The sequence below is a fragment of the Methanobacterium bryantii genome (genome assembly GCF_002287175.1).
In the GTDB taxonomy this organism is placed as follows: Archaea; Methanobacteriota; Methanobacteria; order Methanobacteriales; family Methanobacteriaceae; genus Methanobacterium_D; species Methanobacterium_D bryantii.
Genome location: NZ_LMVM01000001.1, coordinates 519,043 through 634,385 on the forward strand (window position 1 = coordinate 519,043; position 115,343 = coordinate 634,385).

A 115,343-nucleotide genomic window follows, 5' to 3' on the forward strand; every position below is an offset into this window, starting at 1 on the left:
TTGGATATGAAAATCCTCGTCCAATAAAGAAGAAATCTCTAGCATCTTTATATTTGCATGCTATTTTCTTAATGAAGTCTTCATTCTCAAGTATTGATTCCATATAATCTGGAATACTTTCTAACTTTTCTAAAAGTTCCATCCTCCCGCTCATGCAGATTGCAAGAAGATAGATGGATGTGAGCTGACTTATATATGTTTTAGTTGCTGCTACACCTATTTCAGGCCCCGCCCTTGTGTATACAACATATTCTGCTTCTCTGGTTACTGTACTTCCGACCACATTTACAATGGCAAGTGTTTTGGCTTTGTGATTAACAAGTCTTAAAGCTTTAAGAGTATCTGCAGTTTCTCCAGATTGTGTTATAACAATTACAAGTGTATTTTCATCCAGCGTTTCTGCAGAATATTCGAATTCAGAAGCTAAGGTAACATCTGTTGAAATTCCAACCAGATTTTCGAATAGATATTTACCAATTAAAGATGCATGGTATGATGTTCCGCAAGCTACGAAACATATTCTATTAAATTTAGGGAAACTCTGGACAATTTTTTTAATTTCAGATGCTTCACGAAGGGTATTTTTAACTGCTTTTGGTTGTTCGTGAATTTCTTTTAACATGAAGTGATCGTAACCACCTTTTTCAGCCATATCAGGGGTCCACTCAATGACGAAAATTTCTTTTTCAATTACTTTGCCTTCAGGATCTTTTATTGTGATCCCATCATCACTTAAAATAACCATTTCGTTATCTTCAAGATAAATAACTTTATTGGTATGTTTTAATATGGCAGGGACGTCTGATGCTATAAAATATTCACCTGTGCCCTTTCCTACTATAAGCGGACTCTCTTTTCTTGCACCTACAACTTTATTTGGTTCATCACGGGATATAGCTGCCAGAGCATATGAACCTTTAAGATCTCCAATTGCAAGTCTTGTTGCATCCTCTAAATTGTTTCCCTGCTCCATATATTTTTCTATAAGGTGAGGTATAACTTCAGTATCGGTTTCGGACTTAAATATATGTCCTTCTTTTTCTAACTGGCTTTTTAATTCTTTATAATTTTCAATTATTCCGTTATGGACTACAGCTATCCTGTTTTTACAGTCAGTATGTGGATGGGCATTTTCTTTTGTAGGTAATCCATGGGTGGCCCACCTGACGTGAGCTATTCCCATTTCTCCAGGAAGGTCGGTTAATTTTAGATTTGCCTGGACATCATCGATTTTTCCCTTGTCTTTTTTAATAGTTATATCGCTTCCAGATGTTGCAATGCCTATAGAATCATAGCCTCTATATTCAAGCCTTTTTACACATTCTAAAAGTACAGGCGCAGCCTTTTCATTGTTTAATATACATCCTATTATCCCGCACATAAATTTCACCAAAAGGTGTCATATGAGTATTAATTATATTCTATTTTATTATTAATTGTGTTTCATCAATTTTTATAATTTTAAAATTATAATAACTTTATTATAATTCCTATCTCATATAAATGAGTAACATTCTTTTATTTTTTTAAGTTTTGCATCAATTTTATAATCTTAAAATTACAACATATTACAACATCACTAATTGGAATTTATATCTATATAAATATTTGATACTAAATATAAGAAATGGAGTTTAACATGACTATCGAAATTGGAACCCTAATATATCAAGGTAAAGCCAAAGGCGTATATGAAACTGATGACCCTCAGAAAGTTGTTGTAGAATTTAGAGATGATATAACAGCTGGAAATGGGGCTAAAAAAGATAATTTAAGCGAAAAAGGATTCTGGAATTCAATAATTTCTGCAAAACTTTTTGAAATACTTGAAGAGGCTAGAATCAGAACCCAGTATGTAGAACTTATAAAACCAGGACTTATGTTATCAAAAAAACTTGAAATGATCCCTCTGGAAGTGATCACACGAAATATAGCGGCTGGAAGTCTTCTAAAAAGATATCCTTTTGAACCTAAACAGACTTTTGAGCCTCCAATAATACAGATAGACTATAAAAGCGATGAATATGGAGACCCAATGTTAAATGATGACATTGCAATTGCACTCGGCCTTATAGATGAATACAGACTTAAAATTATTAAAGAGACCACTTTAAGAATAAATAAAGTGTTAAAAGATTTCTTAGAGTCTAAAGGAATTTTATTCCCTGATTTTAAAATTGAGTTTGGTTATGATGCAGATGGAAATATAGTTTTAGGAGATGAAATAAGTCCAGACACATGTAGATTCTGGGATATGGAAACATGTGATACTCTTGATAAAGATTTATTTAGACAGGGTGAGTCTGGTGTTCTTGACGCTTATAAAAAAGTTGCATCCATGATACTTGATGATGAAGATAAAGAAAAATGGAATATCTAATTATAGAATTAAGCTGAATATGGACTTTAAGTAAAATTTTCATAATAAAGTTAATAAGGATAAAATGTAATCTATGAATGAACAAACTTATTACTTTTAATTTTATTTTATTGGTGATGATATGAAGTACGATGCTGAAGTTAAAATAAGCCTTAAAAAAGGCATGTTAAATCCTGAAGCTTCAACCACACAGAGAGCTCTCGCTCTTTTAGGATATGAAGTTGAAGGAACTGCAACTATTAAAATAATTAAATTTACACTCGAAGAAGAAAATGAAAAACTTGCAATGGAAGAAGTGGACGATATGTGCCAGAGACTTCTCTGTAATCCTGTAATTCATGATTACGAAATTAATATAACTCCGAGTGATGCATAATATTGGAACAGGTATTTATAAAAATAATATAAAGAGGAAAACAATGAAAGTAGGAATTATACGCTTTCCAGGTTCAAACTGTGATAGAGATGTATTTCACGCTCTAAAAATTGCAGGAGGGGAACCTGATTACGTTTGGTGGAATCAAAAAGACTTATCTGATTTTGATGCAATTGTAATTCCTGGGGGCTTTTCTTATGGAGATTACCTGAGGGCTGGAGCAATAGCCTCAATAACTCCTGTTATAGAAGGTATAAAAGAAATAGTTAAAGAAGAAAAACCCGTCCTTGGAATTTGTAACGGAGCTCAAATACTGGCAGAAGTCGGTCTGGTACCCGGCATATTCACAAACAATGATAATGCTAAATTCATCTGCAAGCAGGTGGAATTAAAAGTTGCATCGACCCGAACTCCTTTTACAAGCATGTATAAAAAGAATGAAATAATTAACATGCCAATGGCACACGCTGAAGGCCGCTATTACAATGAGGAAATTGAAAAACTTCACGATCAGGATCAAATCGTGCTGAAATTTGAAAGAGAAAATCCAAATGGGTCTATGGAAGCTATAACGGGAGTCTGTGATGAAACAGGGCTCATATGTGCTGTGATGCCTCATCCAGAAAGGGCATCAGAAACGATTTTAGGTTCTTCAGACGGCCTTAAATTCTTTAAGGGAATAGTTAATTTTAAATCATAGGATAATTCATAGAATTATCCAATTATTAATTCTTTTATAATTTAAACGGTGAACACATGGTAGTTTATTTAGTAGGTGCGGGTCCAGGAGATCCCGAACTTATCACTCTCAAAGCAGTAAACATGTTACAAAAAGCGGATGCTGTACTGTACGACAAACTTGCAAATGAGGAAATATTAAAATATGCAGAAGGCGCAAAACTGATATATGTAGGAAAACAAGCAGGGCATCATTACAAATCTCAAGATGAAATCAACAAGCTCCTTGTTGAAGAAGCAAAAGAAAATGATGTAGTTGTACGTCTTAAAGGTGGAGACCCTTTTGTATTTGGAAGAGGGGGCGAGGAAATTCTGGCCCTTGTAGAAGAAGGAATTGATTTTGAGTTAGTTCCAGGTGTAACTTCTGCTATAGGAGTACCCACAACAATAGGACTTCCAGTTACTCATAGAGGTGTTGCAACTTCGTTTACAGTTGTTACAGGTCATGAAGACCCAACAAAATGTAAGAAGCAGGTAGGATGGGACTTTAAAGCTGATACAATTGTAATACTTATGGGTATTGGAAATTTAGCTGAAAATACAGCTGAAATTATGAAACATAAGGATCCTGAAACTCCAGTTTGTGTAATTGAAAACGGCACAATGGAAGGCCAAAGGATAATAACAGGCACACTGGAAAACATAACTGAAAAGGATATTAAACCTCCTGCTTTAGTGGTTATTGGAAATGTTGTCAATGTTTTTAAAGAAATGAATCAAATCAGTAACTGATCTATTAAGAAGGCAATATCATGAAGGGATTAGAAGGTAAAAAAATTGTTATAACAAGACCTGCTGAAAGGGCTAAAGACTCAGTTGAAATGGTAAAATCTTATGGAGCAGTTCCAATTGTAACTCCTACAATTGAACTAAAAGATTCCAAGCCGGAAGAAGTGATAAAATTATGTAATATGATAAATGAACTTGACTGGCTCATATTCACGTCTCCAAGGGCTATAAAATCATTTTTTAAACACTGCAGTCTTGAAGGTGCTGAAAATTTAAAGATCGCGACTATAGGTCCTAAAACTGAAGAGGTTTTAAACGAATACAATGTAAAAGCGGATCTTATCCCTGATAATTATACTGCAGAAGGACTTCTGGAAGCATTTGAAAAATTTGATGTTAAAGGCATGAAAATGGGGCTTCCAAGGACCATGGTTGCAAGATACACACTTCCACATGGGCTTGAGGACAGAGGGGCGCAGGTTTTCCTTGCAGACGCATATAAGTCAGAGATGCCTGATGATAAATCAAAGATTTATGAGCTTATAGATGACATATTGAATAAAGATATAGATGTTGTAATGTTTACAAGCCCTTTAACAGTTAAAAATCTTATTAAAATTGCTAAAGAGGAAGACAAGGCAGAAATTTTAGATATATTCAGGAATAATGAAGTTTTAGTTGCAGCAATTGGCCCTATAACCAAAAAGGTGCTGGATGCATATAAAATTAATCCCATAATGCCTGAAGTGTACACATTTAAAAATATGCTGGATAAACTGGTAGATGTGATGAATGATTAAATCCAAGTGGGGAAACTGATGAGAACAATAATATGGCCGGCTTATATTGATTCGGAGAGGACAAAAAAAGATGGAAGACGTATTTCTAAAGAAGATGCAGTATCTGCTCCAAAAATAAGGGAAATTAACAAAGCTGCACAGAAACTCCATCTTAACCCTGAAGTTGAAAAATATAAATCTTATTCTAGATCATGGTGGGAATCATCTGGTAGAGTGATTGTAGATAAGAGCAACACTAAAAAAGAAACACTGATTAAAATAAGTAACATGATAAAGGGAATGAGGTCTTAATTAATATTTTAATGAAGTTAAGACATATAATTTCATAATTTAAGTTTAGTTTATAATTTTTAATTTCATTTGTTTTTAATTATATGCGATTGAATATGATAAATTAAATTTTCACTGGAGCTAAAAACGAAATGGAAATCAATAAACAGGATCAAATGAACCTTGCGTTTTCAAAGGCTCATGAAATGGTCCAGAATGCTGAAGATATCAAGATATACAGCCACATTGACTGCGATGGAATAACCGCAGGTGCAATATTATCTTCCATGCTTGATAATCTAGAGAAAGACCATGAAGTTGAATTCGTGACTCTGGATAAAATAGATGGCCTTGAACTTGAGAATGAACTTACCATATTTTCGGATTTGGGCTCTGGACAAAATGTGGACAAATTAGGAAATGGTTCATCTAATGTACTTATTTTAGACCACCACCCTCCTTTAAGGCCAATGGGTTTTGACAACCATGTGTCGGGTCAGTTCCTGGAATTAAACTGCCATTACTATGGTATAGATGGATCACATGATGTTTCAGGTGGTGGAATGTCATATTTGCTTGCACATACATTTGGATTTGATGATCTAAGCTGGTTAGGTGTCTTAAGTGCAGTAGGAGATATGCAAAACAGCATGTCTGGAAAATTAGTGGGCTTAAATAAGGAAATTCTTGCAGCAAGTATTCAAAATAAACTTATAGCTACAAATAATGATCTTTCTATCTATGGAAGGCAGACAAGGCCAATATTTGTAGCTCTTTCATATTTTGGGGATGTTAAACTCCCTATAACAAATAGTAGGACTGAATGTATCCATATGTTGAATAAACTTGATATTCCAACTAAAAATGGTAAAAGAGCAAGAGTTTTATGTGATTTAACTCAGGAAGAAAAAGGCAAAATATTTTCAGAGTTAGTCCGGATGTTAAGTAAGGAAGTGCCTCAAAGGTACATAAAACATGTTCCAAAACTTGTTGCTGGAGAGTCTTATGACTTTTTAGGGGAGCAAAAGTATTCTCCACTTAGGGATGCCAGTGAATTTTCAACTGCAGTTAATGCTTGCAGCCGCCATAAACATCCAGAAATTGCACTCAATGTCCTGAAAGGCGATAGAAGCCTTGCACTGGACGAGATGGATCAGCTTGCGCTTGAGCACAGGAGGTATCTTGCTCAAAAAATGGAATGGGTAACGGAAGAAGACAGGATTATTTCTTTAGAAAACCTGCAGTATTTTGAGGGCAGCGAAATAAAAAGTGAAGTAATTGGGACTGTTGCTGGAATGATTTTAAGCTATGGTGACTGGAGAAAACCAATAATCGGATTTACTCCTGTTGGGGAAGATTCTGAAGGAATAAAAGTATCACTGCGTTGTTCACGTCTTTTAGCTTATGATGGAATACATTTTGGAAATATAATAAGAAAGGTGGCAGCTAAAGTCGGTGGAAACGGCGGTGGACACTCTGTTGCATGTGGGGCATATATTCCTGAAGAAAATATGGATAAATTCCTTAATGTATTTGATGAATATTTAACTGGTAAAATTTAATTTCAATTAAATATTTTTTTCTTTAAAGTTGGTATATGTACCATTTTTAATTTTTCATAATTTAATTTAATAAAAAATCTTGCCCTTGCCTTAAATGCTGTAAAAAATATAAATGAATCCTATAATTTGTAAAATGCACCATTGGCATGATAAAATAAAATAAATTTCTTTGATACTGATAGAAATATTAAAATACTTTTTTTCGTATAAATATTACTATGAATAAAGCATTCCCTAAATTTGAAAAATTTATTTTAAATTATATTAATGAAATGGGAAAAACTTCCGGTGGTTTTATTAGCATTGTTAATTCAGATACCATTGAAGATGGTAATCCAAAGATAATCGGGCAAACTGCAGAAAGCATCAGATATTCTGGAGGTTAGGCTTGAAGATATAGATTTTCAACCATATGAATATGAAAAAGGTAAGACAAAAACCTGATTAAATGAAACCCTAAATACACTTCGCGAAATGGTAAAAGAAATGGAACATGATATCTCAAGAATCAAAAGAATGTCACTGGTATATAATAACTATAACTAGGATATCATCTCTAGCTTATTCAACCATATTGAAATCTATTTGGCAGAAACATCTAGTTGAAATATATTTTTAATGTAAAATGGTAAGATTAAAGGTAGATTTAAATGTATAAAAAAATATTGTTACCCACAGATGGTTCACAGCCTGCTCTTAAAGCTGCAGAACAGGCTATATGGATTGCAGGTAAAAGTAATGCAGAACTTTTAGCATTATATGTAATTGATAATTCTTTATTTATGGGATTACCAACTGAAAAAGCAATAACGAGGGTTAAAGAAATGCTTGAAGATGAAGGGAGGAAGTCCTTTGATGCCCTCATTGATATGTCATTAAAATGCAAAGAAGAACTTAATACTGAAATAAAATTAGTTTTTATGACCAAGGAAGGTCGTCCCGCCCGTACAATTCGTAAAACAATTGAGGAGGAAGGAATTGATCTTGTTGTTATGGGGACTTCTGGAAAACATGGTATGGACAGATTTCTACTTGGAAGCGTTGCAGAAAAAGTAGTAAGAACTGCATCATCGCCGGTATTAGTAGTACGGTAAAACATATTTAAGAAATAATGGAAATACTATACTGTGGACTATTTTATATGAGGTACTTTAGACTTTTAACTTATTAAATTTAAATAATATTTAGCATAATACTTATTTATAAACAATACATTTAACGTTTGGTTATTCATGACAAACACAAGGCCCTATTTAATAAATTAGTTATATGATAATATCTTATATTCTACTTGAGAATATTTCCATGATAGATTTTAATAAGTTAGTCTTTACTATTTCAGTTCAATTTAAATCTTTAAATTAATAAATTGGTGAATAAATGAAAGTTTTCAAGAAAAAAGGAGAACTCACAAGGTTTCAGATTCTTGCAGAGATAGCCAAGCAGCAGCCCCACCTGAGGCAAAAGGACATAGCTGAAAAACTTGGAATAACTATTCAAGCAGTCTCTGAAAACATTAAAAGTTTAACTGACGATGGTTTTGTAGAAATAAGAGAGGGGACTGCAAGGTATAACATTACAAAGAGGGGAATTGAAAAGGTCAAAAAAGAAGCCACCGACCTCAGGAAGTATGCTGATGAAGTGGTAGAGACCATGAATACCTACAAGTCCATATGGCCGGCAATAGCAGAAGAAGAACTTAAAACCGGCGAGAATGTTTGGCTTAAAATGAAAGAAGGTGTTTTATACGCTACAAAAGAGGAGACACCCGCATCTGCAGAAGTGCTCAATGATGCTGCTCCTGGAGAAGACGTCGCTTTAACTAAATTAAATGGTACCATTGAACTTAAAAAAGGTACTGTAACTATAATAGAACTTCCTACCATAAACCAGGGAGGTTCAAGGGCTTCTAACACAGATAAAATCAGCGAAATTTATGAAAAAGGTTTTGACAAAGTAGGTATAATGGGGACAATTTCAAGGGCAGTTATAGAAAAAGTTGGAATTACTCCTGATTTTGAATTTGCAACTCCTCAAGCTACCATCGCTGCATCAAAAAGAGGTTTAAACGTGCTTGTTTTTGCAGTTGGTAAAATGACAAGGAGCATAACAAAAAAGCTGGATGAAGAGGGGATTAAGTATACTATCGAGGATTTTAAGAAATGATCTAGGTCACAGGGTCTGATTTATCCTTTTGATTATTTACTCTTTTTTAAGCCAGTTTAAATTAATATTACATTCTAAAAATTTAATATTAAATAGGATATAACTTTAATATGGACTGGGTTCTGATCTATGTCATCTTAAGAATACTGATTATAGTGCTTATTTTGATTATAGTATTTAGAAAACTGGTTTAAAGTCCTGCATATCTCATAAAAATTTCAACCCGCTGTGGTTGAGTTTTGCAACCACCGCATTTTCAATACTTGTATCTGGACTTTCAGAAATTGCAAAAGCTGTATTTCCTAACATGGCCATGGACGCACCTATTGTTTCTTCTTCAAGTATAACTACAGCTTCTAAAACTTCACTGCTCATAAGCATGGTTTTTTCAGCGAATTTCCGGGATAATTTCATTAAATTTTCAGGTTTTGGATCACTCGTAAGCTTAAATAACAGGTCTCTTCCGGTTGAGTTAATCCTTTCTTTATGGACCGGGTCTTCGATGATGTCTCCTGTATTTATTTCTCCAAAACATTTTGAAATAACATAAAGGTCTTCAGACTGATTTAAGAGTAATTTATCTGTTACTCCAATTCCAGGCGCGCCTTCTTTGAGCCTTAAAACAAGCCCTCCAGATAGGGCCCCTATAACATCACCTAAACCACTTTTCATTTCTACCTCTGCAAGGTGGGCAATTTGCGCGGCTTTATTAAATGTTAATGGCAAATCAAGAATTTTTGAAATTCCTAGAGATGCTCCAAGAGCAAATGATGCCGAGGTCCCAAATCCTGCCCCAATGGGCACATCCACATCGTGAGTGATTACTATTTTTTTGTTATCTAAATTATAATCTCTTTTAATGATCTCTATGGTTTTTTCAGTTATCGTAGCATTTCGCACGTCAATTTTCCCATTTATTTTTATTTGTACTCCATTTCCATCACTTATTTCTGTTTTTGTTATAACTCCTTTGTCCATAACAACTCCCGCACCGCGGGACCCTTTTTTAATGGGATTATCATTATCTCGTATCTCAAAAAAGCCTGTAATATGAGATGGAACAAATATTGAACAATTCATTTTAACACCCTTTAGATAAAAACGATTTAATTTTAATATTAAAGTTATTATTTTATTGATTTTAAAATAATGAAATCAGTGAAGTCTAAGATTTCATTTACGTGATTATCAAATATTGAAGTTGATCATGATTATCATTTTTTTTTAAATCGATAAAATCTTAAATTTTTATTTTATCACTATATTTTAATAGGCTGTTTGACAATAAAAAGATAAGGAAAATTTCAATATTAAAACAATTATAATTCAAATTTAAATATCATCTGGGAGGGAATTATATAAATAAAAGAATAGACCTTCACATGCACAGTATATTCAGCGATGGGGAACTTTTACCGTCTGAAATAGCAAGAAGAGCACATGTATTGGATCATGAAGCAATTGCAATAACTGATCACGTTGATGCGTCTAACATTGATTGTGTTAGGCGGATAAGAGATGTAATATTAGATATAAGAGAAAACTGGGACATAGAAGTCATTCCAGGGGCTGAAATAACCCATGCTCCTGCTGAAATTATAGGCAAACTTGCAAACAAGGCCAAAAAATTAGGGGCGGAAATAATAGTTGTCCACGGGGAAACCCTGATGGAGCCTGTAGTGGAAGGAACTAACTGGGCTGCAGTAAACTGCCCGGACGTGGATATACTGGCACACCCCGGATTAATAACTCCGGAAGAAGCTCAAACTGCAAAAGATAACAACATTGCACTTGAGATAAGCGCGAGGAGAGGGCATGCCCTTTCAAACGGGCACGTGGCCAAAGTAGCTATGGAAGTGGGGGCTAACCTTGTTGTAGATACAGATACCCACGCGCCTGAAGATATTATCTCTTATGAAACTGCTTATAATATAGCGAAGGGTGCGGGACTGCCTGAAAAGGAGATTTTACGGGCACTGCGGGATAACCCTCTGGAGATTTTAAGGAATAAGGGTATAGTTGAGTGAATTTTAATTTCTTTCTTTTTTTTAAATGCCTCAAAAACTCCCCTTTAACTGGAACATTGACCTATTTTTAACAAGAGTAATATTATAATATATAGAGTTCATAAAGTTTTTTTTCTTAAATTTTATTAGTGTACTGGAAATCTTTAAATGTTTTCATAATAGTTGATAAAAATTAAAATAAAATTGAATTTATAATGATCTCTCTAATCTAAATTAAAATATATAACAAATGGAAATAGTTTCAAAATTGGAATAAAGTAGATATTTAGATATTAACTGTTTGAAGATATGCAATTGTACTAGTTAAAAATTGTTGAGTATACTCAAATCTTTGGAACTCCTTAAGTTGGGAAAATGGAATTATAGTGCATATTATTTGAAAAACAAGTATTATTACAAAAAATATTGGTTTTACCAAGCATTACAATAAATTTACTCTAGTTGAAGGATATGTAAGTAAATAATTAGAATCAGCTCCAAGAAACGTTACATGATGTTTGAGGACATAGTTGGTCGTAGTAACAAAAGAATAAGATATAAACCACTAAATAAAAAAGATAAAAAAAGGATGGAAATAGATTTTTTCACGTTTTTCCTATTTCCTATTTTAGTTTTTTCCTTGTATTATTTGCAAAGCCGGTTATCACTAGCAGCACACTTAACAGTAACGGCATTATAGGAACGCCAGTAGGCTGCATTGGAAGTTTTTGGTTGTTATTAATTGAATTTGATGATATTCCATGATTTTGATTGTATATTGATGCTGCGTGAACGTTTACTACTTTTGATATTATCACCTTAGTTATGTGGATTACCACCACCTTATTTGGACGTACATGTACAGTTACACTAGCATTTTGACCAGGTATTGTTGCAGTGTTAACTATGTTTTTACCAGCTACAGAAGCTGTAGGAGTAACAAACAGTTGTAATGTCGCACTAGCACCACTAGCAAGTGTTCCGACAGTCCATATTCCAGTAGCGCTGTTGTAAGTACCCTGACTTGCAGTATAACTGTTAAAAGTTAGACCGGCAGGTATTACATCAGTCACCTGAACATTGTTAGCAGTACCTGAACCATTATTCTTTACAGTTATGGTATAATTGAACTGCTGACCCACGTTAGGTGAACTGTTACTGGCTGTTTTTGTTATTGTCACATTAGATACTGGAGTTGTGGATACAACTACAGGTGCGTTGACTATTTGTCCTGGTGATGTTGCTGTGTTGACTATGGTTGTTCCGGCTGCAGCTGCTGTAGGTGTGACAAACAGTTGTAGTACTGCGCTAGCGCCGCTGGCGAGTGTTCCGACAGTCCATATTCCAGTAGCGCTGTTGTAAGTACCCTGACTTGCAGTATAACTGTTAAAAGTTAGACCGGCAGGTATTACATCAGTCACCTGAACACCAGAAGCGCTGGCTGCACCACTATTATTCACAGTTATAGTATAGCTGAACTGCTGACCTACATTAGGTGTAAGGTTACTTGCGGTTTTGGTTATAGTCACATTAGATACTGGAGTTGTAGGTACAACTACAGGTGCGTTGACTATCTGACCAGGTATAGTTGCACTGTTAATTATGGTTGTTCCGCTTGCAGCTGCTGTAGGTGTGACAAACAGTTGTAGTACTGCGCTAGCGCCGCTGGCGAGTGTTCCGACAGTCCATATTCCAGTAGCGCTGTTGTAAGTACCCTGACTTGCAGTATAACTGTTAAAGGTTAAACCGGCAGGTATTACATCAGTCACCTGAACACCAGAAGCGCTGGCTGCACCACTATTATTCACAGTTATAGTATAGCTGAACTGCTGACCTACATTAGGTGTAAGGTTACTTGCGGTTTTGGTTATAGTCACATTAGACACAGGAGTTACAGGTACAACTACAGGTGCGTTGACTATCTGACCAGGTATTGTAGCTGCATTATTTACAGTTGTTCCAGCTACAGAAGCTGTAGGAGTTACAAACAGCTGTAAAACTGCACTAGCACCGCTGGCGAGTGTTCCGACAGTCCATATTCCTGTGGCGCTGTTGTAAGTACCTTGGCTTGCGGTGTAACTGTTAAAGGTTAAACCGGCAGGTATTACATCAGTTACTTGAACACCAGTAGCACTGGCTGCACCGTTGTTGGTTGCAGTTATGGTGTAACTGAACTGCTGACCCACATTAGGTGCAAGATTACTTGCAGTCTTGGTTATAGTCACATTAGACACAGGAGTTGTAGGTACAACTACAGTAGCACTAGCTATCTGACCAGGTATAGTTGCACTGTTAATTATGGTTGTTCCGCTTGCACTTGCTGTAGGTGTGACAAACAGTTGTAGTACTGCGCTAGCGCCGCTGGCGAGTGTTCCGACAGTCCATATTCCTGTGGCGCTGTTGTAAGTACCTTGGCTTGCGGTGTAACTGTTAAAGGTTAGACCAGCAGGTATTACATCAGTTACTTGGACACCAGGAGCGCTTGCTGCACCACTATTATTCACAGTTATAGTATAACTGAACGGTTGACCTACATTAGGTGAACTGTTACTTGCTGTTTTTGTTATTGTCACATTAGATACAGCTGCAGGTACAGATACGGTTACATTAGTAGTTTGGTTTGTGTTTATTAACGTTACATTTTTAGTCACGTTCATACCGGCTAAAGAAGCTGTAGGAGTAACAGACAGCTGTAAAACCGCACTAGCACCACTAGCGAGTGTTCCAACATTCCATATTTCAGTACCGCTGTTGTAAGTACCCTGAGTTGCTGTGTAACCATTAAAGGTTAAACCAGCAGGTATACCATCAGCTACCTGAACATCTGTAGCGGTATCAGGACCGTTGTTAGTTACGGTTATAGTATATGTGAACGGCTGTCCTACATTAGGTGCACTGTTACTGGCTGTAATGGTTATACCCATAGTATAATTCAAAAAGTTTGATGTATCCACTGTTCCAACTACATCTCCAGGTGATGGTCCAGTACCAACTCCCCACCAATTACGCATGGCATCTACTGTTCCAGTATTATTTATGAAACTTACGGTTATTACATTGCCATTTTGGGTTGTTACTACATTATTGACGATATCTCTACCTGTTGTTGCGTTGTTGCCCACAAGTGCATTGTCAGTTGTTGTTGCTGTAGCATCATTATTTAAGGTTGTACGTGTAAGTGTACTGGTGGTTACAGTTGATGTTGCATCATTGTAGACAGCTCCACCAGCCAATGCAGAGTTACCTGCCATAGTATTGAACCTTGCTGTTATTGTTGCATCATTATTTATGGTGTAGTCTGTGAATGTACTGGCACTTACAGATGTTCTTGCGCCGTTGTAGATAGCTCCACCGTTCTGTGTTGCAGTGTTGCCTATTATGACGCTGTTGGTTACTGTTACTGTTCCGCTATTAAGTGCTGTTGTACCTGTTGTGGCGGTTCCAGTAAGTGTGCTTTGAGCTGTATTTAAGGTTGCGAGGTTGCTAATGGCTCCACCATTATTTGCCCTGTTACCTATAAATGTGCTGCCAGATATTGTCGCTGTTCCACCATTCTGTGTTACGACAGTACGTGTGAGTGTGCTAAAACCTACGACGTTAAATGTTGCATCGTTTGCGATAGCTCCACCGTTCTGTGTTGCGGTATTGTTTAGGAATGTACTGTTGTTTACGTTTAATACTCCGCCATTTTGGGTTATGGTGTAATCAGTAAGTGTGGTACTGGTGGCTATGTTTATGGTTCCAGCGTTGTAGATGGCCCCACCATTTTGTGCACTGTTGTTTGTGAATGTGCTGTTGTTTACGGTTAAATTTCCACCATTATTTGTTACGGTTTCACTTGTATGTGTGGTTGAGACATAATTTAATGTTCCGTCATTATAGATGGCCCCACCATTTTGTGTTGCGGTGTTGTTAGCAAATGTACTGTTGTTTACGGTTAAAGTTCCATTATTGTAGATAGCTCCACCATTAGTTCCGTTCCCGTTGATGATGATTAGATTTTGCATGTTGACTGTCGTGCCGTTGCCGATTATAAATACCGTTCCTAAATTTTGACCATCTATAGTGGCATGGCCGTTGTTAAATACGTCAAAATTCAAATTTTTGTTAACAACAAGACCATGTTCCTGAAAGGTTGCACCGTCCTCAAGCATTATGGTGTCACCGCTTTGAGCATCAGTAATAGCTTCTGCGATTGTGGGATAAACATATCCTGCAGGATTTCCTCCACGAGCAACAGGCACTCCTCCATTATAGATCTGTGGATCTTTTGAAGTTTGATTAATTTTAGAATTTGAAGAATTAGATAAGTTATTAGAATTTGAAGAATTAGATGATTTATTAGAATTTGAGGTATTAATATCCGACGTGGATTGAACTGCCGTATTTGAATCCTCTAAACTTCCATTAACCCCTGTTAAATTGTTTGAGGTAACTGCTGTGTTATTAGATGTTCCCTGAGCAGCTGCAACATCACTGACAGCGAACGAAAATACTAAAACCAGGCTTAAAAGCAGTAATGGAACCATGACCTTAGCTTTATTGTGCCCAGTAATGGATTTAAAATTGTTTTTTTTTGTAATTGTTTGTTTTTTCATCTTTTTCACCTCCTTTATACTCATTTTAGCTTTATTATATTCATTAATATGTTTAAAATTGTCTTTCTTTGTAATCATTTGTTTTCTAATCTTTTTCACCTCCGTTATGTTTTTTTAAGATATTTAATATGTTATAAATTCGAAATAATCGTTAAATCGCGTCAAATAGCTATAATTTCAAAAATATTTATAATAAATAAATAATTAAAAAATTATTCATGAAAATATAGCCTATTAGTTATTTTTATGCTGTTTACAGCAAAATATTACGTAATAACATATTTCATATCTAGTATTATATTAATAACTTTTTAATTAATAAAATTTTTGATTATTTTATTCAAAACGGATATACTAATAGTTTTAATGTAACTTATAAAATAATTATTAAATACTGTAAAAAATAAATTAAAATTAAACATTTTGATAGAAATTAAACAGTTTTAAAGTATGTAAATCTTATTTATAGTAATAATAACCATACATTGTTGCATATAACAATTTTTATAACTACTTAGTATTCCTTGACAAAATAGACAACATTTTTTGAAATATCCAAAAAATTATCACTATCATTTATCTCTAATCCAAAAGAAAAGTTTATTTTATGATTAAATTGTTTTATTTTATTCTATTTTTGGAAAATGAAACGTAAAGGTATTAATAAACCTTATTCTTTTGTATAGTACCTTTTAAACGGTATATATTCATATAAATTTATGGCTTTAAAATCAAAAGTTTAAAACTATAAAAATTAGTAATAATTTTAAAATACTTTTTTAATTGGAATTTTAGCGTACTACTAGTACGGGGCAGGATGCGGTTCTTACTACTCTTTCTGCTACGCTTCCAAGTAAAAATCTGTCCATTCCATGTTTTCCTGAAGTGCCCATAACAACTAGATCTATATTTTCTTTATCAACAATTTTACGAATTGTATGGGCAGGATGGCCTTCTTTGCTCATGAAAACTAATTTTATTTCAATGTTATGTTTTTCTTTGTATTTTAATAAAATATCCTGAACTGCGTTAAAGTAGTTCTTTTCCTCATTTTTTAACAGTTCTTTAACTTTTGATATGGATTCTTTTGATGGTAATCCAGTAAATATAGATGTATCAATTACATGTAATACTATAAGTTCTGCATTGCTCATAATTGCAATCCATATAGCCTGTTCTGCAGCTTTATGAGCGGGTTGCGAACCATCTGTTGGCAATAATATTTTTTTATACATTCAGTTCACCTTTAATCTTTATTTATTATTTATTTTTAGTTTATATTAATATTTATGAACATAATACTATCAGTATTGTGGCAACATTCATTTCAATTCTTAATTTAATAAGAAATGGACTAAGGAGCAGTTGCAATAATATCTACTTACCGCCATTTTTCAAAACTCCAGAAATCATGACATAATTAACCCTATTTTTACATATACTGAATTAAAAACAGTATGAAGTTATGTAATTAAAACAATGCTAATTTTTACTATTCCAATTATAAAATTCTTCATTGAAATTAGTTGAACTTACAAAAAAAAGCCCATATTAATCGAAATCCATGAAATTCTGATTATTTTTATTTTACTTATCTTTTGATAGGTGTTAACCATTCAATTACTTTATCTGCGATATCTTCAGAAATATCTTTAATCAAGTCTTTTTCACTCCAACCACATACTTCTGCTTCATCAATATCGCCAACTATGTCTTCTACACGTTCTTGATCACTGTAGGTTCCTATTTCAGATTCACAAAAACTAAAACTTTTGTCATGATTTTCAAATAGAACATCCCATGTCTGTGAATCTCTAAGCTCCCAAAACCAATAATAGTTTTTAACAGTTTCTTCTTCAGGATCTTGCTTATCAGTTACCTCTTCTTCTTCATAACCAATTATCAGTACTTTATTATTATCTAAATAGATATGTTTCTCCCAAACATCTTTATTTGTTTGCATCCGCTCCAATTTTACTTTTTCTATCATATCTACAAGTTCTTTTTTGTCAATCATTTCTAACTCTCCTCAAATTAAAATATTATGGAAGTTGAACATGATAATTGCATTATCTTATTTAAGGTAAATATCTAAAAGTGAACTGTTTCAAGATTAATTAAAATAATTTAAATGAAATTAAGAATCATCCAAAGTTCTCGTTCTAACGATATTATCCCGATTTTTAATTATTTTTTTTATATTTAATAGTTAAAAGATAAAAAAAATTTAGTTTTTCCCAATTCCTGCACTTCCAATTAAATTTTTAAATTGAACTTTATTTATCCTATAATAATTAGATAGTGGTGTTCATTATTAAAGCCTTTTATTTTGTTGCTATATTATATATAACAGATTATTGTCGTTCTTTTACTGAATTTAAAGCCAGTTGAGCAACTTTTCTTACAACCTGACTTTCGTCTTTTAATGCTTTCTCAAGTGGTTCTATTGCTCGATTATCTCCTACTCCTGAAAGACCTATTGCTGCAGCATATCTAACGCTCGCCTTTTTATCTTTCAGTAATTCAATTAATGGTTCAATAGTTTTAGTATCTTCATAAACAGCTAATGAAAGAGCTGCAGCTTCTCTAACATGGGAATCTGCATCTTTTAATGCTTTAATTAGGGGATCTACTGCTCTAGGATCTGCTAATTCTGCAAGAAGTTCAGCAGCATCTTCTTTTCTACTTCCATTTCCATTTTCTAGTTCTTTTACCAAATAATCTAAATCTCTTCTTTCTGATTCAACCATGTAATTTCTCCTCCAGTTATATTTTGTTTTCCAAAATTTAAATAACTTATTCATTTTTCATTCTTTTTTATCATTCTTAACTTCTTTGAGTGACCACTTATGATTGATTCATGCATATCAACAGGAATATTTTCCCCCAAGATGAGCTACTTCATCTTTTTTCAAGATGAACCAGAACTTTCTTTTTCCCTGTAGAATTAGTGCTATTTTAAGGCTTAAATAAAAAACAGTTTTATATGTATAATCATAATAATAAATAATTAAAATCTCATATAACGCTCAAATCAAAAATAAAAGAAGAAAAGAATTTTATTAATTCTTTTTCTAAAGTACATTTAACTATAAAAAACCTGAATTTCTTCATTTACTTTTTTCTATCAATTTATTGGTCACAATGCCGTCCACACCCATTTCAACCAGTTTCTCAAACATCCCCTCATCATCAACTGTCCACGGATAAACTGATATCCCCTTTCTATGAGCCTGTTTTATCAGGTCTTCATCTAAATATTTATAACCTGGAAAAATAACGTTAGCACCGGCACTTGACGCCATCTGGCTCACATCTACCGGCTGACCGGTAAAGATAATCCCTGCATCTACAGAAAGGTTCATTTTTCTTGCATTTTTAATGCTTTTATGGTAAAAAGAGGTCAATATTACATTTTCTAATTCATTTTCATCTATTTTTTCAAGGACTTTACCTTCGGTCCCAGGCTCTTTAATCTCAATTAAAAGTCCTACTCTATCTTTTACGCATGTTATTACTTCATCCAAGGTTGGAATTGTTTCTTTATCTCCAGCATCAAATTTTTTAAGTTCTGAAACCGTATAATCATTTACAAGCCCTTTTCCATCTGTCGTACGGTTGATATCTGCATCGTGCATTACAACAAGCATGTTGTCCTTGCTCTTTCGCACATCAACTTCAACAAAATCTGCACCCATTATTATAGCCTTTTCAATAGCCCTTATAGTATTTTCTGGTTCAAAGAAGGATGCACCTCTGTGGGCTACAACTAGCATTATTTAACACACCCGCATTAAAATTAACTTAAATCAGAAAAAAAAGAAAGAATTAATATTCTTCTTCGCAGCCGCACCCGCAAATGTCGTCTTCTTCCATTTCAATGTTGTCTAATATATAGTTAATTTTAGCTATAAGATTAGAAGCTATTACTCTAAATGGGCCGTTGTCTTCAATTAACCCTAAAGTTAAACTGTCTATTTTTAAAGTTTCAATATCTATTTCTGTAATTTCAATGTCGTTACTTGCTTTATATAAAATGTCGTGTACTCGTTCATTTATTTCTAATACCACTAATTGATCTAAACTGGTTATAGTAAATACATTTTCAACTTCCATTAAAATCGTCTCCTATTTCTTAAAATGTTTTATCGCATGATAATATCAGTTTTTGAGGTTATATATTTTTCTAAATTTTATTTTTTAACTTTAAATTGGATATTCTACCAGATTTAAAGGTATTTAAATCCCCGGTTAAAATCAAGTTAAAATTACTCAAAAAATATATGGCTTAACTTTATTTTTTATATATGTTAATAGAACCTTTTATTTTGCAATAATCATTTTCAGCAGATTTTTAGTTAAATCTTTTTATAATGCCAATGACTTTATCTTCGCAGTCAAGCACTGGGAGCTTTTGAGATTTATGGTTTAATTGATATAATAAATCATTTTTCATCTCTTTAATCATGCACTGCATAACATTTACAAAAATATAATAATTATGTAGTTAATAATAACTATAAATGGAAAAAGGGGGTGTAATTATAGACGACAGGCTTACAGGTATCATATATATTATAGTTGCTGTTTTAATAGTAGTGGTAAGGATTGCAGTTCCAAATTTCTTTGATTATCTGGTAATGATAATAGCGGCCATATTACTTGTACTGGGAATCTACTTGCTCTTATTTAAACGCCGTTAATTAGATATGGTATTATTATCCTTTAATTACATTGTATTTATGTTATAATGTTAAAACATTAGCATGTTTGGTATTTATCCGAAATTACATTGTATTTAGGTTATAATGTTAGATTAAACAGTAGCATGTTTGGTATTTATCCAAAATTACATTGTATTTATGTATCAGATCTTCATTTAACATATGGGGTGTTAAATTAAATATTGAAAATGTTTATTTAGCATTATCATTTAATTACATCGTATTCCAGTATCAGGTCTTCACCTAAACCATAACTTTTTTTAAGTTTTAATTTAACTGCATCTTTCATTTTATCGATGCCTTCTCCATCGACAAGAGTTTTGGCATTGGAACCTCCTGCAATCATTGGAGCTACACATACCCTGACTTCATCAACAAGTCCATTTTCAAGCATTGAATAGTTCAGCGTTGATCCCCCTTCAAGCATCAGTCTCTTTATCCCTGTTTTTGAAAGTTTATCCATTAAAGATTTAAGATCAACCCTATCTTTACCGCATTTTAAAACAGTTGCTTTTTTTTCTAGAGCTTCGATCTTTTCAGGGTCTGCATTTTCTGTTACTGCAATTATAGCTGGTGCATCATTATTTAAAATACGAAAGTTCAGGGGAGTGCGGGCTTTGCTGTCAACAACTATTCTTACAGGGTTATCTTCAGGATCAGCTTTAATTTTGTGCACGGTAAGTCTGGGATCATCTGCAAGAAGCGTGTTTATTCCAACCATTATTGCATCCATCTCTTTCCTTAGTTTATGGACTCTTATTAGATCTTCTTTACCTGAAATTTCAGAACTTCCAGTTCTGGTTGCAATTTTACCGTCTAAAGTCATTGCAGCGTTTAATATTACATGAGGTTTCATTTTATCACGTTTGCGAATCAGTTAAGCTTTAAATTCTTTTTGGAATGTAAAATTAAAAAAAATAATGGGATGTAGACGGTTAGTAGCCGCCGAATATCTGTTGAATGTTCTGTACTATGGAACTTACAGTATTTAAAACAGAATTTATGCTGTTTAGAATGTCCTGGATCGGATCCAGTGTGTTCTGGACATCTTGGGCTGTCTGGTTAACTGTGTCGGAAGCGTTGTTGATTGCTTCTTGTGTTGTGTTGGTAATATTGTCCACTGAAGGTATGGATGATGCTGCACTTGCAGATTGGAGTCCAAATCCTATTATTATAATGATTACTGCCAGTATACTAACGGTTTTCATATTCATTCCCTCATATCTATTTTTTATTTATGGAAATTTAAGAGTATTTTAAACATCATCCTATTTAACATATTAACCTCATTGACTTAAAATCACACCTGCAGATGATTTAGAGAAAATAGGGTACAACATTTTACTTTTAGAATTTAGAACTTTCAGTCTATAAAATAAGTTAAAAACAGTTATGTCTTTTAGATTACACCTATTATTCCTTAAATTACCTTTTCTGGTCGTTTAAGAAATTGCCATCCCTGATTTTGTCCACTACACATTCATAATACTCTTTAAAGTCACAGATAACAGATTCAACATATTCTGGAGTTAGTTCGTGAAAATAGTCCAGTTTTAGCAGTACAATAATCTCTTTAGGATTGCTGAAAAGTTCATCTATAAATGCTTCTTCTTTATATGCTTTTAATTTCATGTTAATTTCGTCTATGTGGTCGAACAGCCACCCATCATCCAGGAATGTGAATATATTATGTCCTGTAATTCCTACCTGTTTTAACATGAATCATCACTTAAACAATTGGTTATTTGAACTGATGTTATGTATTGGAAATTAGTGTGTATATGCTTGTCGGTAATATAAATTTTTTTCTGTCTATTTTTGTATTTGCAAAATTATACTTTCTAAAAGGTAACATGAGAAAATCAATTTCCAAATTTCATATTATTAGGCATCTATTCCTGTTATGATATGCTTTTTAAGTGTATATAGATATGGATGAGATTTGGTAGTCATTTTTGCTTCAAATAAGATGGAGATAGCAATAAATTAATAAAAAAGTTTAAAATAACCTGAATCAAAACTAAATACGTGGATTTTGACTAATTGAATGGAGACGAAAAATGAGTGAAGATAGATATAAAAAAGGGTTAGAAATGCTTAAAATGATGCATCCCAAGTCTTATGGAGAATTAGCAGATAATTTAAAGGATATTGCTCCTGATCTGGCGCGTTTTGTTGCTGAATTTCCTTATGCGGATGTTTATACCCGTCCAGGCTTGGATCTAAAAACAAGGGAACTTGTAACAATTGCAAGTCTTACAACTTTAGGACATGCCCAAACAGAACTTAAGAGCCATATCTTAGGCGCCTTAAATGTGGGCTGTACCCGTGAAGAGATCGTGGAAGTATTGATCCAGATGGCTGTCTATGCGGGCTTCCCAACAGCTTTAAACGCAGTATATACAGCTAAAGAAGTGTTTGAAGAGCTGGATAATGGAGAATAATTATAATTATTTTTCTTTTTAAATTTTGGCCATAATTAAAAAATTTATTAATCATACGAATTTGTTAAAATTGAATTTTGATGCTTATTGGGATTATATTGTGAAATAAGGTTTTTTTTATCCTCCTATTTTAATGGATGATTTGAAATTTTAGCCTGGATGAAATGTATAAATATCATTTTTAATAGTAATAATATATATAATATAATTATGAATAAAAGAAGGGTGATAGTATGCATGTTGTAGGCGATTTAGTTGGAAAAGAAGTTGTTGATAGTTCTGGAGATAGAGTTGGAGAAGTTAAAGACGTAGAAATAGTCAAAGGAAAACAACAGGTTAAATCATTGATAATTAAAGAAGGAGGAGCCGCTACAAAAATAGGCATGGGTGAAAAGAAGGTTATACCATGCAACCAGGTTGATGCTATCGGAGAAAAGGTAATGCTTAAATAAATGTGTTGAACTCCAAAAATCATTTATATGAGATTATAAATGATTTTTTATCATTTCTTTTAAAATTAACCTCTAATTTAAATCTTAAACTTGCCAAATAACATTAAATTCAAATATTTATACTCAATTTGCCTTTTCCATTTAATATATTCATTTTAACATTAGATTCTGAGTTTATTCTATTTAAAAACTTAGTTGCATGTGGATTACTCATAATTTTAGGGCTGCTGTTTGAAATATGGATAGGAATAACTGTCACATCTGTATTTCCATTTACGATCTGCATCTGTACAACCATGGAGTCCTTTGTAATTGGATTTTTTTGATCAAAAACGCAATTTCCAAGGCTGTAAAATATTAGTTTTCCTTTATAATATTCTATACTCTGAGGAACGTGGGGATGGCTCCCAACAACTATGTCAGCGCCTTCATCTATACATTCTCTGGATAATTCAGTTTGATATTTGGTAGGAGTAAATGAATACTCATTTCCATAATGAAAAAACACTATTACAATATCTGCATGGTTTTTGGCCGTATTTATACTGTTTTTAACAAGTTTCCAATCTGCAGGAGCAAATCCTGGAGAATTATCTGTGGCTGGAGGTAATTCTGATTTACTAAATTCCTGAAAAGTAGTTAAATCCATAAAATTTATTATCGCTACAGTTTTCCCATTTATAGTGAAATATGCTGGTTGAAGTGCATCTTGGAGATTTTCTCCAGCCCCTATATGAGTAATATTATATTTATCAAGCGTTTTGAGCGTGTCAGTTAATCCCTGTGGGCCGTAATCCATGATGTGGTTATTAGCCAGAGCAACAGCATTTACGTTATTAGCTTTTAAAATGTGTGCGTAGGTAGGATTTGCCTTTAATGGGACTGTCTTTTTGAAATTTTTGCTTGAATATGTAAATGGTGATTCTAAATTCACAACAACTAAGTCAGATTGCTTAAAAATTGGTTTTAAGTCTCCAAATATGTTGGAATTGCTTTTGATGACTGATCCCACACCCCTTCCAAGCATCACATCTCCAGTAACAACAATGTTAACAGGCGATTGGGGCGAATTATACTGGAGTGTTTTTTCTGTTGATGGATCTGGCGAAAATAGAAGAAATATGGCTGTCAGCGATATTAAAATTATTAAAATTATTCCTAAGTAGATTTTTTTCATTTTAAATGCCTGCAAGTCTCTGTTTGTAAAAGGTATCCAATTTTGATTATGTTAAAGTAGTATATAAAATTAACAATTAAATACAGTTTTAATACATAGGAATTTTTCATATTAATATTTATATTTTAAGTTGAAAAAAACTTTAAAAAATTAGATATTCGGGTTCAAGTATGATATTTAGATATAATTATATGAAATTTAAGAATATTTCATAAACATATGATGATTTATACAGAGATTATATTTTAAGACTATTTCAAATTGCCATTAAGTAAATACGGTGAAATTATCTAAAGTAGGATAGATAAATGATTTAATCTTAATTTTTTCAAAAAATAGAATAAAAAAATAAAACCATTCGTTTTGTAGAATTATTTAAATGGGTTTTTTTAATCAGGAGTGTATTTTATATTGCCATAAATATCTTTTTCAGTTGGGCCTGCTGCAGAACTCCACCAGTTTGATATGGTGTCTAACATAAACATCGCTATTGCAGTAAATAGCACGGGCGGCTTTAGAATTATTATCTTTGAAATTAGATTTTTTTTTACTGTACATTTACCCTTATTTTTATGGTAGATAGCGCCGCCTTCGTTTGATGTATTATCTTCAAAAGTGCACTTTTCTACGGTTAAAGTACCTTCATTGCAGATAGCACCGCCGTTATCTCATCTTCCATTTATTGTTAAATTTTGGAGTGTTAAGTGAGCATCATAATAGATTTAAAATATAGAAAAAATTTTTCCTCCATCTATTACGGCATATTTTTGGCTTTCACCATTATCATAACATTTTTATCAATTATCAGCGCATTATTGCCATTTCCAGTGTAGATCTCGTTTTTTAACATTATTGTTTCGTTTGTTTCTACTTCTTTAAGGGCTTTCTTTATTGTTCGATATGGACTGTAATCTGCACCATTGTTATCATCTTTTCCAGTATCAGATCAACATAGATGCTGTCATTTAACCTATTACCTAAAACTCCTATTGTTGTTTTATATTTGATCTTTTCACTCCCTTTATGCCATGTTAATAAATGATCACAAGTAAGTAGCAAATGATATAAATAATTTTCCTAAAATAAAGCTGTAATTGCAATTCATTTGTTTTATATGGATCTAAATAAGCTCATTATACATAAATAATAATAATTTAATAAATTAAATGGTTTAAATCTATTAATATACTCTATTAATGTTATGTAAACTGTAATATATGCCTAAAATTATAAATTAATTTTAATTTAAGATTAAAATTAGTTAAAAGGCTAAAAATAACTTATTTTATATAACTACTTTCTATGAATTCCACAAAAACATTGATACATTATTTAGAAAGTACCAGTCATAGTTTTCATACTTATTGATGACTATTTCTTTATTAATTCATTTAATTTATAAATGTACTACATTTTCACAAATTCACTTATATCTAATTTTATAAGGAAGAATAATAACATTAAAATATAGAGTTTGAGCAGTTAAAAATTAAATTTCCATAATCACAAAGATAATAATATTTAATATGCAAATTCAATTCTATAGATTAGTAATAATTACTAAATACTGGATTTAAATAATTTCATTTCAGCATCAATGTGATTAATAGCACATAATCAACATATTTACATTCATAAGTTCTCAAAGGTGTAAGACCACTACAAAATAAGCACCTACCATTCAGGGGCACTCATTAAACTCCATGATACCATGAGAAGAGTGCCCCTAGGTTAATATGTTACACGTTTATTATTAGTGGACATATAAAAAGTAGGAAATATAATTCAAATTAATTTTAACTCTATTGATTGCTTTTTATGAAATCAATTTAATTTCTTTTTTAAAGGAATAAAATGAAGTATTAGAATTGTAATTGATAGTAGAGATTAGATATCAAAAACTTTCCTTGCATTCCGTTCTGTTTTTTGATCCACCTTAAATACTGGTAAAGATTTTACATCAGCAATCTTTTTAACTGCTTCTTCTACAAATGAAGGCTCATTTTTCTGTCCTTTGAAAGGTGAAAGATAAGGGCTGTCAGTTTCAGTTAGTATATTCTGAATTGGTATTTCTTCTACAAGCTCTTCATGATAGTCAGAATAAGCAATTATGGTTGAAAATGAAATATAATAGCTTTCATCTACTATTTTATGCGCTGTTTCAATATCCCCACCATAACAGTGGAATATAATATCGATATCCTTTGAATATTTTTTTATTATTTCAAAAGCTTTTAATTCAGCATCTCTTGCATGAAGTATGATGGGCATTTCATATTCATTTGCAAGGTCGATGAATGTTTTGAAGACTTTTATCTGCCTGTTTCTTGATTCAGTATCTTTTACTTCATGAAAATCAAGGCCAGTTTCTCCAATTGCGACCGCTTTATCTATATTTTCATGTATTTCTTTAACTGCTTTCTCGATTATATCAAGATCTGCTTTTGTCGCATTAACCGGGTGAAATCCAAGTGCAGCATGTGCAAAACCTTTATAATCTCCTACGAGCTTTAAAGCTCTTCTATTTCCACCTAATGTAGCTCCAGAATCAACAATGGCAGATAATTTTTTCTTTGCCCGTGCCATTACCTCTTCCCTGTTTTTGTTAAAATCTTTAAAATCAACATGACAATGTACATCGATCATAGGTTTCCCTCCTAAATTACTAACGTTTGGCATAAAACATTAAAATTATGGATTTTTAATAGATTTTTGAGGTTTAAAAATATAAAGAGCTTTTTTAAACCTCAATGAAAATTAATAGGTATAAATTCAAATTCCAAAACGCCTTTCTCTTTCTTGATATGACCTAAGTGCCCTTAAAAAATCAACTTTTCTAAGTTCCGGCCATAAACTATCGCAGAAGTATAACTCTGAATAAGAAGACTGCCACAATAGGAACCCACTGAGCCTTTCTTCCCCACTTGTCCTTATAATAAGGTTAGGGTCTTCTAAGCCTGCAGTATATAGATTTTTATTGACTAAATCTTCATCTATTTCCTCACAGTCTAATTTTCCATCTTTAACTTCTTTTGAAATCTTTTTTATAGCATCGATTATTTCCATCCGCCCATCATAGCCTATTGCAATATTTACAATTCGTTTGTCATAGGAAGATGTAGCCTCTTCTGCAATTCTTATGGCTTCTCTTACATTTTCTGGAAGTAAGTTTAAATTACCTACTGCATTCATTCTTACTTCATTTTTATGAATCTTTGGATTTTTTGCTATTCCTTCAAATTCTTTCTGGAATAGTTTCATTAGACCTTCCACTTCTTTTGGAGGTCTGTTAAAATTCTCGGTAGAAAATGCATAGGCAGTTACAATTTTTATCCCTAATTCAATGGACCAGTCCAGAACCTTTTCAAGGGTACTTACCCCTCTTTTATGGCCGTCTATAATTTCCATGTTGCCCATTAATTTTGTGTACCGCCTATTACCGTCCATTATAACGGCAATATGATTGGGCATGTTTTCGGGCTTGAGATTTTTTGATATGTACCATTCATAAATTTTATAAAGTGGTTTTAATGGTTGCATTTTTATTCCTACTCTTTAATCTTGCTAGATAATTTGAAAATTCTAAGGCTCTAATATATCCTTCTACGCTTTGTGATCTTGAAGTATCTATAAAAATTTCGTTAATTCCAAGTGTTACAGCACCATGGCTTTTCCCTGAACCCAAAAAAACCAGAGTTCTAAATATTAAGTTTCCAGATATACCATCAGGTGCTAAAATGAAGTTTACATTATCCTTTATTGCATTTTCTATTAATATAAAGTAATGTTTTACAGAATATTTACTTTTTGCGACACTTGTTATATGTTCTCCGTCTGCAATGGAATCATCAATTTTCTGGCTTCTACCCACATCTTGAGGTCTTCCGCCAGAAAGTACCGCGATTTTAGGTTCTATTCCTATTTTTGATAAGAATTCTGCCCCTAATTCTATTATTTTTATTTTTTCTTCTGGGTTATCTCCTTCATCAATTCCCACAGGGGCAAACAAAAATTTTTGATCATTTGTTTCTAAAAAAGAGGCCCTGTATAATTTACCATGATATTTTTCTTTTAGTATACTTAATATCTTGGAAGCGCTGAGGGATCCTCTTACAGCAGCATCTACTTCTTTATTTAGAAGCATGTTAATAAGCTTATCTTCAGATTCCGTTAAAATAACTTCGAAATCTACTTTTTTAGAAGCTTCAATTATGTTCTTATTTTCACCGACACCAGCTGCAATTTTCATACTATCCATAACCTGAGTTATAACTTATAATTATATTACTTAAATATTAACTTAACTCCAGTTATAGTGAATGACCAAATATTTTCACATACTATCAAAACTTATAATTCTCAAAACTTTTCAGTTTTGAGTTTACGAATCTATGATTCGTAATTCTATGCAATTTTCAATTGCAAGTTTGAAAATCAAAGCATGAAAGAAAATCTTTGATTTTGATGGATTAACAATTTTGAATATCTAAGTCTAAAAAATTACCTCATTCACTATAAAATGTAGTTATTTTTATAAAACTTATTTTAAAGAAGTTTATACACTTTAAACTATTTATTTTTATAGTTTACAACTTAATAAATTCTGTTAACCAATAGATTTGAAGTTCTATTAATAACTAACTGATGAAATCTTATTTACTTTTATTTTTCCATCTTTTTATCAAAATAGTGATGCATATACTTTTTTATTATTTTATAATGAAAAATAGGAATTAATTTCTTTAGAAAAATAGATATTATATTTTACTTAAAAATGAAAACCTCAAAATAAGCCGCACTGGACTTATTTTGGGGACGCTCAAAATTCTATTTATTTGAGAGTTTTTGAGAATTCGGAGCGAATTTTTATACACAATTTCTAATCATGCTGTAAGCTGCTGATGCACCGCTGTTTAAGTCTTTTCGGACAATAGATGAACTTCTAGTTTTAAGCCATGTTTTCATATCTTTTTTTCCTTGTAGGTAACCTGAAGACATTATGTACCTTATGGTCCCGCTTACATATCTTACTGAGGGTTTCATATTGTTGGATTGTTTTTCGTATGCAACATGCTGATTATGTGTTTCTCCTACATAGCAGTGTGGGGCTGAAAAGGTGTCTTCAATGTAATGGGAAGCTACTCCAAAACAGTAACTTGCATATTTATAGTTACCACTTCTATAAGCTGATCTACCTGCTTTAAGCCAGCTTACGGCTTTAGGGTAGGATTTAGGGTATAAATGGTTAGTTTGATCTTTGAAAACGTTGTCAGGGGCTACTGCCCCTCTTTTCATTTCATTCAAGTTTAAATTATGTTGTACTGATAATGGTAGCGAGTTGTAAATTTGGCTTGCCATAGTTTGGTGTGTTTGTCCACTCCATGCTGCTGCTGGTGAAATTAGTAGGGGAACCACCAGCAGAAAAACCATCAAAATTTTTATAACTCTTTTCGTACTATCATCTCCATATAAACTCATATAGTAATATATTATTACTAATTATTATTACTTTCGTACAATATAATTTAATACTTTCAACTAATAACCTTAAAATCCTAAAAATGTATATTAACCTTCAATAATCTTTATTAAACCTTAATAGAGTTTATATAATATAAAACAAGCAGAAATGTTTATAAACACTTAAAATGAAAAAAATATGGGTTTAATTGTCTAAATATTTTACTAGTTAATATTAACTTTCATTTTACTCTTAATAATATTTTAACATTACATTTAAAATAGTTAATAAAATAAATTTTTGTATGTAATTAATTAAATTTGTTTAAATGTATAAGTTAAATGTACTTTCATAGATATATGTTCTAAAAAAAAATGGCAAAATGAATAAGGAATTATAAGTGAATTGAATATTTATTAAAAGATTAATGAAAAAATCTTGATTTTTATCAAGATAAATAAAAACTTTTTGGCTCTCTGAAATCATCATATATTCATGAACATTATTCTTAAATTTCGTTTAGTTAAATACCCTACTTAAACTACACAATATTATCTAATTTTTCACCTGTTTCTACAAAATCATCTTTTATAATGTGAATTTAACTTAGCTGAGTGTATTTTTGAAGTGATTACTTTTCATTCCATTTGATAATTTTAAAATTTTTTTTATATGCAATATGAATTCACGAAACTGCAACTAAATATATTAGAAATGATATTTTTTATGTGAACCTTGAAAGATATCCATTATAAATATATAAAGAACACATGTACTTTTAATTGATGTAAAATCAACATAAAATTGTATAATGCAGCTTTAATTTCTTATATGTGGTATATTTTCAAAAAAGAAAATTTATTTAGGTTTAAATATGTATAAAAACAATTAAAAGCTTCAAAATATATTCAATAGATATAAAATAGATTATAATTAAAAATGTATACATATTAATGTTAAATATATTTATTGAGTGAAATATATTAGTATTAACCAGTTTATAGCAATTAATTTTTGATATATAAATGTTTAATAATATTATAAATATGATTAATTAAAATCACTTAAAAAATATACAATAAATATGTTTTTAACAGAAACTATCAGTATTTATACTATAAGTTGTAAATACGTTTTATGAATAATTTTTAATAAAGTGAATATCTTTATTTTATAAATAAAAGCGACGTGATAAATTGGATAAAAGTATTAAACAACGATTTGCATTTAATAATAATTGGAACGGTTAGCACTTTGATTCATTCATTGTATCTGTCTTATTAATAGTTATAGTTTGTTTTAGGATTTGTTATATTTCCATTTATTAATTATTTAAAGGAATAGATATATGTTAATTAAAGAGGTTTAATTTCCCTAAATTAAAAATCAGCTAGTTTATGACTATATTTGGTGGCAAAAAGTTTTTATACTTTAAGACTGAGGGTAAAATATGAATAATTTCTGGAATAACATAATACGACCTGTTATTGAAAGTATTAATGCTAATTATATTGTTGAAGTAGGTTCAGATAATGGTAAAAACACATTTAACATTATGGAGTATTGTGTAGAATACGATGCACATATGATTGCTATTGATCCTCTTCCTAAATTTAATGTTGATGAGTTTAAATTAAAGTATGGAGATAAATTCGAAATCTACAGAGAGTTGAGCCTAAGTAGATTACCTTTACTTGAAGATTACGATGTAATTTTATTAGATGGATAGTGTTACTTAAAAAATTATTCACAATATGAGTTAATAGGAGATGGCACGGTAAAATTAAATGTATCTTCTTAGAATTAACGTAAAATTGATTTTATAAGATATGTGTTTATAAATCATATTAATTCAATTAAAATCAACGAAAATTATCTAAATTCAAGTTATTTATGGAATAGGGGGACATTATGTGATAACATTTCCCAGATATGAAGATTTAGTAATGGCTAATGATTTAGAAAAAGTAGGTGTTGGAAAATATAGGGCAACTGGAAATGATCCTTATTTTGAAATTAGAAACCCATCTGATGGCTTGATCCAAGATATATCCATTGAACTTAAAGCTGAAAATGGTGAAACAATACAAATTTTTTGGACATATGATAAAAATGATTCTTTTTCTGTAGCATTGCAAAGCACCCTAAAATTAAGACCAGGTATTACAGATGTTTACAGATTTTATCTTGGTTTAGAAAAAGAGATTAAAAGACTTAGATTAGACCCAACTAATGCTTCAGGAATAATAGAGATCAAAGAAATTGGAATAAATTATTTATCTAAAGAAGAAAAAGCAAAACTTACCACAGTACCAAATTATGATAATCTTAAGAAGGCTTTAAAGGGCAAGAATGGCTATTTATTTTTAATAAATGATTCTAATCATGAGATTAAACAACATTTTGATCTTTCATATCCTAGTAGTTTTAATGCATATTTTTTCAAAAAAAATTTAGATTATAATAAACGAGTTTGTAATGATAATGGTATTGAATATCATTTTTTTATAGTACCTGATAAGAGTTTGGTTTGTAAAAATTTTTTACCCTTTGAAATTAAAGCTATTAAACGTAATTATGATTTAATAAGTAAAGAAGTACCAGATTTTATCGAAAATTTAGATTATACTTGCTACTACAAAAATGATACTCATATAAATTATTATGGAGGTAAAGAACTAGTTTACTATTATTTAAAATGTATTAATAATAATTTCACAAGAGAAGAGTTTGAAAAATTAATAAACGAACAATTAAAATTTAATAACATTTTTTGGGGTGGCGACCTTGTACATGAAGATAATTGGTCATATTCTGACAAAGAAAAAGAAGACTACCTAAATGAAAAAGAAACAATGTTTATTAATAAGAATATTGTAAATTTAAGTGAAAATCTTCCTGAGAAATTTAAATTTGATGGTACAAGAGCAACAGGTTATTATAGAAATGATCAAAGCTTTACAAATTTAAAGGTTTTAATTTTTAGAGATTCAGCTGTCGATAGGTTAAAAGATTCATTTTCGGTTTATTTTAAGGAGATGCTGTTATACTGGGATCATTGGGATCATTGGCTTTTTAATAAGGAATTAATTGAATGGTACAAACCAGATATTATTTTAGAAATAAGAACAGAAAGATTTTTAGAAAAAAATATGAAATACCAAATTGAGTAGAGATTTTGGAAAATTTAATGAGATTTAAACACAAAAGTCAAAGATTAGGTTGTTAGTTTCTAATTAATATCTATCAATTTTAATAATAAAATAAACTAAAAAAAAATAATAAATTAATTCATTTAGTGACTTGGATTATATTGTATTTCTAAATTAAGTAACATAAAATTTTTATATTAACAATGGAGTTAAAGGATATGAATAAATTTTGGAATAATGTAATATTACCAATTATTGAGAGTATTAATGCTAGTTATATTGTTGAAGTTGGTTCAGATACTGGCATAAATACCCGTAATATCTTGGAATATTGTGTAGAACACGATGCGCATATGACGGCCATTGATCCATCTCCTAATTTTAATTTTGAGGAGTTTGAATTAAAGTATGAAGACAAATTTGAAATTTACAGGGAATTAAGCATAAGTAGATTACCTTTGCTTGAAAATTACGATGTAATTTTATTAGATGGGGATCACAACTGGTATACGGTTTACAACGAATTAAAAATAATTGAAAAAAATTTTAAAAATAAGAAGTTTCCTTTAGTAATTTTACATGATATTGGCTGGCCTTATGCTAGAAGAGATCTTTATTATAATCCTGAAAATATACCTGAGGCTTACAGGCAGCCATATAAAAAATTAGGGATGTATCCTGGCCAAACAGATTTGAAAAATCAAGGTGGGCTAAATCGCCATCTTTATAACTCTATTTATGAAAATAATCCTAAAAACGGTACATTAACTGCTGTAGAAGATTTTATTGATGAATCTGACTTGAAATTTTCTTTTAAACTCATTAAAGCATTTCATGGGTTAGGTATTCTATTTATTAAGAATGATGAAATGGAAACTATTATTAAAGAAATTATAGAAAAAGCTGATTTATTGAATAACCTTGAAGAAGAGCGAGTAAAACTTTTAATTGCACATTCTGAATCAAATCTCCAAGGTAATTCGCTTAAAAAAGAACTAAACGAGAATAAAAAAAAATTGGAATATGTAGAAAATCGGTTAAATTTAACTGAATTAAAATCAGCTAATGAAACAAAATTAATCCAGAAAAAAGAGGAACAACTAAAAAATATAAAAGATCAGTTAAATCAAACAAAAACTCGGTTAGACCAAACTGAGGGCAGATTTGAGCAGATAAAAGATCATTTAAATTTATCTAATGAATTAATCCAGAAAAAAGAAGAACAACTAAGAAATGCAAAGGATCAGTTAAATCAAACAATAAACAACTTAAAACAAACAGAAATTAAATTAAAATCATCAAATGACCTAGCCAAAGAAACTAAAAAGCAATTAGAAAAAACAGAAATCCAGTTAAAATTGTCTTTAGAGTTAATTCAGGAAAAAGAAGCATTCATTGATGAAATAGAAAATGAGTTAAAACAAACAAAAAACCAACTAGAATCCTCAAATAAATTAGTTCAAGAGAAACAAAGCATTATTGACAATATTAAAAAAAAGAAAAAAAAGACAGTTAAAGAATTGAATTCACAAATCGATGATCTTAAAGTTAGTTTAATTGAAATGGAATATCTAAGTAATAAAGACAGACCTCTTATTCAGAGATTAATTTCAAGATTCCCTAGTTTATATATCCTTTTTAATATGAATGAAACAGGCTTTAAACATGCTTTAATTAATATTAAGGGTCATAATACGATTAAAAATGATAATTTATTTGATATAGGATTTTATTTAAAAAATAATAAAAGTGTTAGATTATCTGGTATGGATCCTATTTTACATTACCTGTATCATGGTTTTAAAGAAGGTAAAAAGCCCAGTCCTACATTTAACAGCGATTATTATTTGAAGAGATATAAAGATGTCAAAAATTCAAATTTAAACCCGTTAATACATTATGGATTATATGGAAAAAATGAAGGAAGAAAAACTACAATTATTAAAAATCAGAATAAAGCCAAGAAAAATAAAAGAATTCAATTAAAATCAGATTATAATGTTATATATGATTCTGGTTTGTTTGATGCTGATTGGTATTTAAAGAAAAATCCAGATGTTGTGAGTGCTAATATGGATCCATTAGTTCATTTCATTCGTCATGGGGCAAATGAAAATCGAGATCCTAATCCCAATTTTTCAATATCTGTATATCTTCAGAAAAACTCAGACATCGTATCATCCGGGATGAATCCACTTGTACATTACATTAAATACGGAATTAAGGAAGATCATAAAGATCAATTTGCAGTAAATAATAATTATTATATAACTAAAGAGAAAGAGCCACTAGTATTAACTGAAATGGAAGCAAAAGAAAAATATGAAAAAATAATAAATAAAAATGCTTCATTAATTGATTTATATCATTTTGATAGTAATGATCCTTTAGTTTCTGTTATTATATTAAATAGGAATGGACTTGAACATTTAAAGCGGTTATTCAGAAATTTTAAAGAAAATATCAAGTATCCTAATTATGAACTAATTGTAGTAGACAATGCGTCCACTGATAATTCTATAAATCTTTTAGAAAAGCTTTCAGAAACGTTACCAATTAAAATAATAAAGAACATTGAAAATAAGTCTTTTTCTGAGGCAAATAATCAGGCGGTTAAAAGTGCAAAGGGTGAATATTTACTGTTTTTAAATAATGACATTGAACCCACGTATGGTTGGTTAAATCAGATGATGAGAACAGCATTAAAAACAAATAATTTAGGATCAGTAGGCGCTAAATTAATTTATCCTGATTGTTCTAATTCAGTTTATAATAAAAATAATTCTTTTAAAATTCAGCACATGGGGATAGCATTCCAAAATTTAAATATTTTTTATAGACCGTATAATATGGGCACTGGTCTTGAACCATTTGATTCTGATAGTAATTTAGAAAGGGCTAGAGCAGGAAATACTGCTGCAGTTTTACTTGTAAAAAAGGACACATATTTAGAAGTAGGTGGATTAGATGAAGGATATTACTATGGTTATGAAGATGTTGATTTTTGCCTTAAATTACTGAAAAAAGGATATAAAAATATTTATTGCCCAAAGGCACTTCTTTTCCATTATGAATTTGGATCAGAAGAAAAAATAAAAGATCCTAAATATAGAGATACTAAATTTGAGACTAACAAAAATTTGCTTATAAGTAAATGGCATAACTGGATCTCTGATAATTTCTTTATGGATAAGTTAAATAATAATGGTATTTTTTCTGAAAATCCACTGAAAGTCGCTTTTGTTGTTACTGAAAGTGGTGAAAATGCTTCTGCAGGGGATTATTTCACCGCATTGGAACTTGGTGAAGCCTTGAAAAAACTTGGTTGGGAAATAAGTTTTTTATCCAGAAGAGGGCATGAAAACTGGTACAAAGTTGGAGAAGACGTGGACGTTTTAATATCATTATTAGATATTTATGATCCTCGGGAGATTAAATGTTCAAATAAATCTTTAGTTAAAATTGCATGGTCTCGTAACTGGTTTGATAAATGGGTTTCTAACCCGGGATTTCCAGATTATGATATTATATTTGCATCTAGTGAAACTGCATGTGCTTATATAAAAGAAAAGAGTGGAATGGAAACTTTATTACTTCCACTTGCTACCAATGAAGATAGATTCAATGATAAAATTTTACAAAATAAAAAATATTCATGCGATTACTGTTTTACTGGCAGTTATTGGAATGACCCCCGTGAAATTATTGAGATGTTAGACCCGGAAAGTATGCCCTATGAATTCAAATTGTACGGTAAAAATTGGGATAAGATGGATAAGTTCAAAAAGTATGATCAGGGTTTCCTAAATTATTTTAACTTACCTGAAGTTTATGCATCTACAAAAATCGTTATTAATGATGCTAATCGAGTAACTAAAGAATACGGATCTACAAACAGCAGGGTCTTTGATGCTACTGCAAGCGGGGCTTTGGTATTAACTAATGGAGAAGTAGGTGCAAAAGAAACGTTTAAAGGTAAAATACCAGTTTTTAGATCCAAAGAGGAGCTAAATGAATTAATTAAATATTATCTAGAGAATGAAAGTGCAAGATTATCCAAAGTTAAAGAACTACAAGAATTTGTATTACGAAACCATACTTACAAAATCAGAGCCGATATATTAAAAGAAACATTAAAAGAGTATTATAAAACAAAAGGGTATATAGTATGCCCTATATGTGGTTTCAAGTCATCTGAATTTTTATCATTTGGTAATCCTCCACGAAAAAATGTTTTATGCCCTAATTGTGGTTCATTAGAAAGACATAGGGCCACATACCTCACCTTAAAAGAAAAAACAGATATTTTTGAAGAAAACACCAGAATGTTGCATATAGCTCCCGAAGAAGCATTCACTGAAATTTTTTCAAAACATGAGAACATCGATTATTTACCTGTAGATTTAGATATGGACGTGCCTTATGTAAAAGAAAAAATGGATATTCAAAACATAAATTATCCAGATGATACATTTGACTTTATTCTTTGTTCACATGTACTTGAACACGTACCTAATGATAAAAAAGCTATGAAAGAATTATATAGAGTTTTAAAGCCTAATGGAACTATCATTATTTTAGAACCTATTAATCGTTCATTAAAAGAAACTCGCGAGAATTCATATGATGTTCTCCCTGAATTAAAATCAGAAAGGTATGCTAAAAATGATAAACTAAGATCGTATGGTTTAGATTTCTCGGATAAATTAAGAAATGCAGGATTTAAAGTTATTTCAGATGATTTTGTTAAGAACTTTAATAAAAAAATTGTAAATCGTTATGGTTTGAATTATAAAGATGTTCTATGTTATTGTACCAAAGCCAAAAAATATGGTGTTTCTGTATTAATGCCGGCGCACAACAACGAAAATACAATTGAACGGGCCATAAATTCCGTATTAAATCAAACTTTTACTGATTATGAACTTATAATAGTAGATACGGGAAGTACGGATAATACTGAAATTTTAATTAATGAAAAATATGGCGATCACCTGAATGAAAAAATAAAGTATTTTAAACATGAAAATTCAGGAACAAAAAAAGCTTTGAATAAAGGATTAGCTGAAGCACAAGGCAAGATTATAGCATATTTAGATTCTGGTAACTACTGGTTTGAAAGTTATCTTGAAAAAATGGTTTCAGCATTATTTAAAAATAATAAAAATACAGCTTATACCGGTATAGAAGTAGAAAATATAACTAAAAATAAAACTTTTGTTAAAAAAGTTAAATACAGCAGGAATCAATTATTAGAAAATAACTATATAGATCTTAATGTTTTTGTGCATAAAAAATTCATTTATGATCAATTGGGGGGTTTAAATGAATCATTAACTCATTTGGAAGATTGGGATTTAATTTTAAGGTACACACGCTTAAATGAACCTTATTTTGTAGATGAAACTTTAGCTAAATGTTTTTTAAATGATGAATTTAAGGTTAATTCTAACGTAAACTTAGATAATAACCGTTCTATGGTTCACAAGATACATAAAAATGAACGAATAGAGAAAGGGCTTGATAATTTAAATATTGGTTATGTATTATGGGATTTTCCTGCATTTTCACAGACTTTTGTAATGAATGAACTGAGATGGTTAGTTGAAAATAATTATAATGTCAAAGTTTTCTATAAAATAAGGCCAGATAAGGAAGCTGAACTTGACTTTGACATTGAAGCTTATCAAATAGAAAATGAAAATGATTTAATAGAAAAGATTGAAGAATTTGATATTAACATGCTTCATTCTCATTTTGTATATCCTGCATGTACGCTTTTAACATATCCTGCTGCTAAAAAAACAGGTGTGTCTTTTACAGTATTTGCACATGCTATTGACATTTTTCATCATGACAATGATAAAAGAAATAAAATAAGAGAAATAAGCCAAAGCCACTATTGTAAGAAGATTTTTGTACTGGGGAATTTTCATTATAACTATTTAGCTGAAAGGGGCGTTCCAAAAGGAAAATTAATGTTATTAAGGCAAGCAACAAAGTATGAAATAAAAAATGAAATAAATAGGGATATGCATCGATTTAAAAGAGAGATTAAAGATGTAATAACTGTTACTCGTTTTGTAGAAAAAAAAGGAATTGATACCCTTATAGAAACGGCTAAAATTCTAGAACAAGAAGATCTCAATTTTAAAATTTATGGTTATGGTCCATTAGAAGAAGATCTGCAAACTCAGATAAATGAATTAAATCTTAAAAATGTAACTATTGAAGGTCCAATTAAAGGTAATGCTGTAAAAAAAGCTTATTTAGATGGAGATATATTTGTTTTACCCTGTAGAAGGGCATCTAATGGTGATATGGATGGTATGCCAACGGTTATTTTTGAGGCTATGGCTTATGGAGTTCCAGTAATCACTACAAATGTTTCCTCAATTCCTGAATTTGTACTGGATAATTACTGTGGATTTATAGTCAACCCAAATGATCCTGTAGCGCTTGCAAATAAAATACAATATGTTAGGGGCATGGATAAAAATAAATTGTTTACAATTCTAAAACATGCTCAAAAGCAAGTTCAAAAAAGTTCAAGTGTTGAAGAAACAATTGAAACTATGATTGATATTTGGAGTAATAATAAAATTGATTTATTCATGATAACTTATCAGAAACAACAGTACAAAGATTTAAAAACAATAAAAGAGATACTTGACAGAATTTTTAAACATACTACTGTAGACTTTGATTTAACGATTGTTGATAATGATAGTGATGAAGATTTTAAAAATTTTATTCAAGAATATGCAAGAAAATATTCAAATATTCGATTAGTATTTCTCCACGATAATTTACTATGTGGTCCTGCATCTAATATTGCGTTAGACTTGATGAATAATGATTTTGCTATTTATATATGTAGTAATGAAGGGTTCATTTTAAAACATGGTTGGGAGTATAAAGCTTTAAAATATATGAGAAATAATAAAAATGTAGGTATTGCTGGTGATTTAGCTTATTCTCAAAATTATTATAATGGTAAAACATATAAAAATCAGGAATTTTTCAGTAAGTTTAGAAATAAAGAGTATATTGTAGGTAATGATGATGTTGGTTTTAAACATGTGCAGGGTGGTATCTATATCTTAAGAAGAGACACTTACGAGCAGTGTGGAGGATTTAATCCATTATTACCTCAAGGTTATATGGATGTCGAGTATAGTTATTATTTGCAAAGTATGGATTGGGAATTAGGTGTAATTCCCGAGTGGATATCTTTAACAAAAAAAACTAGGCCAGAATTTTATGCGTATTTAGATGAAAATACAACTTTTGTCCATCCTTTGAAATTGGAGGATGTCAACCAAATTGAAAATAAATCATTGAATCGCTGTAATATTTGTAATGGGGAATTAGTTGATAATATTTGTACTATTTGTAGATCTGACAGCTCTGAAAGGGCGATTTATAGGATCATCGGAAAGACTGATAAGTTATACCGTTCGTTAACATGTACTTTACTACTGAAAAATAATAATATTCATGAAATGTTTGAAAAGATGTTTACTGTAATCAATAAACCGTATTCTACAAAGAATGTAAATGAAAACTTGGAAGATGTCCTTGAGATTTTGGAAAGTTCAGATGTTTTAGTTACAAATCTTAATTTTGATATCACAAATTACGAAAAACTGCTTAAGATGATGGTTAATAGAGTAAATGATAGGGGGTTATTACTTCTTCAATTATCAAATGATGAATTATTAAATAAATATATAAAAGAATTTTTAACAGATCAAAGGTTTGTAATTGATACTGTTGACTTTGTATCTAATAAACTAGTAAATGATGAATTTTTAGTTGCAGAGCGAGATATATAATAATTTATCATAGGAATTAGTTTTGATACATTAAAATTAAGTTTTTAGTATTATATATTGCAGGATTTAATAAATATCAATGCTGAGGGATTATATGATAACATTTACCAGATATGAAGATTTATTAATAGCTAATGATTTAGAAAAAGTAGATATAGGAAAATATAGGGCAACTGGAAATGATCCTTATTTTGAAATTAGAAACTTGCCTGATGGCTTGATCCAAGAGATATCCATTGAACTTAAAGCTGAAAACGGAGAAATAATAGAGTTTTATTGGACTTATGAAAAAAATGAATCTTACTCTCCCGCATTGCGTTCTTCTCAAAGGCTAATATCTGGCACTACAGATGTATACCGATTTTTATTAGATTCCGAAAAAGAAATTAAAAGACTTAGATTAGATCCAACAAATGCCTCTGGAATGATAGAAATCAAAGAAATCAAAATATATTATTTACTCGAAGAAGAAAAAGAGAAATTCATTACAGTCCCAAATTATAAAAATATTGGAAAAATTACTTTAAAAGGTCAAAATGGTAATTTATTTTTAATAAATGACTCTAATCATGAAATTAGGCAACATTTTGATTACTCATTCAATAATAATTTTAATGAAGAACTCTTTATTAAAAATCTAGATTTTAAAAAAGAAATCTGTAATAATCGTAACATTAACTACTTCTTTTTCTTAATACCAGATAAAAGTTTAGTCTGTAAGAATTTTTTACCATTTGATGTTAAGATAGTTAAACGTAATTATGATTTAATAAAAAATTCAGTACCTGATTTCATTAAAAATTTGGATTATACTTGTTACTTCAAGAATGATTCCCATATTAATTATTTGGGAGGTAAAGAATTAGCTTATTGTTATCTAAATTATATTGATAATAATTTTGGAAGAGATGATTTTGACAGGGTTTTAACTGAACAAATATCAACAATTGAACATTCTCGTGATGGTGATCTTACTTTTGAAAAAAATTGGTCCTATTCTAATGAAGAAAAAATAGCTTATCTCAATGAAAAAATAATATCTCTTAAAAATGAGTATCTTGTAAACTTAGATGAAACTATTCCTGAAAAATTTAAAGTGGTAAGTACAAGGAAAACAGAATACTATAAAAATCCACAGGGTTTAAAAAATTTAAGAGTTCTAATCTTTAGAGATTCATCGTTAGATTTTCTAAAAGATGTATTGTCTGTATATTTCAAAGATATATTATTATATTGGGATCATTGGTTTTTCAATAAGGAATTAATATGTTGGTATAAACCAGATATCATTTTAGAGATAAGAACAGAAAGATTTTTAGAAAATATGAAATTGTATAAATAATAATCTATTTTTTATTTTATAAGTGAGTAAATGAATATTGAAAAATAATTAAAATGATGATATCAAAATAAAAAAAACAAAATCATAGAATGTGATAACAATTTTAATTAAATAATATCATGAGAACATTTTGAAGAGTTTAGATCTACAGAGGTTAATCTATGATAAAAATAAAAGGTAGATCAATCAATCGACAGTTAATTTCAAGGTTCCCCAGCTTGTATATTCTTTTTAATATGAATGAAACAGGCATTAAAAATGCTTTAATTAATCTTAAAGGATATAATGCCATTAAAAAGAATCACTTGCTTGATATAAAATTTTATTTAAAAAATAATAAAAGTGTTAAGTTATCGGGTATGGATCCTATTTTACATTATATATATCATGGTTTTAGGGAAGGTAAAAAACCTAATCCTTCATTCAATGGTAATTACTATTTAGAGACATATGCTGATGTCAAAGAATCAAAATTAAATCCATTGGTTCATTATAGTTTATATGGGCTAAATGAGGGGCGAAAAACAATTAAAAAAAATAGACATCTAGCTGTATTGACAAAAGATCAAATTAAAAAAAAATATGATGAAATTTTAAATAAAAACCGAAATTATGTAGATATTTATCAGTTTGATAAACACAATCCTTTGGTTTCTATTATTCTATTAAATAGAAATGGGTTTGAACATTTGAAAAGGTTATTTAAAAATTTTGAAAGAAATATTCAGTATCCAAACTATGAAATTATATTAATAGATAATGCGTCAACAGATAACTCTATAATTTTTTTAGAAAAACTTTCAGAATCGTTGCCAATTAGAATCATAAAAAATAGTAAAAATAAGTCTTTTTCTGAGGCGAGTAATCAAGGGGCTAAAATTGCAAAAGGGGAATATTTACTGCTTTTGAATAATGATGTTGAGCCTCTTTACGGCTGGTTAAATCAGATGATGCAAACTGCATTAGAATCTGATGATATTGGTGCGGTAGGTGCTAAATTAATTTATCCTGATTGTTCTAATTCAAAGCATAATAAAAATAATTCCTTTAAAATTCAGCACATGGGAATAACCTTTAAAGATGAGAATGGTTTTATAAAGCCATATAATCTTGGCAATACAGAACCTTTTGATGATGAATGTGATTTAGAAGTAGAAAGAGCAGCTGTAACTGCTGCAGCACTACTTGTGAAGAAAGGTAAATACTGGCAGGTTGGTGGGCTGGATGAAAGGTTTAATTATGGTTATGAAGATGTGGATTTATGTCTTAAACTTCATAAAAATGGTTATAAAAATATGTACTGTGCTAAAGCTGTTTTATTCCACTATGAATTTGGAACACAGGAAAAGGATAAAAGTAAAGAAGTAAAGGACAGACGTCTAAATAATAGGAGGATATTCTGCCAGAAATGGAATAAATGGTTATATAAACAGTTGTTTATGGATAAATTAAATAATAATCTTTTATTTTCTGAAAGACCTTTGAAAGTTGCATTTGCAGTTACTGAAAATGGTGAAAATGCTTCAGCAGGGGATTGTTTTACTGCAGTTGAGTTAGGGGAAAGCCTGAAAAAATTTGGCTGGGAAATTAGTTTTTTATCAAGAAGAGGATCTGAAAACTGGTATGATATTAAAGGAGATATAGATGTTGTAATATCTTTGTTAGATGTCTACGACCCTCGGAAAATCAGGTGTCCGAATAAATCTTTAATTAAAATTGCTTGGCTTCGGAACTGGTTTGATAGATGGATCTCTAATCCTGGTTTTGCAGATTATGATATACTGTTTGCATCAAGTCAAACTGCATGTAATTATATAAAAGAAAAAAATGGGATAAAACCTTTATTATTTCCACTTGCCACCAATATGGATCAATTTAACGTAAATATCCCAAAAAGCGAAGAATATTTATGTGATTATTGTTTTACCGGAAGTTACTGGAATGACCACCGGGAAATCATCGGCATGTTAGACCCAGAAAGTATGCCCTATAAATTTAAATTATATGGAAAAAACTGGGATAAAGTGGATAAGTTTAGAAAATATGATCAGGGATTTATAAAGTATTTTAAGCTACCAGAGGTATATGCATCTACCAAAATAGTTATCGATGATGCTAACAGAGTAACCAAAAAATATGGCTCTGTTAACAGCAGGGTCTACGATGCTATTGCCAGTGGAGCTTTGGTATTAACGAATGGGGAACGGGGTGCAAGAGAAACTTTCAGTGGTAAATTGCCAGTTTTTAGATCTAAAGAGGAGTTGAATGATTTAATCAAGTATTATATGATTAATGATGGTGCAAGAATTGCTAAAGTCAAGGAGTTACAGGATTTTGTACTTGAAAATCATACCTATGAAAACCGGGCCAATAAATTAAAAGAAGTTTTAAAGCAACATATTTCAAAAACTAGAATTTCCATTAAAATATCAGTACATGATACAAAAGGTGCACATAGATGGGGAGATTACCATTTTGCATTGGCTTTGAAAAAAGAATTTGAGAAAAATAACTATGATGTTGTTATCCATACAGTTTCACAATGGGATGAAATGGATAATTCAGATGTAGTTCTAGTTCTTAGGGGATTAAAGAGATATAAACCTAAACAACATCAATATAACATTATGTGGAACATTTCACACCCGGATTTAGTAACTATTGAAGAATATAATGAATATGATCATGTTTTCATCGCATCAGATAACTGGGCAAATGAGTTAAAAAATAAACTTAATGTACCTGTTGAGTCTTTACTTCAATGTACAGATCCTGAATTATTTTATTTTGAACATTCTGAAGACTATAAACATGATCTGTTATTTGTTGGTAACAGTAGGCATGTATTCCGGAAAATTGTAAATGATTTATTACCTACAGATAAGGATTTTGGGCTGTATGGTGGGTTATGGGACCAATTCATTGATAAGAAATATATCTGCGGACGATATATTCCTAATGGGGAATTGCATAAAGCATATTCGTCCTGTAAAATTTTACTCAATGATCACTGGCCAGATATGGCAGAAAAAGGTTTTATATCTAACCGTTTATTTGATGGGTTTGCTTCAGGGGCATTTATAATTTCAGATGAGATAAACGGAGCTGAAGAGATTTTTGGTGATGCTCTGATTACATACTCTAATTCTGGTGAATTGCATGAGATGATAGATTACTATCTAAATAATGATCTTGAAAGGGTTAAAAAAGTTGAAAAAGCAAAAAAAATAGTATTGACTCATCATACATTTGCTAAAAGAGTTGAGCGTATTTTGGAGGTTATACTCCAAGGAAAATTATCAATTAAATACTAATTCTAAATCTGACTTTTATGAAATTAAAAATTTCAATAATAGATCAATCATTTAGAGCTAAGTTCAAAATTCCTTTATTTATATATTCTTCTTAAAGCAAATGAAACTGGTTTCAAAAATGCTTTAACTAATATAAAATGTTATAGTGCAATTAAAAAGAATCATCTGCTTGATATGGGGTTCTATTTAAAAAATTATCCGAATGTTAAACATTCTGGTATGGATCCTATTTTACATTACATGTACCCTGGTTTTAAAGAAGGTAAAAAGCCCAGCCCCACATTTGATGGGGATTATTATCTTAAAAGATATAAAGATGTCAAGAAATCAAATTTAAATCCATTGGTACATTAGGGTTTATATGGAATTAATGAGGGAAAAAAACTTATAAACCCTGATTTAAACCATATTTTCTTTCTTTTTTGTTGAATTTGGTGAATATTTTATTTTTATACATTAATACTTCTTTTGCAGTTATTGCACCATTAAAAAGGGAATAATTATTTATACTGGTTGTAGCTACACGAAATATTAGGCGAAACGTGTTATTAAATTCCTAAAAAGTGTAGTTGATGAAATATGAATAATTCAGAGACAGCAGTAAAAAATTCAAAGACATTGAAAGGCAGACTGAGAAGAGTTAGAAATAATTACAACGGCCAGTTTAAACTGGTAAAATATCAAATTAGCTCTCTTAAAAGCTGGCTGTTCAATTCTCAGTTAGTAAAAAGCTTTGAAAAACCTGAAGTAGCGTTAACTAAAGAAGAGATAAATAGAAAATATAGTGAATTATTGGCTGAAAATAAGTCAAAGGTAAGTTTATATTCTTTTGAAGATAACTGCCCTATGGTTTCAATTATAATATTAAATAGAAATGGAGAAAACCATTTAAAAAGATTGTTCAATGATTTTAAAGAGGACATCCAGTATCCAAACTATGAAATGATTGTCATAGATAATGCATCAACAGACGGCTCTATAAAGTTTTTAGAAAAGCTTTCAGAATCGTTGCCAATTACAATCATAAAAAACAGTGAAAATCGATCTTTTTCTGAGGCAAACAACCATGCAGCCAAAATTGCAAATGGGGAATATTTACTGCTTTTGAATAATGATGTTGAGCCTCTTTACGGCTGGCTTAATCAGATGATGCAAACAGCGTTAAAATCTGATGATATTGGTGCGGTAGGTGCCAAATTAATTTATCCGGACTGTTCTAATTCAAAACATAATAAAAATAATTCTTTTAAAATCCAGCACATGGGAATAGCCTTTAAGGATGAGAATGGTTTTGTAAAGCCGTATAATCTGGGTAATGTTGAACCTTTTGATACCTGCAGTAATTATGACAAGGAAAGGGCTGCTGTTACAGCTGCGGCACTGCTTGTTCGCAAAGATAGATACTTGCAGGTTGGTGGACTGGATGAAAGGTTCAATTATGGTTATGAAGATGTGGATTTCTGTCTTAAACTTCATAAAAATGGTTATAAAAATAGGTACTGTGCTAAAGCTGTTTTATTCCACTATGAATTTGGAACACAGGAAAAGGATAAAAGTAAAGAGGTAATGGGTAGGCGTTTAAACAATAGAAAAATATTCCAGCAGAAATGGAACAAATGGTTATATGAGCAGTTGCTTTTGGATAAATTAAATAATAATCTCTTATTTTCTGAAAAACCTTTGAAAATTGCCTTTGCAGTTACTGAAAATGGTGAAGATGCTTCAGCAGGGGATTGTTTTACTGCAGTTGAGTTAGGGGAAAGCCTGAAAAAATTTGGCTGGGAAATTAGTTTTTTATCAAGAAGAGGATCTGAAAACTGGTATGATATTAAAGGAGACATAGATGTTGTAATATCTTTGTTAGATGTCTACGACCCTCGGAAAATCAGGTGCACAAATAAATCTTTAATTAAAATTGCCTGGCTTCGAAACTGGTTTAACAGATGGATTTCTAATCCCTTTTTTACAGATTATGATATCATTTTTGCATCCAGCAGAACAGCCTGTAATCACGTAAAGGATAAAAGTGGACTGGAAGTATTATTATTGCCTATTGCCACTAATTCAACCAGATTTAACGATACTATTCCTCAAAACAGCAGGTATTTGAGTGATTACTGTTTTACAGGCAGCTACTGGAATGACCACCGGGAAATTATCGACATGTTAGACCCGGAAAGTATGCCATATGAATTTAAATTATATGGGAAGAACTGGGAGGGGATTGATAAATTTAAAAAATATGATCATGGATTTATAAAGTATTTTAAGCTGCCGGAGGTATATGCATCTACCAAAATAGTTATTGACGATGCTAACAGAGTAACCAGGAAATATGGCGCTGTTAACAGCAGAGTTTATGATGCTCTGGCCAGCGGGGCTTTGGTATTAACTAACGGTGAACTGGGGGCCGAAAGAACATTTAGGGGTAAATTACCTGTTTTTAACTCTAAAGATGAGTTAAATGAATTGATAGACTATTATTTAACTAATGAAAGTATAAGGATTGCTAAAGTCAAAGAACTGCAAGAATTTGTACTTGAAAATCATACCTATGAAAACAGGGCCAATACATTAAAAGAAGTTTTAAAACAGCATATTTTAAAAACAAAAATTTCTATCAAAATACCAGTACCTAAATGGAGGGAAGTTCATGAATGGGGGGATTATTATCTGGCATTAGGCTTAAAAAAAGAATTAGAACGAAATAACTGTGATGTTATTATACAGATACTGCCAGAATGGGATAATGGAGATGATATCAACTGTGATGTGGTTATAGTTTTAAGGGGTTTAAACAGGTACCATCCAAAACTTAATCATTACAATATTATGTGGAATATTTCACATCCAGATTTAGTAAGCATTGAAGAATATAATCAATATGATCACGTGTTAATCGCTTCAGAAATATGGGCGGATAAAGTCAGAGAAATTGTGTGCGTTCCAGTAGATGCAATGCTGCAGTGCACAGATCCTGAATTATTTTATCCTGAGCAGTGCGAAGAATATAAACATGAATTACTGTTTGTTGGGAATTCAAGAAAATCATTTAGAAAAATAATAAAGGATTTACTGCCTACAGATAAAGATTTGGGAATTTATGGGATGAACTGGAAGAGATTTGTCTGGAAAAATGGTAGAAAATATGTAAAAGGCAAATATATTCCAAATAACCAGTTAAGAAAAGCTTATTCTTCATGTAAAATATTACTCAACGATCACTGGGATGATATGAGAGAGAAAGGGTTTCTTTCAAATCGATTATTTGACGGGTTTGCAGCAGGGGCTTTTATTATATCTGATGATATTAAAGGGGTAAGTGATGTTTTTGGAAATGCTGTGATTACATATGATGCTGCTGATGAACTCAATTATTTGATTGATAGTTACTTAAAAGATGAAAAAAAACGGGATAAAATCTCAAAAAAAGGGAAAAAAATTGTATTAAATAAACATACCTATCAAAACAGAGTAGAACATATTTTGGATATTATTGGAGGTAAATAATTGAAAAATCAGGGATCATTGTGTTAATTAAACCAAATAAATGAATTAGAAGTATTTGGCTGAAACTAATGAACTTAAAAAAGAACTGCTGACTGATGCAATTGGGGGAAAAATATGGAAAATAATGAGTTAAATCATCGAATTAATGAATTTAAACCAGATTTTTGTGAAAACAAATGCTATAAAAGACAATCAATTATCAGGAGAATAATTTCAAAATTTCCCGTGTTATACATAGTGTTTAATAAAGATAATCATAACCTAAAAAATATTATAACCACCATAAAAGGATATAAAACGATTAAAAAGAATAATTTGCTTGATGTAAATTACTATCTGAAAAATAGTGCTGATGTAAGGCAATCCGGCATAGAACCATTACTTCATTATTTGTATCATGGCTGCAAAGAAGGTCGAAACCCCAGCTTTCAATTCGACACTAAATATTACATGCAAACTTATAAAGATATCCAAGAATCAAACTTAAATCCGCTGGTACATTACAGCTTGTTTGGAATTTATGAAGGAAGAAAAACTAAAGAAAAAGTTAATTCAGATATTATTTCTAATAACAATAATTTTTCTAGGTTTCTTGCAAATTCATTGATATCACCAATAATAGATGCCCCATTCTATGAAGAAGATAAAAGATGCTTTGCAATGATGGAAAATGTGGCAAAATATCTTGTAAATTTAGCCCGTGACATGGAAAGTACAACACTAGTATCTGTGATTATGCCAGTTTACAACAGGGTTGAAGTGGTTAAGTTTGCAATTGATTCTGTTTTAAATCAAACTTACCGCAATATTGAACTTATTATTGTAGATGATGGAAGTGATGATGGGACATTTGAATTAATCGAAAGTGTAAAAGATAATCGAATTGTGCTGCTGCGCAATGAAAAGTGCCGGGGTGTATCTAAAGCACGTAATAAAGCTCTTACAGCTGCGGGTGGTAAATACATTGCTTATCTTGATTCGGATAATGTGTGGGATCCGCTTTACATTGCAGCTATGGTTGGGGCTTTTTGTAAGCTGCCGGATGCTGAAGCAGTTTACGGCGGCCAATTACTCTTTGAAGAAAAACATAAAGAACCATTTGCAGTTCGTTTCGGCAGTTTCAACAAATCATTATTAACTAATCGAAATTATATAGACATTAATGCCTTTTGCCATGTTCGGGATGTTTATGTGCGCCTGGGCGGGTTTGATGAGGGTTTACGACGTTATGTAGACTGGGATTTAATTATGCGCGTGGCTGAAACATCAAAAATGTATTCAGTACCGGTACTGCTTTCTTATTATTACTATAATAATGCTCAAAATACTATTACCAATGATAATCGTTTCATAGGCGATGAGGATATTTTACTGAAAAAACAAAAAAAACGCATTCAGAATAATGAAAATCGATTGATTTCAACGCCATCTAAAATGGATCATAAAGTTAGCATTATTATTCCTAGTTATGAATCACTTGAGGACCTTCAAGAGTGCATTAGCACGATTTTGGCGCTGAGAACATATGGATCTTTGGAACTCATTGTAGTGGATAATGCTTCAAGTCAGCCTGTAATTAATTATCTTATTAAGTTGAAGAAGGAGAATAAAATCAAGTTTATACAAAATGATGTTAATTATGGATTTACTTATGCTGTAAATCAGGGTATTGATGCTGCCGAAACAGATAATGACATCCTTATTTTGAACAATGATGCAATAATAACACCTGGTGCAATTGAGACTATGCAGAAAACAGCGTATGAACTACCTCAGTGTGGAATAGTCGTTCCACAGCAGGTATTGCCTGGTGGAACAAAAACTATAAATACGCATGTTCCTTATGCAAAATCTCAACGTGATTGTGACGTTAATCTGTCATTGCATCATGGAAACATAATTAATGTGCCCACTTTTCACTCAGGTGAATTATTAGAGCTTAATTTCGCCCCATTTTTCTGCGCGTACATTAAACGCGATGTATTAAATGATTCAATGGGTCTTGATGCAGAATTAGGTCGCCATTATCGTTCTGACCATATTTTTTGTAGTTATATAATCAATATGATGGGTTTAAAAATTTATTATGTTCCAAAAGCAGTTGTTTATCACAAACTGCAGAAATCAACCGATATTCTGTGCGAACAATCAAATAAAAACAATAATTTTGACATGATTTCCCGTAAAAATCAATGGAATGAAGAATTAATGGCACAACTTGGTTATAAGACTGCTATTTGGGATTTTTAGTAATAAACTGGTTTACAAAACTATTGGTTAAGAACAGAGCTATAAATTGTGGATATTAATACTAAACTTAATTAAATTGGTGCTGAAGTTAATACTAATCCATCAGAGATACATATCATGCAAAAAAAGTGCTAAGTTTAAGATAATATTTATTTACTATGAAAATATATCATTATCAAATTATATTGATTACATTTTTAAAATTTTTAGGGGATGGATGAAGGTAATAATATGAAGATTACAGTCATTGGAACAGGTTATGTCGGCTTAGTTACAGGTACATGCTTTTCAGAGATGGGAAATAAGGTTTACTGTGTTGATATTGATAATAATAAGATTGAATGTTTAAAGAAAGGTATTGTTCCCATATATGAGCCGGGTTTGGAAGAATTAGTTATCGAGAATCATAAAACTGGTGATTTAAATTTTACCAACGAATTGAAAAAAGGTTTAAATGATTCTGATATTTGTTTTATAGCAGTGGGCACGCCTATGGGTGAAGATGGGAGTGCTGACTTGCAGTATGTGCTTGCAGCAGCTAAAGAAATAGGTCAGGTAATGTCGCATGATTTAATCGTGGTTAATAAATCAACAGTTCCAGTAGGGACTGCTGCAAAGGTTAAAAGTGCAGTCACTGATGAATTGGAAAAAAGAGGCGTCAATTATAATGTCTACGTTGTGTCCAACCCTGAATTTTTAAAGGAAGGTTCTGCAGTTGCAGATTTCATGCACCCCGATAGGGTTGTTGTAGGTTCTGATAACGAAGAGGTTATCCAGACTATGAAAGAATTATATGCTCCTTTTACCAGGAATCATGAAAGGTTCATAGTTATGGATATCTGCAGTGCAGAAATGACTAAATATGCAGCTAATGCAATGCTGGCCACCCGTATTTCATTTATGAATGAAATGGCCAACATCTGTGAAATGGTCGGTGCAGATATTAACCATGTTAGAAATGGAATAGGCAGCGACAGCAGAATAGGGTACAGCTTTTTATACCCTGGATGCGGATATGGAGGGAGCTGCCTTCCAAAGGATGTTAATGCTTTAATTAAAACTGCTGATGATTATGGTTATAATCCAAGGATATTAAAAGAAGTAAGGTTAGTAAATGACGAACAAAAGTATTCGCTGGTAAATAAAATAATAGGACGGTTTGGTAATGATCTGTCAGGATATACTTTTGCAGTATGGGGATTAGCATTTAAACCAGGGACTGATGATATGAGAGAAGCCCCATCGGTGGTTATTATTAATGAACTCCTGGAGTTAGGTGCCAGAATTAACAGTTACGATCCGAAAGCTGCAGATATCGCAGGAAATTACTATTTTAAAGATGAAAATAACATAGAATTTGTAAACAACAAGTATGAAGCATTAAATAATGCTGACGCTATGGTACTTGTAACAGAATGGAAAGAATTTAAGAGCCCTGACTTTTATGAAATAGCTCAAAGGATCAAGAATAAAATCATTTTTGATGGAAGAAACCAGTATAACAAAGATACCTTGGAAAAAATAGGATTTGAATATTATCAGATAGGTAATAGTCAACCAGGAATAACTAAACGGTATTCGCCTGTGGATTTAGTACAGGATATACCTTCTTTAGATTTAAAATCAGGTAAATAAATGTGCTTTAAGTTAAATTAGTTAGTATGTAGCAGTGGATTACAGTTAATGATATTTCAGTGCTTAATTTTAATCACTGATTATTTTTTTAACTTTCTACGGTTGTACTATTATAGTTGTTTAAAAGCATTTCGTACCTTTTTTTTGTCCTATTTTTTGGTTCTATTTTTAAGTCATGTGATCTTTATTTTTCAATTTTTGATAATATTATTTTAAATAAGATGTATCTTGATTTAATTTGTAATTTTTAGCTTTATGGTCTTATTCTGTAATATTATTAAAATAAAACCTATTTAAAGCATAATAATTAATTTTTATGGGTTTATTTAATATTTTAGGATTAATATTATTATATTAAAATAGTAAATAATAAATAAAATGAATTTATAAATATTTATTTATATTAAATTGAAGAGATTGACTTATATGAAAATACAGGACAAAATTATCATATTATTTATATTAATAAACTTTGTAGTAATGGGACTGTATTTCAGCGCGGTAATAGCTTTTCCTAACGGGAATGACAGCCAAAATAATTCAAACACAGGTTTAAATGATAGTAATTCAACTTTAAATTCTAGTAATCAAACAAATGCCACTGAAAAATTGAATAACAGCAGTAGCAATGCAACATCACAATATTCACAGGGCCAAACCTACAGAAGTAGTACTCAGTACAGCAGTCAACGGGACAGTACAAGGTATAATTCAGGTAATTATGGGAGTAATTCTGGTGGAACATCTCAAGATAGTACTGATGGGAACTCCCAAGATGATGCTGGAACGGATGATTCTGGTGAGATTTTACAATAATCAAATCAAGCTATAACTAACAGTTTAATTAAAAAATTTGGAATGTAGCAGTACTTGATTTAATTGTTAATTAGGGTTAATGCTGGAGATTATCCAATTTTATTTTAAATCTCGCTCATGTTCACAAAAACTTCGGTTTTTGTGACCGTAAAAATCTGCGATTTTTACATGTCCAGGATCATGTGTAAAAATATTATTGTGTTTTAAATTGTAGTATTGAAAAAACAAAGTTTTTTCAACGTAAAAATAGAAACATGAAAATCCTCAAAAACCAAAGCCAACGGACCCTGTGGCGTGCAAAAATGTAATTTTTGACAGATTTTGTAAACATTCCAGACATAAACGTTAAATTTTAAAGTTAATTAATTTACAAGTAAAAGTATTAATTCATCAGTAAATATTATATAGATAATTATTCAAGTTAGTATATATACAATTGGAATTCTGTTTTTAACAGTTAAACAAGGTATTCTCATCATTACAAATTGAAGCTATTTAACATAGAAAGAATTTTATATTAAAATAATCTGTTTCTATATATTCAATGATAACATGGGATATTCAAGGGTCAAGCATGAACGAAATTAAAACATCTAACACTGACATTGGAATTGTAGTTATTTTCACTACTTTAAGCATACTCCTGTTTAACATTCCATTATTAAACAATGCAGAAATACTGACTTTTCTTAAGATTGCCGTATTTTTCTTACTTGGATATTCTCTACTGGCTATAATATTTCCATATAATAATATTAGTAAGGCTAAATTTTTTCTAGCCAGTGGATTGTGGAGTTTAATAGTTGTTTTTGTGCTGGCATTAGTATTGGGTGTGTTTTTAAATTTTAGCAGTGAAACATTTATCAATGTTTTACTTATTCTTACCAATGTTTTTATTGCAGTCGCATTTGTACGGAGAATAAGATCAGATGAAAAAGAGGATAGATACCTGATTTGTGAAAACTGCAGAAGTTATTATAAACTTGAAGAGGGGGAGACGTTAGATGATTTTGAGGCATGTGGATGTGGAGGTAAGTTGAAATATGCTGATGAAACATTTTCGCATGTATCTGTAAATAATAGTGCCATAAACATTTCTAAAGGCACCAAAACTAATAAAATTTTTTTTAAACTTAAGTTATTACTGGTTGTATCATTAATTGTAGTTTTGGGGGTTATTTTAAACTCTTTAATTGGAATTCAATTAACTTCAATTGTTTTATCTTTGATTATTTTATCTTTAGCTGCTTATTTATTTAAAATGAATTATAAACTAGTATCTAAACACAGGTTCATTGCTAACTTTTCAAAATACCGGTATCTTCTTGTAGAGCTTGTAAAGAGAGACATTAAAATAAAATATAGAAGATCTGTACTTGGGATATTCTGGAGTTTTTTAAACCCCTTGTTAATGATGATAGTATTAACATTAATATTTTCAACTATTTTCAAACGAAATATAGAAAATTTCCCGGTTTATTTATTAACTGGGAAAATAGTGTTTGATTTTTATGCAGGGGGAAGTATTGCAGCTATGAAATCAATTAAAAGGAATGCATCCATCATAAAGAAAGTATATGTGCCTAAATATATGTATAGTTTAAGTTCTGTTCTATCTAATTTTGTAACTTTTGCACTTTCTCTTATAGTCCTTTTTGGAGTAATGATAGTTACTAATGCTCCTTTCACTATTTATATCTTATTTGCCATTTTACCAATTTTCTTGTTACTTCTATTTACTATAGGGGTAGGCCTTATACTTGCTTCAATAACGGTATTTTTCAGAGATATAGAACATTTATATGATGTTTTTATAACAATGTTGTTATATGGAAGCGCGATTTTTTATCCTGTAGAAATTATTCCAGAAAGTTATCGTTTCTTATTTGAATTAAATCCAGTATTTGCTCTCATAAGCTTATGTAGAGATTCCTTTACATATGGGAGAATATTTGAGTTAAATACATTATTATATGCTTCAGTTGTATCAGTTGTGCTGTTTATTCTGGGAATACTCTTATTCTATAAATATCAGGATAAATTTATATTATATGTTTAGAAATGGTTATTATCAGGTGATAATTTGGATAAAACGGTTATCAAAGTTAAGGACGTTGGAATGGAATTTAATTTGAGTCAAGAAAAGGTGGATAACCTTAAAGAGTATGTTATTAAGCTTTTAAAAAGAGAACTTCTATTTCAGGAGTTCTGGGCCCTTAAAAGTATATCTTTCGAAGTAAAAAAAGGGGATAGAGTTGGGATTATTGGATTAAATGGAGCAGGTAAAAGTACTCTCCTCAAGATAATATCTGGAGTTATGAAGCCTACCGAGGGTTCTGTTAAAATAAAAGGTAAAATTGTGCCTTTATTAGAATTAGGAGCAGGATTTGATTCTAATTATACAGGTAGGGAGAATATATTTCTTAACGGAGCTATGTTAGGATATACTAAAGAATTTTTAGAAGAAAAATTCGACGAAATAGTGGAGTTTTCAGAGATTGGAAAATTCATTGATGTCCCATTAAAAAATTATTCATCCGGAATGAGGGCTAGATTGGGTTTTTCGATAGCTACTTTGATGGAGCCTGAAATACTTATTTTAGATGAAGTATTATCTGTAGGGGATGCAAAATTTAAGAAAAAAAGCGAAAAAAGAATAATGTCGCTTTTTGATAAAGGAGTAACCGTTTTATTTGTATCTCATTCGATACATCAAGTTAAAAGGTTATGTAATAAAGCAATATGGCTTGAAAAGGGAAAACTGATTATGCAGGGAGATGTAGAAGAAGTCTGCGAAGCATATTCAAAAAGTTAAATCTAAATTTATATCATTAACAAGTTGTACAGTCTCTTTCTTGAATTCCCATTACAATTTTCCAGGTAAATATCTAAGAATTTATTTATATTATATTCATCTGCAGGGTAATTCTTAATTATATCTGCTATTTGTTCTGTATTAAAAACAACAGGTCCTGGAACAGCTGTTTTATAGTCTTCGTAGAAACCTCTACCTGATTTTTCAAATTCAGATAGGTCATAACTGTAAAATATCATTGGCTTTTCCATTATAGCGTATTCATAAATTATTGAAGAATAATCGGTTATCATGATATCACAACAGATTAGCAAGGTGTTTAATTTATCATAAGAAGAGAAATCAAAAACTCTATTTTGGTCCTGTCCTGTATATTCATCTAAATTAATATTATCTGCTATACGTGGATGAAGTCTAAGAAATAGAACATAATTATCATCTAAATTAGACATCAATTCGTCAATATCAAGGTGTATCCTGATTTTATCTGCATGATATTCATCATCCCTGAATGTAGGGGCATAGAGTACTATTTTTTTGCCAGATAATTCTGGATAACTGCTGAAGAACTCATCTCTTTTTTCTTGAAGAGCGGCTTTACTAAAGAAGATATCCGTTCGAGGGCATCCTGTATTGAATATTTTATCTTCTTCTGCTCCAAAGGCAGTTTTATACACCTCTTTCATCCAGCTGGATCCTACAATAAAGTGAGTGGTATTTTTATTGGTAGTTACTGCTAGCTTTTTAACCCAACCCTCTTCATAGTCAAGGCCAAATTTTTTTATAGCACCTGTACCGTGCCATAACTGCACCAAATGGGTATTTTTTTTGAGTTTTACAGCAGAAAATGGCAGAAACACGTTGTCCATGAAGATAGTTCCGGAAGTGGCCATGTGGTAGGGTACAGATATGAACATGTAAATTAAATTTTTAAACAGGTTTTTATCAGATTTAAATGTGTAATTATCTCGAGTAACTTCTTTAAATATTAAATTAGGGTCATGTTTTTGGAAGTAACGGTAGGTTGATCCTACATTCCCTTCATCACTGCTATCATGAGTCATGATGAGGAGTATCTTTTTCTTATTTACAGGGAATAAATAGCTGAGGTAGAAAAAAATGGCCATTATATAATATGATGTGCGTTTGAAAAAAGCTAATTTGTTCATTGTTATTCCTCTTGTCTAATTTCAGCTGTTATTTGAATAAGGCGTTTTTTCCAGGATCAGATCAACAATTTTTGAAGAAGCATTTCCCTTATCAAAGCTTGTGAATTTATTTAGAAATTCATTATATTTTTTGCTGTAGCAATTACAGTCATAGTTTTTAATTGAATTAATTAAATCAATGTTATTTTTTACAACTGGACCTGGAAATTCTTCAAATATATTGAAATAGAATCCCCTTAAATCATTTTTATATTTTTGGTAGTCATATGCATAGATGATCATCGGCCTTTTAAGTAGTGCATAATCAAAAATTACTGAGGAGTAGTCTGTTACTAAAATATCAGAAATCAAGTACAGCTCCTGTATATCCTGGAGATGATCACATTTATAGACGAATCCTTCATAGCTGCTCCAATCTACTGGGTCTTTCACTAAATAATGTAATTTAACCAGTATTATATGTGTATCGTCCAGTTCTTTTTTTAATAAGTCAAAATTTATCTGTGTGGAAAACTTATATATCCCATTTTCATAGAACTCATCATCTCGCCATGTAGGTGCATATAAAATGACCTTTTTGTTTAGAGGTATATTGTACTTCTTTTTAATAGATTCTATTGATTTTGCATCATTTTTTTTAAAGAGTACATCATTTCTGGGAAAACCAGTAGATAATATTTCCTTTTTAAAATCAAAACATGATTTGAACCGCTGCGTTGTGTAATCACTTTGAGAGATTAAATAATCCCATGTTTCAGTATTTTCCTTAAATAATCTTTTATATTCTGATAACTCCATTTTTTCACTCATACTCAAAATATCCATGTCCATAGCTAATTTCTTTAATGGAGTCCCATGCCACAGCTGGATGTATGTGGTTTTTGGCCTTTTAACTAAAAATGCAGGTAGTCTTGTGTCGCATATCCATATTTTAGCTACTGCTAAATAATATAAGTAAGATAGTCCTGTTCTTTTAATTTTTTTAGCATTTCCGGGAATTTTTATATCCATATTTTCTAAAGACCATATACATTTAAATTTTTTATCTAATCCTTGATCTACCATCTCTTCATAAACATATTTAGGATTGCCAGAATAATTTCGGCCAACACTGCTTTCAAAGAATATTACATTATTATTTACAGGCAAAACTTTTAGAAAAATGAGGTATAATAATATGACTAACTTTTTAATTATATGTCTGATGTTCATGGTGGCCTCTATGATTAATTTTTTAAAATGATAATTTTCACAGGATTAGTTTTATATTTATTTAATTTTGAGTTCTTCTGCCAGTCGTTTTTGAGCAGCCAATTTATCAGTATTTTTAAGCTCTAAAACACGGTCAATTACTCTTTTTGATGCTTTACCATTGTCTTTCCTGTTATATTTATGGCGGAAGGCATTATATTTATCATTATACAAACCTGGATCGTATCCTTTTATATCAGTAATTAGCTCTTCAGTTGTCTTTGAAATTGGCCCTGGGATCTCTTCAACAACGTTGGAATAGAATCCTCTGAGTTCATCACGATAAGACTCTAGATCATACATAAAGAAGAACATGGGCCTGTTTAAGATACTGTAATCGAACATCACTGAGGAATAATCTGTAATTAACATGTCTGAAACCAGATATAAATCTGCTATATCTTGATCTGCCCCAAATGTGTAGACAAAATCTTTGTAATTTGACCAATCAATATCTTCCATAACTAAATAATGATATTTGACTATTATAATGTAATCACTGGATAATTTTTCCTTCAGGAGATCAAAATCCATAGCTGTGGCGAATTTATATATACTTCTTCTGTGAAACTCGTTATCTCTCCATGTGGGAGCATATAAAAGTACTTTTTTGTTTTTAGGAATACTTAAATCGTCTTTTAATTTGTTTATATGTTTTTTAGTATTATTGTTAACCAAAATGTCATTTCTAGGATAGCCGTAAGTCCATATTTCTTTATTTGGGGCTAACTCTTTAGAAAATGCAAATGCACTTTTAAATATCTCTGTTGAGAATTCATTTTGGGAGAGAAGGAAATCCCATTTCCTGGAATCTTGATAAATATTACGTTTATAAGTCTCTATATCTTCCTTACCTGCCATAAAAACATTATCCATATCTAATCCCAATTTTTTAAGGGGTGTGCCGTGCCAGGTTTGTATATAATAACATTGTTCCCTTTTCTGGATATGGGGAGGATCTCGTGTATCAAATACCCATATTTTGGCCCTTGCCATGTAATAGTAATATTTTATTCTTGATCTTTTTACTTTTAAAGTGTTTCCTGGAATTTTAGTATTCGTATCTTCCAGTATCCAGATGCATTTCAGTTTTTTATCCAGGCCCTGTTTAACCATTTCCTCATAAATGTGTTTAGGGTTTCCACTGTAATTACGCCCCATGTTACTTTCAAAGATAATTAAATCGTTATTTAGGGGTAATTTCCTGAAAAGAGTGTAACCTGGTAAAATCAGGTACTTTTTAATGATTTTTTTAATACTTAAATTCATAGTTATCACGAATAGTTAAATCAGTTTCTTATCTATAAAAATGGTCTTATAGTAAATATAATATTCTTAAGTTACAATAGAAGTGAACCCTTAAATTTTAGTAAAATAATCATCATTTAAAATGGAAGTGCTATTCTCCACATACTTCTTCATAAAACTGATTCATGGCTGTTTCATTGTATTTAACATAATCAAAAGGTTTACTGCTCATTCCTTCTTCAATGAATTTAATCATAGCTTCAGCTAATGCTTCTGCACTGTTGTCTACTAATTTTCCATAACCTCCTTGAAGAATTTTCCTAGGACCTGCAATATCTGTTGATATCACGTTTTTACCTAAAACCAGTGCTTCTAATATTACAATACCTTGCCCTTCATAATTAGAAGAATGTACCATACAATCACATTTATCTAACAGCCAGTAAGGATTAAATAAATTTCCCGTGAAAATAACATTATATAATATTCCAATATCATCTGCAAAATTAATTAGGCTTTCTTTTAGGGGACCGTCACCAATAATATATAGTTTCACGTTGGTATGAGTTTTTAACACACTGGAAAATGCAGTTAACAATTTTTTATGATCCTTTTCTGGCGAAAGTCTTCCAACGGCTATAAAATTTACATTACTCTTTAAAGGAGCTGCTATTCCGTTTAAATCTACAAAAAAATCATCTTTAACATATTGGGTGAAATAATAGGGAGCACTGTTAACAGTAACGACTTTCCCTGAAGATGATTTTTTAATAATTGTATTATAATCTATTGAATTAGTGACATGGATGAGTTTATCATCTATATCCATACCATATTCTTTAAAGTTCACAGAATTCTCTTGTTTACTGTCTTCTGATACTGTAATCAGCTTATCATAATATTTATAGAGATCAAATGTTACCGAAAGAGATTTAAATCTTAATTCGTATTCTCTGACCATATTGTTGTGTAAATAAATGCATTTTGTCTTTATATCACTCAATGCAAATAATAGTGTTATAATCTTATCATATCCTCCAAAGTCTACAAATATATCGAATCTTGTATTGCCAAGTAATCTTTTAATTTCGCGAATGTAAAGATCTTCAGGAATTTTATCGGTAATATCTTCTGCTATTCCATTTTTCATTATAAAATCGTGATAATAATATTCTCCTCGCAGGAAATTAAATCCATGAGACATATAAATTATATTTGCATTTTTGTTGAGTTTTTTAAGGTTAGTTTTAATATCTTCATAATGCTCGTTATTTTTACTTATTGGATAAACAAGAACTGATACATCATATTTCTCGTAATCAATATTATCTAATAAATTAGAGAAAGAAGATGTTATACCATTAGTTTTGAGTATACCTGGATAAAAAAGAATTTTCTTTTTAAGATTACGTGTATTGTCAGCATATTTTTCTATTTTATTGAATATAGAATCAACAGCTCTTTTACAGGCATTTCCATCATCATTGTAACTAAATCTTTCAATGGCTATTGAATACTTGTTTTTATATTTCTTTGAAATGGATTTTATATCATTTATAGTATCCATTATTTCGTTAGCATTATGGCATAATGGGCCGGGTAACTCTTCTAAAGGGAGATATGAATTAAATTCATCAATACGATCATCTATAAAATATATAATAGGTTTTTTAGTCTTTAAAAAATCAAAAGATATGCTGGAATTTGTTATTAATATATCTACAATAGATAAAAGCTCATTAATGTCAATGTCATCAGGGACTATCAAATCTTTTAATGAACCTGTAACGAATTTAGATAATTTCATGGGTAATTTAACAATAAATTTATATTTCCCATTCAGTTTATCTTTTAAAAATTCAATATTATTTATTAAATATTCTGTATATAATTCAGTATTTAACTTTTCATTTAATTGCGGGACATATAAAATAACTTTATCTAATTTAGAAATGTTTAAAATGTCTTTGAGTCTAGTTTTGTCAGCAGTGTATAAAAAGTCTACTCTAGGATGGCCGGTATCAAGTATACATCCGTTAACTAGAGTATTTATGTCATAAGCTTTTAATAATTTGTCTATACTGTATCTGTTAGGATAGATCAAATAAGATGCATTTAATAAATTTCTCTGAATACTTCCTTGTTTTGATATGTTAAGCTCATTGTCTTTACCTATGGCATTTAATGGTGTATCCGACCAGCAATTAACATAAACCTGGCCTTCTCTTCTAAAGTAATAATCTGGAAGTGTAGAATCGGATATAACATATTTTGATTTGGCAAGATATTTAATATGCTCTTTAGAGTTCTTTTTAACAAATTTAACGTTTTTATATTTTTTATATTTGTTTATGATGCTATTATCACTTAAACGAGTAATGGACCATACATGTGTAAAACTACCATAATCTGGATTATTTAGTAGATATCTAAATAATGCATAGGGATTACCCTCAATTGATTTTCCAGCTGAGGATTCATACAGGATCATTTTATTTATAAAGCTTTTTTTAGTGTATTTAGCAAAGTCACTGTATTTTTTAAAGTTTTTATTGGAAAAATAGCGCCTGTAAAAAGCATTATACTCTTTAAATTTAGTGAAATCTTTTATTTTTTTTGTTAATTTGGAGATATTCATAGTTAATCGTTTCCAAGCTGTTATAGTTACTAAAGTTGATAGTGAAATAATTAAAGATCAAAAACTTCATTATAGAAGTTTGACAATGTTTTTTCATTATATTTAACAAAATCAAAGTGTTTTTGTTCATACCCGTTTTCTATAAACTGTATCATCCCTTTTGCAATGCTTTTTTCTGAATTTTGAACCATTATACCGTAACTATCTATAATTTCTTTTGAATTTGGATTATCTATCGTAATTAATGGTTTATCTAAAACTAAAGCTTGCATTAAAGAAATATTTTTGTCTGTATTGAATAACGATATAATGCAGTCGCATCTATTTAAAATCCAGAAAGGATTGCTTAAAGAATTAATGATAATTATTTTATTATTTAATCCTCTCTTTAATACCTGATTTTTTAAATAAAATTCTAACGATCCGTTTCCAATTATATAAAGTCTAATGTTCGGATACTTTGAATGAACACGGTTAAATGCATTAATTAATTTTGAAACTCCTCCTTTGTAAATAAGTTTTCCTAAAAATACAAAATTAACGTAGCTTTCATTAGGTAAAGCAATACCTGAGATTTTTATTTTTTTATCAGACATTTCATATTCTTCACAATGATAGTTTATATTATCAAAGGTCTTTATGTTATCTTTAGCTAACTCTAATATATTTTTATAATCAATAGGGCATTTTAATGGTTTAAATGCGTTTTTTAAATCTGGAAATTCATTAAATATGGTTTTATCAATTAAATCAGGATCTATAGAAGTAAATACTTTATCATAATACTTGTATACTGAAAATATTATTTTAATATTTTTAGCTACTTTCTGTTTATTACTGTAAAAGATGTTTGTATAATCATTGCATAAGTAATGTGAATAAATATATTTTCGTTTAAAGTTACCAAAAGCAAATAAAATAACTGATGTTTTTTGACTTCCTCTAAAATCTAATACTGAATCAAAGTTTGAAGTACCAAATAACCTTTTGGCTTCATTTACATACAATTCTCGAGGAATATTTTTTTCAACAGTTTCATTGAATATTCCTTCTTCCATTAACCGATTATGCCAGAAGTAGTTGTGTAAAGAAAATCCAAAACCTCCAACTTTGTACAGTATTTTCACATCTTTAGAAAGTTTAAGAATATTTGTTTTGATGTCTTCGTGTGAAAATTGATCTAAAAATACATAAATATCGTAATTTTGATAATCTAAATTAGTTACTAAATTAATGAAATCTTTAGTTACTTCATTATTTAATAAAGAACTAGGATATAACAAAAGTTTTTTTCTTTCATCTTTAATTTTATAGACTTCATTTTCAGGGAATGATGCATTATTGAATATTAAATCTGCAACCCTTTTAGAAGCATTTCCATCATCGTTAGGGGCAAATTTCTTTGTGAAACTAGAATAAGTATTTACATATTTTTTCTGTATTGATTTTATATTCCTTAATGAATCAATTACCTCTTCTGAAGTTTCACATATAGGCCCTGGAAGTTCTTCTAAAGGTATGTATAATCCCCTTTCTTTAATATATTCATTTTTATCGTAACAAAAGAACAATACTGGTTTTTTAGTGCCTAAAAACTCAAAAAATACGCTTGAATAATCTGTTATCAATATGTCTGTTATTGATAACATCTCATTTATTTCTAGATGATCAGGTATGGCTATTTTTTTCAGCTCTGGACTGGCAAAACTCATAGTATAAGTATGTAATTTTAGAAATAGGCGAAATTTGGGGGGTAAATTGCCCTTAATTTTGTTAATATGATCAAATATCTCATTTACTGTATCATTTACAGAATTAGGTGATTTACCTCTCCAGGTCGGAGCATATAATACTATTGTCTCATCATCATTTATTCCTAATAACTCTCTGAGCTTTCGTTTATCAGTATTAAACACGAAATCTACACTTGGATATCCTATATTGGCAATATAACCTTGATATAGTGTGTAAACATCATGTGACCTTAATAAAACATCTGCAGTATATTTATTGGAGTTTATTAAATAGGAGGTGTGCAAGAAATTCCTTTGAACATTTTTATGATCGCTAGTGGTAGATTTTATATCTTTTCCCATATATTTGAGTGGTGTACCATGCCATATATTAACATATATCTGATCTTCCTTTTTAATAAAATAATATGGGAATGTTGAATCATTTATTAAATATTTTGCGCTAGTAAGATACTTTAAATATTCTTTTGAGTTGTATAAAACAAATTTGACATTTTTATAAGAACTATATTTTTTGACAATACTGCTGTTTAAATCATTAGTTGACCATACATGTGTAAAATTACTATATGTGGGGTTATCTACAAGATATCTAAATAATGCATAAGGATTTCCATTAATTCTTTTGGCATTAGAAGACTCATAAAGAATTACATTCTTTTTGACTTTTAATTTATTAAAATAATGATTGTATAAGCTATTTCTTTTGAAGTTGTCGTTTAATAAATATCTTCTAAAGAATCCTAATCTGATCTTTAAAAAATGTTTATTATCTTTAATAAGTTTGTTAAGTTGCATTTTTGACACCGTATGTTTAATAGTTGTCGAATGACACACATATGCTTGTCTATAATTATACAATCCTTCTTTGATTTATTAATTATCAGATGAGTTAATTAATATTGATAATTAATAAGTATGGGTTTTTTAAAAACATATTTTGGATATAAATTGTAAATTTATTGAATTTATTTATAAATCATCCTAATATTTGTAATTAATATAAATTTTAAGGTGATGTTATTATAATTACATAAATATATCTAAAAATTTATTTGATTGTTTATTAATGTTATAAAACAAGATATTATTTAAATTATGGTTTGTATTAATACGTGAGCATTGATTTATATTACATAATTATGTCTTAAAATGTTTTGAAAATTATGAAATTAGATAATAACCCGAAAATAAAAAAATTAATATAAAATGTTAGTTTATATTTTCTTAAAATTTTTATAGAGAAAATTAATGTACAGATAATTATTTAAACTTGCAATTAACTATAATAGTTCTAAAATTTCTAACTATAAAAAAGGGATAATAAGATGAAAGAAGAATTAATTATTGATTACACCAATGAATTATCTGTTAAATTTAAAGTTACACCCGACATTGAAGTTAAAGAAATAATTGTTGACATTTTTGGTGGAAAAAAGACATATAAACCCATTAAAAAAGGAGAATATTATACATTTAGCTTATCAAATTCTGTTTTTTTAAGGGGAATGCAGGGGATAATTCAATTCTATTTCTCTTTTATTGACGAAAATGGCAGCTATAAAATAACCAATTTTGCCAGATTTAACAAGTTTGAAATGATTGGTGGCGGTATTAAAAATGTGAAAAATAACTACATAGTACCACATCAGACGAGAAGTAGAAATTTTATTTTAATAGTAACAGATGACTTTAAAAAACAAAAACTAAATGTAATTAATTTTTTAACATCATTTAATTGCAATAAAGAAAGTATAAACATAAATGGTGTTTTTAAAACCTTTTTACTGTCTGTTGATCAGATGGAGATTGGTATGGAAGGCCGTAAAACGTTTTCGAAATTCAGATCTAGAATTGATTTTAGTAAAATTCAAAGCAAATACAGTGATAATCTAGCTATTTCAACTGTTATTCCATTTGATACTTCTATCGAAGAAGATATATATGATTTCTTTTTATACATACATCTGAAGGAAATACCAGAACCAGTAAAAATAAGATTTGGGCACACTCGGTTCTTGATGAGACAAAAAGTAAAAGATTACGTTCTGAAATTTGATGAAGAAACAATATATATTACTCCTTACTTTACGTTTTCCGGCCAAAATTTGTCATTACACGTAGAAAGAATAAATAATGATGTAACAAAGAATATTGAAAATATTAAACAGAATAATAGGGAAGATATCTGGTTAATAGGTGAACAGCCCTACAAAGCACAGGACACCGGAAAAGCATTTTTTGAATATATCAGAAGAACACATCCTGAAAAGGAAGCTTATTATGTAATTGATTTTAATTCTCCAGAATATGAAAATGTCAAAGATCTGGGTAATATCATTGATTACAGGAGTAAAGAGCACTTTGAAATGTGTTTAAAGGCCACCCATCTCATTGGTTCTCATCATATTGACTATCTGTACCCTATAAGAAACAAAGAATTTATTTCCAAAGTAAAGGCCAAAAAGATATTTCTACAGCATGGTGTTTTAGGCGTTAAAAATTTAGCAAACCTGTACCTGAACCAGAAAGAATTTTTTGATGTGGACATGTTCTGCGTAAGTACAGAAAGAGAAAAACAAATAACTGTAGAAGATTTGAAGTTCTCTGAAGAACAGGTAAAGGTTACTGGACTTTCTCGTTTTGATTCTTTGTTTAAAAATGATATTGAGGTTAAAAAACAGATATTGATAATTCCTACGTGGAGGGATTGGCTTCAAAATGTGGATACTTTTTTAGAATCAGAATACTACCAGAGGTATCAAAGTCTGATCTCAAATAAAGAATTTTTGGATATCTGCAGAAAGAATGATGTGGATGTTGTTTTTTGTTTGCACCCTAATATGCAGAAATACAGTTCATTCTTTAAAAGTGACGATGTTAAAATAGTTTTCCAGGGAGAAATCGATGTTCAATTACTAATAAAAGAAAGTATGTTGATGATTACAGATTATTCCAGCGTTGCATTTGACTTTGCATTTTTAAATAAACCTGTGATATACTACCAGTTTGACCAGAAAAGGTTTTTGGGAAAAGCAGGTTCGCACCTTGATTTAGAAAGAGAATTACCTGGAACCATCATCAGCAATGAAGAAGAAATAACCAGTGTTTTCAACAAAATTGCTGAAAATGGCTTTAGAATTTCTGATGAAAATTTAAATCGGGTAAATAGCCTGTTGAAGTATAAAGATACTAGAAATTCAGAGCGTATTTTTAATGAAATAACCAACTTTAAATTTAAAAGGACATTAACAGAAAGAATAAAGCGAACAGAGAAATATAAAAAAGCGTTCAACTATTTCAGGAGAAATAGAGTTTATTTCCCATTAATGAAACTATTTTATAAAATTTTCAAGCTGTTACCTTTAAAAGAGAGGTATGTATTTGAAAGCGGCGTTGGGGTTCAATATTCTGATGCACCTAAGGCATTATATGAAGAATTAATGAGAATAAAACCTGATGCAGAATGTGTATGGTTTTATAATAAGACCTCATTTATTCATCCCATGAATACAAAAGTCGTCAAGCGTTTATCCCTGGGGTACTATTACTACCTGGCCACGTCTAAATACTGGATCAACAATCAGAATTTTCCAAGTTATATAACAAAAAGAAAAGGAACTACCTATCTGCAGACATGGCATGGAACTCCGGTTAAGAAAATGCTATTTGACCTTAAAGAAATCTACGGCCGAGAAAAAGGTTACGTGCAGCGCGTTGAAAATGCAAAAAACCAATGGAGTTACTTGATTTCACAAAATAGTTATGCTACGAAACATTTTAGGACCGCATTTAGATACAATGGTCCTATTTTAGAAGAAGGATACCCTCGAAACGATATTTTAATAAATAATCCTGAAAAGGAATTAATAATTAATAAAATCAGGCATGCTTATTCAATATCTCCCTCTAAAAAAATTATTTTATATGCTCCAACATTCAGGGATAATGCAAAAGTTGAAAATAAATTTGAATCAGACATTAAAATAGATTTTAAAGAGTTTAATGATAGATTTGGAGAGGAATATATTCTTTTATTGCGCATGCACGTTACGGTAAGTTCAGATATTGAGATTCCTGAAGAATATAAGCACTGTATAATTAATGTATCATCGTATCCAGATATACAGGAACTCTACTTAATGACAGATATTTTAATTACTGATTATTCATCAGTATTGTTTGACTTTGCTGTATTAAAACGCCCTATGATATTTTATGCTTATGATCTTGAAGAATACAAAAATGATATAAGGGGAGCGTACCTTGACTATGAAAAAGAAGTTCCAGGTAAAATTGTTAAGAACCAAAATGAACTGTTCCATGCAATAAACAATATTGAAGAACTTAAAAGTGAATATAGAGACAAATTAAGCAAATTTAAGCAAAAATATGCCCCATTAGATGATGGAAACGCTGCAAAAAGGATTGTAAAGAAAATTTTATTACAGAGTCATAAATAGGGTCATATTTTTATAATTAAATAAACTAAAATGTGTTAATATGAAAACGATAATTATTCCAATTAACACTTTAGCTGAAAAACGTGGGGGGTTGGTTAAAGCAGCTGTTCAAAAGGCTAACCTTCTAAGTCAGGAAAAAGATTATAAAATAGTTATTTTAGTACTTTCATATCAAAAACATTTGTTAGAAGTAGTTATGGATATGAAAAATGATGGTAAATTAGCGGAAGCAGTAGATGTAATAAATGTTATTGAATTTCTTAATCCAAACCCATCAAATAGAGTTAAAAACTTAAAAATTGACGAGAAAAAACTGACTAAAATTAGAGATGGAAAGAATTACCGCTTTTACGACAATGGGATATATGTAATGTTTAAAAATGTCAATAAGGTTAATGGCAGGATTGAATTTATTGATCACTTTAAAATGGGCAGAGTAAGATTTCTTAGAGAAGAATTTGATTTCAGGGGTAATCTTACAAGGTATGTAGAATATGGAAACAAGAATACTGCCACCATGCACCGGTATGTTGATAAGAACAAAAAATGTTTTTTAAGTATATGGATCGATGAAGAAACCCATGAGTGGAAGCGCGCAATTGATTTTAATACTGGAAAAGAGTATAAAGGAATGGGAGCATTTTATATTGATATAATCAATAAAATTGTTCAAAATTTTGAAAATCCAGTTATATTCAGTTTATTTAGTGAAAAGTTAAAAAATATCCCTGAAGATGGAAAAAATTTGGATTATATCATTTCAAAATTAGATTCTAACGTGAAAAAAATATCTTCTCTTCATAACACTCATTTATTAGATCCATATAATAATAAAAATGAAGTTCAACCGATTTTTAGAGATTTATTTGAAAATACAAATTTTGATAGAATAGTAGTACTAACAGAAGCGCAAAAAAAAGATATTGAAAGTGTATTTAATCGTGATATAGAAGTTATTCCAAATTCGTGTGATTTTCCTATTCGGGAGTACAATGTGGGGAAAGATATCAATAGAATCATAATGATATCTCGTATTGATGCCAAGAAACGCGTCGATCTAGCCATTGAAATAATGAAAATAATTTCTAATAAAGATCCGAAATTATATTTAGATTTCTATGGGTTTGGTTATAAAGATGAACTGGAAGAAGAGATATATTCAAAAGTTAAAGATTATAGTTTAAAAAACTTTAATTTTAAAGGATTTACATCAAATATTAATGAAGAACTCCAAAAATCTGGAATGAGTATTTTAACAAGTGATACTGAAGCATTTCCATTAACAATAATTGAAAGTATTGCAAATAACGTGCCATGTATTTCATTTGATATAAAATATGGGCCAAAAGATATGATTAAAAGCGGAAAAAATGGTTATTTAATCGAGCAAAATAATATTGAAGGGTTTGCAGATAAAATAATTGAATGCAAAGAAAGGTTAAAAAGGGGAGAATTTAAAAATATATCTAGTACTGTTTTGAATATCTCCAGTGATAAAGTAAAAAAACAGTGGATTGACCTGATTGAAAGTCTATAATTTAGTCATATGATCTAAGTTTACTGTTTCTATTTTTTAAATTTATTTTTTAATCTTTGAAGTATATTCTTTGATTTATACAAAGACCATCCTTTCACTGTTTGAAGTGTTGCTACCTGTTTTTGTTTACTTTTTAATTTTCTTTTAAGCTTATTTTCTTTCTCAATTGAGAGATGGATAACTTCCCCTAAGATCAGTGCTTCATCGTATTTTTTATTAGAAATAGAGTTGAACAGAACTTCCATTTGTTTTTGTTTAAAAGTCAACCCGTTGAATTGAAGCTTTTTAAAAAGAGGCGCCGCAGTTGATAAAAGCTCTCTTTTTTCGGTTTGGTTTAAATCATATAACATAAATTGACGCATCCAGAAGGAAATATGAGAATGAAACCCTAATTGGATATAATCTTCATGGTTATTCTGCTTAAAAATATGATAAAGCTGAGTATATGTGTCAATTAATCCGATGAGGTACTTTTTGTTTTGAGTATAAGTTATGGACCGATCACTACCACTATCTCGTAAATTACGGTTGCATACAATAAATTTATTTAGAAATATAATTCTTTTTGCATTTAAAAGAGAATTAACAACGAAAACGAGGTCTTGACCGGGAATTCCTTCAGGAAAAAGTATATTATTCTCTTTAATAAAGGTGGTTTTAAATATTTTAGTCCATATGGATGGTGTAATGGCTAATAGTCGAGTTTCTTCCTGAATTCTATTCACTTTGATCTCATTTTCCATGTTAAATGGTGTTTTAACCTTTAGAAGTTTACCCTTTCGAAAATTAAAATAATTTCCAAACACAATATCTGCATCTTCTGCAACTATTTTGTTGTACAGCACTTCGCAAGCATTATCGGTATAATAATCATCAGGGTCAAGGAACATGATGTAGTCTGCAGTAGCTTTTCTCATTCCAATATTTCTTGGTTTTCCGGCAGCTGCACTGTTTTCATGTAAATGAATTGCAGTAAAATTATCATATTTATCTGCATATTCATCCATTATTTCTCTGCTTTTATCGGTGGAATAATCATTGACCATAATCACTTCTAAACGTTTAAAACCAATACTCTGCCTTAAAATAGACTCCAAAGCATTCCGGATATGATTTTCAACATTAAAAACAGGGACAATAATGCTGATTCTGTAATTCACAATAATGAACTCCTTTTATTAAAAATATATATTTAGTTTCGCGTTATAATTTGATTAATGTATCTTATTGTCAAATTCTTTAATTAGGGTATGGGCATATTCCCAGTCATTTTTGTCGTCTATTTCTGTCCATTTTAACCCGTTAGTGTAAAAATATTCAATTCTAGATTTTTTACTGAGGTCTTTATAAGCTAAATCATAATAATTTTGGACGTCTCCTGCAATTAAACCTTCTAAAATAGAATTAAACATGGATAAATCATTTTTAGATACTTTTGAGACCCCTATAAATTCTCCGGAGGCCATATTGATATTTATTCCTTTTCCAATTTCCATTATTACGTTATCTTCAATCCGTATCTTGAAAGATTCTTCATTTAACTGTTTATAGTTATCCACTACAAGGGCAGTTTCGTTGATCGCAAGCAGACCTGAAATTATACGTTCATCCACAACATTATCCCCATTGATGATTAATACATCTTCATTTAGCTGCTTGGTCGCCAAACTAACAGAACAAGAGGTATTTGTTTGGGAATATCTTTTATTTTCAATGGTAGATATCTTAACCTGGTATTTGCTTTCTAAATACTCAATTTTTTCAATTACCCTTTCTTTTTTGTGACCTAAAACTATAATGAATTCGTTAACGCCACTGGAAGTACAGTTTATAATCATGCGTTCCAGTAAACTCTTATCATCGATTTCAAGCAGGGGTTTGGGAATATCCCTGGTTAATGGCATCAATCTAGTCCCTGTTCCTGCTGCTAATATTACTGCTATCATAAAATCACCTAACTATTTACTATTAGTGTATTTTAATAAAAATTTTGTAAAATATTGAATTTAGCATTCCATTTTATCCCATAGTTTCTTAAAAGCTATTTTTGGAGGTATAGATTCTACTATAATGTCATATACAAAATCAACAATTGCACTGTCTACGGAAGTCTCATCACACAGCGCTTTTATGGCCATTATGGAGTTTTTACCTTCAAATATTATTCCTGAAGCTTTTTCATCTACAACTATCCTTTGACCATATAACATCCCTAAAGTGTGGTTCCTACTTTCTCCAGATGTAGATGTTAAAACTACATCACCAAATCCACAGTAATCGTTAACTGTATCTCTTTTACCACCTAATGCTTCTATTAAGTCTTTAGTCTCATTAAATCCTTTCGTTAACACGGCATACCTTGCATTATCATTTAAATTCATTCCTTCACATATACCATAGGCAATTGCGTTTATATTCTTAATTACGCCGCAGCATTCTGTCCCGATTACATCTTTATTTAATTTAACTTTAAATTCATCAGTAGTTAATACTTTTTTAACCAGATCCAGGTGTTTTGGATCGTCAGAAGCTATATTGGCTACTGTAAACAGTGAAAGTGCAATTTCAGATGCAAAGTTAGGTCCAGATAATATAACTGGAAATCTATCAAAGTATTCTGCCACGATTTCACTCATAGTTTTTAATGAGGGATATTCTATCCCTTTAGCTGTACTTACGAGTATACAGTCTTTACAGATGAATTTAGATAACTCTTTTAGAGGAGATCTAATTCCAGATGATGGAACACATAAAAATACAATATCACAACTTTTAACATGGTTAAAATCATTAACAGGGATAATATTTTCTGCTAACTTTAAATTAGGATAATATTCTGTGTTATGTCTTGTTTTAGCTATTTCATCGACAACTTCTTTACGTCGGGCATATAAATAAACTGAATCTGCATTAACAGAGATAAGTTGCGCAATAGCTGTTCCGAGTCCACCCGCTCCAATGACTGAAACTTTTAAATCCATGAAATCACCTCAAATAATTGTCATTACTGGAATTAATAATATTAATTAACAATTTCTTTATAAAATCTAATATAATTAAACTAATTTAAATATTATTTTGAATTAAGACTATAATTCATGTATTTATTACTTTTCACCTTTGAATAATAAAAAACATAGAAAATTAATATCTAAAAAGTATTTAATAAGAATCTCAATTATTGGAGATATTTGGGGGCTTTAAAATAGATTAGTTATTTTTTAGATCAATATATCCTGTTTAAAACTTTTAATAATGATTTTTAATTGCCAAAATTTTGTATTATGGGAGTAACAATAAAACTAACGGTGGATGGGCAATATTGGATATTAACTCATATAAATTTCTTTTTTAATATTAAAATGAGTATTAAGCGATATTTATTAATAAGAGGTTCTGTTAATACACTGTAAGGGGATAATTGTGAGTGCAGTGATTCGTGATCTTAAATTTGATAATTTAAGGGGCTTAGCTATAATACTTGTAGTTTTTGGCCATTTTATCGGCAGCTGTTTAGTTGCTAATCGTTTTGTCGGTAGCGGTTTAGATTTGGCTTATACATCAATATACCTCTTTCATATGCCGTTATTCATATTTATCAGTGGTTATTTCTCTAAAATTGCTTCAGATACTAATGTGAAAGCTTTAAAAAATGTTTTTATACCATATTTATTATTTAACACATTGTGGATACTGTCTGTTTTTTTAATAGATGGAAATTTATCCAGAACCATGTATATAATACCTGGCTATGGATTGTGGTATTTATTAAGCCTTTTCTTCTGGAGAACCTTTTTACCGGCTGCAGATAGAATAAAATATATTTTCTGGTTTAGTATTTTATTAGCATTATTTATAGGGGTTATTGATTTTAAATCAGACCTTTTATCAATTTCAAGGACTATATGTTTCTTCCCCGTATTTCTTTTCGGATACTACTTCAAAGATTTGAAAGAAAAATTTACATTTAATAAATATTTATCTACAGGGGCTTTTGTTGCATTAATTACTACAGCGACGTTATTTTTCGTTTTTAAATCAAATAAACTCATGATGTTGAAAACTTCCTATGTGGACATGCATATGGGAAATGCAGAGGGTATAATATTAAGACTTATAGTTATATCTGTTGGAATACTGTGTTGTATTCTTCTATTCAATATTATGACCTCTAAAAAAACATTTTTAACTAAAATGGGAAGAAATTCGTTGGCTATTTATATTTTACATTTGTATTTTGTAAGTTATCTGCCAGATATATTCAACTATTTAGGTTATAACTTCCTGTTTAAAAGTTACACTTTCTGTGTGGTTTATGTTGGTTTAGGAGCAACTATTGTCCTGTTTATCCTATCTCAAGATATAGTTAGCAGGGATATGAATGCATTGACAGACATTGCCGTAAAAATCTTAATAAAAGATGAATCTCAAGATAACAGTGAATTAATTCAAGGTAACATACGTAAATTTTTAGCCAGAATATTGAATTTAAATAGTATTTATAAGAGATGATGTTTAAGAATTAATTAGTTTAAAAGGAAATTTTTATGGATACCAAACTTTCAGTAGTAATACCTACTTTTAATGGAAAACAATTCCTCAAAACGTGTCTTAATTCCATTAAAAAGCAATCTTACTCGTTTTATGAGGTAATAATCATAGATAACGCGTCATCTGATGAAAGTGTAAGGTATATTCATGAAAATTATCCTGAATTCACTTTAATACAAAATAAAGAAAATTTGGGCTTCGCAGCCGCAGTTAATCAGGGAATAAAAAGATCATCTTCAGAATATATTTTTCTTTTAAATAATGATGTTGAACTGGAAGTAGATTCTATTTCAAATCTTTTAAAATGTATTGAAAAAGATGAACGTATATTTGCAGTCTCTTCCAAGATGATCCGCTACAACGATAGGCGTAAAATGGACGATGCTGGTGACGAATACACAATTTTTGGCTGGACAAAAAAAGTAGGTGATGGAAGATCTCCAGAGATTTATTCTCAAGAAAGAGAAACTTTCAGTGCCTGCGCTGGAGCTGCTCTTTATAGAAAAAGTATTTTAGATGAATTGGGCTGCTTTGATGAAAATTTCTTTGCATATATGGAAGATGTGGATATTGGCTATAGGGCAAGAATTAGAGGATATAAATGTGTTTATTGCCCTGATGCAGTTGTTTATCATTTTGGTAGCGGGACCAGCGGTAGTAAATATAATGAATTTAAAATCAGATTAGCTGCGAGGAATAATGTTTATGTCCCATATAAAAATATGCCGTGGCCTCAACTGGTATTAAATGGTATTTTTTTACTTGCAGGTTACTTCATAAAGTACATATTTTTCTTTAAAAAAGGGCAGGGCAGTATTTATTTAAATGGTCTAAAAGAGGGATTTAATTCTTTGGGGAAAATTGAAAAAACGAAATATGAAAATAAAAATATTATCAATTATTTGAAGATCGAATGGCTTTTAATTAAAAATACTGTAAAATTTATTTTTTTTTAATACAAAACTTTTTAATATACTATGAGAGTGTAAGATGCAGTATTTGATATGATCTGTAAGTATAAGTACATGTAAACTTAATTTTTTCAATAAAGTATAAAATTTTTACTAATTATATTTAACTGGATATTATTAATTATATTTATTATCAAACTTAATTTTTTCTAGATAATGTACTATTTTTTTATAAATATTGCATATTTTTTTAAATAAAAGATGTTTTTTTATTAAAAATATCATTAAATTTATTATTAAGTGAAAATTGTATAGTAAAGCTTATCTTTCTTATTTTAATATAATATTATAACCTCCTGAAATGTTAAATAACTTTTCAATCTAATAATCAAAAAATTAAATAAAGTATTAATTCAGATTGAATGTTTCAATTCTCAAGTAGAATATTTTATATAGAGGCGGAATTTATGGACTTATCTATAATAATAGTGAACTATTGTACCTATGATTTAACAAAACAAACTATAGAATCTGTAATCAACAAAAACCACCCTTTCAGTTATGAAATATACGTGGTGGACAATGCATCAGCTGACGGCAGTCTTGAAAATCTAAAAAAAGATTTTTACAAAGAATCAGAAACGGGTCTAATTAAATTTATTGCAAATGAAGAAAATAAAGGCTTTGCTCATGCAAACAATTTGGCCCTGAATCAAATATCTTCTAAATATGTGCTGTTACTTAATTCTGACACTATAGTTGTTGACGACTGCATTGAAAAATGCATAGACTACATGGAAAATGATAATAAATTAGGTGCAGTGGGATGTAAAGTTGTTTTACCAGACGGCACGTTGGATAAAGCATGTAGGAGAAGTTTTCCCGATTTCAATGTTTCATTTTATCGAATGACTGGATTGTCACACATTTTTCCAAAAAGTGAACGTTTTGGAAGGTATAACCTCACATATCTTGATGAAAATGAAACTTATGAAGTTGATTGTTTAGTTGGAGCTTTCATGCTGCTAAGATCTGCAGCCATCCGTCAAGTAGGGCTTCTAGATGAAGCATTTTTCATGTATGGGGAAGATATTGACTGGTGCTATAGAATTAAAGCAGCTGGCTGGAAAATAGTGTATTACAGTGATGCTGAAATAATTCATTACAAGGGAGCAAGCAGTAAACAAAAAAACAAGATCATATATGAGTTTTACAGGGCAATGTATATCTTTTACAACAAACATTACAAAGATGAATATTCTAGAATTATAACCGCAATCACATATACAGGAATATGGGGAATGTATGGATTAAAACTATCTTTAAACACATTAAAAATTAACTATGGCATGATTATGCCTAATAAAACTCCAAAAGAACCTGTTTCGCAACTATCTAAATAAGATATATTGGTGAATTGGTGAGGGAATGATCAGGCAAAATCAAAGATTTTTTAATCTGGCTCTAGTAATTATAGACCTAATGGTAATCGTATTTTCACTTGTATGTGCATGGTTTGTCCGCTTTCAGAGCAATTTATTTATTCATGAGCCTAATTTAGGTTTTGGGTACTATATGTTATCCCTTTTAGTCATTATACCATTATATATTTTATTATATTCTGTTTTTGGTTTATATACTCCTCAAAGGACTAAAAGCGTTAGATCACTGCCTGTAAATATCATTAAAGCAAATGTTATGGGATTATTAATGCTTGTAACGTTCCTTTTTATAATTGAACAAATTGATTACTCCAGGTATTTACTTGCATTATTTGCCTTATTCAGTACAGTATTTTCCAGTATTGAAAGAATCATATTTAGACAATCACTTCGGTTTATACGCAGCAAGGGTTTTAATATTAAATATATTTTAATGGTAGGGGGAGGAGTACTAGGTGAACAGGTTGCAACTAAACTCAATCAGCGTGAATATCTGGGATATAATATAATTGGATTTTTAGATGATAATATTGAAAAAGGACATAAGATTGCGAATTCTCAAGTAATAGGAAACATTGATGACTTATGTGATGTTATTTTAACAAACCAGATAGATAAGGTAATTATAACAATATCTCCAAGACATTCTGCTCTATTAGAATCTATAATAGATTTATGTGAAAGGTATGGTGTAAAAGCAGAAATTGTACCTGATTATTATAGGTACTTCCCTGCAAAACACTATATCGATATGATAGATGATATTCCAATTATAGATATTAGATACGTTCCTCTTGATAGTTCGTTTAAAAAAATTGTTAAAAGAATTTCAGATCTTTTATTTGCTATAACTGGCATTATACTTCTTTCGCCGGTTCTGATTTTAACAGCGGTTATAATAAAATTAAGTTCTCCGGGACCAGTTATATTTAAACAGGAAAGGATAGGGTTTAACAGGAGGAAATTTGTAATGTATAAGTTCCGTAGTATGAAGATTCAGGACGAAGAAGCAGAAAAAAATCAATGGACAGTTAAAGATGACCCCCGTACCACTAAATTTGGTTCATTTATCCGGAAAACAAGTATTGATGAACTTCCGCAGCTTTTTAACATATTAAAAGGAGATATGAGCTTAATAGGCCCTAGACCTGAGCGCCCTTATTTTGTAGAAAAGTTCCGCGAGGAAGTTCCAGATTACATGATTAAACATCATGTACGTCCTGGGATGAGTGGTTGGGCTCAAGTACATGGGTGGAGAGGAAATACTTCCATCAAAAAACGGATAGAATTTGATATCTATTATGTGGAAAACTGGACTTTAATTTTAGATATAAAAATATTTTTAATGACTTTAATCCAGGGTTTTGTCAATAAGAATGCTTATTAACTGATTTTTGATTGAAGTAATACATTTATTTATTACTAAAGATTATATGACATGAGTTACTACTACTATTTTTATTAATTCAAAGATAAATTGAAGGTTAAAATATGTCATGGAAAAAGAAAATTGCTATTATTATTCTACTTATTTTTATTGCAGGTATTTTATTTGTAGCTTATGAATATCAAACTACGTCTTCAGATCTAAATGTGCTGGAAGGGGATCATAACATACTTATTCTCTGTGCAGACCCTTCAGAAAAGAGGCCGGGTATTGGGGCTGTAGATATGGCTTTTGTAGTCCATACACATGATGGAAATATTGAAAATGTAACGCCAATATATCCTGGCGGTATGGCCCATCCAACTGCTTCACCTCCGGAGTATCTAAAGGAAACACAGGGTGTAACCAAGCTTTATCTCCATGATTCCCTATGGGATGCTAATGTAGAAACTGGAACTAAGCTAGCTCAAGAGATCGTTCAATACAATACTGGTTATAAAACAGATGTTGTTGTAGTGGTAACTCCTGATGCTATAGATGCGTTGATAAATGCTATTGGACCAATATATGTTAATGGCACAGATGTTACGGGTAGTTCTATAGCTTTCGTACGAAATGAACAGTATAATGAAAATATGAGTAGGGGTGAAGCTGTAAAATCTGTTATGAATCCTATGATAGATGCTATAAAGGATAAAAGTAAATTTTCTGCATTTTTACAGGCAGCTACTGCCCAATATGCCTTAGGAAACATAGTAGTTGTACCAAAAGATGCATTTGTAAAGATAGCTATTGCATATGGGTTTAAATCTTTACTTTAATTTGTTGAATTGAAAATCTTTAAAAAAAGTCCCTCAGAATCCCTTAAAATCTTCGATTTTGTAACTGCAAACACAACGTGTTCGCATGTTTCGTGGCTCCGAGACAAAGCTTGCGGGGCACTGTCAAAAATCGTAGATTTTTGACGCCTGCAAAAACCTTTGTTTTTGCGGCCGAGGAAATTTATTTCCTCCGGCATAGAAAAATGCTGTGCATTTTTCTCCAGCTTTGTTTCGCGCGTCCAAAGGACTTTTAGTCTTTTGATGTTTGCAAAACTTTTGGTTTTGCAACCGTAAAAAATCGTAGATTTTTTACATGCTCAAACGCTTTGCGTTTGATAGTCCCAAAAAAATCAAAGATTTTTTGGGGATTTTGACAGTTTTTTGAATGATACTCTTCTATTTTTTTTCAGAATTATATCTTTAATTTAGAGTATTGCATATTGGCATAATTATCACAAATAGAAACAATAAATTACCTGAAAATATTTAATATCGTTTAAAGTATAATCATAAATTATGCTTTGAAATTTATGTAAAAATCTGCTTAAATAGTAGTATTATTTGTGCAATACTACTAGTATTATATAATACGTTAACAAATTTAACTAATGTATAATAGTAAGGTGTTTTGATGTCATCAGACAGTAATAGGGGCAAGTCATTTGATCTAAATTTCTTTGAAAATCTAAAAAGATCAAATGATGACCATGGATATTTAATATGTCATAAATGTTATGGATATTATCCTCTTAAAGAAAATGAATCACCAGATGATTTTTTAGAATGTGAATGTGGTAGTGATCTGGAATTTTATGAAGATATTGATGATTTTATAAAGATCAAAGATTCAAAAGACTTAAATGGGGATAACTCTGGGACAGTGAACGGTAATTATGATGAACTGCAGGAAATAGAAAATGCCCTTAAAAGCAAATCTGAGAAGAGAAAAAAGTTTTTTGAAGATTTATCAATGCGTATTAAAATGCAGGAAGACATATTGGCTGAGATTAATTATGGAGAAAACGGACTATGGGATACACTTGAAGAAAAAACTTTAGATGAAAGCATCATTGAAACTGCTGCTGTAAATATGGTTGTACAGGAAAATAATTTTTTATCACATGTTAAAAAGCAGCGGTCAAGGGTAGAACATGCAGAAAGCCATTATTTTACAAAAATAAGTGCAACTTTATTTATTATAACTGCGTTTGTGCTTTTATTTTTATATGCAACGACTTAAAATCATGTTCTTTATTTTAAGTAATAGTTTAAAATTTAGAAAAGGGTTTAAACCCATAACGGATATAAAAACTAAAAAAAGTTTTAAACTTTTATTGCTTTTTCTACAGCTTCCAGTGTTTTTTGAATATCTTCATTATCATGCATGGATGATATGAAACAGCATTCAAACTGTGATGGTGGGATAAAAACTCCATTTTTAAGTAAAGTCTGGAAATACTGGTTGAACTTTTCAGTGTCTGCAGATTTAGCAGTGTCATAATCATATACTTCTTTATCTGTAAAGTATAACTGGAACATGGAGCTTAAACCAACTATTTTAAAGTTCAGATTATTATCAGAGAGTATATCTTGAATTCCAGTTCTTATCATCTTTCCTTTTCTTTTTGATTCTGCATAAAAATCATCATTAAGCTGGTTTAACATTGCAAGTCCTGCAGTAATTGACACGGGATTTCCATTAAATGTCCCTGCCTGATAAACAGTGCCCGCTGGAGCTATCATTTCCATAAACTCTTTTTTACCTGCTAAAGCACCGATAGGGAATCCTCCACCAAGAATTTTACCGAAAGTTACAAGATCTGGAGTTACTCCGAAATATTCTTGAGCTCCACCTTCAGCTATTCTAAAACCAGTGATAACTTCATCAAATATTAAGATAATATTATTTTGACCTGTTATTTGACGTAAAAATTTTAAATAGTCTTCTTTTGGGGGAATAAAACCTACATTTCCCATTATGGGTTCTACAATTATGGCTGCAATGTCATTTTTTTCTCTTTCTATTAAATCTACCACAGCTTCTTTATCGTTAAAAGGTATTAAAACTGTATTTTTTGTTGTATCTTCTGGCACGCCTGGTGAATCTGGCAATCCTGCAGCTCCAGAACCTGATTTTACGAGAACGTAATCATGTGCTCCGTGATAGGACCCTTCAAATTTGATGATCTTTTTTTTACCGGTGGCTGCTCTTGCGAGTCTTATTGCACTCATTGTTGCTTCTGTACCTGAATTTACAAACCGAACCATGTCGGCACATGGTACTTTTTTAATTACAAGTTTTGCAAGCTTAATTTCATTTTCTGTAGGAACACCATATGCTGAACCAATTTTAAGCTGTTCTGCAACTTTGCCCATTATTTTTTCGTTTGCATGACCTAAAACGAGAGGTCCATATGCGAGGCAGTAATCTATATATGAATTTCCATCAACATCTATTATTTTTGAACCTTTTGCTTCTTTTGCAAAGAAGGGATATGGTTTATAAGCTCTAACAGGAGAATCTACTCCTCCTGGAAGATAATTTTGGGCTTCTTTGAATAATTCTTCAGATTTCATATTTTTAACTCCTTATCTTGTTAGCTAACTTGGGTAAGTTTGAAATAATTAAATGTAATTTAGTTAGGGGTTTACATGTATGGTGTACTATTTAAACTAATTTTTCAAGTCCAATAAGCGAATTTGCAATGGCCACTGCAACTGGGGTCCCGCCTTTTGGCCCTTTGGTTATAATATGGGGTATTTTAGTTTTTGCAAGTGCTTCTTTAGATTCTGCAGCACCGACAAATCCGACTGGGGCCCCTGCAATGGATTTCGCTTTCATACCTTCATTTTCAACCAGATTTATAGCTTCAAAAAGTGCTGTGGGAGCGTTTCCAATTACAATAATCCCATCAAAACCCTCTTCATGTGCAACACGCATTGCAGCGGCTGCTCGAGTTATTTGTTCTTCTTTTGCAAGTTTAATGGCATCTTCATGGCTGATATAGCACTTTATTTCACCTTCATATTTATTTATTCCAACTTTGACCATATTTATGTCTGTAAGAATATCTTTCCTGGCTTTAATTGCTTTTATACTTTCATCTACAAAATCAGAAGATACTCTGCTGATATCTGCATATTCAGGATCTGCTGTAGAATGAACTATTCTCTCAACTATCCTTTGCTCGGCTGGAGAAAGATCTTTTATTTTATCTGCAATTAATGATCTTACTATTTCTCTACTTTTAGAGGCTATATCATAGCCCTGTTTTGTTGATGCACCCATGAAAATAGAATCGTTACCCATTTTTTCACATCTTAGATTTTTAATTTTAATTGTTACTATATTTAAAGAGGACATAGGATATAAATCTGCAATATCTAATTCAATATCTCTTACGCTCATGTCTATGACACGCACATGAATTATACATGTTTGTAATTTTAATAAGGAATTATCTTTAAACATGTAATTCAACCATATCGCATGAAAATTATATTATTTTATAATTACATTATTTGCACAACTTCTACACATGAGCGTTTCTCAATTTTTTAATTGGTGATGAGAATTTATATTTTTTTGCAGTTTGCATCTGGGTTATACATAATCTCAATTTCTGATTTTGATATTTTGAATTTTATTTATAATTTAATTTCCAATTTTTTTAGGGGTTAATTGTTATAACACTGTCAACAGTAAATTACGCAAGACATCCCTCTTTAATTTGATGATTTTACACAAAGTTTTTATAATATAAATATATAATAGTTGCCTAAGCAACGATTATGAGGTATTTCATGGAAAAAAATGAATTAATTGATTTGGATGACTTTTTGATCTACCAGATCTATGGATCTGCGCGTTTGTTACGATTTCAACTTCAAAAGTTGTTAGATGAGAACGAACCTAATTTCACACCAGAACAGGCATTTTTACTCTATAAATTGTATATGAATGATGGCCAATCACAGAGACAGCTTGCAGACAAAATTCTCAATGATTATCCCAATATAACCCGCCTTATTGACAAGCTGGAAAAGAAGGGATATGTACGCCGAGAAGTCGATGAGAATGATCGCAGGATCTTTAAAGTTTACATGTCCGAGGAGGGTAAATCTCGTTTTAATAGTTTTATTCCTTTGATAATGCATCAAAGAGGAAAGTTACTGGAGAATGTCAGTTCTGATGAAGAAAAAATAGTTAAAGATGTATTAAAGCGTATAGAACAAAATGTACAGAAATATTCTATGTAATTTTCCAGTTTAAATTTATCCTCCAATAATTGCTTTAGCAACTATTACTAAAGCAATTATTATTTGAGTAATTAAAAGGAAAAGTTTAATAAAACTGTTCGGGTGGTTTTAATGATAAAAGAAGCAATTAAAATATTTAAAAATGATCTTAGAACAATTAAGCAGCTCCCAATACTTATGGTCTTTTTGATAGTGATTATATGCTTACCTTCACTGTATATCCTGTTTACCATTCCTTCAGCATGGGATCCCTATTCTCAAACCTCAAATATGAAGGTTGCTGTGGTTAATGGTGATGAAGGTTATAGTATTAATGGAACACACTATACTGTTGGAAATATTCTAGTTGATGAGTTAAAAAATAATACAAATTTTAGCTGGCAGTTTGTTGATAAAAACACTGCATTAGACGGTGTTAAAAACGGAAAGTATTATGCAGCTTTGATAATTCCAGATAACTTCAGTGAAGATTTACTTTCCATCGAAACTACAACTCCTCAACAGGCTAAAATACAGTATGTAGACAATGAAAAATTGAGTCCAATTGCAACAAGACTTACCAGTGCTGGGGCTAATGGGATACAAACTAAAATTAATGATGAAATAGTTAAAACCATCGACGGGGTTATCTTTGGTAAGCTCAGCGATGTTGGGGAAGTGGCTAAAGAAAATAAAGCACAATTCATTAAGTTAAGATCATTTATAAATGAGTTAAATGGAAAGATAGGTGTTATAGATTCATCAATATCTGAAGCAAATTCGGATATGGACACAGTACAAAAAATATGGCCTAAAATCAGTGCTGCCCTTCCTGAAATACAAAAATATTCTAATTATGCAAGGAACAATTATGATTCTTTGTACAATCAAATTTTATCTGATCCTCAGAAATCTTTAGCCAAAGTTCAGGACATAGAATCACAGGTTAACACGACCGTAACTGGTCTTAAGTATGTCGACGCAATTTTAACCAGTTTATACAATGCAACAGGTGATGCTCAACTAGAGCCTGTCATTAAACAAATTGAAACTGATATCAGCTATGCAAATCAAGTTCTCACAGTTTTAAAACAGATAGAAACTAATATAAAAGATGGTAAAAACCCTGGAGGAAAATTAACAGAGTTAAAATCTTTAATTGACCAGATGGACGACGGTGTGAATGTGCTCGTGGCAAACAAAGCTAATATAAACCATAAAATTAATAAAGCCGCGGCCACATTAAATATGGTTAACTCAAAATGGCCTACAATTAAAAGTGCCATACCTGTAGCTGCAGCTAAGCTTAATTCGATAAATGAAGAGGACATAGATAAATTAATAGCATTCTCAGATACTAACCAGGGTGATGTTAAAAATTACTTTGAAAGCCCCGTAGAATTAGAGAAAGAAAGCATGTATCCTGTGAATAATTATGGGTCTAGTCTTGCTCCATTTTACATTGCTTTATCACTATGGATAGGGTGTCTTATAGCCATAGCTATGGTAGCTGCGCGCGTGAAATCAAATATATATTCTGTTAAGGCGGCTTATTTTGGAAGAATGAATTTATTTTTAGTAATAGGCTTATTTCAGTCATTATTAATTGCATTGGGTGTATTGCTCTTAAATGTACAAAATTCATCCGCAGCACTAATGACATTAACCATATTGGCCATAGGCATGTGTTTTATGATAATCATGTATTCTGTGGTTTCAATCTTTGGAAGTTTAGGGAAAGTAATAGCAGTTTTAGCGCTGATTTTGCAAATTGCTTCTTCAGGAGGAATTTACCCTTCAGAACTCCAATCTACTTTTTTCCAGGTTATACAACCATATTTGCCTATGACGTATGCTATTAGAGCTCTTAGAGAAGTGGTTGCAGGGGTTTTATGGAACAGTTACTGGTATAATTTAGGAATAGTATTTATATTCACAGGCGTGATCTTAGTGCTAGCACTGCTGATTACTGGAAAGATAAATGATTCACAAGATATAGAAGAAAAATTAAAGGACAGCGGGTTAGTTGGATAATTCTTAAATATTTAGTTATCTATTGCAGGATAATTCCTCTATTTTTTATTAAAATAGATGTTTTACGTTGGACATTAAAGGAAATACGCTCAATGTCCAATAAAAACAATCTTAATCCAAATTAAATAGTAATACGCTCAATGTCCAATAAAAACAATCTTAATCCAAATTAAATAGTAATTTTGTACTTATTTATAATTTCATTTTTGTGATTGTGTGTTTTTATGCATATTTTATACGTAAAAAAGCTTAAAGTTTTAAGCCACGTAGATAGACATGATAATTGAATTTAAGAAATTAAAACAAAAGTATTTATTATTTTAAAAATAAAAAGGAAAGGGCATTACGTCCCTGTTACAAATCTAAATGTATATGCAGTACCTAAATTGTTACCTGCAATGTCTTTAACAGCAGATGCTGGAATGTAGATCTGATACACGTTGTAAGCGTATCTTTTTAAATCCATTTTGATTGAGAGAGTGTTGCCGCTTATTGATTTGTTGATTACAATTTTTTTTCCAGTATTCAGATTTATCATGTATATTTTAGACCAGTTAACACTTGATTTGATGTTTTCACTGAATTTAATGGTGATAGTAGCTGTCCTTGAAACTCCAGTAGCACCATTTTTGGGAGTGCTTGAAGTTACTTTTGGAGCTGTTGTATCATGTGTTGTGTTTCCAGTTGATGCGCTTCCAACTTTAGTGTCTAACGCGTTTATAAATGCATTTGCATCACTGTTTTTCTTAGCTGTTGAATCGCTCATGTAAGTTTCATAGATTATGGTAGGTATTCCTTTATTTGCGATAGGCACTGTAACGTACTGTGTACTTGTTGGGTTTGGTGGGCTGTATGTTACTAAAAATGACATAGCGCTGATTATCTGGTTGGCATAGGTTTTAGTTATGCTCGTACTTGAAATTGGATATAAAAACCTGTAATAATCATACCCACTATCTGCACCGTGATTTTCGTGAACGTCTACCACTAACATTGGATTTTCTTTAGAAACGGCAGGTACCACGAATTTTTGGGCTAATAACTGTCCATTCATTCTTCCTTTGCTGTAATCATCTGCATCCTGAGTTACATGAACTTTGTAAATAACATACCTTTTACTGAGAGTTGCTGATTTACTTGCCAGAGCATTTGCAACAGCGGTATGAATTCCATTTTCCTGGGGATGTACACCTACTATAATTACTATGGTTTTATTCGAACTTAAATTCCCGTAAACTTCTTTTTCCACATAACCATAGCTTGTACTGCCTATTACATTTGCGCTATTTGATGTACTAATTGTTGACCATGAATTTACTGAAACGTAGTTTGGTAGCACTTTATTTGTTTTGTAGTAGTTGAGTACCTTTGAATACATATAAACCATAGATTCAAAGCTGATGGTGTCTCCAGTACTGGTTTGTGTGGCGTAATTAGGTGCTCGTCCATTGGAATCCATGTAAGACTTAACGCGGTTTGCGATATCTAGATATTCTGCTTTAGTGATATTTCTGCTTGTAATGTTTTCTGATGGAGCAGTTGCGTTACCATAGTCTTTGAGGGTAATTGTTGCATTGGACTTGTTATTGTTGATATTTGACACTGCTGTAGTTGAAAGTTCTAAGAATTGCTGCATGTTCACCTGTTTTCCAGATAAATTTACAGTACTTGGAAGTGTGTGATTTGTTTCTACGTATGATTTCACCGCAGTCGATGCATTAACAACCTGATCTGTTGTGACGTTTGTAGAATTTGCTGCAGATATGTTGCTGATACTTAAAAAAAGTGCCATAGCAACTACTGCTACAAAGAACAATTTCCGCATTTTTCCGCCTCCGAAATTTTCAATTTGGGGGTTTCGAAAATTTCGAAAGAAATTTTCTTCAACATCCGAAAAATTTTCTATTTTTCGGGGTTCAGGAAAATACTACGTATTTTCCTTCAACCTCCTTTTTAAGGATAAATAAAATCTAAATTAAATGTTTTAATTTAAAAATTATTTACAGATCAGGATAGTTATCCATATCTTATAAATGATTTGATTTTAAATCAAAAATAAAGAGATTAAATAACGGATTTTATCATTTAAAACATTCTAATCACGTTTTATTGGTATATATTCCTGTTAGCATTTGCTTATTATTAACCAGACGATTTTAAATAATTTTTGATGATGTTTAAAAATTGATTAGCTTTTTTAAAAATCTTTAATTTTTTATATGGACTTATAATTATTTGATAAATAATTTGAGCTTAAAATTTAAAATATAAAGTTAATAAACGTTTTTTTATATTTTAATTAGTTAAATTAAAATAAAGAACAAGATTTAAAAGGTTATATTTAATTAATTTTATTTTTTATTGGACTAAAGAAAATTTTACATTGTATAAATAGAATTATGAAGTTATTTATGAATTAATACTATTTAATTAAATCTTAATTAATTATTAAAAGTGTATTATGATATTAAAATTAAAATAAATTTATTACAAATAAAAAAAATAGCATAACTACCTTTTGTGGAAATATTTAAATAAATAAAGCTCCTTAAACTTTATAGATATTATAAATAGAAGTTACTACGTGAATATAGAGATCATTAAATCAAAAATATTAATACTTGGTTAAAACACAGTGTTTATATTCAGGCTTATCATGCTACTAATAAAATAATTGCTTTTATAATGAAAATGTATATGTAATAAAAGCAGTACAACAAAAATAGGTGAAATTAACTTGTGAGAAGCTTTATACTTACTTAATATCATATTTGTGAACTATAAATAGAATAAATTAGCGTATATTCGCTGGATTTAAAAAACAAAACGTTTATGAAGATATTATTTTTAAACTTTTTTTTAGAAATATATTTAAGGTTTAAAATAATAAATAATGTAAAATTCAATTAATTGAAAACGCAATATGATCGCTTTATAATAATTAGGTGAGTTTTATAATAATGCGAAAAGGTAGATACAATAAATTCAAGTTATAAAAGAAAAGTTACAAATCTATTAAAATGTAATATTTAAAATGAAGGCAGCTAAAACTTTAAACTCTTTTTAATGAATTTTAATTTCATAATCAATAAAATAAAAAAATTCCGTAAGGATACAATTGTGTAATAGAAATATAAAGATTCCGTAAGGATAAAATGTGTAATAGAATGTGTAATAGGTGATAGACATGCGTGATATGTTCAATGCAAAATCGATTGCAGTAATAGGTGCGTCGGAAACAAAAGGTAAAATCGGATACGATATAATGAGATCCCTTTTGAATTACTATAAAGGAGAAATCGTCCCGGTTAATATTAAAGGCGGTGAAATACTTGGAATTACTGCCTGTACATCAATAAGTGAGCATGGTCCTGTAGATCTTGCAGTTATAACCATACCTTCTCATTTAATTCCTGCAACTGTTGAAGAATGCGGTGAAATTGGAATTAAAAATATTGTTGTAATTTCAGCAGGATTTAAAGAAATTGATGAAGAAGGGGCCCGACTTGAAAATGAATTAGTGGAACTATGTAAAAAATACAAGATCAAACTGGTAGGTCCTAACTGTTTAGGTGTAATGAATACATATAACGATATGAATGCATCTTTTTCCTCTGATATTGCCCACAAAGGTAAAATATCTTTTATGACCCAATCTGGAGCTATCATGGCAGCTATTCTTGATTATGCGGATAAAAAGAATATTGGTTTTTCCAGAATTGTCAGCCTTGGAAACAAAGCTGTGATCAATGAAAATGACTGTATGAAAGACTTTATGGAAGATGAAAATACAGAAGTTATAACTGCATATCTGGAAGGTATCGTTGACGGCCCTGGTTTTATAGAAGCAAGTAGAGAAGCTTCCAGGAAAAAACCTGTTCTTGTTATAAAATCTGGAAGAACTTCCAAAGGATCTGAAGCTGTTTCTTCACACACAGGTACAATTGCAGGTTCTGACTCTGCGTATGAAGCAGCTTTCTCTCAGTGTGGAATTATACGTGTAAATTCCCTCGATGAAATGATGGATTACAGTAGTGCTTTAGCTTTATCTCCACTTCCAAAGGGAAATAGAATAGCTATAATCACAAATGCAGGTGGTCCAGCAATTATGACAACAGATGTTGCAATAAAAAATAACCTTGAAATTGCTGAACTTACATGTGAAACTAAACAAAAATTAAAAGACGGATTACCTGCAACTGCAAGTGTTAAAAACCCTGTTGATGTTTTAGGTGATGCAAGCCCCGAAAGATATGCATTTGCACTTGAAACTGTTTTAGCAGACCCTAATGTAGATGGAGTAATTTATTTGGTTACACCTCAGTCTGTTACCGATGCTGATGGAATTGCTAAAGTTGCAATTGAACACGCAAAGAATTCTGAAAAACCAATTTTATGCAGTTTCTTTGGAGGAACTAGTTTTGAAGGGGCTGAAAAACTTCTAGCTGAACATCAGATACCAAATTACCTGTATCCTAAACGAGCTGTTAAAAGTATGAAAACTTTATACAACTACAGCATTATCAAAGACCAGGAATATCCAGACTCCCCTGATTTTGATGTTGACAAAGAAATTGTTAAAAACATTATTCAAGAGGCACAGGAAAAAGATATGTATACCCTTGGTCTTGAATCATTTGATATACTTAAAGCATACGGAATTCCAACAGTAGGCACTGCAATTACAAAAACCCTTGAAGACACAGTGAAAGCAGCTGAAGAAATTGGATATCCGCTGGTTATGAAAATAGTTTCTCCACAAATTTCACATAAATCCGATGTGGGTGGAATTAAACTTAACCTGAACAGTGCAGATGATGTCAAAGCAGCTTATGAAGACATGATGGAAAACATACCTAAAAAAGAACCTGATGCAACTCTTGAAGGTGTTCAGCTACAGAAAATGTTGTCCGGTGGTAAAGAAGTTATCATAGGTATGGTCCAGGATCCTACATTCGGTCCAATGATGATGTTCGGACTTGGCGGTATCTACGTTGAAATATTAAAAGACGTTAAATTTGCAATTGCACCTGTAAATGAAGAGGAAGCAAGGGAAATGATAGCTGGAATTAAAACTCATGAACTCCTCGAAGGAACAAGAGGAGATAAAGCAATGGACACTGAAGCCATTGCAGATATCATACTGAGAATTTCACAGCTTGTTACAGACTTCCCAGAAATCAACGAGTTTGAAATCAACCCGTTAATGGTCTTTGAAGAAGGAGCATTAGCTGTTGATATGAGGTTGATGTTAAAAGAAGGCGGATCTGGTCCTGTATCCGAACTTTCCCAGAGTGCAAGGGTAAAATCAAGTGAATAATTTTAAGGAAGGTTTAAATCCTTCTTAAAATATTTTTTTTATTATAAATGTCTCTATTTTTTCTATCTATCCTGAATTGATTCTTTTTAGAAACATTAAAGTTTCACCTTAAATTTGTAATTTAAAAAGCTAAGTTCCGCATCTTGGGATCATTTAAAAATTAATAAAACAGAAACTGCTTGAATAAATCTTAAACTTGGAAAAAATCCAATTAATTAATCCATTTTTCTTTTACATCATTTAACGTTATGCTTTCAGGTAAAAAATTTTTCACCATCCTGTTTACAAAAGTGGTATAGAAATTATTGCTGGAAAATACAGCTTTAGGAGTGCTGTCAATCTGAATTCTCCCATCAAATAGGATCATACACCTTTTGGAGTACTCGGCCGCAAAATCAATGTCATGGGTTGCCATTACAATAGTTAAACCATTTTTCTGCAATTTTTTTAATTTATACGCAAGATGTAATTTTGACACAGGATCTAAACCCTTTGTAGGTTCATCTAAAAATAAAATATCTGGTTTAGTGAGTAATGCTTTAACAATGGCTATTTTTTGTTTTTCCCCACCACTGCAGTCGTAAGGATGTTTATCCAGTAGATGAGATATTCCAAAAAATTCTATGAGTTCCTCCTTTTGAGAATCCAAAATCATTTGATTGTTATTTGAGTTAATGTTTTCATGACTATTTTGGAGCATATATTCTCGCAGTTTCCTGAATTTAGACGAGTTATTATCTTCAAATTTTTCCAAAAAGTTCAGTGATAACTCTTCTTTGACAGTATCTCTCCAGAAATGGATCATGGGGTTTTGGTGAACGTAGCCTACTCTAATTCCTTTTTTAAGGTTGACTTTACCCTTTTGTGGTTTGATAATTCTGGATAAAATCTGCAGTAAAGTTGTTTTTCCAGTTCCATTTCCCCCAAATATACTTATAAATTCCCCCTTTTTTATATCAAGAAAAACCCCTCTTAAAATAAGGTGGTCATTTATGTAACCAAACCAAATATCTTTGCATTTAAGCAGAACATCACTTGAATCTAAATTTTCTGAGTTTTTAAATAGGTTTTCATTTATTTCACGATATAACTCTGTGTTAACTTCTTTTAATTTTTTATCCAGAAGATTTAATTCCTGCATTCCTTCACGTATGTTCAGAGGTATTTTATATTTATTCAAAAAAGGATATTTAGATTGTAATAAGAAATGTACTCTAGCAACTGAAGGTAAATAGTTGCGGAATACTGGATTTTTGTTTGCTTTTGAGCATATTGTTCTAGGTTTATCAATGTATTTTATGTGTCCTTCATCCAAAAAAACTGCCTTATCTGCAAAAGGAAAGATATTATCTATTCTGTGTTCTGTAGCCATTATAGTAATTGAGAATTCTTCGTTTAACCTTCTTAACATTGACAAAAAATTATATGCAGCTATGGGATCCAGCTGTGAAGTGGGTTCATCTAAAAGAAGTAATTTAGGTTTTAAAACCAATAAAGAACATAAATTAACCAGCTGTTTTTGCCCGCCGGATAATTCAGTGACATTTTTGTATAAATATTTCTCCAGGCCAAAGAAAGATGCCATTTCAGCTATCCTGTTTCGGATATCTTCAGTAGGCAAACCAATGTTTTCTAAAGGGAAAGCTATTTCTTGAATGACATTGTCAGATACAAACTGATCTTCAGGATTTTGAAATAAAAAGCCAATTTCACATGCTGATTTTTTATCTTCGAGCATTTCTATATTTTCATCATCATAATAGATTTTCCCATCATAGACTCCTGCAGGACGTATTTCTTTTTTGATATTAGTAAGTAGTGTTGTTTTCCCAGATCCAGATGAGCCGCAGAATAAAACAAATTCGCCTGGAAGTACTTCTAAATTGATGTTAGAAAGAACGTTTTTGTCTTTTTCATTATATTTAAAATAAAAATTTTTAAAGCTGATTAATGCCATATCAATTTCTCCTTAAATTCTAAGTAAACTAAAGGTAGTAATAAAATTAAAAATGAAAAATAGAATATATTGAATATATTTTCTGAAAATGAAAACTGCAGTTGTGGATAAATGTTTATTCTTCCGTGACCCTGTAAAAGGCCAGTTATACATACTACAGCTGAGATAATGATAATTGAAATAAAATAATAATCGATTTTTCTAAATTTAAAGGATAAATAATTAGTTCGCTCAGTAATTCCATACCCTCTACCTTTCATTGATTTTGCAGCAAGCATTGATTCTTCTAATGACCAGGAAACAACAACTGCAAGCATTTGGGCTGTATCTTTAATTTTATTTATCTTTGTTTCATTGTTTTTAGCTGAACTTTCATGATTAAGCCTGAAAACTTTATTTACTTCACTTAACCTATAGTTTAACAATGGAATAAATCTCAAAGCCATTATAATTATTATAGAAATATTTGGAAACCTTTTTGAAAGAATATAAAGCATTTCCTGGTAAGAAACTGTGTTGTTATACGATGCAAATAGCAATAATATGATTAAAAGGGATAAGCTCATTAAAATACCATATACCAAAGCTTCCAGTGTAATAAAGTAACTTCCTATGATGTATATTTTTGTAACTCCAATGTGAGAAACTAATGGGTTCAAAATGATAATTAAGAAAGCCATGGGGATATAAAATTTAATTATATTCTTAAATTCGCTGTTAATACCTTGAAATGTGATTAAAAGAATAATACAAATTAAAAAAGATGCTAAATAATAGGGATCATTGAAAAAAAATGCAAATAATATCAAAATCAGGTAGTAAACCATATAAGTTGCTGGATGGATCACTGTAAATTTCATTGATTCACCATTTTGCAAATGTACCATGAACTAAGCATCATCCAATTTTCAATGATGGAATCATTTTCATCAAGCAATTCTTCAGTTATTGAAAATTCTTCATTCAAAATAGTAGGAAGTGTTTTCATAATGGAAACTGCAGCTTTTTTGCCAGCAGTTTCAGGAATTAAACCCCATTCAATTTCATCAATGATATGCAGAATAGATGAAACCATAGCCACAATCAATTGGTTTTTAGAAAAATTATGGAGATTTTCTATAAATTCTTTCTTTTGTTTCGTTCCTGGAATTGATTCTGCAGTTTGCCAGTATTTTTCTTCATCGATTCCAAAACGGTTCAGCCTGACGAGCATATTGCACTGTGAATCCTGCGTTAAATTGGTTTGGTTTGCAAGTGCTTTTGTAGTAGCTTCAATTACACATTTTCCTATTAACTCTCCTAATTTTGAATGTTTACCTGCATTGGTAAGGACGTTTTTACTTTCCATATTGGAAATTACAGAAATTCCATCTGTCCCAGAACCGGTGGCTATACCTGTTGAATATTTGCTTGGTGCCATAAGCTGTTGAAGCGCCACTGTTTTTGCTTCTACAGCTACTATCATGGCTTTCAGCAGCGTACTTTCATTTAATTTGGAATTTATTATTAAAATGGTGTTAATGGTCCCTAGTTTAAATTCAAATTTACCATTTTCTTCGTAGTATGATGCAGGATCTCCGGCACGCCCCCCATTAACATTTATCCCACCAGTTACTACTGCTGTAATTTCGATGTTTCTGAAACTTTTTGTTGATATGGCCGCATGTTCCATATCTGCAGAAGTAATAAGTCCCGATACTTTTTCAGGGTTTAAACCAAGCCTTTTGGCGGTAATTATCATGTAATCTTGAACATTATACCCTTCAAGGCCATCTGGATTACCTTCACATGGCTTTTTTAACTGGTGGTTAAATATTGCTTCAATATTTTCTTTGTAACCTCCATTTATCCATGAAGTGGTTATTGAATTCCTGTTTTCGGGTAATTTTACAACAACAGTATTTTTACACAGGTAAATACTTTCTCCTGATCCTGTTTTGAAAATTAATTTAGGTTTATAATTTGAATCTATATTTTCCCCCTTTTGATCATATATGTTCTGTGATAAAGTCATTAAAATCTCCTATACAATTAATTATAATTCTGTGTTTAAGTTTTTGTAATGCTAGGTATCTGGATATCGTTAATTTTGGAATAATATTTGTTATATGTGCGATTTAAGTATTATATGCATTTATTACTTTAATTTTTGTGATATAATTCGGTTTTCATGTGTTTACACCTTTGTTCAATGGTTCTGTTTGATTGGAAATGAACTTATCTTTAGCCCGGTTAAATATCCTTTTAAATAGGCCATACAGTAAAACTAACAAAATAACATTTGTAACTCCGTGTGATAAGTCAAATGGAACACTTGCAGCGAAAATACCTAAAAAAGCATTTAGATCTATGGTGCTAAGGAATGGCAACATTGAAAGATCGGTTATCCATCCATAAAAGAATCCCCATATAAAACCAAATCCTGCTCTTATATATACATTTTCAAGTTTAAAGCTGAACATTCCTGCTGTTAATCCCATAAGTCCCCAACCAATCATCTGAAATACTGTCCAGTAGCCAATGCCTAAAAATAGATCAGTAACGACCGCTGTTAGAACTCCTGTTATAAAACCAATTTCTTTTCCAAAAACAATCCCTGCCATTATAATTATGAAAGAGGAAGCCTGAATGCTGAGTAATGCTGCTGTAGGGAGTCTTCCTAAAGAAGCAATAGCTACCAAAATTGCAATAAGTACCATTGACTCGACACTAGGTTTTGATTTTTCGAAATATCTAAAGATACAGAGTATGACTCCAATTATTAGTATTAAAAATACTATTAAACTGATTAAAGTTAAAGAATCCATATTTTTCACCTCTATTTTAATAAATGCACTGTTCAAATATGTTTGAATAAAATTCAACTATATCTGATATTTAATACTTTCTATTTTTTCAATTATACCTGAAAAAAAATAAAGCAAGATTTATATGTCCTTAGTTTCACACATTAACTGTGGAATATGAAAAAAAGGGAGATGGGGATAATAATAATACTTTCTATTTTTTCAATTATACTTGAAAAAAAATAAAGTAAACTTTATATATCTTTAAATTCATCAAATTAATTGACGAAAGGTGTATATGTACTAAAAATGGAGGAGAAATTAATATGCATATAATGGAAGGATATTTACCATGGTACTGGTGCGTTTTCTGGTATGCGGTTGCGTTGCCAGTCGTTGCCTATGGTGTAATCCAGATAAAGAAAGTAACGGACGAACATCCGGAATCAAAACCACTTTTGGCAGTTTCAGGGGCATTTATGTTTATTTTGTCATCTTTAAAGATGCCTTCTGTAACTGGAAGCTGCTCTCACCCTTGTGGTAATGGTTTAGGTGCAGTTTTATTCGGACCTGCTGCAGTAAGTGTTTTAGGAGCAATTGTGCTTCTTTTCCAAGCATTACTCTTGGCTCATGGAGGTTTAACAACTTTAGGTGCTAATATTGTTTCAATGGGTATTGTGGGTCCATTAGCAGCGTGGTTAGTATGGAAAGGAACTAATAAATTAGGTTTATCTGCTTCAATAGGAATATTTTTAGCTGCACTTGCAGGGGATTGGTTAACTTATGTAGCAACTGCGGTACAGCTTTCAATGGCATTCCCAATACCAACTGTTGGATCTGCATTTGTTAAGTTTATAGCAATATATGCTTACACCCAGGTGCCTCTGGCAATAGCAGAAGGTCTTTTAACTGTTGTAATATTTGATTACATCATGAAACTTAGACCTGATATATTAAGAAAGTTAGGTGTCATAAAAGCAGAAGACGCGGAAAAAGCTTCAGAAAAAGTACCAGAGGTGGCTTAAATGGTTGATAAAAAACCTATAATTCTGTTAATTTTAGTAGCTGCAATTGTTATATTTCCGCTTGCAATTTATAACGGCCTTGGAGAAGATCAGGGCTATTTCGGTGGAGCCGATGATCAGGGCAGCGAAGCAATAGAAGAAACAGGTTATGAGCCATGGGCCCAACCACTGTGGGAGCCACCAAGTGGTGAAATAGAGAGCTTATTATTTGCAACGCAGGCAGCTATTGGAGCTATTATAATAGGTTATGTTTTAGGATATTACAGTGGCCAGGCTAAAGCAAGAAAAAGAGATGAAATAGAAGAACAGGTTATAAAAACTGCTAAAATAAGTAAATAAACAAATTCTGACTGGTGATACAATGTTTGAAAACACTCTGGATAGCTATGCTCATTCCAATGGTCTAAAAAACACAAATACATACTTCAAGGTGCTGTTTGCAATATTGACCATGCTGGTAAGCTTGGTATCTACATCACCAGTTATACCTTTTATTGTATTTTCGCTGGTAACGTATCTAATTATTTTCAAAGCTAAAATTCCCCATAAGTTTTATTTGAAGTTTCTTTTGGTACCATTCATCTTCGCATTTATAACATTTGTTTTCATGGCAGTGTTCTTTGGCGTTGGTTTTCATGTACTGGAACTTGGAATATTCAACTGGGCAGTAACTGCAGATGGTTTCAACTTAGGGCTCCTAGTTTTTGCAAGGATGCTTGGTGGTTTTTCATGTCTGGCATTTTTGGCCCTTACTACGCCAATGACAGAACTATTTTCTGTATTAGAGCGTTTAAAAATCCCAAAAATTGTTCTTGAATTGGCTATGTTGATGTACCGTTATATATTTGTGTTCTTGGATGAAGGCATTAATATGTATCACTCTCAGGAAACACGTCTTGGATATTCGACAATTAAAAAATCCTTCAAATCCATGGGTATGCTTGGTAGTAACCTCTTCATAAAAACATGGGTAAAAGGAGAACAGGTGTATCTTGCAATGGAATCAAGGTGCTATACTGGTTCAATGAAAACAATGGGAGAATATGGAAGTATCCGAAGTATTGGAACTCGTAATTTAGCATTACTTGTGGTGTTTGAAGTAGTACTCTTCATTGGCACATGTTTAACAGGGAATTTTAACATATTTTAATTTTTTTAAAGTAGTTAGCTGATGATATTTCATCGAAGGGAGGTATTACTGGACATATAAACAAAGTGTAAAATTGTATTACAACATAAATTTGGTTTAAGGAGATTTAAGGAGATAACATGAATATTATTGAAACAAAAAATGTTACTTATCAGTATCCAGATGGAACTAATGCTTTAGAAAATATTAATTTTAGCGCGGCTAAAGGTAAAATTATCGCACTTCTCGGTCCAAATGGGGCAGGTAAGTCAACATTATTTTTACACTTCAATGGGATACTTCAACCTACCTCTGGAAATGTAATGGTAGATGGTAAATGTTTAAAATATAAAAAAGAAGATCTTATGAATTTGAGGCAAAAAGTAGGGATAGTTTTCCAAAATCCGGATGATCAATTGTTCGCCCCGACTGTGCAGGAAGATGTGGCTTTTGGACCTATGAATTTAGGTTTATCAAAAGAAGAAGTAAAAAAACGCGTTGATGAGTCTTTAAGACGGGTAGAAATGGTTGAATTTAAAAAGAAAGCGCCACATCATTTAAGCGGTGGCCAGAAGAAAAGGGTGGCTATTGCAGGCATCCTGGCCATGCACCCCAAGATTATGGTTCTAGATGAACCAACCAGCGGTCTTGATCCAAGGGGTGCCTCGAGAATTATGAAACTGCTTTATGAGCTTAACAGGGAAGGAATTACTATTATCATATCCACCCATGATGTTGATCTGGTGCCCCTATATGCACATACTGTCTATATAATTAGTAAAGGAAATATAATCAAAAAAGGAAACCCTCAGGAAGTTTTTGAAGATGCTCAAACCATAAGAAAAGCTAATTTACGCCTTCCAAGAATAGCACATCTTATGGAAATACTGCAAAAGGAAGATAAGTTGCCGTTTGATAAACCGTATCCTCTTACGATAGGTGAAGCTCGAAGAAGGATATGCAATCAAATTAAAGATTAAAAATAATTAATTCTTACTGAAATATCAGTTAACTCCTTATTTTTTTGATTTTTTTGAGTTATTGACACTTCAGTGCTTGTAAGTATTACTCATCTTATAAATAAATTAGAGAATTGTATTACTAGTTGTTGGATATTTTGGGTAGTTAAATGGAGGTGTTATCTCAGTGATTATGTGTATTACTTGATATATAAAGAAATTGGAAAATTGTATTACTTAAAATGTTAATTACAGAGGTGGTTTAAATGAATTTAATATCAGGAATAACAGCTGTTCCATCAGAAATGAGTTTAATGTTTATACTTTCCGCTTTTATACTTGGTGCGTTGCATGCACTGGAACCCGGACATGGAAAATCTGTCATGGCAGCATTTGTTATAGGTACCAATGCAGAATTAAAAGATGCTTCGTTACTTGGGCTTACAGTAGTTTTTTCCCATGTAATTGTTGTAGTTTTGCTGGGAATAGCTTCAATATTTTTAATAGGGGCTTTAGACGTTAATGGAACCCATGAAGTTATGAGTTTAATAGGGGGAATCATACTGGTCGGAGTTGGTCTATGGATAGTGAGAAAATATCTTCATCCTCATCACCACCATGAACACAGTATCGATGCGAAGAAAGGTGTTGTAGCTATTGGATTATCTACTGGTTTAATACCATGTCCTGCAGCCCTGGCAGTACTGCTTTTCAGTATTGCAAATAACCAGTTATACAACGGCCTTACATATGTTTTGATATTCAGTGCAGGGCTTGCAATATCCATAACTCTTCTTTCAGCACTTTTTGTTAAAGGGAGAGGATTCATCCAAAGGTACATGGGCAGCAATGCTATAAACAAGATTCCACTGCTAAGTGGGGCTATTATTATGGTAATAGGAGTATTTACACTGTTACAGCCTGTATTTGAATCTATTTAATTTATGTAAAGGGTATTTGATTGCTTCAATTTGGCCCTTTTCCTTTAATTTTTCAGTTAAGTATTATAACTTTTCTTAATTTAGCCTCAAAAGTAATAATATAAAATAAATAGAAAGTATTATATATAAAAAGCACTAATTCTTCTTTGTAATGGTAAAGCTTGTAAAAACTTTCGAAAATCATAGATTTTCTTTGTTTTTGCGGCTGCAAAAATTCTATGAATTTTTGCAAGAGTCAAAAAATATTATTAATAGTTAAAAATACCTGTTTTAATTATTAATCACGACCTTGCCATTTGTTTCCCCATATATACTTGAGAAATTATAACCATTAGAGACCTACACAATTCAAGAATTATAGGGCATTTAATATATTAAACAAAGTTAAATGCCCTATAAATTGAATTATCTGTCAACTGTATTATTTTTATGAGATGCAATAACCAATAAAAAAATTTAATAGCATAGTTAATTCTTATTCCATGTTAAAAATAGTTTTTAAATGGTTATATTAATTTGATTGTGCCAGGTATCTTTTTTGAAATTTTATCTGCAATTTGTGGAACCGTTGAAGTTATAATACTATTTTTTGAATTTTCTGCAGCATACTTATCATTAGATCCAGCGCCATTAACATTTGTATTTAGTTCTTCACTTAGGTTTTGAACTGTAACTTTTTCTACCCATGGGTCCATGTCGCTGATAATAATCTCATCCACCAATCCATCTAATTCTTTAGCTATAACCCATGAGACAAATCTACCACCTAATAAAGACACACTATCTCCTTTTAAATCATTTACTATATTTTTTGCAGTTTTATCTATATTTATGTCTTTATAAAGGTTTGAATTGGCTAAAGTAACCCAATGGGCATCGCCAACTTCAAAAAATCCAATTTTATGAGGATATATGTTGTGGGGGCCAGCTATCTTTACAGCCCTTGTCAGAGCTTTTAATTCTTCTCTTTGTACTGGAATACTGGTTGATTCACATTTAACTTCTTCTTTTATCATTTTTATAACTCTGGGAAGCCCAAAAATACCCCTTCTAGCGGTCCCTGGGGAGTATCCACACATATAGCCGTGATGATTATTGGGGAAGCCTGTTATAATTGCATTAAGACCTGCCCTTAGACCTGCCCTGCACTCGTCTTCATATGCACCGTTGGTTGCGACTACTTTGCCTGGAGCTAAAATTCGGGCCATGGAAACTGCTTTAGCAAATGCATCCAGTCTATTTTTGGAATTGTTAAATGGGCCTCCTTCTAAAACAAAAACATCAGCACCTATATTTAGGGCTTTCTCAAAACCAGTAATCAGGTCATCATAGCCGTCACCAATGAACATGATGGCTTCTAGCCCTTTTCCATGTTTTTTAGCCAAGCCGGCAACTTCTTCTGCTTCTTCTATGGGAGCTGCATGACCCTCTCCGCCCTGTTCGCTGGTTAAATTAACAGCTACTGAAGAAGAAAGTTTAATCCATTCTTCTTTATCTATTTCTTCTCTTTTTTCCTTATCAAAAAGTCTTGAATGAATTCTTCCCCTTGGGCACTCTTCAAAGTAGGGGCCTTGATAATAACACTGCCCTGAACACTTAACTATCTCTTTAGGAAATCTCATGGGACCATAGTGGCCAAAGTGGTCAAGATCTAGAGGTACATCAGTTATCGCGCTGACTTCTTTGATAATGTCAATTCCGTTCATGCCATGGGCTTCTGCAATGTCTGCGAAGGCGTAAGCACATATATGTATTGAAGCTCCAATCATATTTGCCAGGATACAATTACCAAGGAGGTCTCGTTTTTCCAGATCGGATGCACAGGTTCCCACAACGATTTCTGTCAGGTCGCAACCCAAGGGAAACTTTTTAAAATTCATACCTAATTTCATAGCTTCTTTTGTATTCAGTTCTGATACTGCATTTACTACATCAACAACGTTTTTTTGTGATTTACAAAGTTCTAATGCTGAACCCATATCATTAACGGCTTCTTTTATTATTTCATGCATTTATGTCACCTTTCAGACTTTTGAAACGCTAAAAAAGTGTATAAAAAATACTGTTTTGTCTTATTTGTATTAATTACTGGTTCTAAAGTTCTATTAATTTAGATAAGTGTATTTTATATTTAAATATTAGCATTTAAGCCCGATTTTGTATTACTTTTTTCTTAAATTGTTCCGTATAATTCATACCCTTATTTTAGAAGTGTTCATCTTTAAAATAAAAGAAAAAATATAAAAAAAGTTATTGGACTTTTGAATAGGTCCAATTGATTTTATACAGTTATAAAATTCTTTCATGGTTTTTTGGGATCTTTTTCCGGACGAATTATTTGTAGTTTATTTACAGAAATTTTCATTTTTCCTCCACCTCCACTTGATCAAACAACAAATACTTAGTATTACTTATATAAAATTTATGATTATATAATGCTCATTAAACAGCTTCATTCATGCTTAAAGTGAAGGATTATGTGTTTTAAACTGAAAAATGTGTGTACAATATCATGTTATTTAATAAACGTATTTTATGATACTATTTTAAAAAAAATAAAAATTTATTTTAGAAAATTCAAGGAAAAAATGGGAGTTTTATACTATTAAAGCAAGCGTTAGACATTATAATCATATACAAATCAATATAGTGGGGAATATAATTATTTAAGAGTAAATAATAACCTAAATAATAAAAATAAATGAGATGGGTAATTGAATTTAATATCATTAATAAAGTATTATTTATTACTCAATATTCTGGACTAAAAATGTTATTTTTCCTAAAAAATGCTTAAGATTATCCAAAATTAATTCGTTATACTTACCTAACTTTGAAACTTAATACTTCCATACCATCAGAATTATTACGCCAAAAAAGCAAATCAAAAGATTTATATTTTTTATGATATCAATTTTCAATCTGTACTACATAGAATTAAGGTAGTATTACTTAATTAGCAAAAAAAGGAGTGATAGTATGAAGATTGCAATATTGGGAGCAGGATGTTACAGGACACACGCAGCGAGTGGAATTACAAACTTCACAAGGGCATGTGAAGTGGCTGAAATGGTAGGAAAACCTGAAATAGCCATGACTCATTCCACAATGACTATGGGGGCAGAATTAATGGAACTTGCAGGAGTTAAAGATATAGTAATTGCTGATCCTGTATTCGACAACGACTTTAGAGTTATCGATGATTTTGATTATGAAAACGTTATAGAGGCCCATAAAGAAAACCCTGAAAGCGTAATGCCTCAAATAAGAGAAAAAGTCAATGAAGTTGCTAAAGACCTGCCAAAACCCCCAAAAGGAGCTATTCACTTCGTAAATCCTGAAGACCTTGGATTTGAAGTAACAACTGATGACAGGGAAGCCGTTGCAGATGCGGATTTTATAATGACATGGTTCCCTAAAGGCGACATGCAGCCCGCAATAGTTGATAACTTCTTAGATGATGTTAAAAAAGGCGCAACAATAACCCACGCATGTACAATTCCAACCACAAAATTCAGCAAGATATTCGCAGAAAAACACGGTGACCTTGTAACCTCACCTGAAACACTCAACGTCACATCATATCACCCTGGAGCTGTTCCAGAAATGAAGGGGCAAGTATACATAGCTGAAGGCTACGCTACAGATGATGCAATAAATACTCTTTTTGAGTTAGGTCAGAAGGCAAGGGGTAATGCATATAAAATGCCCGCAGAACTCCTTGGGCCTGTTTGTGATATGTGTTCAGCATTAACTGCAATTACATATGCTGGATTATTAGGTTACAGAGATTCTGTAATGAATGTTCTGGGAGCTCCTGCGGGATTCGCTCAGATGATGGCTAAAGAATCACTCACTCAGATTACTGATCTGATGGATAAAGTAGGTATTGATAAAATGGAAGAAAGTTTAGACCCTGGTGCTTTACTTGGGACAGCAGACTCTATGAACTTTGGATCAACAGCAGAATTACTGCCTACAATTCTTGAATCATTAAATAAAAGAGCTGCAGAGTAAAATATTTTTTTTATTTCAACCGTAAAAAATCTCTGATTTTTTACATGCCCCAAACACATTTCATGTGTTTGAGGGTTTTATTTTTAGAAATAAAATATTGTATATTAACAGTTTATGGTGTTAAATTGATACAAAATACCCTAAAAAAAGTTCAAAATGGAAATGAACTTGAAAAGAATGATATACTAAGTTTATTTCAGACTAAAAGTGCTGAAGATCTTTTATATCTGTTACAAACTGCCTGTGATTTGAGAAATAGTAAAATAAAACTCACTTCTACAGTTCATCTAACTAATGTTTGTAAGGTTACTCCTAAATGTAAATACTGCGGGTTTGCTGCGGGAACATCACATGACGGATATTACTACCCTTTCTTTAAAGCAGATTCTGAGATATTAAATGCTGCTAAATGTGTAGAAAGGTCAGGTATTCCCAGAATAAGTTGTTCGGGTGCTCATGGGTATAATGGTTCCCATGCAGTTAATGCTGCCAGGTTAGTTAAGGAAAATACTTCCTTAGAACTTTTGGTTAATGTGGGGGCTGATTTAAATAAAGAATCGTTGAAAGAACTTGGTGAATATGAAACTGATACAATATGTTGTAATTTGGAAACTGTAAATCAAAACCTATTTAATGAACTTAAACCCGGCGAAAAATTAGAAGATAGAATAAAAATATGTAATAATATATCTGATTCGGGAATAGAACTCTCTTCAGGACTTTTAATTGGATTAGGTGAATCATATATAGATCGGGCTGATCACCTGCTTTATCTTAAAAAGTTCAAAACACTTGGAGAAATTCCGATAATGGGATTCAATCCCTACAGAGACACTCCTATGGAATATTACCCTCCATGTTCTTTGATTGAACAGATTAAAACAATTGCAATAACCAGATTAGTCTTCCCTGATCTCAGGATAACTGTGCCTACTCCCACAATCGGCCCAAAAAATGTTAAATACCCCTTAATTGCAGGAGCTAACAATTTAGCTACTGTAATTCCTGAAGATTATCCATCTAATGTTAAAGGAGTTGGATCTTCATCTTATGGAAATCTTAAAGATGTGGTAAGTATTGTTAAAGAGCTTGGATTAAATTTAGAATCATAAAAAGAGAGGTCAAAATGAAACTTGAAAAAATAATTAAAAATGCATGTGAAGAATCCATCAGCGAATCAAGGACAGGTGATACAGAAGATGAAATTAAATTCATCCAGAATTATTTAAAGTCTGCCCGCAAAATTATAGTTCCAAGTAAAAATGCTGTGAAATTAAATATTATAAATAGAGTATTAAAAGAATTTGGGCTTCAAAAAGCTGAACAACTGCATATAAATACTAATGCAGCTGATTTGAACAGATTACCTGCACTTTCAAAGGCCATTATGGCTCTTGATCAGTGTGAGTGTGATCTAATAATTTCTAGAGGTCGTCTTGGTGTTCCAGGTTCAGGTTCGATGCTTGTAATGATTGATAAGAAAGGTAGAATTCTCACTGCAGCGACTTCCCCTTCCCATGTCGTGCATAAAAAAGAGGTAAAAGATGCAGTCAGTGGTGAAATCGTGCATGCGCTGGAAAGAATTGGGTTAAAGAGGATAAAATGAAATACGATACTGGGATTACTTCAGAAGTTTTAACTGTTACTTCAAGGATGCGGGTTGAGGATGTCATTAAAAAAATAACTGAAATAAAATGTAATGCCACGCTTGACTGGATAAACTCTTTAAATGTAAATATAGAGAACTCTGTTGTAGTAGGGGCATATCTCACAGGAATTGAATTATCTAAAAGACTTAAAAGAATTTCAAATGTTACAGTTATTGATATTTATCCCCATCTGGAAAAGTTTGTTGAAAATAATGTTGAATTCAATTCGGATTTAATGAAGATTAAAGATGCAGATCTGGTTGTGGATACTACTGGTTTAGGTGGCATTAGACCTAAAATAGCTAAACTTATTAAGGGTAATGTTTTTTTAGTTGAGGATCCAGTATCAGACGGTAGTGACGATCTAATACACCAAAAAAATAATATAATAAATAGATTACGACTATCTAACTCACAGTATAGGGGAATTCTAAAAACAGAAGGTTTAAATTCCAAAACATCCGGCACAATGACATTAACTGTAGAAGTTTTAAGGAAAAGTCTTGAAGATGTCTTAAAAAGATCTGGTGTTTTGTATGGCATAGCAGGTATGGAATTCTATGAGGGGGCACTTTTTAAAGAAAAAGATGTTGATAAGTTTTTGAGGCTTATTAAAAAACCTGCACTTACAGTTTCAACACTTGAACCCGTTTCATGTGATGAAATAATCGAAAATTATCTTAAAAAAATATGCAGCGAGGTAAAAAATGTTAGCATCTGAGCTTTTTAATGCCATTAACAAGATAGCGCCTCCTTATTTGGCTCTAAAAACTGATAGAATAGGTTATTTGGGTCCAGGAAATCCTGAAGAAATGGAAATAGATAAAGTTCAAGTAAGGATGGATATTCTTCCGTGGGAAGATCCATCTAATTCAGATCTTGTGGTTTGTCATCATCCCCCTCTCTTTGAGCCAGATTTTCCAGTATATGTTGTTCACTCAAATTGGGATATTGTAAATGGGGGAGCAAATGATGCTCTTGTGGAGTCTTTAAATTTATGGGTTTTAGATGTTTTAGATGAAAAAACAGGCATTGGCAGAATTTGTTCTACAGTTACAACTATTGAAAAATTTATCAGGATTATATCAAGAGCCATACCTACAGATCATATTAAAATAGTAGGTAAACAACAGAAAATAATTAAAAAAATTGCTGTTGTTTCTGGGTTTGGCCTTAATAACCTTGAATATATAAATTTAGCATACAAAAAAGGTGCAGATGTTTATATATCTGGAGATTTAACCCATCAAAGCGCTATACTTGCAGAAAAATTAGGGCTATGTGTCATTGATGCTACTCATCATGCTACTGAAATTCCTGGATTGATAAAACTATGTGATTTCATATCTAAATTGGGGGTTAAAGCTGAATTTGTAGATGAAGAAGTACCATGGAAAACCATTAAAATTTAGAATAATAATTATACATTTATTTAAATCTGGAGTAATATTGATGTTTACGTGATATTTAAGATAGTTTTAGGGATATATTCTATTTAAAAAGCTGTAAAAATTATTTATACTTATTACAAAACATTAATTAAAGGCATTAAATGTAATACGATTATATAAAAAAGTATTTATAGGAGATACTACTTCATTACTTTGAGGATGATTTTTTCCCTTCATTAAAACATCCTTGGTAAGTAATAAAATATTAGGTATTTTTATTAACCTAATTGAAAAAAAATGGGGCATTCAAACAACCAAAATATCACATTCGCTCAAATGTATCATTTAAAATTGTTTGAATGTCCCACCAACAATAAGATCTATAGATGATATTCATTAACTTATATTAAATAAATTTTTCCGTACTTTTTATATAAAAAGTCATTTGGAAGGTGTGAAAATGAGTATTGAAAAATTAAAATATGATGAGAACCCTAAAAACTATGTTACATTAGCCGGTTTTGCAAAATCAGGGATAAAAATAGATATAACTTATCCTGTTGACGAAAATGTGACATTTGAATTGTTTTAAGGTTAACAAGCAATTTGCAAGTAGAATATTTGAAAAAATTCAAACAGCTCAATATTAAATTTATTTTTTTTTAAAATTAGTTTGGAAGTATAATTAGCAAATCTTTTAAAATACATAACAATTGTTATCTAAATAATTGGTAATCATGGGGAACAGCAAAATGGTGATTGAAGTTCTAGAAAACAAAATACAGAGTATTGGTGAATTAGAAAATAAGAAAGTGTCTAAAGGACATGTAACACTGGTCGGCGTAGGTAGATTGGGGTTGAGGATAGGTATAAATTTAATACAGGTCCATAGAGGAGGTCCAAAAGAGATCAGTGCTTTTGACGGCCAAAAAATTTCAGAGTCAGATATAATATTTAAGATTCTTGGAGGGAATTTTGGGGATTATAAAGTTGATTTTCTAAAAAGCATTTGCACGCATCCTGAGAGTTTAAGGAAAGTAACTGCATTTAAAGAAGATATAACCAAAAATAATTTAGATCTTATAAAAGGAAATGTTGTTTCCATACAGTCTGCCGGGGGGAATACTATCCCTACTACCGCAGCTGTTATTAAAAGAGCCCATGAAATTGGAGCAAAAACAATAAGTACTGCTGGCGTTTTTGGTATTGGAGAGGAAAAAATAACTGTTATGGATATCTCTGAGGTAGATGATAGTAATCCTGTGGTTAAAGAACTTAGATCGCATGGAATTGAAGAAAATCACAAAATAGTAACTACTGGAAGGTTCATTGAGGACAATATACCAATTACACCTTACGTTTTAGATGCCTATTCTATTATAATGACTAAAGAAATTTTAAAACTATTGATGTGATTATTATGATTAAAGTAGCAACTGCAGAGTGTTTTACACACGGGCATATTGCAAGGGAAATACATGGCTTTTCTCAAGGATATGATGGTGAATTTGGCCCTAATTATAATTTATTAAATGGTATCCCATATGACCTGTCTGTGGTATGTGGGATTTTCGCACCTACATTATCAGCACTTCAAAAAGTTTTAAAAGTAGATCCTCCTGAACCTTTAAAATTAATCCGTGGAATAAAAGTTTACGATGAAGAAAACGACAAAAAAGTGGCAGTTATAATGGCAAAAGCCGTGAAAGATCTTTTAGGAGCTAATATTGGGATTGGAACAACTGCAGGTATTGGAAGGGGAGGTATTGCTGTATCAACTGATGAATATACTGTAGTGGCCAGTTCTGGATTTTATGCAGATATTACAACTCATGATTCATCACGATTACTCAAAAGGCAGGAATGCGGTATCAAAAAAGCATTATCTATTTTTGTGGATGTAATAAATGATGATTGGGATAAACTAATGGAATATGATGATGTCTATGTTTTAGATAAATGAAATTATTTATGGGATTTTCAATAACAGATAAATTTCTAGATTACTTTTAGCAATAAAAATTTTTAACCAAATATTAACTAACCTGAAAATGTAAAAGGAATATTTAAAGAAGTATCATGGGCATTAATTAAAGGAGCAAACTTTACTGGATACTTCCAGTTAAACCCATGATACTGTTTTTTTATGACATTTGGAAACTATTTAATATGTTATCCAGTGTTCCTGTTTCATTGTAAATGCTGGCGTATACCATTATATACCCTGTATTATTTTTGATAAACACCATACCTGTGTAGTAACCTCCGTCTGGGGACATGAACCTGATTTGATGAGCACTGGTCCCAGCTATAGTTAAATTTTTTTCGGATAAAAACTGGCCTCCTTTAGAAGATAATCTGGTCTTTGTTAATTGAGCCCATTTAGATAATGTATTCAGCGCCTGACCTTTACCAGGGGTAACTTTTCCAAAGGTCAAACGATTCTGCTGATTACCCAAGACAAATATGCCTTTACTACTATTTCCTAAATCAAGCAATGTATATTTGGTTTTATTTAATTCAGTCCAGTTTCCAGGATACTGGAAGGTTATACCATCTGCAGAATAGGTTTTATTTTTAGGAATCTCTTCAGTACAACCAGAAATTCCCACTATGGCTATAATTACCATTAAAACAATTAATATAATTTTTTTCATCTAAAATCACCATTTAATATAGTATTAGTTAAGGAACGTTTAAATTAATTTTAGTCCTCTGTTAAATTTATCCATGAGTTTAAAGGAGATATATGGGGGTATTCGGTAGAATAAGGATATTTTCAGTAAAAATATCTGGCGCTGGTTCTAATGTTATATTCTCCCTTTTTTTATTCAACTTAAATTTGAGTTACAAATTAGCTGGTTTTTCTCCCTGATTATCACCTCCAATGATTTTATATTTAAGTCCCAATGAGAGAATGGTCAGGAAAACATAAACTGCTGCCAGGTAGAGATAAACGCTGTGGAACGAAGCAGCGCCAGAAACGCTGAAATCCAGGGCTGAAGCCAAAATTGACCCTCCTAAAAGTGATCCTGTGTTTAATAGTATATTCAAAAGAGCCTGGCCGGATGCTCTTTTTGATTTTTCAGTTTCATCCAGGAATATATAGTAAAGGGCATTGCCAACAATGGAAGCATTCCCAACACCAATAAAAATTAATGAAAATCCAAATGTGTATGGATTAGACGCATAACTCAGGAATAACATTCCTACGGCTGTTATGATACCACCAATCACCATGATTGGTTTTGCACCTGTTTTGTCCAGCAGCTTACCTACTATAGGTGTAGTTATCAGGGAAGCAATGGTCATGGGCAGTATCATATAAGCTGCCATTGAATAATTGAGGTTGAAAGCTACGGCTGCAAAGGTAGATAAGTAATATGTCCCACCCATGGCAAAATAACCAATTAATGTGACTAAACTAGCTATTAGGGTATCTCTCTTTTTTAAAAGGTCAATAGGAAGAATAGGTTCCATAACTTTTCTTTCCACCCACCAGAATCCAATAAGTGCTAAAATGAAGACTGTAAATACCAGATACTGGACAGATGATTGGAACTGTCCGCTTAAGTTGAATATGAAATATGCAATAGAAGCAATAGCTATACTCAGAAAAGTCATGCCTTTCCAGTCAAAACCAGCATATTTTTCGGTAACTTTACCTGAAGGAAGAAGAAAATATCCTAAAAGCACTACTGCCGCAGCTAAAGGTATGTTTATTATAAAAACCCAGTGCCAGCTGTAATTTACAAGAAATCCTGAGATAGCTGGGCCTAAAGAATATACTAATGCTATAATGACTCCGAATGCGCCCAGTATGGTACCTCGGGTTTCATCGAAGTAGTCTCCAATGATGGTGATTGCTAAAACTGATAAAACTGCACCTATTCCTTGAAAAACCCTTCCAATGAGTAAAATTTCAAAAGATTGTGAGAATGCTGCAGTTACTGTTCCAAATAAGAATAAAATTGCATTTAAAATATATATATATATTTTCTACCATACCGATCAGATAGTTTAGCCATTATTGGAGTTCCTAACATCAAAAATAGAATTTCAATGTTGAATATCCATGTTATAACACTTTCATTAACTCCAAAAGATTTTTGTATTGATTCTAAAATAGGGCTGATGGTTGAACCATCTATAGCTATCAACACAGCACCGGCAAAAATAACTGCCAGAATTCTAGACTTTAAGCTTCCAAACATCAAATGCCTCATCACTTTTGTTTTAGGATTATATTACTCTACTATAAATAATTATGCTTCTAGAATTATTACTAAATTAAGTTAAAACATTGGAAAAGTAATATTTGATTGAACTGGAGAAAAATTAAATGGTAAAATCATAAATGGGTTAAATTTGAATTACAAATGAAGTATGATTTTAATTTAATACAGATTAACACATTTTTAATGTATTTGTTAACAAATACGTGATATTAAATGTAATTAGGTTGCTAACTGTAAACTATTTTTAATTAGTTAATAGTAAGGGAGAACAACAAAAATTAGTAGTTATATAGGTTAATCAGTGAAAAATCTTTGTAATATATTGGAATTGGAACTGATGATGTATCGAAAAGAGTGGTGTTGCTATATCAACTGGTGAATATACTGTAGTGGCCAGTTCTGGATTTTATGCAGATATTACAACTCATGATTCATCATGATTACTCAAAAGGCAGGAATGCGGTATCAAAAAAGCATTATCTATTTTTGGGATGTGTGGGGTGGTGATGTTAATAAAATAGAAGGATATGAAAATGTTGAGATTATAAAATACTGAAAAATGAATTTGAAAAATTAGTGAATCACTATATTATTACTTTTTACTGTATTTTTAGTATGTTTTTATTGATTTTGTAATACTCTAATTGATAACTCGTTTATTATTTTTTTAAGGAGTATAACTTATATTTTTTTTATAAAACTACATATTGGCTAGTTTTTAATTCTTTAAGATTACTATCTCGTTTAATACTAACTTAAGTTTTATATTATGATTTATATGTTATTTATGGGCATCATACATAGTTAAATATTAACTATAAAGTTAGTAATGTCTATTATTAAATTTCTATTGATTTTATTGAATACGCTGAAATTTATTACTAACTGTAGATGATTTAGTTAAAAATTATTAATTTTTTCCAATTTTTATTACTAAAGCTGAGACTTTGAGCTTGAAAGTAATAATAACAAATTAATAACAAGTATTAAATATAACTGTGCTATAAATTGAGTTTGTCAACAAAAAGGAGGTGAAAATATGAAAAATAGGACAATTAAGCGAAATATGGTATTACTAGTGTTAACAGTTCTATTTACGCTGTTTATTTGTGGTGCAGCGTCAGCTGCAGATTCATCAACTATTGGAGGTAATGGTACTAGTTCAGATTTGAACTTATCTGTACAGAATAGTACTGATTCTGTATCGCAGTTATCTTCACAAAATAATAGTCCTGTAGTAGATCCCATAATCGGCGTGAAAGTGGGTTATGAGTATTCTTCGGATTCTATTAATCCCGAAATAACTGTCAAGGATAGCAAGGGTACGAAAATTAATGTCACCAAGACTTATGACATGGCTTTTGAAGGTTATAGACTGAGTTTTGATTATGCAGGAGCTGTAAATGGTACTAAGTTCAACGTTAGTGTTTCTGCACCAGGTTATACTACCCAAAGTCAGATGATCGGCGTGTTTTTAAACTCTGCCAATGCTACAGACACTAACCTGTACGGCAGCGCAACTTTCAACATGAAAGCTACTGCTGCTTATAAATTAGGTCGAGAGGTAACTAAAAAGGCAGATCAGCTTTTAAACTTTTCAAAAGCAGATAAAGTGCTGGTTATAACTACTGCTGGTTTAGCGTATTTAAATGGGACCACAACTGAGGACTGTTTGGAAGGTATTCTAAACGGTTCTGGCGGTAAGATCAGTTACGGTCAAGGAAACCTGCTAACATTCCAATCAACTAGAACAGATCCACTGGATTTCTGCTTTGTGGTTATGAATGGGAATTCACTGACTGCAGCGTTCTTCAAGAATGGTTCATTAAAACCAGCTTATAAAGGTACTTTCTCTGCTATCAACCAGACTTTATGGGAGAAAACCATTGTTCCAACATTTGGTGATGATGCATTTGGCTATGTCAGCCTGGCTAATGCCTGGAAAGAAGGATTATCAACAGACATCCTGAGACAAGCTGCATACCACGGCCATGTTTGTCTGGGAACCATCAGCGGGCAGGCTATGATAAGTCTCCTGCTCAAATATTACCCTCCAGGGGTATATGGAGATGATGGAGAACTGGAAGCAACAAGTTACAGGGCAGTTAGTGTGCCAGGTAATTCAGATGATGACGCTTTCATCTATTCCTTGGATTTAACCTCAGGAAAACGTTCTTGGGTTGGATATGAAACCAGCAACACAGGTGCCGCTGACAACATGGTTGGGTTCATCCGATGGTGTGCATCAACCAACACAGGAACTCTTATAATAATGGCTTTCGATGAAGACAAAGTGGTACAGGCATACAAGAATGAAACAGGCCTCACAGCTTACTCAGGTATAGCATCCGAGTTAAAATTCAATGCATGGTTAATAAACAAATTAGAAAATGACCCAGATTCTCTTGTGGATATCCTGTATGTTTTCAATATAACCGCAGAAGTTCACAACAACCTGACTGGAGGAGTCGACTCCAAAAATGTTGTATGTGATGCACTTGGATTGGACATGGACTACATATTAGGACTTGGACTGACAAATCTAGTGGAACAGAAAAATGCTACAAACTACACTACTGGAAACCTAACCGAGGATCAGATCAAACAGATTGGAATAGATGCTGCTAACAAAGCCATTGCATTATTTGCGGCAGACGGCATTACTCTGGAGAAAGATGACCCTAACCTCACAGTCTTCACATCTGCAGGTTATGTACGTGTCAATGAACAGGTAATGGACATGGTTTTTGATGGAATCTACGATGTCTTAGGATCCAGACTTTCCAGAGCAACATTACTATCACAGCACAATGCAAGGTTCAATCCGTTATTCTTCCAGTTCACCCTGGTACAAAATGGAACTTATATCAGTAAAACTCTTACCTACGATCCAGAAACAGGTAATTTTACTGTAAAGAACGGATCTAGTTGTATAATAGACCAGGTACTCCCGTACGACCCACCATACGATGTCTTAATGGCATGGTTATGGCACAACCACGTCTGTGGAGGTAGTTCAACAGGATATTTAATCACTGACTACGTTTATGATAATTTCCCTATAGGAGAAGATGAACAGTACTCTTACGTATCTACCAATGACATCTGTAGAGATGATATTTTATCATATCTCTTAGGAGTTTCTGCAGGATCTGGAACCTATTATAACCAGCGAATGGAGTCAGCAGGTAGTGAAGTTGGAATTATCAGTATATATGACAGCAAAACTAAAACCCGAAGAGTAGCTATACTAAATTTGACCAGTCCCAAATTTTCAGGTGGTAACTCTTATGAAAACTATATAAATCTATATAAAGTACTCCAAAAATACGACGACTGGAATTCACCAGAGTGTCTTGCGGAGTTAGCGACTATACCCAACCTGATTTCTGGACCGTCAATAACTAGGACTGTTGATACTTGGGTAACTGAAGAAGAGTGGCAAGCAATCATATCTGGAGGCAATGGATCTCTTAATGCTCTGGAGTATATTAAGAGCTTACCTGTGCGTACACAAGCAGATCTCATAAGTTTACTGAATCAGAATCAGAATGGTACTCATAATCAGAATGGTACTCAGAATAATAATGGAACTGCTGTAGTAGAAGCTCCTGATGGAGTTCAAGGCAATTCTCAGGGTACTTCAAGCAGTGGTACTGGTTCTGCTACTGGATCTGTAGGTGATTCTGGACCTACTGTTAGTGCAGCTACTCAAACAGAAGTTACTACTGATGAAGGAACTCCTAGTGATGGAAGTAATGCTTATGAAGTTTCCAAAGCTTCTCCTAATTCTGAAGAGTCTGATTTGAACTATGCATTAATAGCTTTAGGAGCTGTTCTCTGCGGAGGACTTCTTGTGGTAGGGTTCTTTAAAGGTAGTATCCTGGGATTCTTGAGGAAATAAAATATTTTTCCCTTTTTTTTATTTTTT

Annotated in this window: 88 protein-coding genes and 1 pseudogene (1 of these 89 running past the window's edge); 51 read left to right on the top strand and 38 right to left on the bottom strand. The window is 31.3% G+C overall.

Going from position 1 to position 115,343, the window contains the following annotated elements; all coding sequences use genetic code 11:
• Positions 1 to 1,381: the 5' portion of a glutamine--fructose-6-phosphate transaminase (isomerizing) gene (glmS, locus tag ASJ80_RS02490; protein ID WP_069584648.1), read on the bottom strand. Its footprint begins 398 nt before the window's first position; only the first 1,381 of its 1,779 coding nucleotides appear in the window; its start codon is at positions 1,379 to 1,381; its stop codon lies off the left edge, out of view.
• 258 nt (positions 1,382 to 1,639) lie between these two features.
• Between glmS and purC the strand changes: the two genes are divergently transcribed.
• From purC to ASJ80_RS02535, 10 genes are all read left to right on the top strand, one after another.
• Positions 1,640 to 2,380, top strand: coding sequence for a phosphoribosylaminoimidazolesuccinocarboxamide synthase (gene purC, locus ASJ80_RS02495; RefSeq protein WP_069584650.1), 741 nt, complete (start codon positions 1,640 to 1,642; stop codon positions 2,378 to 2,380).
• Positions 2,381 to 2,501: 121 nt separating this feature from the next.
• Positions 2,502 to 2,756: a phosphoribosylformylglycinamidine synthase subunit PurS gene (gene purS, locus ASJ80_RS02500; protein ID WP_069584653.1), complete on the top strand. Its 255-nt coding sequence runs from the start codon at positions 2,502 to 2,504 to the stop codon at positions 2,754 to 2,756.
• 43 nt (positions 2,757 to 2,799) lie between these two features.
• Positions 2,800 to 3,456 carry a phosphoribosylformylglycinamidine synthase subunit PurQ gene (gene purQ / locus ASJ80_RS02505; RefSeq protein ID WP_069584655.1) on the top strand — a complete coding sequence of 219 codons (657 nt, stop codon included), beginning with the start codon at positions 2,800 to 2,802 and terminating at the stop codon, positions 3,454 to 3,456.
• Between the two features lie 56 nt (positions 3,457 to 3,512).
• Positions 3,513 to 4,226: a uroporphyrinogen-III C-methyltransferase gene (cobA, locus tag ASJ80_RS02510; protein WP_069584657.1), complete on the top strand. Its 714-nt coding sequence runs from the start codon at positions 3,513 to 3,515 to the stop codon at positions 4,224 to 4,226.
• A 20-nt stretch (positions 4,227 to 4,246) separates the two neighbouring features.
• On the top strand, positions 4,247 to 5,023 hold the full coding sequence (locus ASJ80_RS02515) for a uroporphyrinogen-III synthase (RefSeq protein ID WP_069584659.1): 777 nt from the start codon (positions 4,247 to 4,249) through the stop codon (positions 5,021 to 5,023).
• Positions 5,024 to 5,041: 18 nt separating this feature from the next.
• Positions 5,042 to 5,314: a signal recognition particle protein Srp19 gene (locus ASJ80_RS02520; RefSeq protein ID WP_069584662.1), complete on the top strand. Its 273-nt coding sequence runs from the start codon at positions 5,042 to 5,044 to the stop codon at positions 5,312 to 5,314.
• A 131-nt stretch (positions 5,315 to 5,445) separates the two neighbouring features.
• Positions 5,446 to 6,855: a single-stranded-DNA-specific exonuclease RecJ gene (gene recJ / locus ASJ80_RS02525; protein WP_069584664.1), complete on the top strand. Its 1,410-nt coding sequence runs from the start codon at positions 5,446 to 5,448 to the stop codon at positions 6,853 to 6,855.
• 218 nt (positions 6,856 to 7,073) lie between these two features.
• Entirely contained in the window at positions 7,074 to 7,241 is a 168-nt protein-coding gene (locus tag ASJ80_RS16790) for a hypothetical protein (protein ID WP_179288724.1), read from the top strand.
• Between the two features lie 264 nt (positions 7,242 to 7,505).
• Positions 7,506 to 7,949 carry a universal stress protein gene (locus ASJ80_RS02530; protein WP_069584666.1) on the top strand — a complete coding sequence of 148 codons (444 nt, stop codon included), beginning with the start codon at positions 7,506 to 7,508 and terminating at the stop codon, positions 7,947 to 7,949.
• Positions 7,950 to 8,235: 286 nt separating this feature from the next.
• The gene (locus ASJ80_RS02535) at positions 8,236 to 9,021 is read left to right on the top strand and encodes a DUF7839 domain-containing protein (protein ID WP_069584668.1); all 786 of its coding nucleotides are present in this window, start codon (positions 8,236 to 8,238) and stop codon (positions 9,019 to 9,021) included.
• A gap of 207 nt (positions 9,022 to 9,228) precedes the next feature.
• On the opposite strand, the gene ASJ80_RS02540 is transcribed toward ASJ80_RS02535, so the two are convergent.
• A complete protein-coding gene (locus ASJ80_RS02540) occupies positions 9,229 to 10,101 on the bottom strand; it encodes a pantoate kinase (RefSeq protein WP_069584670.1) in 873 nt (290 codons plus the stop codon).
• 278 nt (positions 10,102 to 10,379) lie between these two features.
• Here ASJ80_RS02540 and ASJ80_RS02545 point away from each other — a divergent pair, with 278 nt between their 5' ends.
• The gene (locus ASJ80_RS02545) at positions 10,380 to 11,048 is read left to right on the top strand and encodes a histidinol phosphate phosphatase domain-containing protein (RefSeq protein WP_069584673.1); all 669 of its coding nucleotides are present in this window, start codon (positions 10,380 to 10,382) and stop codon (positions 11,046 to 11,048) included.
• Between the two features lie 602 nt (positions 11,049 to 11,650).
• Here the strand turns inward: ASJ80_RS02545 and ASJ80_RS02550 are convergent.
• From ASJ80_RS02550 to ASJ80_RS02575, 6 genes are all read right to left on the bottom strand, one after another.
• Positions 11,651 to 15,625 (bottom strand): beta strand repeat-containing protein, encoded by a 3,975-nt coding sequence (locus ASJ80_RS02550; protein WP_179288725.1) that lies wholly within the window; start codon positions 15,623 to 15,625, stop codon positions 11,651 to 11,653.
• A gap of 791 nt (positions 15,626 to 16,416) precedes the next feature.
• Positions 16,417 to 16,860 carry a universal stress protein gene (locus tag ASJ80_RS02555; RefSeq protein ID WP_069582696.1) on the bottom strand — a complete coding sequence of 148 codons (444 nt, stop codon included), beginning with the start codon at positions 16,858 to 16,860 and terminating at the stop codon, positions 16,417 to 16,419.
• Between the two features lie 356 nt (positions 16,861 to 17,216).
• The gene (locus ASJ80_RS02560) at positions 17,217 to 17,642 is read right to left on the bottom strand and encodes a hypothetical protein (protein WP_069582695.1); all 426 of its coding nucleotides are present in this window, start codon (positions 17,640 to 17,642) and stop codon (positions 17,217 to 17,219) included.
• A gap of 337 nt (positions 17,643 to 17,979) precedes the next feature.
• Positions 17,980 to 18,375 (bottom strand): HEAT repeat domain-containing protein, encoded by a 396-nt coding sequence (locus ASJ80_RS02565; RefSeq protein WP_069582694.1) that lies wholly within the window; start codon positions 18,373 to 18,375, stop codon positions 17,980 to 17,982.
• A 360-nt stretch (positions 18,376 to 18,735) separates the two neighbouring features.
• A complete protein-coding gene (locus tag ASJ80_RS02570) occupies positions 18,736 to 19,401 on the bottom strand; it encodes a glycerophosphodiester phosphodiesterase (RefSeq protein WP_069582693.1) in 666 nt (221 codons plus the stop codon).
• Positions 19,402 to 19,453: 52 nt separating this feature from the next.
• Positions 19,454 to 19,741 carry a hypothetical protein gene (locus ASJ80_RS02575; RefSeq protein ID WP_069582692.1) on the bottom strand — a complete coding sequence of 96 codons (288 nt, stop codon included), beginning with the start codon at positions 19,739 to 19,741 and terminating at the stop codon, positions 19,454 to 19,456.
• Between the two features lie 407 nt (positions 19,742 to 20,148).
• Between ASJ80_RS02575 and ASJ80_RS02580 the strand changes: the two genes are divergently transcribed.
• Complete coding sequence (locus tag ASJ80_RS02580) at positions 20,149 to 20,328, top strand: hypothetical protein (protein WP_069582691.1); 180 nt, start codon at positions 20,149 to 20,151, stop codon at positions 20,326 to 20,328.
• A 226-nt stretch (positions 20,329 to 20,554) separates the two neighbouring features.
• On the opposite strand, the gene ASJ80_RS02585 is transcribed toward ASJ80_RS02580, so the two are convergent.
• From ASJ80_RS02585 to ASJ80_RS02595, 3 genes are all read right to left on the bottom strand, one after another.
• Positions 20,555 to 21,205, bottom strand: a complete 651-nt coding sequence (locus tag ASJ80_RS02585; RefSeq protein ID WP_069582690.1) for a 2,5-diamino-6-(ribosylamino)-4(3H)-pyrimidinone 5'-phosphate reductase — start codon at positions 21,203 to 21,205, stop codon at positions 20,555 to 20,557.
• Positions 21,206 to 21,284: 79 nt separating this feature from the next.
• Positions 21,285 to 21,557: a hypothetical protein gene (locus tag ASJ80_RS02590; RefSeq protein ID WP_069582689.1), complete on the bottom strand. Its 273-nt coding sequence runs from the start codon at positions 21,555 to 21,557 to the stop codon at positions 21,285 to 21,287.
• Positions 21,558 to 21,774: 217 nt separating this feature from the next.
• Complete coding sequence (locus ASJ80_RS02595; RefSeq protein WP_069582688.1) at positions 21,775 to 22,068, bottom strand: hypothetical protein; 294 nt, start codon at positions 22,066 to 22,068, stop codon at positions 21,775 to 21,777.
• A 341-nt stretch (positions 22,069 to 22,409) separates the two neighbouring features.
• On the opposite strand from ASJ80_RS02595, the gene ASJ80_RS02600 reads away from it, so the two are divergent.
• Both ASJ80_RS02600 and ASJ80_RS02605 read left to right on the top strand, forming a co-directional pair.
• Positions 22,410 to 22,793 (top strand): carboxymuconolactone decarboxylase family protein, encoded by a 384-nt coding sequence (locus ASJ80_RS02600; protein ID WP_069582687.1) that lies wholly within the window; start codon positions 22,410 to 22,412, stop codon positions 22,791 to 22,793.
• Positions 22,794 to 23,026: 233 nt separating this feature from the next.
• Entirely contained in the window at positions 23,027 to 23,245 is a 219-nt protein-coding gene (locus ASJ80_RS02605) for a PRC-barrel domain-containing protein (RefSeq protein WP_069582686.1), read from the top strand.
• A gap of 109 nt (positions 23,246 to 23,354) precedes the next feature.
• Here the strand turns inward: ASJ80_RS02605 and ASJ80_RS02610 are convergent, their stop codons facing one another.
• The 7 genes and pseudogenes from ASJ80_RS02610 to ASJ80_RS02630 all read right to left on the bottom strand — a co-directional run bounded on the left by ASJ80_RS02610 (position 23,355) and on the right by ASJ80_RS02630 (position 29,852).
• Complete coding sequence (locus ASJ80_RS02610; RefSeq protein WP_069582685.1) at positions 23,355 to 24,422, bottom strand: CapA family protein; 1,068 nt, start codon at positions 24,420 to 24,422, stop codon at positions 23,355 to 23,357.
• A gap of 572 nt (positions 24,423 to 24,994) precedes the next feature.
• A pseudogene (locus ASJ80_RS17830) lies at positions 24,995 to 25,075 on the bottom strand (hypothetical protein); the annotation flags it as partial.
• Positions 25,076 to 25,310: 235 nt separating this feature from the next.
• Positions 25,311 to 25,481: a hypothetical protein gene (locus tag ASJ80_RS16795; protein ID WP_179288726.1), complete on the bottom strand. Its 171-nt coding sequence runs from the start codon at positions 25,479 to 25,481 to the stop codon at positions 25,311 to 25,313.
• Between the two features lie 828 nt (positions 25,482 to 26,309).
• Positions 26,310 to 27,068, bottom strand: a complete 759-nt coding sequence (locus ASJ80_RS02615) for a YchF/TatD family DNA exonuclease (RefSeq protein ID WP_069582684.1) — start codon at positions 27,066 to 27,068, stop codon at positions 26,310 to 26,312.
• Between the two features lie 126 nt (positions 27,069 to 27,194).
• Positions 27,195 to 27,962 carry a polyprenyl diphosphate synthase gene (gene uppS, locus ASJ80_RS02620; protein WP_069582683.1) on the bottom strand — a complete coding sequence of 256 codons (768 nt, stop codon included), beginning with the start codon at positions 27,960 to 27,962 and terminating at the stop codon, positions 27,195 to 27,197.
• Positions 27,937 to 28,671, bottom strand: coding sequence for a methanogenesis marker protein Mmp4/MtxX (gene mtxX, locus ASJ80_RS02625; RefSeq protein WP_069582682.1), 735 nt, complete (start codon positions 28,669 to 28,671; stop codon positions 27,937 to 27,939). Before mtxX ends, uppS begins: the two co-directional genes overlap by 26 nt.
• Positions 28,672 to 29,288: 617 nt before the next feature.
• Entirely contained in the window at positions 29,289 to 29,852 is a 564-nt protein-coding gene (locus ASJ80_RS02630) for a zinc dependent phospholipase C family protein (RefSeq protein WP_245837429.1), read from the bottom strand.
• Positions 29,853 to 31,333: 1,481 nt separating this feature from the next.
• Between ASJ80_RS02630 and ASJ80_RS02635 the strand changes: the two genes are divergently transcribed.
• The 12 genes from ASJ80_RS02635 to ASJ80_RS02690 all read left to right on the top strand — a co-directional run bounded on the left by ASJ80_RS02635 (position 31,334) and on the right by ASJ80_RS02690 (position 56,555).
• The gene (locus ASJ80_RS02635; RefSeq protein WP_069582680.1) at positions 31,334 to 31,612 is read left to right on the top strand and encodes a hypothetical protein; all 279 of its coding nucleotides are present in this window, start codon (positions 31,334 to 31,336) and stop codon (positions 31,610 to 31,612) included.
• A 184-nt stretch (positions 31,613 to 31,796) separates the two neighbouring features.
• Positions 31,797 to 33,056 (top strand): hypothetical protein, encoded by a 1,260-nt coding sequence (locus tag ASJ80_RS02640; RefSeq protein ID WP_069582679.1) that lies wholly within the window; start codon positions 31,797 to 31,799, stop codon positions 33,054 to 33,056.
• Between the two features lie 197 nt (positions 33,057 to 33,253).
• Positions 33,254 to 40,873, top strand: coding sequence for a glycosyltransferase (locus tag ASJ80_RS02645; RefSeq protein ID WP_179288727.1), 7,620 nt, complete (start codon positions 33,254 to 33,256; stop codon positions 40,871 to 40,873).
• A gap of 94 nt (positions 40,874 to 40,967) precedes the next feature.
• Positions 40,968 to 42,215 (top strand): hypothetical protein, encoded by a 1,248-nt coding sequence (locus ASJ80_RS02650; protein WP_095651935.1) that lies wholly within the window; start codon positions 40,968 to 40,970, stop codon positions 42,213 to 42,215.
• 161 nt (positions 42,216 to 42,376) lie between these two features.
• Complete coding sequence (locus tag ASJ80_RS02655) at positions 42,377 to 45,529, top strand: glycosyltransferase family protein (protein ID WP_095651936.1); 3,153 nt, start codon at positions 42,377 to 42,379, stop codon at positions 45,527 to 45,529.
• Positions 45,530 to 45,748: 219 nt separating this feature from the next.
• Complete coding sequence (locus ASJ80_RS17605) at positions 45,749 to 45,883, top strand: hypothetical protein (RefSeq protein WP_275542131.1); 135 nt, start codon at positions 45,749 to 45,751, stop codon at positions 45,881 to 45,883.
• A 225-nt stretch (positions 45,884 to 46,108) separates the two neighbouring features.
• The gene (locus tag ASJ80_RS02665) at positions 46,109 to 49,039 is read left to right on the top strand and encodes a glycosyltransferase family protein (protein ID WP_095651938.1); all 2,931 of its coding nucleotides are present in this window, start codon (positions 46,109 to 46,111) and stop codon (positions 49,037 to 49,039) included.
• A 225-nt stretch (positions 49,040 to 49,264) separates the two neighbouring features.
• Positions 49,265 to 51,289 carry a glycosyltransferase family 2 protein gene (locus ASJ80_RS02670; RefSeq protein WP_245837430.1) on the top strand — a complete coding sequence of 675 codons (2,025 nt, stop codon included), beginning with the start codon at positions 49,265 to 49,267 and terminating at the stop codon, positions 51,287 to 51,289.
• Between the two features lie 231 nt (positions 51,290 to 51,520).
• A complete protein-coding gene (locus tag ASJ80_RS02675) occupies positions 51,521 to 52,924 on the top strand; it encodes a UDP-glucose dehydrogenase family protein (protein WP_095651940.1) in 1,404 nt (467 codons plus the stop codon).
• Between the two features lie 426 nt (positions 52,925 to 53,350).
• Entirely contained in the window at positions 53,351 to 53,740 is a 390-nt protein-coding gene (locus ASJ80_RS02680) for a hypothetical protein (RefSeq protein ID WP_095651941.1), read from the top strand.
• 544 nt (positions 53,741 to 54,284) lie between these two features.
• Positions 54,285 to 55,799, top strand: a complete 1,515-nt coding sequence (locus tag ASJ80_RS17425; protein WP_245837431.1) for an ABC transporter permease — start codon at positions 54,285 to 54,287, stop codon at positions 55,797 to 55,799.
• Between the two features lie 24 nt (positions 55,800 to 55,823).
• Positions 55,824 to 56,555: an ABC transporter ATP-binding protein gene (locus tag ASJ80_RS02690; RefSeq protein WP_245837432.1), complete on the top strand. Its 732-nt coding sequence runs from the start codon at positions 55,824 to 55,826 to the stop codon at positions 56,553 to 56,555.
• A gap of 8 nt (positions 56,556 to 56,563) precedes the next feature.
• Here the strand turns inward: ASJ80_RS02690 and ASJ80_RS02695 are convergent, their stop codons facing one another.
• The 5 genes from ASJ80_RS02695 to ASJ80_RS02715 all read right to left on the bottom strand — a co-directional run bounded on the left by ASJ80_RS02695 (position 56,564) and on the right by ASJ80_RS02715 (position 65,413).
• Complete coding sequence (locus tag ASJ80_RS02695; protein ID WP_095651942.1) at positions 56,564 to 57,724, bottom strand: CDP-glycerol glycerophosphotransferase family protein; 1,161 nt, start codon at positions 57,722 to 57,724, stop codon at positions 56,564 to 56,566.
• Positions 57,725 to 57,745: 21 nt separating this feature from the next.
• On the bottom strand, positions 57,746 to 58,936 hold the full coding sequence (locus tag ASJ80_RS02700) for a CDP-glycerol glycerophosphotransferase family protein (protein ID WP_095651943.1): 1,191 nt from the start codon (positions 58,934 to 58,936) through the stop codon (positions 57,746 to 57,748).
• Positions 58,937 to 58,993: 57 nt separating this feature from the next.
• The gene (locus ASJ80_RS02705; protein WP_095651944.1) at positions 58,994 to 60,244 is read right to left on the bottom strand and encodes a CDP-glycerol glycerophosphotransferase family protein; all 1,251 of its coding nucleotides are present in this window, start codon (positions 60,242 to 60,244) and stop codon (positions 58,994 to 58,996) included.
• Between the two features lie 130 nt (positions 60,245 to 60,374).
• Positions 60,375 to 62,861 carry a glycosyltransferase gene (locus ASJ80_RS02710; protein ID WP_095651945.1) on the bottom strand — a complete coding sequence of 829 codons (2,487 nt, stop codon included), beginning with the start codon at positions 62,859 to 62,861 and terminating at the stop codon, positions 60,375 to 60,377.
• Positions 62,862 to 62,911: 50 nt separating this feature from the next.
• Positions 62,912 to 65,413 carry a CDP-glycerol glycerophosphotransferase family protein gene (locus ASJ80_RS02715; RefSeq protein WP_095651946.1) on the bottom strand — a complete coding sequence of 834 codons (2,502 nt, stop codon included), beginning with the start codon at positions 65,411 to 65,413 and terminating at the stop codon, positions 62,912 to 62,914.
• A gap of 530 nt (positions 65,414 to 65,943) precedes the next feature.
• On the opposite strand from ASJ80_RS02715, the gene ASJ80_RS02720 reads away from it, so the two are divergent.
• Both ASJ80_RS02720 and ASJ80_RS02725 read left to right on the top strand, forming a co-directional pair.
• Positions 65,944 to 69,078, top strand: coding sequence for a CDP-glycerol glycerophosphotransferase family protein (locus ASJ80_RS02720; protein ID WP_095651947.1), 3,135 nt, complete (start codon positions 65,944 to 65,946; stop codon positions 69,076 to 69,078).
• Positions 69,079 to 69,118: 40 nt separating this feature from the next.
• Positions 69,119 to 70,615 (top strand): glycosyltransferase, encoded by a 1,497-nt coding sequence (locus ASJ80_RS02725; RefSeq protein ID WP_095651948.1) that lies wholly within the window; start codon positions 69,119 to 69,121, stop codon positions 70,613 to 70,615.
• Positions 70,616 to 70,644: 29 nt separating this feature from the next.
• On the opposite strand, the gene ASJ80_RS02730 is transcribed toward ASJ80_RS02725, so the two are convergent.
• Genes ASJ80_RS02730 through ASJ80_RS02740 form a run of 3 tightly spaced genes read right to left on the bottom strand, consistent with a single transcriptional unit; the run spans position 70,645 to position 73,596 of the window.
• Positions 70,645 to 71,775, bottom strand: coding sequence for a glycosyltransferase family 2 protein (locus ASJ80_RS02730; protein ID WP_179288728.1), 1,131 nt, complete (start codon positions 71,773 to 71,775; stop codon positions 70,645 to 70,647).
• Positions 71,776 to 71,829: 54 nt separating this feature from the next.
• Positions 71,830 to 72,561 carry a phosphocholine cytidylyltransferase family protein gene (locus ASJ80_RS02735; RefSeq protein WP_095651950.1) on the bottom strand — a complete coding sequence of 244 codons (732 nt, stop codon included), beginning with the start codon at positions 72,559 to 72,561 and terminating at the stop codon, positions 71,830 to 71,832.
• Between the two features lie 60 nt (positions 72,562 to 72,621).
• On the bottom strand, positions 72,622 to 73,596 hold the full coding sequence (locus ASJ80_RS02740) for an NAD(P)H-dependent glycerol-3-phosphate dehydrogenase (protein ID WP_095651951.1): 975 nt from the start codon (positions 73,594 to 73,596) through the stop codon (positions 72,622 to 72,624).
• Positions 73,597 to 74,038: 442 nt separating this feature from the next.
• On the opposite strand from ASJ80_RS02740, the gene ASJ80_RS02745 reads away from it, so the two are divergent.
• The 5 genes from ASJ80_RS02745 (at position 74,039) to ASJ80_RS02765 (ending at position 79,727) form a co-directional block, all read left to right on the top strand.
• The gene (locus ASJ80_RS02745) at positions 74,039 to 75,127 is read left to right on the top strand and encodes an acyltransferase family protein (RefSeq protein ID WP_179288729.1); all 1,089 of its coding nucleotides are present in this window, start codon (positions 74,039 to 74,041) and stop codon (positions 75,125 to 75,127) included.
• 35 nt (positions 75,128 to 75,162) lie between these two features.
• Positions 75,163 to 76,122, top strand: a complete 960-nt coding sequence (locus ASJ80_RS02750; RefSeq protein ID WP_095651953.1) for a glycosyltransferase family 2 protein — start codon at positions 75,163 to 75,165, stop codon at positions 76,120 to 76,122.
• A 422-nt stretch (positions 76,123 to 76,544) separates the two neighbouring features.
• Positions 76,545 to 77,480, top strand: a complete 936-nt coding sequence (locus ASJ80_RS02755; protein ID WP_095651954.1) for a glycosyltransferase family 2 protein — start codon at positions 76,545 to 76,547, stop codon at positions 77,478 to 77,480.
• A 25-nt stretch (positions 77,481 to 77,505) separates the two neighbouring features.
• A complete protein-coding gene (locus ASJ80_RS02760; RefSeq protein WP_095651955.1) occupies positions 77,506 to 78,906 on the top strand; it encodes an undecaprenyl-phosphate glucose phosphotransferase in 1,401 nt (466 codons plus the stop codon).
• Positions 78,907 to 79,010: 104 nt separating this feature from the next.
• Positions 79,011 to 79,727, top strand: a complete 717-nt coding sequence (locus ASJ80_RS02765) for a DUF4012 domain-containing protein (protein WP_095651956.1) — start codon at positions 79,011 to 79,013, stop codon at positions 79,725 to 79,727.
• Here the strand turns inward: ASJ80_RS02765 and ASJ80_RS02770 are convergent.
• The gene (locus ASJ80_RS02770) at positions 79,724 to 79,924 is read right to left on the bottom strand and encodes a hypothetical protein (RefSeq protein ID WP_095651957.1); all 201 of its coding nucleotides are present in this window, start codon (positions 79,922 to 79,924) and stop codon (positions 79,724 to 79,726) included. The two genes, ASJ80_RS02765 and ASJ80_RS02770, sit on opposite strands and share 4 nt — an antisense overlap.
• A gap of 434 nt (positions 79,925 to 80,358) precedes the next feature.
• Here ASJ80_RS02770 and ASJ80_RS02775 point away from each other — a divergent pair, with 434 nt between their 5' ends.
• Complete coding sequence (locus ASJ80_RS02775) at positions 80,359 to 80,967, top strand: hypothetical protein (protein ID WP_095651958.1); 609 nt, start codon at positions 80,359 to 80,361, stop codon at positions 80,965 to 80,967.
• Between the two features lie 83 nt (positions 80,968 to 81,050).
• Here the strand turns inward: ASJ80_RS02775 and hemL are convergent, their stop codons facing one another.
• Together hemL and ASJ80_RS02785 are read right to left on the bottom strand one after the other, a co-directional pair.
• Positions 81,051 to 82,304: a glutamate-1-semialdehyde 2,1-aminomutase gene (gene hemL, locus ASJ80_RS02780; protein WP_069582677.1), complete on the bottom strand. Its 1,254-nt coding sequence runs from the start codon at positions 82,302 to 82,304 to the stop codon at positions 81,051 to 81,053.
• 91 nt (positions 82,305 to 82,395) lie between these two features.
• Complete coding sequence (locus ASJ80_RS02785) at positions 82,396 to 83,037, bottom strand: cobalt-precorrin-8 methylmutase (RefSeq protein ID WP_069582703.1); 642 nt, start codon at positions 83,035 to 83,037, stop codon at positions 82,396 to 82,398.
• A 494-nt stretch (positions 83,038 to 83,531) separates the two neighbouring features.
• Between ASJ80_RS02785 and ASJ80_RS02790 the strand changes: the two genes are divergently transcribed.
• Both ASJ80_RS02790 and ASJ80_RS02795 read left to right on the top strand, forming a co-directional pair.
• Entirely contained in the window at positions 83,532 to 83,987 is a 456-nt protein-coding gene (locus ASJ80_RS02790) for a MarR family winged helix-turn-helix transcriptional regulator (RefSeq protein ID WP_069582676.1), read from the top strand.
• Between the two features lie 111 nt (positions 83,988 to 84,098).
• Positions 84,099 to 86,000 carry a YhgE/Pip family protein gene (locus ASJ80_RS02795; RefSeq protein ID WP_069582675.1) on the top strand — a complete coding sequence of 634 codons (1,902 nt, stop codon included), beginning with the start codon at positions 84,099 to 84,101 and terminating at the stop codon, positions 85,998 to 86,000.
• A 343-nt stretch (positions 86,001 to 86,343) separates the two neighbouring features.
• Here ASJ80_RS02795 and ASJ80_RS02800 read toward each other — a convergent pair whose 3' ends face one another.
• Complete coding sequence (locus tag ASJ80_RS02800; RefSeq protein ID WP_083240847.1) at positions 86,344 to 87,825, bottom strand: pseudomurein-binding repeat-containing protein; 1,482 nt, start codon at positions 87,823 to 87,825, stop codon at positions 86,344 to 86,346.
• A gap of 1,362 nt (positions 87,826 to 89,187) precedes the next feature.
• Here ASJ80_RS02800 and ASJ80_RS02805 point away from each other — a divergent pair.
• On the top strand, positions 89,188 to 91,320 hold the full coding sequence (locus ASJ80_RS02805) for an acetate--CoA ligase family protein (protein WP_069582674.1): 2,133 nt from the start codon (positions 89,188 to 89,190) through the stop codon (positions 91,318 to 91,320).
• Between the two features lie 211 nt (positions 91,321 to 91,531).
• Here the strand turns inward: ASJ80_RS02805 and ASJ80_RS02810 are convergent, their stop codons facing one another.
• The 4 genes from ASJ80_RS02810 to ASJ80_RS02825 all read right to left on the bottom strand — a co-directional run bounded on the left by ASJ80_RS02810 (position 91,532) and on the right by ASJ80_RS02825 (position 96,084).
• A complete protein-coding gene (locus tag ASJ80_RS02810) occupies positions 91,532 to 93,277 on the bottom strand; it encodes an ABC transporter ATP-binding protein (protein WP_069582673.1) in 1,746 nt (581 codons plus the stop codon).
• On the bottom strand, positions 93,268 to 93,957 hold the full coding sequence (locus ASJ80_RS02815; protein WP_338036857.1) for an energy-coupling factor transporter transmembrane component T: 690 nt from the start codon (positions 93,955 to 93,957) through the stop codon (positions 93,268 to 93,270). Before ASJ80_RS02815 ends, ASJ80_RS02810 begins: the two co-directional genes overlap by 10 nt.
• A gap of 176 nt (positions 93,958 to 94,133) precedes the next feature.
• Complete coding sequence (locus ASJ80_RS02820; RefSeq protein WP_069582671.1) at positions 94,134 to 95,291, bottom strand: adenosylcobinamide amidohydrolase; 1,158 nt, start codon at positions 95,289 to 95,291, stop codon at positions 94,134 to 94,136.
• A gap of 154 nt (positions 95,292 to 95,445) precedes the next feature.
• A complete protein-coding gene (locus ASJ80_RS02825; RefSeq protein WP_069582670.1) occupies positions 95,446 to 96,084 on the bottom strand; it encodes an ECF transporter S component in 639 nt (212 codons plus the stop codon).
• A gap of 305 nt (positions 96,085 to 96,389) precedes the next feature.
• Between ASJ80_RS02825 and cbiM the strand changes: the two genes are divergently transcribed.
• The 5 genes from cbiM (at position 96,390) to ASJ80_RS02850 (ending at position 100,117) form a co-directional block, all read left to right on the top strand.
• A complete protein-coding gene (gene cbiM / locus ASJ80_RS02830; RefSeq protein WP_069582669.1) occupies positions 96,390 to 97,088 on the top strand; it encodes a cobalt ECF transporter S component CbiM in 699 nt (232 codons plus the stop codon).
• Positions 97,089 to 97,427, top strand: a complete 339-nt coding sequence (locus ASJ80_RS02835; RefSeq protein WP_069582668.1) for an energy-coupling factor ABC transporter substrate-binding protein — start codon at positions 97,089 to 97,091, stop codon at positions 97,425 to 97,427.
• A 22-nt stretch (positions 97,428 to 97,449) separates the two neighbouring features.
• On the top strand, positions 97,450 to 98,238 hold the full coding sequence (gene cbiQ / locus ASJ80_RS02840; RefSeq protein WP_069582667.1) for a cobalt ECF transporter T component CbiQ: 789 nt from the start codon (positions 97,450 to 97,452) through the stop codon (positions 98,236 to 98,238).
• Positions 98,239 to 98,357: 119 nt separating this feature from the next.
• A complete protein-coding gene (locus tag ASJ80_RS02845) occupies positions 98,358 to 99,197 on the top strand; it encodes an ATP-binding cassette domain-containing protein (RefSeq protein WP_069582666.1) in 840 nt (279 codons plus the stop codon).
• Positions 99,198 to 99,442: 245 nt separating this feature from the next.
• On the top strand, positions 99,443 to 100,117 hold the full coding sequence (locus ASJ80_RS02850) for a HoxN/HupN/NixA family nickel/cobalt transporter (RefSeq protein WP_083240846.1): 675 nt from the start codon (positions 99,443 to 99,445) through the stop codon (positions 100,115 to 100,117).
• Positions 100,118 to 100,623: 506 nt separating this feature from the next.
• Here ASJ80_RS02850 and hmdC read toward each other — a convergent pair.
• Positions 100,624 to 102,129 carry a 5,10-methenyltetrahydromethanopterin hydrogenase cofactor biosynthesis protein HmdC gene (gene hmdC, locus ASJ80_RS02855; protein ID WP_069582665.1) on the bottom strand — a complete coding sequence of 502 codons (1,506 nt, stop codon included), beginning with the start codon at positions 102,127 to 102,129 and terminating at the stop codon, positions 100,624 to 100,626.
• Positions 102,130 to 103,096: 967 nt separating this feature from the next.
• Here hmdC and hmd point away from each other — a divergent pair.
• The 8 genes from hmd (at position 103,097) to ASJ80_RS02890 (ending at position 109,137) form a co-directional block, all read left to right on the top strand.
• Complete coding sequence (hmd, locus tag ASJ80_RS02860; RefSeq protein ID WP_069582664.1) at positions 103,097 to 104,134, top strand: 5,10-methenyltetrahydromethanopterin hydrogenase; 1,038 nt, start codon at positions 103,097 to 103,099, stop codon at positions 104,132 to 104,134.
• 125 nt (positions 104,135 to 104,259) lie between these two features.
• On the top strand, positions 104,260 to 105,246 hold the full coding sequence (gene hmdB / locus ASJ80_RS02865) for a 5,10-methenyltetrahydromethanopterin hydrogenase cofactor biosynthesis protein HmdB (protein ID WP_069582663.1): 987 nt from the start codon (positions 104,260 to 104,262) through the stop codon (positions 105,244 to 105,246).
• Positions 105,247 to 105,260: 14 nt separating this feature from the next.
• On the top strand, positions 105,261 to 105,740 hold the full coding sequence (locus ASJ80_RS02870; RefSeq protein ID WP_069582662.1) for a DUF3236 domain-containing protein: 480 nt from the start codon (positions 105,261 to 105,263) through the stop codon (positions 105,738 to 105,740).
• Positions 105,737 to 106,504 (top strand): SAM-dependent methyltransferase HcgC family protein, encoded by a 768-nt coding sequence (locus ASJ80_RS02875; RefSeq protein ID WP_069582661.1) that lies wholly within the window; start codon positions 105,737 to 105,739, stop codon positions 106,502 to 106,504. The genes ASJ80_RS02870 and ASJ80_RS02875 overlap by 4 nt, the downstream gene beginning before the upstream one ends.
• Positions 106,491 to 107,195 (top strand): Nif3-like dinuclear metal center hexameric protein, encoded by a 705-nt coding sequence (locus tag ASJ80_RS02880; protein ID WP_069582660.1) that lies wholly within the window; start codon positions 106,491 to 106,493, stop codon positions 107,193 to 107,195. Before ASJ80_RS02875 ends, ASJ80_RS02880 begins: the two co-directional genes overlap by 14 nt.
• A gap of 439 nt (positions 107,196 to 107,634) precedes the next feature.
• Positions 107,635 to 107,766 carry a hypothetical protein gene (locus ASJ80_RS17610; protein ID WP_255360670.1) on the top strand — a complete coding sequence of 44 codons (132 nt, stop codon included), beginning with the start codon at positions 107,635 to 107,637 and terminating at the stop codon, positions 107,764 to 107,766.
• Positions 107,767 to 107,926: 160 nt separating this feature from the next.
• On the top strand, positions 107,927 to 108,589 hold the full coding sequence (locus ASJ80_RS02885; protein ID WP_069582659.1) for a ThiF family adenylyltransferase: 663 nt from the start codon (positions 107,927 to 107,929) through the stop codon (positions 108,587 to 108,589).
• A 5-nt stretch (positions 108,590 to 108,594) separates the two neighbouring features.
• On the top strand, positions 108,595 to 109,137 hold the full coding sequence (locus ASJ80_RS02890; protein ID WP_069582658.1) for a FeGP cofactor biosynthesis protein HcgF family protein: 543 nt from the start codon (positions 108,595 to 108,597) through the stop codon (positions 109,135 to 109,137).
• 181 nt (positions 109,138 to 109,318) lie between these two features.
• On the opposite strand, the gene ASJ80_RS02895 is transcribed toward ASJ80_RS02890, so the two are convergent.
• The 3 genes from ASJ80_RS02895 to ASJ80_RS17430 all read right to left on the bottom strand — a co-directional run bounded on the left by ASJ80_RS02895 (position 109,319) and on the right by ASJ80_RS17430 (position 111,388).
• On the bottom strand, positions 109,319 to 109,831 hold the full coding sequence (locus ASJ80_RS02895) for a hypothetical protein (RefSeq protein WP_069582657.1): 513 nt from the start codon (positions 109,829 to 109,831) through the stop codon (positions 109,319 to 109,321).
• Positions 109,832 to 110,021: 190 nt separating this feature from the next.
• Entirely contained in the window at positions 110,022 to 111,170 is a 1,149-nt protein-coding gene (locus ASJ80_RS02900; protein ID WP_338036859.1) for an MFS transporter, read from the bottom strand.
• A complete protein-coding gene (locus ASJ80_RS17430) occupies positions 111,152 to 111,388 on the bottom strand; it encodes an MFS transporter (RefSeq protein ID WP_245837433.1) in 237 nt (78 codons plus the stop codon). Before ASJ80_RS17430 ends, ASJ80_RS02900 begins: the two co-directional genes overlap by 19 nt.
• A 1,063-nt stretch (positions 111,389 to 112,451) precedes the next feature.
• Here ASJ80_RS17430 and ASJ80_RS02905 point away from each other — a divergent pair.
• A complete protein-coding gene (locus tag ASJ80_RS02905) occupies positions 112,452 to 115,316 on the top strand; it encodes an FmdE family protein (protein ID WP_245837434.1) in 2,865 nt (954 codons plus the stop codon).
• The last annotated feature ends 27 nt before the right edge of the window (positions 115,317 to 115,343 follow it).

Excerpts from the sequence above, each read along its gene's own strand:
- purC (WP_069584650.1), top strand. The coding sequence starts at position 1,640 with ATGACTATCGAAATTGGAACCCTAATATATCAAGGTAAAGCCAAAGGC.
- purS (WP_069584653.1), top strand. The coding sequence starts at position 2,502 with ATGAAGTACGATGCTGAAGTTAAAATAAGCCTTAAAAAAGGCATGTTA.
- purQ (WP_069584655.1), top strand. The coding sequence starts at position 2,800 with ATGAAAGTAGGAATTATACGCTTTCCAGGTTCAAACTGTGATAGAGAT.
- cobA (WP_069584657.1), top strand. The coding sequence starts at position 3,513 with ATGGTAGTTTATTTAGTAGGTGCGGGTCCAGGAGATCCCGAACTTATC.
- ASJ80_RS02515 (WP_069584659.1), top strand. The coding sequence starts at position 4,247 with ATGAAGGGATTAGAAGGTAAAAAAATTGTTATAACAAGACCTGCTGAA.
- ASJ80_RS02520 (WP_069584662.1), top strand. The coding sequence starts at position 5,042 with ATGAGAACAATAATATGGCCGGCTTATATTGATTCGGAGAGGACAAAA.
- recJ (WP_069584664.1), top strand. The coding sequence starts at position 5,446 with ATGGAAATCAATAAACAGGATCAAATGAACCTTGCGTTTTCAAAGGCT.
- ASJ80_RS16790 (WP_179288724.1), top strand. The coding sequence starts at position 7,074 with ATGAATAAAGCATTCCCTAAATTTGAAAAATTTATTTTAAATTATATT.
- ASJ80_RS02530 (WP_069584666.1), top strand. The coding sequence starts at position 7,506 with ATGTATAAAAAAATATTGTTACCCACAGATGGTTCACAGCCTGCTCTT.
- ASJ80_RS02535 (WP_069584668.1), top strand. The coding sequence starts at position 8,236 with ATGAAAGTTTTCAAGAAAAAAGGAGAACTCACAAGGTTTCAGATTCTT.
- ASJ80_RS02540 (WP_069584670.1), bottom strand. The coding sequence starts at position 10,101 with ATGAATTGTTCAATATTTGTTCCATCTCATATTACAGGCTTTTTTGAG.
- ASJ80_RS02550 (WP_179288725.1), bottom strand. The coding sequence starts at position 15,625 with ATGAAAAAACAAACAATTACAAAAAAAAACAATTTTAAATCCATTACT.
- ASJ80_RS02555 (WP_069582696.1), bottom strand. The coding sequence starts at position 16,860 with ATGTATAAAAAAATATTATTGCCAACAGATGGTTCGCAACCCGCTCAT.
- ASJ80_RS02560 (WP_069582695.1), bottom strand. The coding sequence starts at position 17,642 with ATGATTGACAAAAAAGAACTTGTAGATATGATAGAAAAAGTAAAATTG.
- ASJ80_RS02565 (WP_069582694.1), bottom strand. The coding sequence starts at position 18,375 with ATGGTTGAATCAGAAAGAAGAGATTTAGATTATTTGGTAAAAGAACTA.
- ASJ80_RS02570 (WP_069582693.1), bottom strand. The coding sequence starts at position 19,401 with ATGCTAGTTGTAGCCCACAGAGGTGCATCCTTCTTTGAACCAGAAAAT.
- ASJ80_RS02575 (WP_069582692.1), bottom strand. The coding sequence starts at position 19,741 with ATGGAAGTTGAAAATGTATTTACTATAACCAGTTTAGATCAATTAGTG.
- ASJ80_RS02580 (WP_069582691.1), top strand. The coding sequence starts at position 20,149 with ATGGAAAAAGGGGGTGTAATTATAGACGACAGGCTTACAGGTATCATA.
- ASJ80_RS02585 (WP_069582690.1), bottom strand. The coding sequence starts at position 21,205 with ATGAAACCTCATGTAATATTAAACGCTGCAATGACTTTAGACGGTAAA.
- ASJ80_RS02590 (WP_069582689.1), bottom strand. The coding sequence starts at position 21,557 with ATGAAAACCGTTAGTATACTGGCAGTAATCATTATAATAATAGGATTT.
- ASJ80_RS02595 (WP_069582688.1), bottom strand. The coding sequence starts at position 22,068 with ATGTTAAAACAGGTAGGAATTACAGGACATAATATATTCACATTCCTG.
- ASJ80_RS02600 (WP_069582687.1), top strand. The coding sequence starts at position 22,410 with ATGAGTGAAGATAGATATAAAAAAGGGTTAGAAATGCTTAAAATGATG.
- ASJ80_RS02605 (WP_069582686.1), top strand. The coding sequence starts at position 23,027 with ATGCATGTTGTAGGCGATTTAGTTGGAAAAGAAGTTGTTGATAGTTCT.
- ASJ80_RS02610 (WP_069582685.1), bottom strand. The coding sequence starts at position 24,422 with ATGAAAAAAATCTACTTAGGAATAATTTTAATAATTTTAATATCGCTG.
- ASJ80_RS02615 (WP_069582684.1), bottom strand. The coding sequence starts at position 27,068 with ATGATCGATGTACATTGTCATGTTGATTTTAAAGATTTTAACAAAAAC.
- uppS (WP_069582683.1), bottom strand. The coding sequence starts at position 27,962 with ATGCAACCATTAAAACCACTTTATAAAATTTATGAATGGTACATATCA.
- mtxX (WP_069582682.1), bottom strand. The coding sequence starts at position 28,671 with ATGAAAATTGCAGCTGGTGTCGGTGAAAATAAGAACATAATTGAAGCT.
- ASJ80_RS02630 (WP_245837429.1), bottom strand. The coding sequence starts at position 29,852 with ATGGTTTTTCTGCTGGTGGTTCCCCTACTAATTTCACCAGCAGCAGCA.
- ASJ80_RS02635 (WP_069582680.1), top strand. The coding sequence starts at position 31,334 with ATGAATAATTTCTGGAATAACATAATACGACCTGTTATTGAAAGTATT.
- ASJ80_RS02645 (WP_179288727.1), top strand. The coding sequence starts at position 33,254 with ATGAATAAATTTTGGAATAATGTAATATTACCAATTATTGAGAGTATT.
- ASJ80_RS02650 (WP_095651935.1), top strand. The coding sequence starts at position 40,968 with ATGATAACATTTACCAGATATGAAGATTTATTAATAGCTAATGATTTA.
- ASJ80_RS02655 (WP_095651936.1), top strand. The coding sequence starts at position 42,377 with ATGATAAAAATAAAAGGTAGATCAATCAATCGACAGTTAATTTCAAGG.
- ASJ80_RS17605 (WP_275542131.1), top strand. The coding sequence starts at position 45,749 with ATGGATCCTATTTTACATTACATGTACCCTGGTTTTAAAGAAGGTAAA.
- ASJ80_RS02665 (WP_095651938.1), top strand. The coding sequence starts at position 46,109 with ATGAATAATTCAGAGACAGCAGTAAAAAATTCAAAGACATTGAAAGGC.
- ASJ80_RS02675 (WP_095651940.1), top strand. The coding sequence starts at position 51,521 with ATGAAGATTACAGTCATTGGAACAGGTTATGTCGGCTTAGTTACAGGT.
- ASJ80_RS02680 (WP_095651941.1), top strand. The coding sequence starts at position 53,351 with ATGAAAATACAGGACAAAATTATCATATTATTTATATTAATAAACTTT.
- ASJ80_RS17425 (WP_245837431.1), top strand. The coding sequence starts at position 54,285 with ATGATAACATGGGATATTCAAGGGTCAAGCATGAACGAAATTAAAACA.
- ASJ80_RS02695 (WP_095651942.1), bottom strand. The coding sequence starts at position 57,724 with ATGAACAAATTAGCTTTTTTCAAACGCACATCATATTATATAATGGCC.
- ASJ80_RS02700 (WP_095651943.1), bottom strand. The coding sequence starts at position 58,936 with ATGAACATCAGACATATAATTAAAAAGTTAGTCATATTATTATACCTC.
- ASJ80_RS02705 (WP_095651944.1), bottom strand. The coding sequence starts at position 60,244 with ATGAATTTAAGTATTAAAAAAATCATTAAAAAGTACCTGATTTTACCA.
- ASJ80_RS02710 (WP_095651945.1), bottom strand. The coding sequence starts at position 62,861 with ATGAATATCTCCAAATTAACAAAAAAAATAAAAGATTTCACTAAATTT.
- ASJ80_RS02715 (WP_095651946.1), bottom strand. The coding sequence starts at position 65,413 with ATGCAACTTAACAAACTTATTAAAGATAATAAACATTTTTTAAAGATC.
- ASJ80_RS02720 (WP_095651947.1), top strand. The coding sequence starts at position 65,944 with ATGAAAGAAGAATTAATTATTGATTACACCAATGAATTATCTGTTAAA.
- ASJ80_RS02725 (WP_095651948.1), top strand. The coding sequence starts at position 69,119 with ATGAAAACGATAATTATTCCAATTAACACTTTAGCTGAAAAACGTGGG.
- ASJ80_RS02735 (WP_095651950.1), bottom strand. The coding sequence starts at position 72,561 with ATGATAGCAGTAATATTAGCAGCAGGAACAGGGACTAGATTGATGCCA.
- ASJ80_RS02740 (WP_095651951.1), bottom strand. The coding sequence starts at position 73,596 with ATGGATTTAAAAGTTTCAGTCATTGGAGCGGGTGGACTCGGAACAGCT.
- ASJ80_RS02750 (WP_095651953.1), top strand. The coding sequence starts at position 75,163 with ATGGATACCAAACTTTCAGTAGTAATACCTACTTTTAATGGAAAACAA.
- ASJ80_RS02755 (WP_095651954.1), top strand. The coding sequence starts at position 76,545 with ATGGACTTATCTATAATAATAGTGAACTATTGTACCTATGATTTAACA.
- ASJ80_RS02760 (WP_095651955.1), top strand. The coding sequence starts at position 77,506 with ATGATCAGGCAAAATCAAAGATTTTTTAATCTGGCTCTAGTAATTATA.
- ASJ80_RS02765 (WP_095651956.1), top strand. The coding sequence starts at position 79,011 with ATGTCATGGAAAAAGAAAATTGCTATTATTATTCTACTTATTTTTATT.
- ASJ80_RS02770 (WP_095651957.1), bottom strand. The coding sequence starts at position 79,924 with ATGCCGGAGGAAATAAATTTCCTCGGCCGCAAAAACAAAGGTTTTTGC.
- ASJ80_RS02775 (WP_095651958.1), top strand. The coding sequence starts at position 80,359 with ATGTCATCAGACAGTAATAGGGGCAAGTCATTTGATCTAAATTTCTTT.
- hemL (WP_069582677.1), bottom strand. The coding sequence starts at position 82,304 with ATGAAATCTGAAGAATTATTCAAAGAAGCCCAAAATTATCTTCCAGGA.
- ASJ80_RS02785 (WP_069582703.1), bottom strand. The coding sequence starts at position 83,037 with ATGGGTAACGATTCTATTTTCATGGGTGCATCAACAAAACAGGGCTAT.
- ASJ80_RS02790 (WP_069582676.1), top strand. The coding sequence starts at position 83,532 with ATGGAAAAAAATGAATTAATTGATTTGGATGACTTTTTGATCTACCAG.
- ASJ80_RS02795 (WP_069582675.1), top strand. The coding sequence starts at position 84,099 with ATGATAAAAGAAGCAATTAAAATATTTAAAAATGATCTTAGAACAATT.
- ASJ80_RS02800 (WP_083240847.1), bottom strand. The coding sequence starts at position 87,825 with ATGCGGAAATTGTTCTTTGTAGCAGTAGTTGCTATGGCACTTTTTTTA.
- ASJ80_RS02805 (WP_069582674.1), top strand. The coding sequence starts at position 89,188 with ATGCGTGATATGTTCAATGCAAAATCGATTGCAGTAATAGGTGCGTCG.
- ASJ80_RS02810 (WP_069582673.1), bottom strand. The coding sequence starts at position 93,277 with ATGGCATTAATCAGCTTTAAAAATTTTTATTTTAAATATAATGAAAAA.
- ASJ80_RS02815 (WP_338036857.1), bottom strand. The coding sequence starts at position 93,957 with ATGGCTTTCTTAATTATCATTTTGAACCCATTAGTTTCTCACATTGGA.
- ASJ80_RS02820 (WP_069582671.1), bottom strand. The coding sequence starts at position 95,291 with ATGACTTTATCACAGAACATATATGATCAAAAGGGGGAAAATATAGAT.
- ASJ80_RS02825 (WP_069582670.1), bottom strand. The coding sequence starts at position 96,084 with ATGGATTCTTTAACTTTAATCAGTTTAATAGTATTTTTAATACTAATA.
- cbiM (WP_069582669.1), top strand. The coding sequence starts at position 96,390 with ATGCATATAATGGAAGGATATTTACCATGGTACTGGTGCGTTTTCTGG.
- ASJ80_RS02835 (WP_069582668.1), top strand. The coding sequence starts at position 97,089 with ATGGTTGATAAAAAACCTATAATTCTGTTAATTTTAGTAGCTGCAATT.
- cbiQ (WP_069582667.1), top strand. The coding sequence starts at position 97,450 with ATGTTTGAAAACACTCTGGATAGCTATGCTCATTCCAATGGTCTAAAA.
- ASJ80_RS02845 (WP_069582666.1), top strand. The coding sequence starts at position 98,358 with ATGAATATTATTGAAACAAAAAATGTTACTTATCAGTATCCAGATGGA.
- ASJ80_RS02850 (WP_083240846.1), top strand. The coding sequence starts at position 99,443 with ATGAATTTAATATCAGGAATAACAGCTGTTCCATCAGAAATGAGTTTA.
- hmdC (WP_069582665.1), bottom strand. The coding sequence starts at position 102,129 with ATGCATGAAATAATAAAAGAAGCCGTTAATGATATGGGTTCAGCATTA.
- hmd (WP_069582664.1), top strand. The coding sequence starts at position 103,097 with ATGAAGATTGCAATATTGGGAGCAGGATGTTACAGGACACACGCAGCG.
- ASJ80_RS02870 (WP_069582662.1), top strand. The coding sequence starts at position 105,261 with ATGAAACTTGAAAAAATAATTAAAAATGCATGTGAAGAATCCATCAGC.
- ASJ80_RS02875 (WP_069582661.1), top strand. The coding sequence starts at position 105,737 with ATGAAATACGATACTGGGATTACTTCAGAAGTTTTAACTGTTACTTCA.
- ASJ80_RS02880 (WP_069582660.1), top strand. The coding sequence starts at position 106,491 with ATGTTAGCATCTGAGCTTTTTAATGCCATTAACAAGATAGCGCCTCCT.
- ASJ80_RS17610 (WP_255360670.1), top strand. The coding sequence starts at position 107,635 with ATGAGTATTGAAAAATTAAAATATGATGAGAACCCTAAAAACTATGTT.
- ASJ80_RS02885 (WP_069582659.1), top strand. The coding sequence starts at position 107,927 with ATGGTGATTGAAGTTCTAGAAAACAAAATACAGAGTATTGGTGAATTA.
- ASJ80_RS02890 (WP_069582658.1), top strand. The coding sequence starts at position 108,595 with ATGATTAAAGTAGCAACTGCAGAGTGTTTTACACACGGGCATATTGCA.
- ASJ80_RS02895 (WP_069582657.1), bottom strand. The coding sequence starts at position 109,831 with ATGAAAAAAATTATATTAATTGTTTTAATGGTAATTATAGCCATAGTG.
- ASJ80_RS17430 (WP_245837433.1), bottom strand. The coding sequence starts at position 111,388 with ATGTTTGGAAGCTTAAAGTCTAGAATTCTGGCAGTTATTTTTGCCGGT.
- ASJ80_RS02905 (WP_245837434.1), top strand. The coding sequence starts at position 112,452 with ATGAAAAATAGGACAATTAAGCGAAATATGGTATTACTAGTGTTAACA.